This is a genomic window from Providencia sp. JUb39 (assembly GCF_012272845.1).
GTDB lineage: Bacteria > Pseudomonadota > Gammaproteobacteria > Enterobacterales > Enterobacteriaceae > Providencia > Providencia lanzhouensis.
Map to the genome: position 1 here is coordinate 1,153,433 of NZ_JAAWXD020000001.1, position 115,343 is coordinate 1,268,775.

Annotated in this window: 99 protein-coding genes and 9 tRNA genes (1 of these 108 cut by a window edge); 56 read left to right on the forward strand and 52 right to left on the reverse strand. The window is 43.5% G+C overall.

The features are described from left to right. Positions 1-18: 18 nt before the first annotated feature. The 15 genes from ybeD to HFU86_RS05200 form a co-directional block, all read right to left on the reverse strand. A complete protein-coding gene (gene ybeD, locus HFU86_RS05130) occupies positions 19-282 on the reverse strand; it encodes a DUF493 family protein YbeD (RefSeq protein WP_006662335.1) in 264 nt (87 codons plus the stop codon). Positions 283-435: 153 nt separating this feature from the next. Further along, complete coding sequence (dacA, locus tag HFU86_RS05135) at positions 436-1,665, reverse strand: D-alanyl-D-alanine carboxypeptidase DacA (protein ID WP_036947697.1); 1,230 nt, start codon at positions 1,663-1,665, stop codon at positions 436-438. A gap of 191 nt (positions 1,666-1,856) precedes the next feature. Next, complete coding sequence (rlpA, locus tag HFU86_RS05140) at positions 1,857-2,834, reverse strand: endolytic peptidoglycan transglycosylase RlpA (RefSeq protein ID WP_187128836.1); 978 nt, start codon at positions 2,832-2,834, stop codon at positions 1,857-1,859. Positions 2,835-2,847: 13 nt separating this feature from the next. Further along, positions 2,848-3,960 (reverse strand): peptidoglycan glycosyltransferase MrdB, encoded by a 1,113-nt coding sequence (mrdB, locus tag HFU86_RS05145; protein ID WP_187128837.1) that lies wholly within the window; start codon positions 3,958-3,960, stop codon positions 2,848-2,850. Positions 3,961-3,962: 2 nt separating this feature from the next. Beyond that, the gene (mrdA, locus tag HFU86_RS05150) at positions 3,963-5,852 is read right to left on the reverse strand and encodes a peptidoglycan DD-transpeptidase MrdA (protein ID WP_036947689.1); all 1,890 of its coding nucleotides are present in this window, start codon (positions 5,850-5,852) and stop codon (positions 3,963-3,965) included. 32 nt (positions 5,853-5,884) lie between these two features. Continuing rightward, positions 5,885-6,355 carry a 23S rRNA (pseudouridine(1915)-N(3))-methyltransferase RlmH gene (rlmH, locus tag HFU86_RS05155; RefSeq protein WP_006660942.1) on the reverse strand — a complete coding sequence of 157 codons (471 nt, stop codon included), beginning with the start codon at positions 6,353-6,355 and terminating at the stop codon, positions 5,885-5,887. Between the two features lie 2 nt (positions 6,356-6,357). Continuing rightward, entirely contained in the window at positions 6,358-6,684 is a 327-nt protein-coding gene (rsfS, locus tag HFU86_RS05160) for a ribosome silencing factor (protein ID WP_080675589.1), read from the reverse strand. Between the two features lie 351 nt (positions 6,685-7,035). Beyond that, complete coding sequence (nadD, locus tag HFU86_RS05165) at positions 7,036-7,692, reverse strand: nicotinate-nucleotide adenylyltransferase (protein WP_187129818.1); 657 nt, start codon at positions 7,690-7,692, stop codon at positions 7,036-7,038. A gap of 40 nt (positions 7,693-7,732) precedes the next feature. Beyond that, positions 7,733-8,767, reverse strand: coding sequence for a DNA polymerase III subunit delta (gene holA / locus HFU86_RS05170; RefSeq protein ID WP_036947680.1), 1,035 nt, complete (start codon positions 8,765-8,767; stop codon positions 7,733-7,735). Then, positions 8,767-9,306 carry an LPS assembly lipoprotein LptE gene (gene lptE / locus HFU86_RS05175; RefSeq protein ID WP_036947677.1) on the reverse strand — a complete coding sequence of 180 codons (540 nt, stop codon included), beginning with the start codon at positions 9,304-9,306 and terminating at the stop codon, positions 8,767-8,769. The genes holA and lptE overlap by 1 nt, the downstream gene beginning before the upstream one ends. A gap of 12 nt (positions 9,307-9,318) precedes the next feature. Beyond that, positions 9,319-11,901, reverse strand: coding sequence for a leucine--tRNA ligase (leuS, locus tag HFU86_RS05180; RefSeq protein WP_187128838.1), 2,583 nt, complete (start codon positions 11,899-11,901; stop codon positions 9,319-9,321). A gap of 513 nt (positions 11,902-12,414) precedes the next feature. Next, complete coding sequence (locus HFU86_RS05185; protein WP_036947670.1) at positions 12,415-13,140, reverse strand: amino acid ABC transporter ATP-binding protein; 726 nt, start codon at positions 13,138-13,140, stop codon at positions 12,415-12,417. Further along, positions 13,137-13,817, reverse strand: coding sequence for a glutamate/aspartate ABC transporter permease GltK (gene gltK, locus HFU86_RS05190; RefSeq protein ID WP_006660949.1), 681 nt, complete (start codon positions 13,815-13,817; stop codon positions 13,137-13,139). The genes HFU86_RS05185 and gltK overlap by 4 nt, the downstream gene beginning before the upstream one ends. A gap of 1 nt (position 13,818) precedes the next feature. Then, positions 13,819-14,559 carry an amino acid ABC transporter permease gene (locus tag HFU86_RS05195; RefSeq protein ID WP_006662330.1) on the reverse strand — a complete coding sequence of 247 codons (741 nt, stop codon included), beginning with the start codon at positions 14,557-14,559 and terminating at the stop codon, positions 13,819-13,821. 114 nt (positions 14,560-14,673) lie between these two features. Beyond that, entirely contained in the window at positions 14,674-15,567 is an 894-nt protein-coding gene (locus HFU86_RS05200) for an amino acid ABC transporter substrate-binding protein (protein WP_154604617.1), read from the reverse strand. 521 nt (positions 15,568-16,088) lie between these two features. On the opposite strand from HFU86_RS05200, the gene HFU86_RS20285 reads away from it, so the two are divergent. From HFU86_RS20285 to HFU86_RS05215, 4 genes are read left to right on the forward strand one after another with little or no spacing between them, the layout of a single operon-like run. Beyond that, positions 16,089-16,502, forward strand: coding sequence for a metal resistance protein (locus HFU86_RS20285; protein ID WP_442959159.1), 414 nt, complete (start codon positions 16,089-16,091; stop codon positions 16,500-16,502). Positions 16,503-16,549: 47 nt separating this feature from the next. Continuing rightward, positions 16,550-18,628: a protein-disulfide reductase DsbD family protein gene (locus tag HFU86_RS05205; RefSeq protein ID WP_187128839.1), complete on the forward strand. Its 2,079-nt coding sequence runs from the start codon at positions 16,550-16,552 to the stop codon at positions 18,626-18,628. After that, positions 18,625-19,353, forward strand: coding sequence for a DsbA family protein (locus HFU86_RS05210; RefSeq protein ID WP_187128840.1), 729 nt, complete (start codon positions 18,625-18,627; stop codon positions 19,351-19,353). The genes HFU86_RS05205 and HFU86_RS05210 overlap by 4 nt, the downstream gene beginning before the upstream one ends. Before the next feature lie 7 nt (positions 19,354-19,360). Beyond that, on the forward strand, positions 19,361-19,861 hold the full coding sequence (locus HFU86_RS05215) for a protein disulfide oxidoreductase (RefSeq protein ID WP_132494222.1): 501 nt from the start codon (positions 19,361-19,363) through the stop codon (positions 19,859-19,861). Positions 19,862-19,927: 66 nt separating this feature from the next. On the opposite strand, the gene HFU86_RS05220 is transcribed toward HFU86_RS05215, so the two are convergent. After that, complete coding sequence (locus HFU86_RS05220) at positions 19,928-20,641, reverse strand: NUDIX hydrolase (RefSeq protein ID WP_187128841.1); 714 nt, start codon at positions 20,639-20,641, stop codon at positions 19,928-19,930. A gap of 170 nt (positions 20,642-20,811) precedes the next feature. On the opposite strand from HFU86_RS05220, the gene HFU86_RS05225 reads away from it, so the two are divergent. Both HFU86_RS05225 and HFU86_RS05230 read left to right on the forward strand, forming a co-directional pair. Continuing rightward, the gene (locus HFU86_RS05225) at positions 20,812-21,834 is read left to right on the forward strand and encodes an SPFH domain-containing protein (protein WP_187128842.1); all 1,023 of its coding nucleotides are present in this window, start codon (positions 20,812-20,814) and stop codon (positions 21,832-21,834) included. Beyond that, positions 21,831-22,754, forward strand: a complete 924-nt coding sequence (locus tag HFU86_RS05230; RefSeq protein WP_187128843.1) for a sugar kinase — start codon at positions 21,831-21,833, stop codon at positions 22,752-22,754. Before HFU86_RS05225 ends, HFU86_RS05230 begins: the two co-directional genes overlap by 4 nt. A 64-nt stretch (positions 22,755-22,818) precedes the next feature. Here the strand turns inward: HFU86_RS05230 and lnt are convergent, their stop codons facing one another. The 5 genes from lnt to miaB all read right to left on the reverse strand — a co-directional run bounded on the left by lnt (position 22,819) and on the right by miaB (position 28,412). Next, complete coding sequence (gene lnt / locus HFU86_RS05235) at positions 22,819-24,354, reverse strand: apolipoprotein N-acyltransferase (protein WP_187128844.1); 1,536 nt, start codon at positions 24,352-24,354, stop codon at positions 22,819-22,821. Further along, the gene (gene corC, locus HFU86_RS05240) at positions 24,354-25,238 is read right to left on the reverse strand and encodes a CNNM family magnesium/cobalt transport protein CorC (protein WP_187128845.1); all 885 of its coding nucleotides are present in this window, start codon (positions 25,236-25,238) and stop codon (positions 24,354-24,356) included. Before corC ends, lnt begins: the two co-directional genes overlap by 1 nt. A 190-nt stretch (positions 25,239-25,428) precedes the next feature. Then, positions 25,429-25,896, reverse strand: coding sequence for an rRNA maturation RNase YbeY (gene ybeY, locus HFU86_RS05245; RefSeq protein ID WP_187128846.1), 468 nt, complete (start codon positions 25,894-25,896; stop codon positions 25,429-25,431). Further along, the gene (locus HFU86_RS05250; RefSeq protein WP_225577265.1) at positions 25,897-26,895 is read right to left on the reverse strand and encodes a PhoH family protein; all 999 of its coding nucleotides are present in this window, start codon (positions 26,893-26,895) and stop codon (positions 25,897-25,899) included. An 86-nt stretch (positions 26,896-26,981) separates the two neighbouring features. Then, positions 26,982-28,412, reverse strand: coding sequence for a tRNA (N6-isopentenyl adenosine(37)-C2)-methylthiotransferase MiaB (gene miaB, locus HFU86_RS05255; protein WP_036947639.1), 1,431 nt, complete (start codon positions 28,410-28,412; stop codon positions 26,982-26,984). A 337-nt stretch (positions 28,413-28,749) separates the two neighbouring features. On the opposite strand from miaB, the gene ubiF reads away from it, so the two are divergent. Next, entirely contained in the window at positions 28,750-29,937 is a 1,188-nt protein-coding gene (gene ubiF, locus HFU86_RS05260; protein ID WP_132495116.1) for a 3-demethoxyubiquinol 3-hydroxylase, read from the forward strand. A 56-nt stretch (positions 29,938-29,993) separates the two neighbouring features. On the opposite strand, the gene HFU86_RS05265 is transcribed toward ubiF, so the two are convergent. Continuing rightward, positions 29,994-30,380 carry a winged helix-turn-helix transcriptional regulator gene (locus HFU86_RS05265; RefSeq protein WP_187128847.1) on the reverse strand — a complete coding sequence of 129 codons (387 nt, stop codon included), beginning with the start codon at positions 30,378-30,380 and terminating at the stop codon, positions 29,994-29,996. Positions 30,381-30,479: 99 nt separating this feature from the next. Here HFU86_RS05265 and nfsB point away from each other — a divergent pair, with 99 nt between their 5' ends. After that, complete coding sequence (gene nfsB, locus HFU86_RS05270; RefSeq protein ID WP_132494236.1) at positions 30,480-31,133, forward strand: oxygen-insensitive NAD(P)H nitroreductase; 654 nt, start codon at positions 30,480-30,482, stop codon at positions 31,131-31,133. Between the two features lie 58 nt (positions 31,134-31,191). Here nfsB and HFU86_RS05275 read toward each other — a convergent pair whose 3' ends face one another. The 10 genes from HFU86_RS05275 to nagB all read right to left on the reverse strand — a co-directional run bounded on the left by HFU86_RS05275 (position 31,192) and on the right by nagB (position 37,112). After that, complete coding sequence (locus tag HFU86_RS05275; protein ID WP_132494238.1) at positions 31,192-32,535, reverse strand: dicarboxylate/amino acid:cation symporter; 1,344 nt, start codon at positions 32,533-32,535, stop codon at positions 31,192-31,194. A 378-nt stretch (positions 32,536-32,913) separates the two neighbouring features. Then, positions 32,914-32,988 (reverse strand) — tRNA-Gln (locus HFU86_RS05280). 15 nt (positions 32,989-33,003) lie between these two features. Continuing rightward, a tRNA-Met gene (locus HFU86_RS05285) sits at positions 33,004-33,080 on the reverse strand. 48 nt (positions 33,081-33,128) lie between these two features. Then, a tRNA-Gln gene (locus tag HFU86_RS05290) sits at positions 33,129-33,203 on the reverse strand. Between the two features lie 52 nt (positions 33,204-33,255). Beyond that, positions 33,256-33,330 (reverse strand) — tRNA-Gln (locus HFU86_RS05295). 32 nt (positions 33,331-33,362) lie between these two features. After that, a tRNA-Leu gene (locus HFU86_RS05300) sits at positions 33,363-33,447 on the reverse strand. A 7-nt stretch (positions 33,448-33,454) separates the two neighbouring features. Further along, positions 33,455-33,531 (reverse strand) — tRNA-Met (locus HFU86_RS05305). A gap of 255 nt (positions 33,532-33,786) precedes the next feature. Beyond that, complete coding sequence (gene nagC, locus HFU86_RS05310) at positions 33,787-35,010, reverse strand: DNA-binding transcriptional regulator NagC (protein ID WP_187128848.1); 1,224 nt, start codon at positions 35,008-35,010, stop codon at positions 33,787-33,789. Between the two features lie 7 nt (positions 35,011-35,017). After that, positions 35,018-36,184 (reverse strand): N-acetylglucosamine-6-phosphate deacetylase, encoded by a 1,167-nt coding sequence (gene nagA / locus HFU86_RS05315; RefSeq protein WP_187128849.1) that lies wholly within the window; start codon positions 36,182-36,184, stop codon positions 35,018-35,020. Between the two features lie 124 nt (positions 36,185-36,308). Beyond that, positions 36,309-37,112 carry a glucosamine-6-phosphate deaminase gene (gene nagB, locus HFU86_RS05320; RefSeq protein ID WP_108479370.1) on the reverse strand — a complete coding sequence of 268 codons (804 nt, stop codon included), beginning with the start codon at positions 37,110-37,112 and terminating at the stop codon, positions 36,309-36,311. A 354-nt stretch (positions 37,113-37,466) separates the two neighbouring features. Here nagB and nagE point away from each other — a divergent pair, with 354 nt between their 5' ends. The 4 genes from nagE to glnS all read left to right on the forward strand — a co-directional run bounded on the left by nagE (position 37,467) and on the right by glnS (position 43,338). Further along, entirely contained in the window at positions 37,467-39,494 is a 2,028-nt protein-coding gene (nagE, locus tag HFU86_RS05325; protein WP_187128850.1) for an N-acetylglucosamine-specific PTS transporter subunit IIBC, read from the forward strand. Between the two features lie 314 nt (positions 39,495-39,808). Then, positions 39,809-40,564, forward strand: a complete 756-nt coding sequence (locus HFU86_RS05330; protein WP_187128851.1) for a hypothetical protein — start codon at positions 39,809-39,811, stop codon at positions 40,562-40,564. 143 nt (positions 40,565-40,707) lie between these two features. Continuing rightward, positions 40,708-41,523, forward strand: a complete 816-nt coding sequence (locus HFU86_RS05335) for a sulfite exporter TauE/SafE family protein (RefSeq protein ID WP_132494250.1) — start codon at positions 40,708-40,710, stop codon at positions 41,521-41,523. A 147-nt stretch (positions 41,524-41,670) separates the two neighbouring features. Then, positions 41,671-43,338, forward strand: a complete 1,668-nt coding sequence (gene glnS / locus HFU86_RS05340; RefSeq protein WP_154634480.1) for a glutamine--tRNA ligase — start codon at positions 41,671-41,673, stop codon at positions 43,336-43,338. A gap of 318 nt (positions 43,339-43,656) precedes the next feature. Here glnS and HFU86_RS05345 read toward each other — a convergent pair whose 3' ends face one another. The 9 genes from HFU86_RS05345 to kdpF form a co-directional block, all read right to left on the reverse strand. After that, positions 43,657-45,219 carry an esterase family protein gene (locus HFU86_RS05345; RefSeq protein ID WP_187128852.1) on the reverse strand — a complete coding sequence of 521 codons (1,563 nt, stop codon included), beginning with the start codon at positions 45,217-45,219 and terminating at the stop codon, positions 43,657-43,659. Positions 45,220-45,309: 90 nt separating this feature from the next. Next, positions 45,310-47,430 (reverse strand): TonB-dependent siderophore receptor, encoded by a 2,121-nt coding sequence (locus tag HFU86_RS05350; protein ID WP_187128853.1) that lies wholly within the window; start codon positions 47,428-47,430, stop codon positions 45,310-45,312. A gap of 591 nt (positions 47,431-48,021) precedes the next feature. Next, a complete protein-coding gene (locus tag HFU86_RS05355) occupies positions 48,022-48,417 on the reverse strand; it encodes a DUF5329 family protein (protein WP_187128854.1) in 396 nt (131 codons plus the stop codon). Between the two features lie 115 nt (positions 48,418-48,532). After that, positions 48,533-49,216 carry a two-component system response regulator KdpE gene (gene kdpE, locus HFU86_RS05360; RefSeq protein WP_132494258.1) on the reverse strand — a complete coding sequence of 228 codons (684 nt, stop codon included), beginning with the start codon at positions 49,214-49,216 and terminating at the stop codon, positions 48,533-48,535. Between the two features lie 16 nt (positions 49,217-49,232). After that, positions 49,233-51,932: a two-component system sensor histidine kinase KdpD gene (kdpD, locus tag HFU86_RS05365; protein WP_132494260.1), complete on the reverse strand. Its 2,700-nt coding sequence runs from the start codon at positions 51,930-51,932 to the stop codon at positions 49,233-49,235. 8 nt (positions 51,933-51,940) lie between these two features. Beyond that, positions 51,941-52,534, reverse strand: a complete 594-nt coding sequence (gene kdpC / locus HFU86_RS05370; protein ID WP_036947836.1) for a potassium-transporting ATPase subunit KdpC — start codon at positions 52,532-52,534, stop codon at positions 51,941-51,943. Between the two features lie 10 nt (positions 52,535-52,544). Then, a complete protein-coding gene (gene kdpB, locus HFU86_RS05375; protein WP_187128855.1) occupies positions 52,545-54,608 on the reverse strand; it encodes a potassium-transporting ATPase subunit KdpB in 2,064 nt (687 codons plus the stop codon). Positions 54,609-54,621: 13 nt separating this feature from the next. Then, the gene (kdpA, locus tag HFU86_RS05380; RefSeq protein WP_187128856.1) at positions 54,622-56,325 is read right to left on the reverse strand and encodes a potassium-transporting ATPase subunit KdpA; all 1,704 of its coding nucleotides are present in this window, start codon (positions 56,323-56,325) and stop codon (positions 54,622-54,624) included. Position 56,326: 1 nt separating this feature from the next. Then, positions 56,327-56,416, reverse strand: coding sequence for a K(+)-transporting ATPase subunit F (gene kdpF / locus HFU86_RS20055; RefSeq protein ID WP_071524944.1), 90 nt, complete (start codon positions 56,414-56,416; stop codon positions 56,327-56,329). Positions 56,417-56,867: 451 nt separating this feature from the next. On the opposite strand from kdpF, the gene HFU86_RS05390 reads away from it, so the two are divergent. From HFU86_RS05390 to HFU86_RS05400, 3 genes are all read left to right on the forward strand, one after another. Then, positions 56,868-57,074, forward strand: a complete 207-nt coding sequence (locus HFU86_RS05390) for a YbfA family protein (RefSeq protein WP_036947824.1) — start codon at positions 56,868-56,870, stop codon at positions 57,072-57,074. A 280-nt stretch (positions 57,075-57,354) separates the two neighbouring features. Next, positions 57,355-58,851 (forward strand): C69 family dipeptidase, encoded by a 1,497-nt coding sequence (locus HFU86_RS05395; RefSeq protein ID WP_187128857.1) that lies wholly within the window; start codon positions 57,355-57,357, stop codon positions 58,849-58,851. A 196-nt stretch (positions 58,852-59,047) separates the two neighbouring features. After that, positions 59,048-59,791, forward strand: a complete 744-nt coding sequence (locus HFU86_RS05400) for a type 2 GTP cyclohydrolase I (protein ID WP_132494266.1) — start codon at positions 59,048-59,050, stop codon at positions 59,789-59,791. A gap of 185 nt (positions 59,792-59,976) precedes the next feature. On the opposite strand, the gene HFU86_RS05405 is transcribed toward HFU86_RS05400, so the two are convergent. Beyond that, entirely contained in the window at positions 59,977-61,101 is a 1,125-nt protein-coding gene (locus tag HFU86_RS05405) for an MFS transporter (protein ID WP_187128858.1), read from the reverse strand. Positions 61,102-61,211: 110 nt separating this feature from the next. On the opposite strand from HFU86_RS05405, the gene HFU86_RS05410 reads away from it, so the two are divergent. After that, positions 61,212-62,006 carry an AraC family transcriptional regulator gene (locus HFU86_RS05410; protein WP_187128859.1) on the forward strand — a complete coding sequence of 265 codons (795 nt, stop codon included), beginning with the start codon at positions 61,212-61,214 and terminating at the stop codon, positions 62,004-62,006. Positions 62,007-62,055: 49 nt separating this feature from the next. Here HFU86_RS05410 and HFU86_RS05415 read toward each other — a convergent pair whose 3' ends face one another. Further along, positions 62,056-63,342, reverse strand: a complete 1,287-nt coding sequence (locus tag HFU86_RS05415; protein ID WP_036947815.1) for a citrate synthase — start codon at positions 63,340-63,342, stop codon at positions 62,056-62,058. Positions 63,343-63,994: 652 nt separating this feature from the next. Here HFU86_RS05415 and sdhC point away from each other — a divergent pair. The 22 genes from sdhC (at position 63,995) to HFU86_RS05525 (ending at position 83,950) form a co-directional block, all read left to right on the forward strand. Continuing rightward, complete coding sequence (gene sdhC, locus HFU86_RS05420; protein ID WP_004909059.1) at positions 63,995-64,384, forward strand: succinate dehydrogenase cytochrome b556 subunit; 390 nt, start codon at positions 63,995-63,997, stop codon at positions 64,382-64,384. Beyond that, positions 64,378-64,722 (forward strand): succinate dehydrogenase membrane anchor subunit, encoded by a 345-nt coding sequence (gene sdhD / locus HFU86_RS05425; RefSeq protein ID WP_036947812.1) that lies wholly within the window; start codon positions 64,378-64,380, stop codon positions 64,720-64,722. Before sdhC ends, sdhD begins: the two co-directional genes overlap by 7 nt. A gap of 1 nt (position 64,723) precedes the next feature. After that, on the forward strand, positions 64,724-66,490 hold the full coding sequence (gene sdhA / locus HFU86_RS05430; RefSeq protein ID WP_132494272.1) for a succinate dehydrogenase flavoprotein subunit: 1,767 nt from the start codon (positions 64,724-64,726) through the stop codon (positions 66,488-66,490). A 35-nt stretch (positions 66,491-66,525) separates the two neighbouring features. Further along, the gene (locus HFU86_RS05435) at positions 66,526-67,242 is read left to right on the forward strand and encodes a succinate dehydrogenase iron-sulfur subunit (RefSeq protein ID WP_036947808.1); all 717 of its coding nucleotides are present in this window, start codon (positions 66,526-66,528) and stop codon (positions 67,240-67,242) included. Between the two features lie 378 nt (positions 67,243-67,620). Further along, on the forward strand, positions 67,621-70,428 hold the full coding sequence (gene sucA, locus HFU86_RS05440) for a 2-oxoglutarate dehydrogenase E1 component (protein WP_108479382.1): 2,808 nt from the start codon (positions 67,621-67,623) through the stop codon (positions 70,426-70,428). A gap of 14 nt (positions 70,429-70,442) precedes the next feature. Continuing rightward, on the forward strand, positions 70,443-71,651 hold the full coding sequence (gene odhB, locus HFU86_RS05445; RefSeq protein WP_132494274.1) for a 2-oxoglutarate dehydrogenase complex dihydrolipoyllysine-residue succinyltransferase: 1,209 nt from the start codon (positions 70,443-70,445) through the stop codon (positions 71,649-71,651). Positions 71,652-71,783: 132 nt separating this feature from the next. Continuing rightward, on the forward strand, positions 71,784-72,950 hold the full coding sequence (gene sucC, locus HFU86_RS05450; RefSeq protein WP_006660449.1) for an ADP-forming succinate--CoA ligase subunit beta: 1,167 nt from the start codon (positions 71,784-71,786) through the stop codon (positions 72,948-72,950). Then, positions 72,950-73,822 (forward strand): succinate--CoA ligase subunit alpha, encoded by an 873-nt coding sequence (sucD, locus tag HFU86_RS05455; RefSeq protein ID WP_036947794.1) that lies wholly within the window; start codon positions 72,950-72,952, stop codon positions 73,820-73,822. Before sucC ends, sucD begins: the two co-directional genes overlap by 1 nt. 828 nt (positions 73,823-74,650) lie before the next feature. Continuing rightward, entirely contained in the window at positions 74,651-76,219 is a 1,569-nt protein-coding gene (cydA, locus tag HFU86_RS05460) for a cytochrome ubiquinol oxidase subunit I (protein ID WP_036947791.1), read from the forward strand. A gap of 14 nt (positions 76,220-76,233) precedes the next feature. Next, complete coding sequence (gene cydB / locus HFU86_RS05465) at positions 76,234-77,373, forward strand: cytochrome d ubiquinol oxidase subunit II (RefSeq protein ID WP_132494277.1); 1,140 nt, start codon at positions 76,234-76,236, stop codon at positions 77,371-77,373. Between the two features lie 12 nt (positions 77,374-77,385). After that, positions 77,386-77,508: a cytochrome bd-I oxidase subunit CydX gene (gene cydX, locus HFU86_RS05470; RefSeq protein ID WP_006660445.1), complete on the forward strand. Its 123-nt coding sequence runs from the start codon at positions 77,386-77,388 to the stop codon at positions 77,506-77,508. 5 nt (positions 77,509-77,513) lie between these two features. Next, the gene (ybgE, locus tag HFU86_RS05475; protein ID WP_132494279.1) at positions 77,514-77,801 is read left to right on the forward strand and encodes a cyd operon protein YbgE; all 288 of its coding nucleotides are present in this window, start codon (positions 77,514-77,516) and stop codon (positions 77,799-77,801) included. A 135-nt stretch (positions 77,802-77,936) separates the two neighbouring features. After that, positions 77,937-78,332, forward strand: a complete 396-nt coding sequence (gene ybgC, locus HFU86_RS05480; protein ID WP_036947785.1) for a tol-pal system-associated acyl-CoA thioesterase — start codon at positions 77,937-77,939, stop codon at positions 78,330-78,332. Further along, positions 78,329-79,012, forward strand: a complete 684-nt coding sequence (gene tolQ, locus HFU86_RS05485; RefSeq protein WP_036947783.1) for a Tol-Pal system protein TolQ — start codon at positions 78,329-78,331, stop codon at positions 79,010-79,012. Before ybgC ends, tolQ begins: the two co-directional genes overlap by 4 nt. A gap of 18 nt (positions 79,013-79,030) precedes the next feature. Further along, entirely contained in the window at positions 79,031-79,453 is a 423-nt protein-coding gene (gene tolR, locus HFU86_RS05490) for a colicin uptake protein TolR (protein WP_036947778.1), read from the forward strand. 70 nt (positions 79,454-79,523) lie between these two features. Beyond that, positions 79,524-80,666, forward strand: coding sequence for a cell envelope integrity protein TolA (gene tolA / locus HFU86_RS05495; protein WP_187128860.1), 1,143 nt, complete (start codon positions 79,524-79,526; stop codon positions 80,664-80,666). Positions 80,667-80,810: 144 nt separating this feature from the next. After that, complete coding sequence (gene tolB / locus HFU86_RS05500) at positions 80,811-82,103, forward strand: Tol-Pal system beta propeller repeat protein TolB (protein WP_036947763.1); 1,293 nt, start codon at positions 80,811-80,813, stop codon at positions 82,101-82,103. Between the two features lie 43 nt (positions 82,104-82,146). Beyond that, on the forward strand, positions 82,147-82,644 hold the full coding sequence (gene pal / locus HFU86_RS05505; RefSeq protein WP_006660438.1) for a peptidoglycan-associated lipoprotein Pal: 498 nt from the start codon (positions 82,147-82,149) through the stop codon (positions 82,642-82,644). 22 nt (positions 82,645-82,666) lie between these two features. Further along, positions 82,667-83,449 (forward strand): cell division protein CpoB, encoded by a 783-nt coding sequence (gene cpoB, locus HFU86_RS05510; RefSeq protein ID WP_036947759.1) that lies wholly within the window; start codon positions 82,667-82,669, stop codon positions 83,447-83,449. Between the two features lie 205 nt (positions 83,450-83,654). Next, positions 83,655-83,730: transfer RNA gene (locus HFU86_RS05515), tRNA-Lys, on the forward strand. A gap of 34 nt (positions 83,731-83,764) precedes the next feature. After that, positions 83,765-83,840: transfer RNA gene (locus HFU86_RS05520), tRNA-Lys, on the forward strand. 34 nt (positions 83,841-83,874) lie between these two features. Continuing rightward, positions 83,875-83,950: transfer RNA gene (locus HFU86_RS05525), tRNA-Lys, on the forward strand. 143 nt (positions 83,951-84,093) lie between these two features. Here the strand turns inward: HFU86_RS05525 and HFU86_RS05530 are convergent. After that, positions 84,094-84,966, reverse strand: coding sequence for an aminoglycoside 6-adenylyltransferase (locus HFU86_RS05530; protein ID WP_187128861.1), 873 nt, complete (start codon positions 84,964-84,966; stop codon positions 84,094-84,096). Between the two features lie 239 nt (positions 84,967-85,205). On the opposite strand from HFU86_RS05530, the gene nadA reads away from it, so the two are divergent. The 4 genes from nadA (at position 85,206) to HFU86_RS05550 (ending at position 89,735) form a co-directional block, all read left to right on the forward strand. After that, the gene (gene nadA / locus HFU86_RS05535; protein WP_132494289.1) at positions 85,206-86,246 is read left to right on the forward strand and encodes a quinolinate synthase NadA; all 1,041 of its coding nucleotides are present in this window, start codon (positions 85,206-85,208) and stop codon (positions 86,244-86,246) included. Positions 86,247-86,341: 95 nt separating this feature from the next. Next, positions 86,342-87,064, forward strand: coding sequence for a nicotinamide riboside transporter PnuC (pnuC, locus tag HFU86_RS05540; protein ID WP_132494291.1), 723 nt, complete (start codon positions 86,342-86,344; stop codon positions 87,062-87,064). Positions 87,065-87,396: 332 nt separating this feature from the next. Then, positions 87,397-88,452, forward strand: coding sequence for a 3-deoxy-7-phosphoheptulonate synthase AroG (gene aroG, locus HFU86_RS05545; protein ID WP_132494293.1), 1,056 nt, complete (start codon positions 87,397-87,399; stop codon positions 88,450-88,452). Positions 88,453-88,781: 329 nt separating this feature from the next. Beyond that, positions 88,782-89,735 carry a hypothetical protein gene (locus tag HFU86_RS05550; RefSeq protein WP_187128862.1) on the forward strand — a complete coding sequence of 318 codons (954 nt, stop codon included), beginning with the start codon at positions 88,782-88,784 and terminating at the stop codon, positions 89,733-89,735. Between the two features lie 48 nt (positions 89,736-89,783). On the opposite strand, the gene HFU86_RS05555 is transcribed toward HFU86_RS05550, so the two are convergent. From HFU86_RS05555 to modE, 4 genes are all read right to left on the reverse strand, one after another. Continuing rightward, positions 89,784-90,518 carry a hypothetical protein gene (locus tag HFU86_RS05555; RefSeq protein WP_187128863.1) on the reverse strand — a complete coding sequence of 245 codons (735 nt, stop codon included), beginning with the start codon at positions 90,516-90,518 and terminating at the stop codon, positions 89,784-89,786. Between the two features lie 175 nt (positions 90,519-90,693). Then, complete coding sequence (gpmA, locus tag HFU86_RS05560; protein WP_036950561.1) at positions 90,694-91,446, reverse strand: 2,3-diphosphoglycerate-dependent phosphoglycerate mutase; 753 nt, start codon at positions 91,444-91,446, stop codon at positions 90,694-90,696. A gap of 373 nt (positions 91,447-91,819) precedes the next feature. Beyond that, positions 91,820-93,298 carry a molybdate ABC transporter ATP-binding protein ModF gene (gene modF, locus HFU86_RS05565; RefSeq protein WP_187128864.1) on the reverse strand — a complete coding sequence of 493 codons (1,479 nt, stop codon included), beginning with the start codon at positions 93,296-93,298 and terminating at the stop codon, positions 91,820-91,822. A gap of 134 nt (positions 93,299-93,432) precedes the next feature. Continuing rightward, positions 93,433-94,221 carry a molybdenum-dependent transcriptional regulator gene (gene modE / locus HFU86_RS05570; protein ID WP_036950555.1) on the reverse strand — a complete coding sequence of 263 codons (789 nt, stop codon included), beginning with the start codon at positions 94,219-94,221 and terminating at the stop codon, positions 93,433-93,435. A gap of 191 nt (positions 94,222-94,412) precedes the next feature. Here modE and HFU86_RS05575 point away from each other — a divergent pair, with 191 nt between their 5' ends. Then, positions 94,413-94,565 (forward strand): AcrZ family multidrug efflux pump-associated protein, encoded by a 153-nt coding sequence (locus HFU86_RS05575; RefSeq protein ID WP_036950553.1) that lies wholly within the window; start codon positions 94,413-94,415, stop codon positions 94,563-94,565. Between the two features lie 82 nt (positions 94,566-94,647). On the opposite strand, the gene HFU86_RS05580 is transcribed toward HFU86_RS05575, so the two are convergent. Beyond that, the gene (locus HFU86_RS05580) at positions 94,648-95,703 is read right to left on the reverse strand and encodes an ElaD/SseL family deubiquitinase (RefSeq protein WP_187128865.1); all 1,056 of its coding nucleotides are present in this window, start codon (positions 95,701-95,703) and stop codon (positions 94,648-94,650) included. A 263-nt stretch (positions 95,704-95,966) separates the two neighbouring features. Here HFU86_RS05580 and modA point away from each other — a divergent pair, with 263 nt between their 5' ends. Genes modA through modC form a run of 3 tightly spaced genes read left to right on the forward strand, consistent with a single transcriptional unit; the run spans position 95,967 to position 98,524 of the window. Beyond that, complete coding sequence (gene modA / locus HFU86_RS05585) at positions 95,967-96,743, forward strand: molybdate ABC transporter substrate-binding protein (RefSeq protein WP_036950547.1); 777 nt, start codon at positions 95,967-95,969, stop codon at positions 96,741-96,743. A 22-nt stretch (positions 96,744-96,765) separates the two neighbouring features. Continuing rightward, a complete protein-coding gene (modB, locus tag HFU86_RS05590) occupies positions 96,766-97,455 on the forward strand; it encodes a molybdate ABC transporter permease subunit (RefSeq protein WP_036950542.1) in 690 nt (229 codons plus the stop codon). 1 nt (position 97,456) lies between these two features. Then, the gene (gene modC / locus HFU86_RS05595; protein WP_187128866.1) at positions 97,457-98,524 is read left to right on the forward strand and encodes a molybdenum ABC transporter ATP-binding protein ModC; all 1,068 of its coding nucleotides are present in this window, start codon (positions 97,457-97,459) and stop codon (positions 98,522-98,524) included. A gap of 394 nt (positions 98,525-98,918) precedes the next feature. Here modC and HFU86_RS05600 read toward each other — a convergent pair whose 3' ends face one another. After that, positions 98,919-99,737, reverse strand: a complete 819-nt coding sequence (locus tag HFU86_RS05600) for a pyridoxal phosphatase (RefSeq protein ID WP_132494306.1) — start codon at positions 99,735-99,737, stop codon at positions 98,919-98,921. A gap of 213 nt (positions 99,738-99,950) precedes the next feature. Between HFU86_RS05600 and pgl the strand changes: the two genes are divergently transcribed. Further along, entirely contained in the window at positions 99,951-100,931 is a 981-nt protein-coding gene (gene pgl, locus HFU86_RS05605) for a 6-phosphogluconolactonase (RefSeq protein WP_187128867.1), read from the forward strand. A 47-nt stretch (positions 100,932-100,978) separates the two neighbouring features. Here pgl and bioA read toward each other — a convergent pair whose 3' ends face one another. Further along, positions 100,979-102,250 (reverse strand): adenosylmethionine--8-amino-7-oxononanoate transaminase, encoded by a 1,272-nt coding sequence (bioA, locus tag HFU86_RS05610; RefSeq protein WP_187128868.1) that lies wholly within the window; start codon positions 102,248-102,250, stop codon positions 100,979-100,981. A gap of 159 nt (positions 102,251-102,409) precedes the next feature. On the opposite strand from bioA, the gene bioB reads away from it, so the two are divergent. From bioB to HFU86_RS05640, 6 genes are all read left to right on the forward strand, one after another. After that, complete coding sequence (gene bioB / locus HFU86_RS05615) at positions 102,410-103,396, forward strand: biotin synthase BioB (RefSeq protein WP_243698960.1); 987 nt, start codon at positions 102,410-102,412, stop codon at positions 103,394-103,396. After that, positions 103,396-104,553 carry an 8-amino-7-oxononanoate synthase gene (gene bioF, locus HFU86_RS05620; protein WP_187128869.1) on the forward strand — a complete coding sequence of 386 codons (1,158 nt, stop codon included), beginning with the start codon at positions 103,396-103,398 and terminating at the stop codon, positions 104,551-104,553. The genes bioB and bioF overlap by 1 nt, the downstream gene beginning before the upstream one ends. Beyond that, entirely contained in the window at positions 104,531-105,346 is an 816-nt protein-coding gene (gene bioC, locus HFU86_RS05625; RefSeq protein ID WP_187128870.1) for a malonyl-ACP O-methyltransferase BioC, read from the forward strand. The genes bioF and bioC overlap by 23 nt, the downstream gene beginning before the upstream one ends. Beyond that, entirely contained in the window at positions 105,339-106,013 is a 675-nt protein-coding gene (gene bioD / locus HFU86_RS05630) for a dethiobiotin synthase (protein ID WP_187128871.1), read from the forward strand. The genes bioC and bioD overlap by 8 nt, the downstream gene beginning before the upstream one ends. A gap of 624 nt (positions 106,014-106,637) precedes the next feature. Next, positions 106,638-108,656: an excinuclease ABC subunit UvrB gene (uvrB, locus tag HFU86_RS05635; protein ID WP_187128872.1), complete on the forward strand. Its 2,019-nt coding sequence runs from the start codon at positions 106,638-106,640 to the stop codon at positions 108,654-108,656. 222 nt (positions 108,657-108,878) lie between these two features. Next, the gene (locus tag HFU86_RS05640; protein WP_132494320.1) at positions 108,879-109,790 is read left to right on the forward strand and encodes an Rpn family recombination-promoting nuclease/putative transposase; all 912 of its coding nucleotides are present in this window, start codon (positions 108,879-108,881) and stop codon (positions 109,788-109,790) included. Between the two features lie 86 nt (positions 109,791-109,876). On the opposite strand, the gene pgtP is transcribed toward HFU86_RS05640, so the two are convergent. After that, the gene (pgtP, locus tag HFU86_RS05645; protein WP_187128873.1) at positions 109,877-111,256 is read right to left on the reverse strand and encodes a phosphoglycerate transporter PgtP; all 1,380 of its coding nucleotides are present in this window, start codon (positions 111,254-111,256) and stop codon (positions 109,877-109,879) included. Positions 111,257-111,656: 400 nt separating this feature from the next. On the opposite strand from pgtP, the gene HFU86_RS05650 reads away from it, so the two are divergent. The 3 genes in view from HFU86_RS05650 to pgtA are tightly spaced (each overlapping or abutting the next) and all read left to right on the forward strand, a layout consistent with a single transcriptional unit that may run on beyond the window. Then, the gene (locus HFU86_RS05650) at positions 111,657-112,886 is read left to right on the forward strand and encodes an ABC transporter substrate-binding protein (RefSeq protein ID WP_187129819.1); all 1,230 of its coding nucleotides are present in this window, start codon (positions 111,657-111,659) and stop codon (positions 112,884-112,886) included. Then, on the forward strand, positions 112,883-114,889 hold the full coding sequence (pgtB, locus tag HFU86_RS05655) for a two-component system sensor histidine kinase PgtB (protein WP_187128874.1): 2,007 nt from the start codon (positions 112,883-112,885) through the stop codon (positions 114,887-114,889). The genes HFU86_RS05650 and pgtB overlap by 4 nt, the downstream gene beginning before the upstream one ends. Then, positions 114,882-115,343, forward strand: partial view of a two-component system response regulator PgtA gene (gene pgtA / locus HFU86_RS05660; protein WP_132494326.1) — the 5' portion only. The gene runs 786 nt beyond the window's last position; 462 of the gene's 1,248 nt are visible here — the first part of the coding sequence; the start codon lies at positions 114,882-114,884; its stop codon lies beyond the right edge, outside the window. Before pgtB ends, pgtA begins: the two co-directional genes overlap by 8 nt.

Genomic DNA, 115,343 nt, shown 5'->3' on the forward strand with positions numbered 1-115,343 from the left:
CGGTTTTCTTGTTGCTAATTACAGCACAACTTTGACTAATTCTAATGCACCTAACTCAGTATAGAGCGTTTCAACTTGCTCAATGTGAGTGGCGTTAATCGTAATAGATACAGAATGGTAGTTGCCTTTGCTGCTCGGTTTAACGTCTGGTGCATAATCACCTGGAGCATGGCGTTGAACCACTTCAATGACTTGGTCAACTAATTCTGGCTGCGCTAGGCCCATCACTTTGTAGGTCAATGGACATGGGAACTCAAGCAGTTCACCTAATTTCGTTTTCATGGGCACTCCTAAAATATTGATTAGCGCCTGCATAAAAATTGGCTGGAAGAAAATAGATTTCGCCAGCCAATTCACTATCCCATCAGGGTTTGTATTTAACTACAGGCTTTCAGATACAAACTATATGGGGCTAACTGATTTCAATTTCAAGTATTAACCAAACCAACGATGGAATAATAATTTGATGTAGTCGATTAAACGGCTGAAGAATCCGCCTTCTTCAACATCTTTTAATACCGCTAAAGGACGCTGTTCGATGGTTTTACCGTCTAATTGGAAGCTAATCGTACCCACTTGTTGGCCTTTTTTCAGCGGCGCTTCGATTTCAGTGGTGGTTAATTCGTAGCTTGCTTTTAAGTCTTTTAAACGACCACGAGGGATTGTGAGGTACAGGTCCTCAACCACGCCTAACTTAATTTCGCTGTCATCGCCAAACCAAACTGGGGCAGTGGCAAACTCGACGCCAGCTTGCAGAGGTTTCACTGTTTCATAGAAACGGAAGCCGTATGTCAGCAATTTTTTGCTTTCTGCATCACGCCCTTTACTGCTTTTTCCACCCATAACGACGGAAATAAGACGCATATCGCCATCTTTTGCGGAGGCAACTAAGTTATAACCTGCTGCATCAGTGTGACCAGTTTTGATCCCATCAACTGCAAGGCTCTTATCCCATAACAGACCATTACGGTTAGTTTGGCGGATATTGTTAAACGTGAATTCTTTTTCTTTATAAATTTCGTATTCTTCCGGTACATCACGGATCAGCGCTTGACCAATCAATGCCATATCACGAGCAGAGCTGTACTGACCCGCAGCATCGAGACCATGTACTGTTTGGAAGTGCGTATTTTGCAGACCCAGTTTATTCACGTAGGTGTTCATCAAGTTAACAAAGTTAGCTTGATCACCTGCGACATAGTCTGCCATAGCAACACAGGCATCATTACCTGATTGTAAGTTAATACCACGGGTTAGCTGAGAAACACTCACGCGATCTCCGGGTTTTAAGAACATTAATGAAGAGCCTTTGAAAATTGGGTTACCTGTCGCCCATGCATCTTCACCCACGGTGACCATGTCATTCGCGCCAATTTTACCTGATTTGATGGCTTGACCGATGACATAGCTCGTCATCATTTTGGTTAAGCTAGCAGGGTCGCGGCGCTGATCTGCATTACTTTCGGCAAGCACTTTACCTGAATTGTAATCAATCAAGATATACGCTTCAGCATCGATAGCTGGAGCAGCAGGAACTGAAGTATTTGGAAACGCTTCATTCGCATTTGCAAACGTGACAGTAGAAACGATCAGTGCAGAAGCCAGCGCAGTCTGACGCACGATTTGTGGCAGAAAGACATTGCGTGATGAGGAGACATTTTTCATGGTTGTATCATTACATCCAACATTCGGTTAACACAAGAAAGCGCAGTTTAGCAAAAGTTCGAAGGCAGATAAAAGAAGCTCTTGCGCTGTGCAGGTAAATTTACGTTAGTTTATACCCGTTGTACTTTAAGTTGCAGAGGGAGCTATCAATAATTTCCCCCAGCAACGTAAATTATTCGGTTATTGAGTGATTAAGGGGCAACAACCATGGATTGTTGATTGCGCTCAGACTGTAAACGAGATTGTATCTCTACTGCTTGTTGTCTCGTTGTAAAAGGCCCTAATTGAACGCGGTAGATGCCATTGTAAGGCTGTAGACGACCCGGTACGTTAAACTGACTTTTTAAGTTATCCAACATACTTTGTGCATTCGCTTTGCTACTGATAGCGCCAGCTTGAACTAAGAAACCACGTTCAGGCACGGATTCTGTCTCAGTGGTTTTCGGTGCAACTTGAGGTTCTGGCTGCTTGATATTCATGTCTGGCATCGTTGGTTGCATAGGCTCCACAGGCTGTTTTACTGGTAATACGTTGCTTGGCGCTGGGGATTCTTGCATCACCGGTGTACCTAATGGACCTGAACCTAATTGTGGACGATCCGGCAGGGCATAACTTTGTTTAACAAAGTTTGAACCTACAGTTCCAGGCCCTGATAAGCTCCCATCAGGTGCAACTTGGATGGCATCAATCTTAATTTTTGTGGTGGTCATCAGATTTAAGCGATCGGCAACTGCACGGGATACGGCAATACTTTTACCTGGAGTATAAGGACCTCGGTCATTGATACGAACCACCATCATGCGTCCGTTCATCATGTTGGTGATACGAGCATAACTTGGAATAGGGAGTGTTGGGTGAGCCGCAGTTAACTCTACTGGGTTAGCGCGTTCACCAATGGCAGTCAATTGACCAGAAGCTTCTTGACCATAAATTGACGCATAGCCAACTTGGGAGAACTGTGCGGGTTCACGGACAATTTGGTATTGCTTGCCATTACGCTGGTAATCATTATTTGCCGTTGGATGATAAGGCTCATAATGTGGCTCAGCACCCAACACATCTTGTGTAGGGACATTAGTTGGAACTGTTGGCTGCTGCTTAACGTCTTCGTTAATACACCCACTGAGTAATGTGGTTGCCATGGCGAGCATAATCCATTGTAAACGCATACTAAGCCTCATTTTATAAACTCTTAGATAAAAATTTTCTGTGGGTATGGATAGACATGATAATACCGAATCCAGCCATTAAAACAATTAAGGCGGAGCCCCCATAACTCACTAAGGGGAGGGGAACCCCCACAACAGGTAGAATACCACTCACCATACCAATATTAACAAACACATACACAAATAGGATTAGGATTAATCCGCCGACCATCACTCTTCCGAAGGTGTTTTGTGCATTTGCTGCAATATATAGCCCACGAATAATCAATAGGATATAAAGGCCTAATAAGACCAAGACACCAATCAATCCAAGCTCTTCAGCTAATACAGCGAAAATAAAGTCGGTGTGACGTTCAGGTAAGAATTCTAGCTGAGACTGAGTGCCTTCCAACCAGCCTTTACCCATTAAACCGCCAGAACCAATCGCAATTTTAGATTGGATGATGTGATAGCCTTTACCTAGAGGGTCACTTTCTGGGTCAAGTAGCATCATGACTCGGGCTCTCTGGTAGTCATGCATTAAGAAGAACCAGAGCATCGGAATAAAGGCGGCAAGCGCAACGGCGGCAACGGCAATTAAACGCCAGCTCATTCCCGCTAAAAATAGGACAAATAGCCCTGATGCGGCGACGAGGATCGAGGTCCCCAAATCTGGCTGAGCTGCGACCAGCAATGTTGGGACAAAAATAAATACAAGGGCAATACAGGTATTTTTAAATGACGGCGGGCATGAGTCACGGTTCATGAAACGAGCCACCATGAGCGGTACCGCGATTTTCGCAATTTCGGATGGCTGGAACCGTACAAAGCCCAAATCTAGCCAGCGCTGAGCCCCTTTACTGATTTGCCCAAAAACATCAACGAAGACTAAGAGAATAACGCAGAAAATAAACAGGTGTGGCGCGAGGCTTTCATACATGCGAGGTGGAATTTGCGCCATCACGATCATCACGATAAAACCAGAAAAAATTTGTCCTAGTTTTCGTTCCATCATCTCGGGGTCTAACCCGCTAGCGCTCCACATAATAAAGGCGCTATAAGCGAGTAAGGCGATGATGATTAATAACATAGGCACATCAATGTGCAGACGTGTTGATAGTGATAATTTTCTCTTATCGTCAGTCATGATTAACGATCTTCCTCTGCACTGGCACCCGTACTTTCGACTTGGGTTTTGTTATCACCTAACAGGACATGGTCAAAGATTTGGCGAACAATATCACCAACTGCTGGGCCTGCTCCCCCGTTTTCTAAAATAATAGCAACGGAAATAGTGGGGTTATCATAAGGTGCATAAGCAATCATTAGTTTATGGTCACGTAAATGCTCGGCTAATTTGCTGGCGTTATAGGTTTCATAACTAAATACCTGCGCCGTTCCTGATTTTGCAGCCACTTTATAAGGTGTTCCTACGAAACTACGCTTACCGGTACCATTTGGCGCATTGGCTACGCCGTACATACCGGTTTTGGCCAGTTCCCAATATCCAGAATGGATATCGCCAATTTGTCGGGTTTCTTTATCTTCATAAGGTACCATGGCATCGCCAAGTTTGGTTCCATACAGTAAATGAGGCGTTTTGACTTTTCCGTCATTAATCAACGTCATCAAAGCCTTAGACATTTGGATTGGCGTTGATGTCCAATAACCTTGACCAATTCCGACCGGAATTGTATCCCCTTGGTACCAAGGTTTTTTATAGCGTTTTTGTTTCCATTCGCGGGTTGGCATGATCCCTTGACGCTCTTCGGAAAGGTCAATACCTGTATATTCCCCGTAACCAAATCGGGTCATCCATTCGGAAAGACGGTCAATCCCCATGTCATAAGCGACTTGGTAGAAGAAGGTATCCGCAGATTCAATGATAGACTTGACCACATTCAGCTTACCGTGCCCCCAACGTTTCCAGTCACGATAGCGTTTTTCTGAGCCAGGGAGTTGCCACCAACCTGGATCGTAGATTGTGGTGTTTGGCGTAATGACTTTTTCGCTTAATGCCGCGACAGAGATAAAAGGTTTCACCGTCGATGCGGGTGGATATAAGCCCTGAGTCGCGCGGTTGATTAGCGGTCTGTTAGGGTTATTTAACAGCTCTTGGTAATCTTTGTTGGAAATTCCGTTCACGAACAAGTTTGAATCGTAACTTGGTGTGGAAACCAAGGCTAGGATCTCACCATTACGCGGGTCTGTAACGACGACCGCAGCACGACTGGTCGTGAGAATTTTTTCAATATAAGTTTGTAATTCAAGGTCGATAGTTAAATAGACATCGCGACCTGCTTGCGGTGGCTGCTCATGTAATTGGCGGATCACTCGACCACGGCTATTCACTTCAACTTCTTCGTAGCCCGTTTTACCATGTAATACATCTTCATAGTAACGTTCAATACCTAATTTACCGATATCATGGCTGGCGGCGTAGTTCGGTAGTAACCCTTCTTTATCAAGGCGTTCGACGTCTTTATCATTAATTTTTGCGACGTAGCCGATGACATGGGTTAATGCGGAGCCATATGGGTATGAGCGACGCTGATAACTTTTCACTTCTAAGCCAGGAAAGCGATATTGATTAACGGCAAAGCGGGCAACTTGAACTTCATTTAGCTGGGTTTTCAGCGCGATAGACGTAAAGCGGCGAGAGCGTTTACGCTCTTTTTCAAAGTTGGTGATATCTTCGTCAGTAAGGTCAACAACATCCCGTAGCTTATCGAGCGTTTCCTGTAAGTTATCTACTTTTTCAGGGACAATTTCTAGCTGATAAAACGTGCTATTGAGGGCTAACTGGGTGCCTTTTCGGTCATAAATAATGCCGCGGCTAGGCGCAATAGGCACCAATTTAATGCGGTTATCATTTGAGCGTGTTTGGTAATCGTCATGACGGACTACTTGTAGATGATACAAATTGGTCACGAGGATAGAAGTAAGTATGACAATGACGCCGAAAGCAATTAATGCTCGGCGAATAAACAAAACTGATTCTGCGGTATGGTCGCGAAAAGGGGTGCGTTGTTGTTTCATCCCATTGCCATTGTGTACAAATTAATTCCTAACTATTCCCGATGATATGGGTGATTAGTCGTAATACTCCATGCCCGATAAAGACTTTCGGCAACAAGGACTCGAACTAGCGGATGGGGTAGTGTTAGTGGCGATAGAGACCAACTTTGTTCTGCGGCATCTTTACACGCCGGAGCAAGTCCTTCTGGCCCACCAATTAACAGACTGACATTACGACCATCTTGTTTCCACTTGTCTAACTGCACGGCTAATTTGGGTGTATCCCAACGGTCTCCTGGAATATCCAGTGTGACGATACGATTGCCTTTGCCGACAGCGGCAAGCATCAATTCACCTTCTTTTTCGAGAATGCGTTTGATGTCTGCATTTTTTCCACGTTTTCCTGCGGGGATTTCGGTTAATTCGAAAGGCATATCTTTGGGAAAACGGTGAAGGTAATCCATAAAGCCGGTCTGTACCCAGTCCGGCATTTTAGTTCCGACAGCGATGAGTTGTAATTTCAAACTCAGCTCCAGAGCTTTTCTAGTTCGTACATGCGGCGGCTTTCATCTTGCATGATATGGACGATGGCATCACCAAGGTCGACAACAATCCAGTCTGAAATGCCTTGACCTTCAACACCGAGAGGCATTAAACCGTTTTTACGGCAGGCATCAATTAAACGATCAGCCACAGACATCAGGTGACGAGTTGACGTCCCTGTGCAGATGATCATTTGGTCAGTAACACTTGATTTCCCATGGACATCGATCGAAATGATATCTTCCGCTTTCGCATCTTCAAGTTGATCGATAATAAATTGTTGGAGTTCAGTTCCTTGCAAAAGGTTCACCTTTCATTCAAATTGAGAGAATCTCTTGTTAAACACTATTCTTGTTAAAGACTGTTCATCATTGTGCTTTCTAGGGGGATCCCCCTAGCAAAGTGCCGCCATTTTACCCCAGATTTTCACAAAAATCGGCTAAATTATTTTTTATTGGCGTAAGTGGGCAATTTATAGGGATATCTTATCCATTGGGCAAGATAATTATCGTAACTTTACAAACAAAATATCCCTATCTCTTACGTATCAATATTCTAGAATAAGCGCTGAGTTGTGCAATTAATTAAATCGAAATTAAGTGAATAAAAGAGAATAAATTATTTGCTGACATTCCTATTTGGTTAATAGAAATAAAATTGCTTATTTTTGATACAAATGTTGCTGTTGAATATAGTGATAAACTGCGCGAGGGAGTAAATCTTCACAAGCCTGACCTTCGCTGAGTTGTTCACGTATTTCAGTCGCTGAAATATTAACCAGTGGTGTATCGCCAATAAAAATCGAACCACAGGGCGTTTGGCTCAATACTTGAGGGTCTTGCACTTGATGCTGTTGCAGCCACTGTTGCATATCTGGATCGGTAAAATGCGTGGCGTAACCGGGTCTCGCACAGACCAGTAAATGGCATTTATCTAATAGCTGAGTCCAGCCATGCCATGTATTAATGGATAACAGGGAATCTTGACCAATAATGAACGCAAGAGGTTGTTCATGACCAAGTTCTTGGCGCAATTCACTGAGCGTTTCGATTGTAAAAGAGGGCGTATTTCGCTGGAGTTCTCGGGTATCAACAGTAAACAGTGGGTTATTTTGAATGGCCAGTTTTACCATTTCTAATCGCTGGGTAGGGCTAGCTTCCGGCTGAGGTCGATGAGGTGGAACGTGGTTCGGCAGCAAAATGACTTTTTGCAGCCCCACCTGATTAGCTAATGCTTCAACAGGGCGTAGATGCCCATAATGAATAGGGTCAAAAGTCCCCCCAAATAGCGCTTGTAGACCTTGTGGTTTAGCGTTCATCATTCATTACCATTGATATTAGGTGATTAGCTATCAGTTATTATCGCGGCAGAATAAAATGTTCTGCATCGGTTTTACCACATAACACCATGGAAAGAGACTGCAAATCCGGCCATGAAGAGTGGGAAAAATCCTGCTTAGTGTGAATTTCAGCTTGGGTGAGTAGCATCAACGCCGATTGTAATTGATGTAAGCTCAAACGTTGTAGTGCCTCGCCTAACAATCCTCGACGGTTTTGCCAAACTTTATGTTGGTCAAATAGCGTTTTTAATGAGGTGGTCGCAGATTGGCGTTTTAACGTGATCAGCAACATTAATTCCCGTTGGATAGCTCGCAGTAAAATGACAGGTTCAACATCTTCTTGCTTGAGCTGCTCAAGGATATGCCATGAACGGCGAGGCTTACCCGCTAGGATCGCATCAACCCAATGGTAGGGCGTAAAATGGGCGGAATCATTCACCGCACTTTCGACACGAGGGTAAGTGAGCTTTCCATCCGGATAGAGCAAGGAAAGCCTTTCCAGCGCTTGCGCTAATCCCAATAAATTACCTTCATAGCAATAGCAAAGTAATTGGTTTGCTTCAGTTTCTAATGAAAGCCGCATTTGGCTAGCACGTTTAGAGACCCACTGCGGCAAACGCTGATATTCAGGCGTTAGGCAACTGACATAGATACCATCTTGGCTGATGGCTTTAAACCAAGCACTGTTTTCTTGCGCTTTAGTGAGTTTATGCCCGCGTAGAACTAATAGCAGGTCGGGGTGAAGTAAACCGGCGAGCTGAGTGAGTTTGTCTGCCATCGCGGCATTAGGACCATTTTCAGGCAAAAACAGGGTGAGCATTTGGCGACTGGCAAATAGACTCAGCGCTTGGCAGAGACTAAAAATTTCATCCCAATCCGTATTTTGCTCTAAAGCGAAAGTAAAATGCTCTTCAAAACCTTGCTGACGTGCAACTTGGCGAATAGCATCTTGGCTTTCTTGAATAAGAAGGGGCTCGGAGCCCCAAATGAGATAGCGGCCTCTTAGAGACTCTTGTAACGAAGAGGCCAGCTGTTCAGGATAAATGCGTATCATTATTCGGCAACAGGTTTCTCAGCCGCTTGAGCTTTCGCCTTTTCTAACTCAGCACTGTGAACCAGAAGCAGTTTGCGCACGATGTTACGTGCCGCTTGTTGTTGCATCTCTTGCTTCACAATCTCGTTCTCAGCATCTTTTGCGAGCGCTTCTAACGGGTTATCAAAGAAAGTCCGCACAACTTTTGTTTCCAGCGGATAAATAGCGCCATCCGGCATTAACACTTGCGCCTTCATGACCAGTGTCAGTTGTTTCTCTGCTGCTTTACCATCTTGATAAATCGAAACGGTATCGGTGCTTTCTGTTGAACCTACGATTTTCAAAATAGGCACATCAGCGCGACCAGAATCTAGCAGAGTCACGTTATTGAGTCGTAGCTGTTCCCTAACCGCACGAGTTTGGTAACTGTACGGGTCGCCAGAACTTAACTGTAATGTTTTCAATTCTTCAGGAAGTTGCGTGGTTCCTTGAAGACGAAAACCGCAACCTGCGGTGACTAGCACCGACAGGCTGAGAAATAGAGTTATCAGATAGCGCACTTGGGCTCCTTATCAGCCAACAACTAAGTTCAGTAATTTACCTGGTACGTAAATGACTTTACGGATGCTAACGCCTTCGAGGTATTTCGCGACGCTGCCTTCTTGTGATGCCATTTCCAGAACGAATTCTTGGTTAGCATCAGCAGGTACCGTGATACGACCGCGGACTTTACCGTTAACTTGAACAACAACCAGTTTAGTATCATCGATCATGGCTTGTTCGTCAGCCACCGGCCAGCTTGCAAAATCGATATCGTCATTGTGACCTAATGCTTTCCACATTTCGAAACAAGCGTGTGGAATGATTGGCGATAACATCAGCGTGATAGCATCTAAAGATTCTTGAACTAAAGCGCGGTCTTGCTCAGTCTCTTGCGGAGCGCGAACTAACTTGTTCATAAATTCCATGACCGCTGCGATAGCGGTGTTGAATGCGTAACGACGACCCACATCGTCAGTCACTTTCGCGATGGTTTTATGTAAGTCGCGACGTAAATCTTTTTGTTCTGCGGTTAATGCGCTGATATCTAATGGCTGAGTTGCGCCTTTTTGTGCGTGTTCGTGAACTAAACGCCATACACGACGAACGAAACGGTTAGCCCCTTCAACGCTAGACTCTTGCCACTCCAGAGTTAATTCTGGTGGCGCAGCGAACATCATGAACAGACGGACGGTATCAGCACCGTATTTTTCGACCATTAATTGTGGGTCAATACCGTTGTTCTTAGATTTAGACATCTTGCTCATACCAGTATAAACCAGTTCATGACCTTCGCTGTCTACCGCTTTAGTAATACGGTTTTTGTCATCACGTTCAACAATTGCATCCGCAGGAGAAACCCATACACGCTGACCATCGCTACCGGTGTAGTAGAAGGCATCGGCCAGAACCATACCTTGGCACAGTAAACGTTTTGCTGGCTCATCAGAGTTCACCAGACCGGCATCACGCATTAATTTGTGGAAGAAACGGAAATACATTAAGTGCATGATGGCGTGCTCAATACCACCGATGTATTGATCCACAGGCAGCCAGTAGTTTGCGGCTTCTGGGTTCAACATGCCATCGTCGTATTGTGGGCAAGTGTAACGTGCGTAGTACCAAGATGATTCCATAAAGGTATCGAACGTATCGGTTTCACGCAGCGCTGGTTGACCATTAATGGTGGTTTTTGCCCACTCAGGATCCGCTTTAATTGGGCTTGTGATGCCATTCATGGTGACATCTTCCGGTAAAATAACCGGTAACTGGTCTTCAGGAACAGGAACCACGGTGCCATCTTCTAAGGTTGCCATTGGAATTGGCGCACCCCAGTAACGTTGACGGGAAACACCCCAGTCACGTAAGCGATAATTGACTTTGCGTTGACCTGCGCCAAGGGAAACCAGTTTGTCAGCGATAGCGTTGAATCCAGCCTCGTTGCTTAAACCAGTAAATTCACCTGAGTTGATCAGGGCGTTTTTCTCAGTCATCGCTTCTTGAGATAAGTCAGGCGTGTTGCCTTCAGCATCTGCAATCACGGCTTTGATTGGCAGATTGTATTTATGAGCAAATTCCCAGTCACGTTGGTCGTGAGCTGGAACTGCCATCACTGCACCTGTACCGTATTCCATCAGAACAAAGTTCGCGACCCAAATTGGTAATTTTTCTTGGGTTAATGGATGGACGACATACAGACCTGTCGCCAGACCTTTTTTCTCCATGGTTGCCATATCCGCTTCCGCAGTTTTGGTATTACGGCACTCATCGATAAAGTCGGCTAATTCGCTATTCGCTTTGGCAGCTTCTTGCGCTAATGGGTGACCTGCAGCAACCGCCACATATGTCGCACCCATAAAGGTATCTGGGCGGGTGGTGTAGACAGTTAATTTGTCTGCGCGATCAGCAACATCAAAGGTGATTTCCACACCTTCAGAGCGACCAATCCAGTTACGCTGCATGGTTTTAACTTGTTCTGGCCAATCTTCCAGTTTGTCCAAGTCATTGAGCAGCTCTTCAGCGTAGTCGGTAATTTTGATAAACCACTGAGGGATCTCTTTACGCTCAACTTGGCTATCGCAGCGCCAGCAGCAGCCGTCGATGACTTGTTCGTTTGCTAGAACGGTTAAGTCGTGTGGACACCAGTTAACGGCGGAGGTTTTTTTGTAGACTAAGCCTTTTTCATACAGTTTAGTGAAGAACCACTGTTCCCAACGGTAATATTCTGGCGTACAGGTGGTCACTTCGCGGTTCCAATCGTAACCGAAGCCCAGCATTTTCAGCTGACCTTTCATGTAATCAATATTGGCGTAAGTCCATGGTGCCGGCGCGGTGTTATTTTTAACCGCGGCGCCTTCAGCTGGCAGACCAAACGCATCCCAACCAATTGGTTGCAGAACGTTTTTGCCCAGCATACGCTGGTAGCGGGAGATCACGTCACCAATGGTGTAGTTACGAACGTGGCCCATGTGTAGTCGACCAGAAGGGTAAGGTAGCATGGACAGGCAGTAGTATTTCTCTTTGCTGTTGTCTTCTGTCACTTTGAACGTTTGGTGTTCATCCCAGTGACGCTGTACTTTAGGCTCTATATCTTCTGGACGATATTGTTCTTGCATGGCACCGATAATCCTATGGTGAATAATCGCTACAGTTTAGTCTGTAGCAGGTGAATGTCTTGTCTATAAAATGGATCCGCATAGCATAGCGGATCACACATGAAAACAACAATGCTGAAAGCCATTGTGTCTGTAAAAAACGATGAATCGTCGATTAGATGAATTTACAGGGACTTGGTCTTGCTGTTTCAGCTGTTTGTTATATTTTGTGCTACATAGTGGTTGGCGATACGTTGATATCGCCATACGTTGGTGAAACTAAGAGCGCGCACAAAATAATAAGCGTATCGCCTATCATAATTCAATTTACTACCTAAAACTTGAACTATTTCAGGGGGAATTTGCTTTGTTCGCAATTTTATTTGAACTTAGAACACGTTAGAGAATTTTTTAAGAGATTTCAAGCGCAGAAAAGTGACAATCAAAAAAACGAGGTGAATTTTGTGCGGGTAAGAAATGTTGAGGGAAAAGTTGCAAAAAGCCCTGTCGGACTTTCTGCAACCTAAAGCGAGATTAATGTAAGATTTTTGCCAGAAAATCTTTCGCGCGGTCTGACTTCGGATTAGCGAAGAAATCCTCTTTTTTGCTGTCTTCGATAATTTTACCTTCATCCATGAAAATCACGCGGTTAGCCACTTTTTTCGCAAAGCCCATTTCGTGCGTTACCACCATCATGGTCATGCCTTCATTCGCTAACTCCACCATAACATCCAGCACTTCGTTGATCATTTCTGGGTCTAGGGCGGAAGTTGGCTCATCAAACAGCATGGCAATCGGATCCATACATAGCGCGCGGGCGATAGCGACACGTTGCTGTTGACCACCAGAGAGCTGCGCAGGGAATTTATTAGCATGGCTCGCCAATCCCACACGCTCCAGTAATTTTAAGCCTTTAGCTTCAGCGGCTTTCTTGTCACGGTTTAACACTTTAACTTGCGCTAATGTTAGGTTCTCAATAATGGAAAGGTGAGGGAACAGTTCAAAGTGTTGGAACACCATACCGACTTTTGAGCGCAGCTTCGCAAGGTCAGTTTTTTTGCTATTAACTTGGATATCGTTAACGAAAATTTCACCCTGTTGAATTGGCTCCAACCCATTTACTGTTTTTATTAATGTGGATTTACCAGAACCAGATGGCCCGCATACAACCACAACTTCGCCTTTTTTGACTTCAGTTGTGCAATCTGTGAGCACCTGAAATTGGCCATACCATTTCGATACATTTTTCAGGGTAATCATGAAACAGTCCTTTTCTTAAGATAATTCACCAGCATTGAAGCGCCGAAACTGAAAATAAAGTAGATGAGTCCCGCAAAGAGTATCATTTCGACTTGCGTACCGTCACGCTCACCAATATTGGTAGCGGTTCTGAAGAAGTCGGTTAACCCAAGAACATACACTAATGAAGTATCTTGGAATAATACAATACCTTGGGTCAGCAATAATGGTACCATCGCTCTAAACGCTTGCGGTAATACGACTAAACGCATGGTTTGCATTTGGGTCATACCTAAAGCGAGGGAGGCGCTTGCCTGACCTTTCGAGATGCTTTGAATACCTGCACGGATAATTTCAGAGTAGTAAGCCGCTTCAAAAAGACAGAAGGCTACCACTGCGGATATTAAACGAATATCATTTTTTGGTGATAAGCCTAGAACATTTTGTAATATGTTAGGCACAACTAAATAGAACCAAAACAGTACCATAACTAGCGGAACTGAGCGGAAGGTGTTGACGTAAAAGGCCGCCAGCCAGCGCAGTGGCTTAATGCTGGATAAACGCATAACGGCGAGTACGGTTCCCCATAAAATCCCAACCACAATGGCTGCTGCTGTAATTTTGGCGGTGATAATAAAACCATCCACTAAGAATGGGATGCTTGGCTCAATGGAGCTCCAATCAAATTGATAAGCCATCTTAGCGTCCTCCTAGTGTGCCGGGTAAGCGCACTTTGCGCTCAAGCAAGCTCATTAGTAGCATAATAATCAAGTTGATACCGACATATGCCAGAGTGATTGCTGTGAAAGATTCCCAAGCATGGGCGGAGTAATCGAGTAATTTTCCTGCTTGTGCCGCCATATCCACTAACCCGATAGTGGATGCGATAGCGGAGTTTTTCACCAAGTTCAGCATTTCCGAGGTCATCGGCGGTAAAATGACGCGATAAGCATTCGGTAGCAGTACATAGCGATAGGTTTGTGGCAGTGTTAACCCCATTGCGAGCGCTGCATTACGCTGCCCTCTAGGCAGGGATTGAATAGCCGCACGAACTTGCTCAGTCATTCGCGCAGCCGTAAACAAGCCAAGGCATAGCATGGAAGAGAGGAAGAACTGGTAGTTAGGATCTAACTCCATTTTAAACCAGTCGCCGATGGATTGTGGCAGCAGTTCAGGGATCACTAAATACCAAGTGAAGAACTGAACAATCAGCGGAACGTTACGGAATAATTCAACGTAAGCAGTGCCTAAAAAGGCTAAAAAGCGGTTAGGTACTGTGCGTAAAATACCGAAAAATGAGCCAACCAGAAAAGCGATGATCCAAGCGCAGATGGATAGCGTGACAGTGACTTCTAAGCCAGATATTAACCACCCTAAATAGGTGGTATTCCCAAATGGGGCATTCTCAAGGAATATCCCCCAGTTCCAATTAATTGACATAATATGACTTCCTGTGGGCAATTTGATTGTCCCGAATACCGTAATAAGAGAAAGCAAGGCGGGAACGACCGCCTTGCGACTCCTACTTCAGTAACACCCTGTTTGTCTTTTTTATTAGTTTAATGCTTTATCGTTTGGTGATTTGAACAGCGCCTTCATTTCATCAGATAACGTAAACTTCAGATTCAGGTTTTTCGGTGGGATAGGTTGATTAAACCAGCGGTCGAATGATTTTTCCGCGGCGCCAGATTTTTGTGCAGTTGAGATAGTTTCATCGACCAGTGCTTTGAATTGTGGATCATCTTTACGCAGCATACAGCCGTAAGCTTCTTCAGTTTGTGGTTTTGCTACGATTTCCCAGATATCCGGTTGTTTCGCTTTTGCGCGCTCACCAGCTAATAGGGCATCGTCCATCATAAAGGCAACAGCACGACCAGATTCTAAAGTACGGAACGAGTCCCCGTGGTCTTTAGCACTGATAATGCGCATCTTCATGTTTTTCTCATCATTTAACTTATTCAGGATCACTTCTGACGTTGTCCCTGAAGTGACAACCACATTTTTGCCAGCTAAATCAGCAAAGTCTTTGATACCGGAGTCTTTTTTCGCCAGTAGTCGAGTACCAACCACGAAAATGGTATTAGAGAAGGCTGCTTGTTTTTGTCTCTCTAGGTTATTCGTTGTGGAGCCACATTCGAAATCAAATGTGCCGTTTTGCAGTAATGGAATACGGTTTTGCGAGGTGATAGGGATCAATTTCACCTGTAAATCAGGCATATTGAGTTTCTTTTTCACTGCATCAACAATGAGGTTGGAATAGTCTTGTGAGTAGCCAACAACTTTCTGATTATTATCATAGTAAGAGAATGGCACTGATGATTCGCGGTGACCCACGACTATCACACCATTATCTTTGATTTTTTTCAGAGTACCGTTTAATTCTTCTGCTTGAACTGCGCAGGTTGCACCCAAAAGCATCATTGTTAAAACAAGCTTGCTAATACGCATAATTACAGCTCCTTTAGAACATCGGTGTCAATCCGCCATATTTCGAGGTTTGTGTTTTAACGATACATTACTCGATTTATTTTGGTTTTGTGGTGTTGTGTTTGCAGATGTTTCGTGAGGTTTTCATCATGACACGATCATCGGCTGTATGTTTTATTATTGTTAAAAAGTAATTAAAAAATATGAGTTTTGAAAACGAATTGTTTTAAATTCGGGAGCTGTCTCGCATATTATTTAGGCAGTTGTGAACTGCGACACCAATAAAGAGACAAACTGCCGAAACTCGACTATCGTGCACCGAAATCGTGCAAAATAGTTTCGTTTTGCCATTTATTAAGTAAGTAGCAAGTTCCGTGCCGCTTTTCGGATAAAGTGCAAAAAATAGTTAATTTTATAAATGAGAGTTGTTTGTAAAGTTAGATGATGGTGCTTGTGTTGCTTATTTGCCTGTGTAAGATGTAACCTGTTATTAACTTAATTAGCTAATTATTGTGAATTCAGGAAGATAATCTGAGACAGACATGACGAGGTCGATAAAGCTAGGTAAAGGATTAGTGCTGTTTGCCTGTCTGATGGTGTTGATTTGTATGAATCAAAGAGCCGTCGGGGAGCGCCTATTCGCCTCAATGTTTACATCAGCTTCAATACAGACTTCTGCGGTAGCGAATCAAATCCAGCTTTCTTCAGAGCATTATCTTTCTGATATAAATGAACAAAATAACAAGCCCGTGAAGCTTTCAACGTGTGAATTAAGTTCCAAATCACTCCTTACTCTTGTTCCTGCTGTGATAGAACCTCTCTTTTTTATATTTCTTTCTTTAGCGGCATTCGCTATCTTTTGCACTAGGCTATTTATATATAGAGCAAACCGTGAAGAGAGCCATTCCCCACCTGGCGTTCGGCGTCATCTACAATTCTGTAATCTTCGGGATTAGAAAGCCGCGGCTTATTGTTCGTCGCTGTTATTTATTCTGGAGGGATCATGCGTTTTTTTATTAATGCGTTAATTGTTTTATTTACTGTATTTTCTAGCAGCTTACAGGCTGCGGATACAGGCTGGTTGCAACCTGCAAACACGGGGTTTATGACCGCAAACACACCGAGCCATGTACAGGTTCGCTTGCTGAGCTCTGCACAAAATGAGGGCAAGGTCGATATTTTACTGGATGTAAAACTTGATGATGGCTGGAAGACCTATTGGCGCTCACCGGGAGAAGGGGGCGTAGCACCGGAAATAAGCTGGTCTTCACCTGTCAAAACCGTGGAGTGGCTATGGCCAACGCCGGGGCGCTTTGATGTCGCTGGCGTGTCTACACAAGGTTATATGGGAGATGTGGTTTTCCCTATTACAGTCACCAGTAGTGAGCATCTCGATAAATTGTCAGGCACACTGACATTATCTACGTGCAGTAATGTTTGTATTTTAACTGACTACCCTTTTGAATTGGATCTCACTGAACCGGCTCCTGCGGATTTTAGCTGGGCATTTAATCAAGCAAAAGGTAGCGTGCCTGCGGCTAGTGGGCTTGTTGAACAGGCGCAATTTGGCTTTGCTGGCAATAAATTGACGGTAGAGTTACAAAAAGCAGCCGATAATACCTGGATTGACCCACATCTGTTTACCGATGTTGTAGATGGCGCGAGCCTTGGGGTTCCATCCCTAAAATATTCTGGCAACAAGTTAACTGCCACCATTGATGTTAGCGATGACTGGGGCGGTGAAGCGCCTAATCTTGTGGGTAAAACGGTTTCATTTGTCGTGGCGGACGGTGAGTTATCTCAACAAATTCATGGCAATGTCGTGCCTTATACGGGGTCTGCAGCTGGGGATGACAGTGGACACGCGTTGGGTTTATGGCAGATAGTTCTATTTGCGCTACTTGGCGGTCTGATCCTGAATTTAATGCCGTGTGTGTTGCCAGTACTGGCGATGAAACTCGGCTCTGTCTTATTGGTTCCTCAAGGTGAACAAAATACCATTCGTCGGCAATTCTTGCTCTCTTCATCGGGGATTCTGGTCTCATTCTGGTTATTAGCCTTATTGATGACATTCTTGCGATGGGGACAGCAGGTTGTTGGTTGGGGAATTCAGTTCCAAAGCCCGTGGTTTATCGGCTTTATGGTGCTGATTACTGCGCTGTTTACTGCGAATTTATTTGGGTTGTTTGAAATTAACCTAGGCAGTAAAGCAAATACGCGTTTAGCCACCGCAGGTGGGCAGGGTAATAGCGGGCATTTCTGGCAAGGGGTTTTCGCGACACTCTTAGCGACACCTTGTTCTGCACCCTTTTTGGGCACGGCTGTCGCCTTCGCCTTGGCGGCTCCAATGTCAGAGTTGTGGCTGATTTTCACGGCATTAGGTATCGGAATGAGCCTTCCGTGGTTACTGATTGCGGCATTCCCTGTGATTGCGAAAGCGTTACCAAAGCCGGGAACATGGATGCTGAAGTTGCGCGCTGTACTGGGCTTAATGATGTTGGTTTCCTGCTTATGGTTAATCAGCTTATTAATTCCCCATTTTGGTGCAATGACCGCGACCGCTATCGCCGTACTGTTTTTATTAATCTTAGTGTTCTTTATTCTTAAGAACCGAGGGGTACGCGCGGCAATTTTCCCATTTCTATTATTCTCGGCACTGGGTGCTGGGTTTGCTTGGATGGCGATAGACCAACAGCAAGGTCACCAAACGCTAGCTGCCGATAAAGTTCAATGGCAAACATTGTCTGAAGATGCGATTACACAAGCGCTGGCGGATAATAAACGTGTGTTTATTGATGTGACCGCAGACTGGTGTGTGACGTGTAAGGCGAATAAATATAATGTCCTACTTAATGACGAAATTCAGCACTTACTGAGTGAACCGGATGTCGTCGCGCTACGGGGTGACTGGACAAAACCTTCACCTGAAATCTCGGCGTTTTTGCAACGTCGAGGGCAAGTGGCTGTACCGTTTAACCAGATTTATGGCCCTAATCTGACAGAGGGGAAAATACTGTCAACAATACTTGATCGTGAATCTGTATTATCAATTATGACTGAGGCCAAAGGAGCCGAAAAATGAAAAAGACGATATTAGCTGTTTTATTTTCCTCACTAGTATTAGGGGCCACAGCACATGCAGCGCCACTGACTGCCGACCAAGAAGCACAAGTTCGTAAGCTGGTACGCGATACATTAGTTGAGAATCCAGAGATCCTTGAAGAAGCGATTGTGGCTTTACAAGCGAAACAAGGTGAAAAACAACAAGCGCAAATGAAACAGGTATTAAAAGATCAGCATGATGCCCTGTTTAATGATCCTACTAGCCCACGTATTGGCTCGAAAGACGCGAAATTAGTCTTGGTGAACTTTACTGACTTTAACTGCCCATACTGCAAACGTTTTGATCCACTGTTAGAAGATATTGTGAAGAAAAACCCAGATGTTGCAGTTGTCATCAAGTACCTGCCATTTAAAGGGGAAACCTCACTGGAATCTTCGCAATTAGCGATGACCTTATGGCAAGAAAATCCAAAAGCGTTCTTAGCTCTGCACCAAAAACTGATGGCGAAACAGGGTATGTTATCTGATTCAAACATCAAAGAAGCGCTGAAAGCAACTGGCAATGATAAGTTAAAAGCGAATGATAAGAGCCGTGCAGCTATTCGTAAAAACCTTGAGCTGGCTAATATGCTGGGTGTGAATGGTACGCCTGCAACGTTAGTGGGTGATGAAATGATCCCAGGCGCTGTTGATGCACAAGAATTTGAACGCATCGTGAAAGAACAGCTCAGCAAAGCGAAATAATGCCGTGATGGGGAGACTGAAAAAGTGGTCAAAAGAGCTTCTCGTATTGGCGATTATTTTGGTGATCGCTTTTACGGTGATGGACTTTTGGCGTAAACCGCAAAGCCTTGCCCCCGTGTTATTAGAGCCACTCACCCTTGTAACGGGTGAGGTGGTTTCTATTGCTGAACTCAGCCAAAAACAGCCAGTATTAGTCTATTTCTGGGCAACATGGTGTGGTGTTTGCCGCTTCACATCGCCAACCGTTTCTGATTTAGCAAAATCAGGAGTTCCGGTGGTGACGGTAGCACTGCGTTCGGGGGAGTCTTCTCGATTGTTAGCCGGAATGGAAAAAAAGGAATTAGATTTTCCTGTCGTGAATGATAGCAACGGTCAGCTGGCTGCGCAGGTTGGCGTGACAGCAACACCGACCTTTATGATTATTGATAAAGGCGAAATGGTGAGTTTTACTTCTGGCTGGACGAGTTATCTGGGGCTGAAAAGCCGTTTATGGCTCGCTTCGTTTTAATTAAATGCCCTTGGTATCAGAACCAAGGGCATTTTTCTTATCAAACTCTAATCTCAAACTCTTTCATCAAAATTCGAGATTGCGAATAAATCGATAGTCAGCCGATTGGGATTTCAAGCGGTATAAATTCGCTGGGCGCCCGCGTTCTTGACGTTTTTCCCCTGTATCAATCAGTAAATCAGCTTGGTCTAAACGGCGGCGGAAAGATTTATTCTGGATAGCTTTGCCGATTAAAACCTCATGAACATGTTGCAGCTCGGCTAAGGTGAATACTTCCGGTAGTGCAAATCCCGGGACAATGGAATAAAGGGATTTCTGGCGTAAACGTTCACGGGCATGTAAATAAAGCTGATAGTGATCGAAAGCCAGTGCCATGTCTTCAATCTCTTCGATGGAGACCCATTTAACGGAATGTACACTTTCAATGTGCGCTTCGCAGGCTTGGTGAGCAATAAGTGCGGTATAGCAGACTGTCACTGACCAGCCTCGAGGATCTCGCTCTGAATTTCCTACGGTACATAACTGCTCGATATAAGGAGGAACAACCCCCGTTTTCTCTTTTAACTTGCGATATACCGTATCGTCTAACGTGGCATCACAATTTTCATCAACGAACCCACCCGGTAACCCCCATTGACCTTTCTGCGGGTAATTAGCGCGTTCCACGAGCAGCACTTTTAAGGTGTTTTCATGATAAGTGAATAATACGGTATCCACCGTGAGCAAAGGAGTTAAATAATCTCGTCGATCATAATTAGATAAAAACTCTTTTTCTGTCATGTGGTTAAGATCCTTTCCCCGTTTTTAGTCTTGCGCTAAATCATACGCGAAAATTTATTTAGTGTCATTAAGACATTTAAGTGTTGACTTGTTTGTGTCTGTAGGACAATAATTAATTAAGGTCATAAAGACACTAATTGATTTCACAAAGACACTAAGTGGGGTAGACCATGTTAAATTTTAAATATTTCAAATCAGATTCATCGACATTCATTATTCAATCCATTAATGGTGCAGTACGTAAGCAAGGTAAAGGATTAAGTTTTTGGTATAACGCAGATAAAACATCCATTGCAGCATTACCTTTGAACGCCCAAGAAGCGCCATTTATTTTTAATCTACAGACGGCGGATTTCCAAAGCTTACGTATTCAAGGGCAAATTTCATTTCAAGTGAAATACCCAGAAAAAACAGCGGATGTCTTGAATTTTAACCTTGCCCAGGATGGTAAATCTTATGCGTCAGAAGACCCGTTAAAGCTGAGTGATAGGGTGGTTCGTAGCGCCCAAACCGTCATCCAAGCAAAAACGCAAAGCACCGATTTGCGAGATGCATTACTCATGGGGCAGCCATTGGTGATGTTGGTTTCTCAGCAACTGTCTGCGCATCCTGCTCTTGAATCGTTAGGCATAGAAATTTTGGATGTGGCAATTTCTGCTATTACACCGTCCCCTGAAACGCTCAAAGCATTAGAGGCTCAAGCTCGAGAGTCGATTTTGAAAGAGGCTGACGATGCGATTTATGCGAGACGCAAATTCTCCGTTGAGCAGGAAAGAACCATCAAAGAGGCGGAATTAGAAACGGATTTATCAGTACAAGCCAAGCAGCAGCAAATTGAAGAAGCTCGGTTGGATAATGAACGCACATTGCTGCGTGAGCGTGCTGAAATTGAACAAGAAGAGTTAATAGCTCAGGTTAATTTGGAAGCTAAGCGTAATGAGCTGGTGGCGCTGAGTGTTGAAAACCAACGTACTCAATCAGAAGCGGATGCTTATGCCATCGAAGCTAAAATGAAAGCGTATAGCCAATTGCCAGTGGAGAATTTGAAGGCGATGGCATTGGCGAAAATGAACCCAGAGCAATTGATGGCGATGGCATTTGAATCCTTGGCTCAAAACGCAGGCAAAATTGGTGAAATTAATATCTCACCAGATTTATTTGGTCAGCTAATGAAAAAAGGAGCTAAACAATGAGTCAGTATGATGATGTTCGCTTTGTGTTAGTGATGCGTAAAACCCGTATGCAGGAATTAATTGAGCGTTTCAATACCTGGTCGCAAGCAAAATTTTACCTTGAACATAATGATGTTGAAGTGAGTGATTACCTACTTGAACATGATGTGTATCAGCGGCAGTTAATCCAAGCTGAGTCGATTCTTAAAACGATGGGACGCTTTCAATTACTGGAAAGAAAACTGTTACCTAGTTATCAGTTTTCGGCGCGAGATATCGTGGTGGTCATAGGGCAAGATGGTTTAGTGGCAAATACCCTTAAATACCTTAATGGGCAGCCTGTGATCGCCATAAACCCAGAACCGACACGCTGGGATGGTAAATTACTGCCTTTTGAAATTGGGCAATTATCCGACGTGGTGGAGCGTACACTAACTGGAAGGGTGAACCACAAATCCGTTACCTTTGCACAAGCAACAACTAATGATGGGCAAACGCTATTAGCCGTTAACGACCTATTTATAGGACCTAAAAGCCATACATCCGCACGCTATCGGGTGAAATGGCAAGGGCAGCAAGAATTTCAATCATCATCAGGAATTATTGTCTCGACAGGGTTAGGGTCAACGGGATGGTTTCAATCTATTATTGCGGGGGCTCAGGCGATAGCGGGGACTCACTCCCATCCATTATCACAGGGGTTTGGCTGGGATGAAAAACGGTTACAATTCAGCGTAAGGGAACCTTTTCGCAGCCGAACGACGGGAACGGAATTAGTGTTTGGCACCATTGAGCAAACCACGCCATTACAATTAGAGTCTTTAATGCCTGAAAATGGTGTAATTTTTTCCGATGGTATTGAAGATGATTATTTGAATTTTAATGCAGGCTGTATTGCCTCAATTGGGATAGCAGAAACGCAGGGATTATTAATTGGTTAGGTTAAAAAAATCCCCGAATCATCAATCGAGATGTCGGGGATTTTTAATCGGTTTAAAGCGTCAATTAGTGACGTTTTTGACGACGATTAAGGGTAAATCCAACAATACCGAATATGGCGACTACACCCCACATCGGCCAGTTACTCCAACGAGCATAAGGGGTTAATCCCGTTGTTGGTGTGACTTTTTCAGCCAGTACCGCATCTTGGAACTGTGGCAGAATACCTTGAATGGAACCATCCGCACTGATGACTGCCGTTACGCCATTGTTGGTGGCGCGTAATAGCGGGCGACCAAGTTCTAATGAGCGCATTCTTGCCATCTGGAAATGTTGCCAAGGACCAATCGATTCACCAAACCAAGCATCATTTGAAATTGTCAGTAAGTAGTCACTGTCAGGTTTGAAGTTATCTCTAACTTGAGTACCCAGAATAATTTCATAGCAAATGGTTGCTGTTAGATGAATATTACCAATTGCTAATTGAGCCTGTTGATAATCTCCACGGCTAAAGCCCGACATTGGTAAATTAAAGAATGGCGCAAGCGGGCGAAGTAAATCTTCCAACGGGACGAACTCACCAAATGGGACTAAGTGATGCTTGTTATAACGATTCTTAGTCGGGTAGAGATAGGGTTTTCTATCGCCTAGCACAATGATGGAGTTATAGAATACCGAATCACCATTGACGGGTTTGGCATCGACAGTTCCGGTAATTAACCGCGTTTTGGTTTCATTCAGCAACGTGTCCAGCGCTTTAAGCCACGGCTGATTTTCCAGTTCCACCACAGGAATGGCTGACTCAGGCCAAATAATCATATCGGCTTTGCCAATATAAGGGCTGGAAAGCTTGATATAGCGATCTTTGGTTTGTTGCAAAAAGCCTGCTTCCCATTTCATTGATTGAGGGATATTGCCCTGCACCAATGCCACTTCCATGGTTTTATCATTCAGAGGTGTGAACCACTGGACGTTTTTGGCTAACAGTGGAACTAGCATCAATACAGCCGCACAAGCCAGAGGGATAAAACGGCGACGAATGACTGTCAGGACGAGTAAGCCGCTGATGCTAAATAGCAGCAGGGTAATCATCTCAACGCCAAAAATCGGCGCTAATGACTTCATCGGTCCATCAATCTGGGTATAACCAAATTGCAGCCATGGGAAGCCAGTCAGAACCCAGCCACGCAGAAACTCTGTCACTTGCCATAGCGCGGGTGCCATCAACACTAGGCGCCAAACATTAGCGTTAGGGGTGAGTTTATTGAGCAGCAGACCAAATAGACCAGGATACAGCGACAGATAGGCAGCCAGCAATATAACGATGAATACGTTAACGGCATCCGGCATCCCGCCAAAATCAGCAATACTGACATACACCCAGTTGACGCCGCTGCCAAATAAGCCAAATCCCCATGCGAATGCGATAGCAAAAGCTTGCTTGGCGGTTCTGTGTAGGGTTAATAGCTGGAGAAAGAAAATAGAAAGGAGAGCGGCGGGCCAGAAGTCAAAAGGCGAAAAAGCCAGTGTACCACTGGCTCCGAATAGTAAAGCCAGCAGCAGGCGTAGCCACTGGCTTTGATAAGTAGAGGATAAGTTCATTAACTCTGTTCTTCATCCAAAGTAGGCACTGGGGCATCGTCAGGAATTTTTACTTGAAGCAGTAAAATTCGACGACTATCTGCCATGGAAACTTTAAATTGGTAGTTATCGATGGTAATGGTTTCACCACGGGATGGTAAGTGACCAAAGGCTTGCATCACTAAGCCCCCAACGGTATCTACCTCATCATCACTAAAATGCGTGCCAAAGGCGTCATTAAAGTCTTCGATTTGAGTCAAGGCGCGAACAGAGTACGAATGACGGCTCAGCTGGCGGACATCCACATCATCTTGGTCGTCATACTCGTCTTCAATCTCACCGACGATCAGCTCTAAAATATCTTCAATAGTCACTAAACCAGAGACACCGCCGAACTCATCAATAACGATGGCCATGTGGTAACGCTGGGAACGGAATTCTTTGAGTAAGCGGTCTACTCGTTTACTTTCAGGAACAACAACGGCCTGACGTAACACTTTATCAATACTGAATGGTTCTGCGTCGGTACGCATAAATGGCAGTAAATCTTTTGCCATTAATAGCCCTTCAATATGATCTTTATCTTCGCTGATAACAGGGAAGCGAGAGTGGGCAGAATCGATGATGACATCGAGGCACTCATCAAGGCTTTGGTTACGTTTTAAGGTAACAATTTGAGAGCGAGGGATCATGATGTCACGTACCCGCTGATCGGCAATATCCATGACGCCTTCCAGCATTTCACGGGTATCCGGGTCAATTAAATCGTTTTGTTCAGAATCACGAATTAATTCGACCAAATCATCACGGTTTTTAGGTTCACCATGGAAAAGTTGATTTAACAATGCAAAAAAACCTTTCTTAGGCCCAGGGGTGTCACTACTCGAAGAGTTATCGTCGCTCATGGCGTTTAATTTATTATTCCTCAGTTAATTAGAAAAATCGCTAACCCATAGAGTTAGGTATGAATTGTTTAGCTTAAAACATTTTGTTTAGCGAAACAATTTATGGGTTAGCGTCGAAGCATATTCTTTACGTTAACAGACATCGTTTTACGTCTAAAAATGCTTGTTAACGTTAAAAATTATAGTGAGCTCACTCTTTTTCCGCAAGATACGGATCGGCATAACCCATTTCTGCGAGGATCTCGGTTTCTAATCCTTCCATTTCTTCAGCTTCATCATCTTCAATATGATCATAACCGAGTAAATGCAGGCAACCGTGAACCACCATGTGCGCCCAATGTTCTTCTTCACTTTTTTGCTGCTCGGCGGCTTCTTGCTCCACTACTTGGCGGCAAATAATTAAATCCCCTAACAGCGGAAGTTCCACTTCTGGTGGCGCTTCGAATGGAAATGACAGCACGTTGGTTGGCTTATCTTTTCCACGATAAGTTAGATTTAATTCATGGCTTTCGGCTTCATCAACAATACGAATAGTGACTTCACTTTCAGCTTGAAACTTAGGTAATACAGCATTGACCCAGCGCTGGAATATCGCTTCAGAGGGTAAACCGTCGGTATTTTCGCTCGCTATTTGTAAATCGAGAATAACATCGCTCATTTAGTGATTTTCCTGCTTTTCAAGCTCACGTTGTTGCTCTTTTTCTTCTTTCAGTTGCTGGCGACGTTTGCTGTCTTGCTCTTCCCATGCTTCATAAGCCATGACAACTTTCGCTACGACAGGGTGACGCACCACGTCTTCGCTATGGAAGAAATTAAAGCTTAAATCATCCACGTTCGACAACACTTCGATGGCGTGTCTTAAACCGGATTTGCTGCCTCTTGGCAAGTCGACTTGAGTGATATCCCCAGTGACGACAGCTTTAGAGTTAAAACCAATACGGGTTAAAAACATTTTCATCTGTTCGATGGTGGTGTTTTGGCTCTCATCTAAAATAATAAACGCATCGTTCAGAGTGCGACCGCGCATGTAAGCCAGTGGAGCCACTTCAATCACATTACGCTCAATCAGTTTTTCGACTTTTTCAAAACCAAGCATTTCAAACAGCGCGTCGTACAGAGGGCGTAAATAAGGATCCACTTTCTGGCTTAAATCACCCGGCAAGAAACCCAATTTTTCGCCTGCTTCAACCGCAGGGCGGGTGAGCAGAATTCGGCGTACTTCTTGACGTTCTAATGCATCGACGGCTGCTGCAACAGCAAGGTAAGTTTTACCGGTTCCCGCAGGACCAATTCCAAATGTAATATCGTGATCTAAGATATTGGCAATGTATTGCGCCTGATTTGGGGTTCGAGGTTTGATCACGCCGCGCTTGGTCTTGATATTCACGGCTTTACCATAGTCAGGCACGCTTTCTGCGGATTGTTCAAGCACTCGGCTATCGACAATCGCAAGGTGAATATTTTCAGGATCAATGTCAGGGATCACACCGCGGATTGGCGCGGTATCAACGTACAGCTGGCGTAAAATCTTACTGGCAGCTTGGATATTAAGCGCTTTACCTGAAAGCTTAAAACGGTTGTCTCGGCGATTGATTTCAATGCCAAGACGACGCTCTAATTGCTTAATATTGTCGTCAAATGGCCCGCAAAGGCTCATTAAACGCTGATTATCTGCGGGCTCTAAAAAAATCTCTTGTGTTGCGATTTGCAAAGGTTTGTTATCGGTCACTGAGTATCCTATCTTTAGGGTTGGAAGTTACCAACGCCAAGTTCATCTTCTTTACGGGTTCGTGCAATTACGGATTCTGGGGATTCATGAACACGTAGATCCATTTGATCTTCGGTACGAATCACTTTACCGCGTAAAGAGTTGGTATAAACATCGACGATTTCGACATCAACAAATTTACCGATCATGTCCGGAGTGCCTTCAAAGTTCACTACGCGGTTATTTTCGGTACGACCTGAAAGCTCCATCACATTTTTACGTGAGGTGCCTTCCACTAAAATACGTTGTACTGTTCCCAGCATGGCACGGCTGAAGCTCATTGCTTGCTGATTAATGCGCTGTTGCAGCAGATACAGACGTTGTTTTTTCTCGTCTTCGCTAACATCATCCGGTAAATCAGCGGCTGGCGTACCCGGACGTGCGGAGTAGACGAAGCTATAGCTCATATCAAAATTCACATCAGCAATCAGCTTCATGGTTTTTTCGAAATCATCGGTGGTTTCCCCTGGGAAGCCAACAATAAAGTCGGAGCTGATCAGAATGCCTGGGCGCGCTTCGCGTAATTTACGAATAATCGCTTTATATTCCAAGGCGGTATGCGCACGTTTCATCATGGTGAGTACGCGGTCAGAGCCACTTTGTACTGGTAAGTGTAGGAAACTCACTAGCTCAGGTGTATCGCGATACACTTCGATGATGTCATCGGTAAATTCGATTGGGTGGCTGGTGGTGAAGCGTACGCGGTCAATACCATCGATAGAGGCCACTAAACGTAATAATTCTGCGAATGAACAGATTTCACCGTCGAACGTCTCGCCACGGTAGGCGTTAACGTTTTGACCCAGCAAGTTAACTTCACGCACGCCCTGAGCGGCTAATTGTGCAATTTCAAACAGAATGTCATCACAAGGGCGGCTAACTTCTTCGCCGCGAGTGTACGGCACAACGCAGAACGTACAGTATTTGTTGCAGCCTTCCATGATAGAAACGAATGCCGTTGGACCTTCAGCACGAGGCTCAGGTAAGCGGTCGAATTTTTCAATTTCAGGGAAGCTGATATCAATAATTGGGCTACGATTACCTTGAATTTGGTTAATCATTTCTGGTAAACGGTGCAGAGTTTGCGGGCCGAAAACGATATCAACGCAAGGTGCGCGCTGGCGAATAAAATCACCTTCTTGTGATGCGACACAGCCACCAACACCAATGATGATGTCAGGATTTTTGTCTTTGAAGAATTTCCAACGACCAAGCTGGTGGAACACCTTTTCTTGGGCTTTTTCGCGGATCGAACAAGTGTTTAATAACAACAGATCTGCTTCTTCAGCAATTTCAGTCAGTTGATAGCCGTGGGTGCTTTCCAATAAAGAGACCATTTTAGATGAATCGTATTCGTTCATCTGGCAGCCCCAAGTTTTCATATATAACTTTTTATTTGTCGACATGTCGTGTATCCGGTGTTTTCGAGGTCTAAAATAGGGACTTCGAAACGCGTTGTAAATCCAAAGTCCTACCCTATGATGATGGGGAAATTCACCGCATTTTGATTAAGAACAGCGTTCTGTATTGGATTAAATGCAAAAATCACCCAGTAATAACATGCTAAAATAATATCATCACCAAATACTTAAGGGCAGGCTATTTGCCTATTGTTTTAAAGATTGACGAGTATTGTATTCATTTGAGGCATCAGTGACCAGAGCCCGAGCGTAGATATTGCCTGCGGGGGTAAGAATTTTTCGGTATACTAAATAAATCAAACAGTTAATAGTAGCTATCATGATGAATAAACTAACTGAATTTTATGATGTTGTTGTGGTTGGTGCGGGAATGACCGGCGCCGCAGCGGCATTAGGCTTCGCCCAAGAAGGGATGAAAGTGGCTTTACTTGAGAAAGCCCAGCCGACCGAGTTTGACGCGAGCAGTATGCCAGACGTGCGTATTTCTGCCATCAGTAGTGCCTCTATTGAATTGCTAAAGCAATTAGGGGCATGGAAGCATGTAGAAGCAATGCGTAGTGCGCCATATCGCGAATTAGAAACCTGGGAAGAGCCGGGCAGCAATGTGATTTTTGATGCCAAAAGTTTAGGCTTACCAGAGCTTGGCTTTATGGTGGAAAACCGCGTTTTACAGCTGGCATTGTGGCGTGAGTGTGAACAGTACAGCAACCTTGAGTTAGTCTGCCCAGCCACGTTGGTGAATTTATATCAACCTCATGGGCAAAAACACTGGATGGTTGAGCTGGAAGATGGGCGCGTTCTGGAAACTAAACTGGTGGTTGGCGCAGATGGCGCTAATTCTCAAGTGCGTAAAATGGCCGGTATTGGAAGCCGAGGCTGGCAATACCGTCAATCTTGTATGCTGATCACTATCCAAACGGATGCGCCGCAGCAAGACCGTACATGGCAACAGTTTTTCCCATCAGGCCCAAGGGCATTTTTACCGCTGTATGATAACTGGGCGTCCCTCGTGTGGTATGACAGCCCCGCCAAAATTCGCCGTTTGCAAAGTATGTCTATGGAGCAGCTCACAGGTGCTATCTCGGAAGCGTTCCCTGAGCGACTTGGTGCAGTAAAAGCCATCGCATCGGGCGCCTTTCCGTTAACACGTCACCATGCAAGCCGTTATGTGATGGATGGCTTGGTGCTGATTGGTGATGCGGCGCATACTATCAATCCGTTAGCGGGTCAGGGAGTGAACCTCGGTTATCGCGATGTCGATGTGTTATTGAAGGTCATTTACCAAGCGCGTGAGTGTGTTGAGACATGGGAGTCTTTGGATGTGCTTAAGCGCTATCAGCGCCGTCGTTTACCCGACAATCTAGTGATGCAGGCGGGGATGGATATTTTCTATATGGCCTTTAGCGAGAATTTACCGGGCTTGAAAATGCTAAGAAACTTTGGCTTGATGACTGCGCAACGTGCGGGCGAGGCGAAAAAATTAGCGCTAAAATATGCGCTGGGGCTGTAATCTACTGAACCTATTTATTGTTATTTGTTACCCAGATAAGTTTCTGGGTAACTTCCTCATGATGACTCTTCTGTATTTACATCTTGCTCTTGCATATTTAATAGCGGGATCCCGTATTTTTCTCCCCACTCTTGCAGAGCATTAATCACTGTACTTAAAGATTCACCCGCGGGGGTCATTGAGTACTCGACTTTAGGCGGTACTTCAGGATAGACATGTCGAGTAATTAGCCCATCGCTTTCGAGTTCTCGTAATTGCTTGGTCAGCATACGCGGCGTAATGAAAACTAGTTTCCTTTTTATTTCATTAAATCGCAGTGTTTTTCCCTGTAAATGATACAGGATCACGCCTTTCCCTTTTCCGCCCATTAGCTCTAATGAGGCTTCAACAGGGCATCCATCGTAGGTGTAGTTTGTATAACGTCTTTTTTTGATAGTATCCATTTGTATAGTATATGCCATTAATGTGCGTACTTGTCTGTTTGTACTTTTAACATTAGGATGTTCAAAATTCAATACAGTTTATTTAACTTAGAGGATCCAATGAACTTAATTAATGTTTTAAATACCCGTTATGCAACGAAAAGCTTTGACCCGAGTAAAACGATTTCTGATGAAACTCTGACTGAGATAAAAGCGTTACTCCAATTAAGCCCTTCGAGCGTTAATGTGCAACCTTGGCATTTCTTGATGGTAAGTAGCCCTGAAGCAAAACAAAAAGTTATCAATGCGACGGCAGGCGGATACTCATTCAATGAAGAGAAAATTCGCAATGCATCCCATGTGGTAGTGATGTGCGCAAAAACAGAGTTGCCTGAGGATTATTTACTGCATCTTTTAGATCTCGAAGATGAAGAAGGGCGATATCTAAAAAGCGAGTTTAAAGAGCAGAATCATATGGCTCGCTCATTTTTTGTGAATTTACATAAGAATGAATTGAAGGATTTACCGCATTGGATAGAAAAACAAGTTTACTTGAATATGGGGGCATTATTATTGGGCGCAGCGGTTTTAGGGGTTGATGCCTTACCAATGGAAGGTCTCGATTTTTCAATTCTTAATGACGAATTCGATTTAAATGAGAAAGGGCTAAGTGCGGTGACGGTAGTTGCGCTGGGTTATAAAACCGAAGACGATTTTAATTCTGCCTTACCGAAAGTGCGTCTTCCATTGAATGAAGTCGTGACTGAACTTTAATTTGTTAGATAAAAAATAAGCCGCGGTTGCGGCTTATTTTCGTTATGGAAGTAATAAATTATTTATTATTTGCGATATCGACAGAAGTCGTTGGTTGTACTACATCTTCTTCGGTGATGATTGAATCTAAAGATTCACCTTTGGATGAGAATGCATGAGCCAGTTTTTCGGTATCTAACTCTTTTTCCCAACGCGCAACCACGATACATGCACAAGCGTTACCGACTAAGTTGGTCAGCGCACGGCACTCAGACATAAAGCGGTCGATACCCAGAATCAGTGCCATACCTGCAACTGGAATGCTTGGTACGACCATCAGCGTTGCCGCTAAGGTAATGAAACCTGCACCCGTTACACCCGCCGCACCTTTAGAGCTGATCATCGCAACTAACAGCAGGGAAATTTGCTGCCAGAGCGTCAGTTCAATATTGGTCGCTTGAGCAATAAACAGCGCCGCCATCGTCATGTAGATGTTGGTGCCATCGAGGTTAAATGAATAACCGGTAGGGATCACTAAGCCCACGACGGATTTTTCGCAACCAGCGTGCTCCATTTTTCTCATTAGGCTTGGTAATGCCGCTTCAGAGGAAGAGGTACCCAGCACTAACCATAATTCATCTTTGATGTATTTGATCAGCTCAATAATCGAGAAGCCGTTATATTTAGCCACTGCACCCAGTACGACCAGAACAAACAGCAGGGAGGTGATGTAGAACGTCATGATCAGCATCATTAAGTTGCCGATAGACGAAATACCGTATTTACCAATGGTAAATGCCATCGCACCAAATGCGCCGATAGGTGCCAGTTTCATCAACATCGCAACCATCTTGAACACAGGCTCAGAGAAGTTTTGCAGCAGTTTAACGATAGGCTCACCGTGTTTACCGGTTGCTGCCAGTGCTAAACCAAAAATTACCGAAATAAACAGGACTTGCAGAATGTTTCCGTTCACCAATGGGCTAATAACGGTGTCTGGAATAATATTCATGAAGAAGCCAACGATGGTAGATTCGTGTGCTTTTTCAACATAGCCCGCGACTTTGGCATTATCTAAGGTTGCAGGGTCAATATTCAGTCCAGAGCCTGGCTGAATGACGTTAGCGACGATTAAACCAATAATCAGTGCGATAGTTGAGAATGTGATGAAATACAGCATTGCTTTACCTGCAACGCTACCAACCGCTCTCATGTTGGTCATGCCTGAAATACCGGTCACAACCGTTAAGAAAATGACTGGGGCAATAATCATTTTCACGATTTTAATAAACGCATCACCCAACGGTTTTAATGACTCTCCGATGTCTGGGAAAAAATGCCCAAGGGCAATACCGAGAGTGATGGCGACGATGACCTGCACATATAAAATTTTATATAGTGGTTGTTTTATTATGTTTCGCATAAGTTTTCTCTGTAAAAATATTGTGTTATAGCAATTATAATTATTGGTTTTTTTACAACTGAGTTGAGATGGATTGGAAAGTTGGACTGATAATTTAAGACGAAAGGGGGCTTACGTATTACTAATCTAATCTAACTACAATTCGCCGCAAGATTACCACTTTATTTGGTTATGTGAAAATGACTGACATCACACTTCCGACACAAAGGTTGCGTAAAGGTAAATGGGATGTGTTAAATGTTTTTTAAAAGGTTAAAAGAAAATTTAAAGGCAGAATGATGGTTTTAAAAAGCATTAAATAAATAACGCATTAAGTTTATTTACTTAATTTTTTAAATTGTTTTGAGAGTATTTTTTGCTGATGAATACAGAAGAGGATGGCTGGGGTACCAGGATTCGAACCTGGGGATGCCAGGATCAAAACCTGGTGCCTTACCGCTTGGCGATACCCCAACAACAAAAAAGAAATGGTAGCTACGACGGGATTCGAACCTGTGACCCCAACATTATGAGTGTTGTGCTCTAACCAACTGAGCTACATAGCCATTGTATTTTCTTTACTGTGTGATTTTACTACTTGGTAGGATAATAGATGGCTGGGGTACCAGGATTCGAACCTGGGGATGCCAGGATCAAAACCTGGTGCCTTACCGCTTGGCGATACCCCATCCGAGAATATCTATTATTTATTTTCACTAAGAAAATTAATTGCCTTTAAGATGGCTGGGGTACCAGGATTCGAACCTGGGAATGCCAGGATCAAAACCTGGTGCCTTACCGCTTGGCGATACCCCAATCTTAAATTCAATTTTTACCGAGAAGGAAAATGGTGCGGGAGACAAGACTTGAACTTGCACACCTTGCGGCGCCAGAACCTAAATCTGGTGCGTCTACCAATTTCGCCACTCCCGCAAAGAAATGGTGGCTATGACGGGATTCGAACCTGTGACCCCAACATTATGAGTGTTGTGCTCTAACCAGCTGAGCTACATAGCCATCTTTTTTTTGCTTAACCTTCATCGGCGTTGCGGGGCGCATTATGCTAATTACAGGCAAGACAGTCAACAGCTTTTTGCACTATTTTTTAGAAAATGCGTCTGTTTGTTTGATGAATAATCATTTTGTCGATAAAGCCAGCAAAAAACAACCCCGAATTTGAAAAAATGTGATTTGTTATTATTAAGATGGTTAAAAATTACACTGGAATTTATTGCGCTATTTTGCTGTTTACCGATAAGAAAGAGCACAAAGTTAGCTTTCTAATAATCTTTGGAGCAATTCCCCATTTAACATGGCGCGTTTTGTCAGCGCAAATGCACCAATTGCTGAATTATGAACCAGTTGCGAGGTAACAATCGGTAAGTTTTCACGGAAACCTTTTAATGCTTGGGTATCAATGCAGCTTTGAATTGCGGGTAATAGAACCTGCTCAGCTTCAGTAATGTCTCCGGCGATCACCACTTTTTCAGGGTTAAACAAGTTAATAGTGATAGCGATGGCTTTACCAATTTGGCGACCGACGTGTTGGATAACCTCGGTTGCCAGTGGGTCACCTTTATTGGCGGCTTGGCAAATATGGGAAATAGAACTGGTTTCCGGGGTTAATTGGCTCGCATAGCCCTGTTCTAAGCGCTGTTTCACGCGCGCTTCGATGGCTTGGTTGGAGGCGATGGTTTCTAAACAACCAAAATTACCGCAATGGCAAAGGTCGCCTAGTGGGTCTACTTGGATATGCCCAATCTCTCCAAGATTACCTCGATGGTTAAGAAGGATCTCTTTATTAACGACTAAACCGGCTCCAGCGCCTCTGTGAATGCGTACAAGAAGCGAGTCCTCACAATCTTGGGTGGCACCGAAATAACTCTCAGCGAGAGCTAGGCTGCGAATATCGTGCCCAACATAACAGGTGAGATTGAAATGCTGCTGTAGGTTATCAATCAGCTTCCAGTTATCCACTTTAATGTGTGGCATATAGTGGACAATCCCAGAGTGCGGATTAACTAGCCCTGGTAATATCACCGAAATAGCAATCAGCTCACGGATACGTCGCTGCTGCAGCGAGATAAAATCTTCAAGTGCCGCAATCAGTTTCTCTTCGACGATTTGCTGGGTAGGTTCTGTAATAGGGTAGTGACCATCAGCCAGCATTTTGCCGCTAAGGTCATACAGGGCGATTGTGGCATCGTAACGCCCCAAGCGCACTCCGATGGTGTGGAAATGTTTGTATTCGGAGACAATGGAAATAGCGCGACGGCCTCCGGTGGAGGCCTGCTGGTCTACTTCTTTGATTAAACCACGTTCGAGTAATTGGCGGGTGATCTTAGTGACACTCGCTGGCGCAAGCTGGCTTTGTTCCGCTATCTGAATTCTAGATATCGGTCCTTGTTGATCAATCAGGCTGTAAACGACAGCACTGTTGAGTTGTTTTACGAGATCAATATTACCAATTTGCTTTAGCGAGTGGCTTTGATTCATCAGCTAGTTACTCATTTTTATAGACTTCCTCTCCATTTACATAAGTTGAAAGGACTTGGAAGTCTTGGTTAAAGGCAGTCAAGTTAGCCGTTTTACCGGCTTCGATGGAACCTAATGTTGCCTCTACCCCAATGGCTCTTGCTGGGTAAAGGGTTGCCATTCTTAATGTTTCATCAAGAGGAATGCCAACATGTTCAACACTGTTTTTCACCGCATTAATCATGGTCAGGGAAGAGCCGCTCAGTGTGCCATTTTCATCGACACATAATCCATTGCGGTAGTATATGGTTTTACCTGCGAAGATAAAATGATCCATTTCACCTGTTTGGGGATCAATTCCCGCTGGTGCTGTCGCATCGGTGACTAAAACCAGCTTATCCCCTTTGAGTTGTTTACTATTGCGAATATTGGCCCATTGAACATGTAAACCATCCGCGATAATGCCTGCATAGACTTCAGGGGTATCGTAAATTGCGCCAACCAGACCAGGACCACGACCCGAAATATATGGCATGGCGTTGAATAGGTGGGTTGATGCGCGAATACCTGAGCGGAAGCCTTGACGCGCTTCTTCATAGGTAGCGTTGGAGTGACCCGCTGAAACCACAATGCCAGCTTCGGTGAGCTGGTGGATAAAGCGTTGCTCAACAATTTCAGGTGCGAGCGTGATCATGCTAATCGCGTCAGCGTGTGCTGCTAAGTAATCCATCATCTCAACCGATGGCTTACGGATAAATTCTGGGTTATGAGTCCCTTTTTTAATCAAATTAATGTAAGGACCTTCAATATGTAAACCAAGCGCTTGGTTTTTATTCTGTTTCAGATATTCAGTCATGACATCAACGCCATGCTTCATCAGTTCATCTGAACAGGTAATAAGTGTTGGCAAAAAGCTAGTACACCCCGCACGCTCATTGGCTTTTTGCATGATTTCGAGGTTTTTCAATGTGACGTTTTCTTCGTTGTCATTGAATTGCACGCCGCCACAGCCATTCACTTGGAGATCGATAAAGCCAGCCGATAGAATGGCACCTTTCAAATCTCTACGTTCGATATCGTGAGCGAGTTCGGATTCTGGGCACACCGCTTTGATGATTTCGCCATCAATAATGACTGCGTGGTTATCCAGTCTTTCGTGACCTGTAAAAATAATGCAATTAGTTAATGCGTACATAGCGTAAAACTCCTGACCGCGAGTAAAATGGGTCACCGACCCGCATCAGTATGGCGGGTCGGGTGTTCGATACTCTATCTATTTTAGGCGCTTTTAGAGACGCTAAAACAGAGATGAGTATAAATTAATCAAATTGCTCGATATTCGAACATTCTAATTGTTTGAAATATTTGAGCGTTTTGACTTTCAATTCTAATGTTGCTGGCTCATCACAGACAATCAATGCTTTTGGATGTAGCTGCACACAGCTGATTGTCCATAAGTGGTTAACAGAACCTTCTACCGCAGCGTGAACGGCATCCGCTTTGTTTGCACCCGTCGCTAATACCATCAGTTCTTTAGCATCTAATAAAGTCGCAACACCCACAGTTAATGCATATTTAGGAACTTGATTGATATCGTTATCAAAGAAACGGGAGTTAGCTTGGCGAGTTTCTGGCGTCAGCGTTTTGATACGCGTTCTCGAACTTAAAGAAGAACCTGGCTCATTAAACGCGATATGACCATCATTACCTACGCCACCCATAAACAGGTTGATTTGACCGTAGGATTTGATTTTGTCTTCATAGCGTTGACATTCAGCGTCGACATCAGGTGCATTACCATTGAGTAAATTGATGTTTTCAGCTTGGATATCAATGTGATTGAAAAAGTTTTGGTGCATAAACGTGTGGTAGCTTTGTGGATGATCTTTTGGAATACCAATGTATTCATCCATATTAAATGTCACGACATGCTTAAAGCTGACTTTACCTGCTTTATATAAGGCAATTAATTCTTTGTAGGTGGCAAGCGGAGTTCCGCCAGTCGGTAAGCCTAGAACGAAAGGGCGTTCAGCTGTCGGATTAAATGCGTTGATTTTATCAGCGATGTACTGTGCGGACCATACGCCAACATCATGAGCATTATTTAATGGGATAAGCCTCATGTACTTTTACCTCTAGTGTTTCTTTAAATTTATACTTGTAGGACCCCGAATCTCAATTGTGTTGATCATTTTCAACATTTTCTTATGACTGAGGTACTTGGAGTATATACAGCAAATCATATAAAAAACTTATTTTTAATCATAAAATAAGTTTTCGAGAATAGCTACTAATTTAGTCAATATTAGGTTTCTTTCGTTGACATTTATCACAGTTTCTAGCTATTTATTTTGTATCGCGAAAAAATTCATCTATTCTATGAATTGCTATAATTAAGCGACTTCGGATATATTTCCGATGCGTGAAAATAAGATCCTGAAATGGGACAAAAATAGAGCGATACAAAGGGGGAGTTTGTGAATATTCTTAGCTACTTACAGCGGATTGGTAGGGCGCTTATGGTGCCTGTCGCCGTATTACCAGCCGCCGCAATCCTAATGGGGATTGGTTATTGGATTGACCCAGATGGTTGGGGTGCCAATAGCGCAATCGCTGCGTTACTGATCAAATCCGGTGCTGCCATCATCGACAACATGTCCGTGTTGTTTGCGATTGGTGTTGCGTACGGAATGTCTAAAGATAAAGATGGTGCAGCTGCATTAACCGGTTTTGTCGGCTTCTTAGTGGTGACAACACTGTGTTCGCCTGCGTCCTACTCAATGATTATGAGTGTGCCAGTGGAATCCGTCCCTGCTGCATTCAATAAAATCAATAACCAGTTCGTGGGTATCCTTGTTGGGGTTCTCTCTGCTGAACTTTACAACCGCTACAGTGGCGTTGAGCTGCCAAAAGCGTTGTCATTCTTCAGTGGTCGTCGCCTCGTCCCGATTTTAACCTCATTCCTGATGATCATCCTGGCATTCATTCTGATGTATGTTTGGCCGGTGGTGTATAACGGATTAGTGGCGTTCGGTGAAAGCATCAAAGACTTAGGTTCTGTTGGCGCGGGTATCTACGCCTTCTTTAACCGTCTATTAATTCCTGTTGGCTTACACCACGCACTGAACTCTGTATTCTGGTTCGATGTGGCGGGTATCAACGATATTCCTAACTTCTTAGGTGGCGCGAAGTCCATCGAAGCAGGTCTGGCAACAGTTGGGATTACGGGTCGCTACCAAGCGGGCTTCTTCCCTATCATGATGTTCGGTCTGCCAGGTGCGGCTCTGGCTATCTATCACTGTGCACGTCCAGAAAATAAAGCCAAAGTGGCTGGTATCATGATTGCAGGTGCGTTTGCTGCATTCTTTACTGGTATTACTGAACCACTTGAATTCTCATTTATGTTCGTTGCGCCAGTACTGTATGTGATCCACGCATTATTGACCGGTATTTCTGTCTATATCGCGGCAACAATGGAATGGATTTCAGGCTTCGGCTTCAGTGCGGGGCTGGTGGATATGTTCTTACAGACACGTAACCCACTCGCAACTCATTGGTATATGCTGATTGTTCAAGGCTTAGTCTTCTTCTGCATCTACTACGTGATTTTCCGATTCATGATCCGCAAATTCAACCTGTTAACGCCAGGCCGTGAAGTCAGCGCGGGTGACGAAACGGTTGATGGCTATGACGAAAACGTCAGCGATGCACACAGCGATGAAAGCGAAATTCAAAAAGAAGCTCGTCAGTATATTGCAGCAGTAGGTGGTAGTGACAACATCGTTAACATCGACGCTTGTATCACGCGTTTACGTTTAGGCGTAAAAGATTCAGCGGTAGTCAACGACCCACTTGCTAAACGTATTGGTGCATCTGGCGTGATCCGCCTGAACAAGCAAAACGTGCAAGTCATTGTGGGAACTCGTGCTGAATTAATCGCTAAAGCGATGACAGAAGTGATGGCAAAAGGCCCTATTGCGGCATCTGCGCCAGTTGCTGCTCCAGAAAAAAGCCAGCAAGCGGCACCAGAAAAAGCAAAAGGTAACGCGGTACTGTCGTTAATCGCACCAGTTAGTGGTGAAGTTTACTCACTGGATCAGGTTCCGGATGAAGCGTTCTCTAGCCGCATCGTCGGTGATGGTATTGCTATCAAACCAACCAGCAGCGAAGTCGTGGCGCCAGCCGCAGGGACAATTGTGAAAATTTTCCCTACTAACCATGCATTCTGCCTTGAAACCGCGAATGGCGTTGAACTGATTGTGCATATGGGGATTGATACCGTTGCATTAAATGGTGAAGGCTGTGAGCGTTTAGTCGAAGAGGGGGCTAAAGTTGAAGCGGGTACACCGATTCTGAAACTCGACCTACCATTCCTTGAAGCGAATGCAAAATCAATGATCAGCCCTGTTATCATCAGTAATATTGATGACTTCGCTGGCGTTGAAATTTTAGCGAAAGGTCAGGTTACTGCCGGTGAAACCGTTATTTATCACGTATTAAAATAATCTACGTATAGATAAAAAATACCGAGCAGTACCTAGGAAATGCCAGCTTAATCAGCTGGCATTTTTTTATCTAAATTATTCCGTAATTAATATCCAAAGCATTAATTCCACAAGCATTAACTCCCAAGGTATTAATTTCTATATTAATCAAGCATGTATTCGGTATAACCGAATTTAACTTTTTGGCACTTATTACTATTTTATTTCTCTTATGGCTTATTTTCTTTGAAGTAAATTACCCTTGTTAGCGAGGCGAAAAATCATTTAAGGAAATCGGTTGGTTAAAGGAAGCTGTTTTTAAAGGAATAAATAAGATGATGTCAAAAATAACGCTCGTGAGTGAAGCTAGTGAATATGTGTTTCAAAAAATGAACCATTTTTTTCAATGTTCAGGGAATCCGATTCGCATTCGTAGAATGAACAAAGAGAATTTAAAGTATTGCAATATCAGCTCGTTAGCAACTGAAGAGCCTTTGGATTGGCTTGAGTATCAAGAAATTGTTATGACCAAAGAGAGCTTTAGTTTCTGTTTTAAACTTATTAGCCGTAACCGAATTTTAGTCCGAATACCGGATAAAGCAGCGGGAGGTTGTGTCTGTAGCTATGACCCTCATAGCCGTCGAGCGACAATCGAAATACTGCAAAATTTTGAGAAAAACAATAAAGCATTAGATGGAAAAATGATGGTTTACTCATTGCTGAGTATTTTATTTTTTCTCATCAAGGTAGGGGGAGAGGGGGTCTATATTAACAACCCGGCTAACGAAGATCTTCTTGACTATTATATTGATGAATTGGGTTTTCAGGACGTCTTTAAAGATGGCAGCCTACTGTATAGCTCCAAGCAGCAACTGTTTAATCTCTTTGATGCGTTAAGGGAGCAGTGGAAACCCAAAGCAGGCCGAAACATAACAGGCATACCTAATGAGAGCGAAGAGCGACTTGCTGATGAATTTATGCGTTTGATTATCAGTGTCGCTCAAGCTATTAAGCAGATGCCCAAGGCGCCTAAAGGGGAATCTGTTGGGAAATTTGCCGATGAGTTTGATGTATGGCGAAAAATTAATTGATTGAATTCATAGAGATTTGTAACTCAAAGGTTATGTTTGTTAATTAATTTGGCGAAATCTCAAAGTGAGTTGTCAAATCTGCATAAGCACAGGATGGTTCTCAAGGATAAGATAAAAACTCAACCATCTTTGAGGATCATCCTGTGGATTTACTACTTTGTTTATTTGGTTTCATTTCGGGGATCACAACAGCGCTGTTCGGTTTCGGGGGCGGCTTTATTACAGTACCCCTGTTATATGCATTAATTACCCTTGTTTGGGGACCCCGCCATGATGCCAGCGAAGTTGCGATGCAAATCGCCGTCGCCACATCTACATTTGTGATGATTTTCTCATCAAGCTTGTCGAGTCGAGCACACTACCTGAAAGGGAATTTCAACTGGCAAATTATCAAACCTTTTATGCTACCTATTTCAATTGGCGGCATTTTAGGTGCGCTCATCGCGCTATCGGTAGACAGTGAATGGATCCGCTGGATATTTATTGGTTATCTCATTATCACTATTCTCGATTGCTTTATTCGTCCCGGATTTATGCAAACCCAATCAGAAGGTAATGCGTTAAGAAGAGGTAAATGCATTGAGGACACGCTCATCGGTACAGTGATCGGTACCGTCGCGGCATTTTTAGGTGTAGGGGGCAGTGTGATGACGGTACCTTTGATGCGTCGCCGTGGAGCGAGTATGTTGCAAGCGGCGGCATTTGCTAACCCACTGACGTTACCGATGGCAATCACGGGCTCTTTGATTTACTTCTATTTTGCTATGGAAAAGCACCTTGAATTAGGCTCTGGTTTCTTAGGGATGATTTATATTAAAGGCGCCTTAATTTTGATTGCTACCTCGTGGCTAGGTATTCGTTTTGCTTCGTTTTTGATGCCCTACTTGAGTGATAAACGCCATGCTCAAAGCTATCCCATTTTACTGATGGTAGTTCTTGGGGTCATGCTATTCGTATAAATAGCCTATTTTTTGATAAAAATCCCCCTTTGCCATTGCTTTTGCCGACTAACCTTAATCAAACGGTTGTTTCTGGACGTATTATGGTAGAATATATTCGGTTACTATACGAATTTAGCGCGCTTTTGGCACTGAGGAACGATGACAATGAATGAGGCAGATGCTCGCCCAACTAACTTTATCCGTCAGATCATAGATGAAGATCTGGCGACTGGGAAACACACATCAGTACATACCCGTTTTCCACCTGAACCGAATGGCTACTTACACATTGGCCATGCGAAATCAATTTGCTTGAACTTTGGTATCGCGAAGGATTATCAAGGCCAGTGTAACTTACGCTTTGATGATACTAACCCGGTCAAAGAAGATGTTGAGTATGTAAACTCCATTCAAAACGACGTCCAATGGTTAGGTTTCCAGTGGAGCGGCAACATTCGCTACTCATCGGATTATTTTGATATTTTATATCAATACGCGATTGAGCTTATCAAAAAAGGCCTTGCCTACGTTGATGAATTAAGTGCGGATGAAATTCGTGAATACCGTGGCACATTAAAAGAGCCGGGTAAAAACAGCCCTTATCGTGAGCGCCTGATTGAAGACAACTTAGCGTTATTTGAAAAAATGCGCGAGGGTGGCTTCGAAGAAGGTAAAGCGTGCCTGCGTGCGAAAATCGACATGGCATCGCCATTTATGGTTATGCGTGACCCAGTGTTATACCGCATTAAGTTTGCGGAACATCACCAATCCGGTAACAAGTGGTGCATCTACCCGATGTACGACTTCACTCACTGTATTTCTGATGCGCTGGAAGGCATTACTCACTCACTGTGTACATTAGAATTCCAAGACAACCGCCGCCTGTATGACTGGGTATTGGACAACATCACGATTGACTGCCACCCGCGTCAGTACGAGTTCTCTCGTCTGAACCTCGAATACACGGTGATGTCAAAACGTAAACTGAACCAATTAGTGACTGAAAAACACGTTGCTGGTTGGGATGACCCACGCATGCTGACCATCTCTGGTTTACGTCGTCGTGGTTATACTGCGGCATCCATTCGTGAGTTCTGCCGTCGTATCGGTGTCACAAAACAAGATAACAACGTCGAAATGGCGGCATTAGAATCTTGCATTCGTGATGACTTGAATGACTCAGCACCACGCGCAATGGCGGTTATCGATCCAGTTCGCTTAGTGATTGAAAATATGCCAGCAGGCGAAGAAATTCTGAAGGCACCAAATCATCCGAACAACCCAGAAATGGGAATGCGTGAAGTGCCATTTAGTAATGAGCTGTATATTGACCGTGCAGACTTCCGCGAAGAAGCTAACCGCCAATATAAGCGTTTGGTATTAGGTAAAGAAGTGCGTCTACGTAATGCTTACATCATCAAAGCAGAGCGCGTAGAAAAAGATGCAGAAGGCAATATTACCACTATCTTCTGTACTTACGATGCAGGCACATTAAACAAAGATCCAGCTGACGGTCGTAAAGTCAAAGGCGTTATCCACTGGGTAAGTGCAGCACATGCATTGCCAGCGGAGATCCGTCTGTATGACCGCTTGTTTACTGTACCAAACCCAGCAGCCGAAGATGATTTCTTATCAGTACTGAACCCAGAATCTCTGGTCATTCGCCAAGGTTTTGTTGAACCAAGCCTGCGCGATGCGCCAGCAGAAAAAGCGTACCAGTTTGAGCGTGAAGGTTACTTCTGCGCAGATAACAAACTGAGCAGTGCGGATAAGCTGGTGTTTAACCGTACGGTTGGGTTGCGTGATACGTGGGCTAAGATTGAGTCTAACTAAATCCTCGTCATACTTCGCGCTGTAGCGGCGTTGGCTGCATTCGCTAACCCTAGTCACATACTTTTGTATGCTCCTAGGGATTAGCTGAATCCTCGTCATACTTCGCGCTGTAGCAGCGTTGGCTGCATTCGCTAACCCTAATCACATACTTGTGTATGCTCCTAGGGATTAGCTCACTTGCCGCCTTGCTACAACGCGAATTATTTAGAGGATTGTAGGGATGGATTGTTGAGAACAGCCTAAAAAAGACCTCCAATTACTGGGGGTCTTTTTATATCAAAATACCGTTGTGGGCGTAGCAGAACACCCACAGAAGATTCAACGTTGGTTTGTGAAGTCTTTCAATCCATAGACCAATGATTCTACCCAAGCAGCATAATCATGACCACTTGACCATGAATGGAAGCTGGTTTTGTAGTGTTTATCTCGCAAAACATGTTCAAGCTCTTGGCTATTAAGCCAAATGCCGCCATCAGCACCTTGGTTTTCAAATAATCCTGCTTGTATCCAGAAACTGATCGGATAATGCGGCGATTGCTGATATTGACGAGTTAACCATCCTGGCTTTTCACCTTCAGGTGCCCACCAGTACGAGCCAGATAGGCTCAGCACATGACTAAATTGGTTTGGATATCGCAATGCGACCCAGGACGATGCTAATCCTCCATAACTTGCGCCAGCCACAATCGTCTTTTCATTATTTATTTCAATACCATTTTTGCTCACCCAAGGTAGCAGTTCCAGTGCCATAAAATCAGCAAAAGCTTGATTTGGAGGGAGTTCCTTGGAGCGACGTTTACTATCCAAACTATCTATAAAGACAATATTAATCGGGGGTAATTGATGATTAGCAATCAAACCATCAATTACATTGGCGGTGTGATATTTATCCTGCCAAATTTGACCATCAAACAAAAATAATGTCCAACTAACAGGCGTTGTCGCTTTTGGGCGATAAAGAATGATTTCCCGACTATTTCCAAGGAAATTACTTTTTAATGTATGTCGAGTCAAAGAGCCATGGCGTATAGGCTGTTTCATTGTATCGCGGGTAAAATACCGTGAGGGTTTTAAATCAAGTAAAGATGAAGTGTTCCACTTATCATCATTTTCTATACTCATAGTCGTGGGATTTAAAGGATCGGCTTGTGCAGTGACCAAAATCGCACGGCGTTGTTCACGCGCATTGCCATCTACTTTAGGAACGTCAGGTGCCAATTGATATTGCATACGCGTATCTGCGGGTACCACGTAGCTGCGAAACCAAACATCGGAGTCACCCAGTTTAAACATGGGATCATGATCGCCTGCCGGAGACCCTAAAATAAACACATTACCGCGCGCTGCACGCCACAAAAAAGTGACTCGTTTATGGGATGAATCTACGGGTTCAATTAAAGGCGTACCGATGAGTTGCTGTTTTTTCCAAAATGCATCTGTCGTTCCTCCTGCTGCCAGCTCCTTTGCGAGTTGCTGTAAAGTAGGACTGACTGGATCAAGTTTTCGCACGCGATTGAGTGGCTGAGTTTCTGTCACTTGCCAGTTAAACTGCCATTCGCTACCGCTATTTCCATATAACATTAATGATGAAACTTGCCCTGCCGGGGATGAAAAAAGTAGCGATTTTTCTCCATCAGCAGGTCCTGCTTCCAATAATGTGCGTAAATGATGGTTTTGCTGGTCGAGTAATTGTGCTCCTGTTGCCCCTTTTAGTGTGGCAGCAATATAGTTTTCATTAAGCGCTGGAAGCACAAAGCAAACCTTACCCTCGGTATCAAATATGCCTTCCTGAACCCCTTGGAGAGGCAGTTCGTTGCAAGGAGCGGCTATTGCGGGTGCTGCACTCAAAGCGACCATTACGTAAAGCAAAACAGACTTCATGAGCCCTCACTTTCAAGTTAATCGTTATTATTAATGAGATAGCAAAGGCTATATCTCAATTTGACATAGCCTTTGTTCTTACTCGTTGTTTTACCAAGCGTAATCGAACGTGACAGTACCCGTTCGGCCTATGCCATAAAAGCAGGCGTCACTCATACCGCAGGATGAAACATAATGTTTATCCATTAAGTTATTAACGTTTAACTGTATCGTTGCGCCTTTCAAAGAGGGCGAAATATTGGCAAGTTCATAGCCAACCATCGCATCGTAAAGTGTTACCCCAGGCACAGAAAAGCTATTATCCGCCCCTGCTTTGCTGGAACCGATATAGCGCACTCCCGCTCCTGCTTTCAGTCCATTCAGCATCCCGGAGTTTTCTTCATATTGTCCCCAAACAGAGGCCATATTTTTAGGAATTCGAGGAAATTCTTTTCCTTTTTCGGCACTGTTTGACGTTTCAAGCACTTTGGTTTTGGTATATGAATATGCTGCTGTAACGGCAAATTTGTCGGTAAGCTTACTGTTTATCTGGGCTTCCACACCTTTACTTTCACCCTTGCCGATTAGCGTCATATAACCTAACTCAGAGTCGTATTTAGGAATGTTTTTTTGCTCGATATGATAGAGAGATAAGGTCGCCAGCGTTTTTTGGTCAGGAGTGAGGTACTTGATACCGATTTCTGTTTGTTTTGCTGTTTTAGGATCAAACGGCTTACTTTCTGGCTTTCTGTTGGTTGCAAGATTTGGCTCAAAAGAGGTGCTGTAGCTAATATAAGGGGAAATACCGTTATCAAATGAGTATAACAATCCAACTAAACCTGTTAATTTGCCATCATTTTGTTGTGACCTGTCACTGATCGTTCTGTCTATCGTTTTGACTTCAATCCAGTCATACCGGGTGCTAGCTAATAAGTTCCAGTTATTCCATTCGATTTGGTCTTGAATATAAATACCGATTTGATCGCTTTTTTGTAGCTGGTCGGTGAATAATGTCTGTTTGGATTCATCAATTTTCTGGTATTGGGGGTTACGCCAATCAATATCATAATTGCCGCTTCTGTCACGCCAAAACTGTTTGTCCTCTTTAGTCCATTTGTAATCGACGCCGACTAATAGTGTTTGATAAAGCCCCCCATTATTAATGTCGAAATTTAAATGGGTATCAACGCCAAATGTATTGAGTTTCGTTTTTTCGCGCTGAGCCATTCGTTTTAGTACATAAGGATAGTTTTTAGCTTCATTTGCTAAGGTGTTAAATACTAAGTAATTATATTTTTCATCAATCTCTGCGTAGCGTGCCTTTTGAACCAGTGAAATTTTATCACTAAAATTGTGTTCAAATTCATACCCGATACTATGTTGTTTCTGTTTGGAAATATTATAGTCAGGATTGCTTATGTTGAAGTCTTGTGGAATTTTTCCTTCAGGGGTTGATTCAAGTGTGCCAACTTTAGGAAGAAAGTTTCGGTAACCATTTTTCGGTGAGTTTTGTAAGTAAGCCAGAAGAGTGAAAGTTGTGTCTTCATTTAGGAATGATATGGCGGGAGCGATGGCATATTTTTCTTCTTCATAGTCTCGTACCTGAGTATCTTTCTTTTTTGCTAAGCCATTTAGACGATAGAGGATATTTCCATCATCCGTTAGCTTGCCACCCAGATCAAAAAATCCTTCTGTTTTATTTCGATTACCGACCCGTAACTGAATTTTATTGATGCTCTGTGCGGTTGGTTTTTTGCTTGTCATAGCAATAACCCCACCAGGGCTTATTTGCCCATACTGCACAGATGCCGGTCCTTTAATCATCTCAATTCTGTCCAGAAACCAAGGTTCGGTTGTGCCCATGGACGAGGACGCATTTCCGCCAAAAGGAATGCCATCTAGAATTTTGTTCGCATAATCAAAACCGCGACTGAATACCTCATCATTACGATTTGAATCACCACGGTATTCGGTAACCACACCTGGTGTATACCTCAGTGCATCCACAACGGTTTCTGCCGCTCTGTTTTCTATTTGGGTTTTGGTCACCACATTCACCGTCTGTGGGATTTTCATTATCTGAGTCTCATTCTTCGTTGCAGAAGACGTCGTTGTTGCAGTATATGAATCACTTGAGCTTGGTGTAGTCACAACCAGAACATCAGTTGCTGAGGCAGCGAATGGCGAAACTATTAACAGTGATAGCGCTGATAGCTTATTTTTATTTAACATAGCAATACCTGTTCATCCCTATTTTCAACGTAAAATTTAAGACGGTATGGAAACCTAGCAGTGCAAGTTTTCACACGATGGATATTTTTTTGATTTGGTCAGGAGGGGATAAAAGTGAATTTTCCTTTTACCGTTCATACTTACACCGATGTATTCTTCGATATCTCTGGCGTAAATATATCTGAATTAAACCAATGTACTCTCAATGTAAAAATGTAAAATTTTCATATGCAAAACATATAGATACAAAACTTAATGCATTGGTCCTCTATTGTTTCTCAAACTTAAGCTTTATATTCTATATGATAATAATAATCATTTAAATAATGCATGATAATAATAATCATTAAGAATAACATATGGCAATTAATCAGTTTTTTATGTTTTAGAAAGTCTGCATTTCAATCAAATTGCTTTTTGAACAATGAGGCAACTATCAACTCATTTCATCAGCACATCTAATGCTTTGGTCTACATAGGGTTATAAGATTCGGATTCTGATTGGCGGATATATTGGGTCAGGTAAAAACTGACAAATAAAGCGCCTGCTAGCTATTGGGGGCGCTTTATTAATCGGGGGGATAGAGCGGGTTATTTAGCTTGTTTATCGACGTTATTTTTCAGTAAATCATGCAGATACTGATTGGCGCTGGTGACTTTACCTTGGGCATCGGTGACTTGGTACTCTTCTCCGGTGATAGAAGATTTTGATGCCACATTGTCAATAAACTGCTCTGTTGTCTGCAAACGTTTTTCAGTTTTACCCAGCTTTAATCGTAAATGGGATTCAGCTTCTGGTGCTGAATGACCAGAACCATTACGCGTGAAGGTTAAATTCTGCTGCTTACCCAACTCTGTTAACAACGCTTCAGTACGAATTTTCTCTTCAGGGCTTAGCGCAAGGGCTTTGGTGGTGACGAAAAGAGTTAAAAAAATCACTAAGATGGAAGCAAAACGGCGAGAGGCTTGAGTCAGTAACGATTGCACAGGAAACGCTCCGATAAGTTAAGATTGGAGAGATTATAGGCAGCCGTGATGAATAAACTATCAGTAATAGTCTGAGAATCACGCTTTAAGACAAACTTAGGTTTTAAGGTATAAGTTAAGGCATAAAACGGTAGCCAATTCCCGTTTCAGTTAAAAGATGTGCGGGGCGAGCTGGGTCATTTTCCAACTTCTGGCGTAAATGCCCCATATAAATGCGTAGATAATGATTATGTTCGACGTAACTCGGTCCCCAGACTTGCAGTAACAAATGACGCTGAGTGAGCACTTTTCCGCTATTGGCAACGAGTTCACTGAGTAGGCGAAATTCAATCGGGGTGAGGTGCAACTCTTCACTGCCTTTAGTCACGATGCGGTTGATAAAATCCACCGTGACATCGCCAAATTGAAAAGTAGGGCTTTCTTGGCCCGCTTTACCAAAGCGACGTAAAGCGACTCGGACACGGGCGAGCAACTCGCTAATACCAAAAGGTTTTGTCAAATAATCATCGGCACCCGCATCGAGAGCGGCCACTTTCTGGGACTCTTCTTCACGAGCAGAAAGTACGATCAACGGAATACTGCTCCATTGGCGTAAATCACGGATCAAATCCAACCCATCACCATCAGGTAATCCGAGATCTAAAATCACTAAGTCAGGCTGACGAGTGCCTGCTTCTATGAGTCCTCGCTGGTAATTTTCAGCTTCAAAAATTTTCCAGCCTTCACCCTCCAGCGCTAATCGAACAAAGCGGCGGATCTCTTTTTCATCTTCAATGATCAGGATTTGATGGGAACTCACAGTTTGCTAAGTGCTCCTAAATTTTGTTTTCGCTTTCGTTTTCAATCTCGGGTAACGGCTTTAATGGCAAAATAAAATGGAAGCTGGCGCCACCTTTTTCATTATTTTCAGCCCAAATTTCCCCTTCATGGAGATGGATAATAGCACGACAGATAGCTAAACCTAAGCCAACTCCCGGAATTGCCGATTCTTTTTGTGCGCGGGAAAATTTATCGAAAATGGTTTTTTCTTGCCCATCGGGAATTGCATTACTGGCATCCCACACTTCGATATGAGCTTTTTGTGATTCGATAGACGCTCGAATACCAATCGGAGTATCGCTATCACTGTATTTTATGGCATTTTCGAGCAAGTTAATGATGACGCGCTCAATCAAGTTACCGTCACAATACAAGAGTAAATCGGCTGGAATATCAATATCAAGTGGGTGACTATCTAAAGTGTAGTCCAAGATGCGAACTGCGCTGCTCGTAATTTCTTGCAGAGATTCCCATTCCAAATTGGGGTGGATCCCCCCAGATTGTAAGCGAGCCATATCCAATAAATTATTCACTAAGCGCGAAGTGCTTAACACCTGTTGGCGCATCTGACTGACTTGTGCGGTGAGCGGCGAATTTTCGGCTGATAACTCCAACATCAAAATTTCGCTTTGACCAAATAAAACAGTCAGTGGCGTTTTGAGATCATGGGATAGGGCTGCCAGCAGTGAATTTCGTAATTGCTCCCGTTCAACATCCAATTTGGCTCTCTCTGCTTGTTTGGTCAGTTGCAGGCGGGAAAGGCTACTGGCGATTAATCCGGTAAAGGTTTGCAGCATACGTTGCTGCTCGGGGATCAATAATTGGCGAATATTACGCGGCTCAATGGCGAGCACGGCAAGGGTTTCATCCGCCGTTGTGATGGGCTGTAATTGGTACGGCACGCTGGGAAGTGTATCCGTCCCTGCACCGGCGGGCTGGCGCTTATCGAAGCTCCATTTTGCGATAGCTTTGTCGATTTGCAACTGGCTATAACCTTCGCACTGTAATGGCGTCAGTTGGTTATTTTCATCAGGGAGTAACAAACAGGTTTTTGCCTGAAAGGCATTGTTTAAAAAGTGGTAGCCTGTTTTGCCGATATCTTCCGTGCTGAGGGCTTGACCTAACTCTTTGGTCATTTCATATAAATGGCGCGTGCGTTGTTCTCGATAACGCGCAATTCTTGCCTGGTAGCGCATACCCGCGGTGAGATTCCCGACAACCACCCCCACAATCAGCATCACAGTGAACGTAACCAGATACTGCATATCCATAATCGCTAATGAAAAATGGGGCTGAACGAAAAATAAATCGAAACTGATCACGTTGATTAACGCGGCGAAAACAGAAGGGCGACGACCGTAAAATAGCGCGACTAATACCACGCCCAATAAATAGAGGGTGACTAAGTTGGCTTTATCCAGTGCCAATAAGAAGGTTCGAGAGAATAGGGTGATGGCTGCACACATGGCGATCGCCATTAAATAGCCATTGACATCAGAGCGCCATTTTTCGGTAAACGGCTTTCTTTCTGGCTCTTTATCCCAATCGCTTTTTTCTTCAAGGGCGACAATGATCAAATCTAAATCAGGTCCGAGTTTACCGAGTCTATCGGCAAAACCTTGGTGTAAATTGAATTTATACCATTTGCGGTGTTTATCGCGTCGGCCGATCAAAATTTTACCGAGGTTATGTTCCCGTGCGTAGCGCAAAATGGCTTTTTCTTCATTAGGATCAGAAAGCGTGGTGGTTTCCGCACCTAAATCTTGAGCTAACCTCAAGGCTTTTAAAATGGCACGGCGCTGATTTTCAGGAAGTTGGTGTAATGTTGGCGTCTCTACATACACCGCATGCCAAACACTGCCGAACTTAGCGGCAAGGCGAGCAGCAGCGCGAACCAGTTTTTCATTGCCCGTATTATGCCCGATACACAGGAGTAACCCATCGCGGGTATGCCAAACGGGGGCTTCACCTTTACCATCGCGAAATTCACGCATTTGGTCATCAACGCGATCAGCCGTGCGGCGCAGGGCTAATTCCCGTAAAGCAATTAAGTTACCTTTACGGAAGAAATGCTCGATAGCACGTTCAGCTTGCCCCGGAATATACACTTTGCCTTCTTTTAAACGTTGGCGAAGGTCATCTGGAGGCAAATCCACTAAAACCACTTCATTGGCGGCATCAAAAATATGGTCAGGCACCGTTTCACGCACGCGGATACCGGTGATGCTGCCGACAATGTCATTTAAGCTTTCAATATGTTGAACGTTAACGGTGGTGAGAACGTCAATACCTGCATCCAGTAATTCTTCGACATCTTGCCAGCGTTTAGGGTGGCGGCTGCCATTTGGATTACTGAAGGCAAGTTCATCCATCAAGATAATGGCAGGATGCCTTGCCAATGCAGCATCAATATCGAAGGCGTGCAGACGACGCCCTCGATGGCTGATTTTTAATGGAGGAAGTTGAGGGAGCCCATCCAGCAGCGCGGCGGTTTCTTCTCGTTCATGAGTTTCGACCACGCCAATCAGCACATCTAACCCTTGTGCTCGAAGGCGTTGTGCTTCTTGCAACATGGCGTAAGTTTTCCCGACACCAGCACAAGCACCGAAGAAAATCTTAAGTTTGCCACGTCCACTTTCGTTTGCCTTTACCAACAGGTCATCTGGGTTTGGGCGGATAGGCTCCTGATTATTCATAACTGACCTCAGAGATTTTGGCTGTTAGCTTCCCGTTGATAGGTATCAAGGGCAAGGTTTAACTCTAATACGTTGACGACCGGCTCTCCTAAAAATCGAAACAGAGGAGATTGCGTATTGTCAGAGATAAGCGATTTTACCTTGTCTATCGATAACTGTCTGTTTTTAGCAATACGCGGTGCTTGATATAACGCAGCGGCAACCGAAATATGGGGATCTAACCCGCTGGAAGAGGCGGTCAGTAAATCCACAGGCAGAATATCACCACCATCGGGTTCATGCTGTTTCAATGCGACCGAACGCTCAGTCAATTCTTTGGTTAACAGTGGATTACTGATAGCAAGGTTACTGCCACCGGAAGCCAGTGCGTTATAGGGCATTTCTGCGGTCACGGACGGGCGACCATAAAAGTAATTGTCATTTTGGTAAGACTGCCCAATCAACGATGAACCGATAATGCGATTATCTTGTAGGATCAGTGAACCCATCGATTGAGTTGGAAAAATGACATTAGCAAGCCCCGTCACGAGTAGCGGATAAGCAATCCCAGTTACCAGCGTTAACAGAACTAAAATCATCAATGAAGAACGAAACATGCTCATAATAGGCTCCTTAAATACCAAACAAGCTGATGAACATATCGATAAGTTTGATCCCCACAAATGGGACAATCAATCCGCCTAACCCATACAGGCTCAAGTTACGCTGTAAAAGTGATTGAGAACTCATTGGGCGATAATTTACCCCTTTTAATGCCAGTGGAATTAAGAACACGATAATCAAGGCATTAAAAATAACCGCCGACAGCAATGCCGAAGCAGGTGAGTGTAAATGCATAATATTCAAGGCATTGAGCTGCGGCCATGTGACCGCAAAACAGGCCGGAATAATCGCGAAGTATTTGGCAATATCGTTGGCAATACTGAATGTAGTTAATGAGCCGCGAGTCATCAGCATTTGTTTACCAATATGCACCACTTCAATCAGCTTGGTTGGGTTGGAATCTAAATCCACCATGTTACCGGCTTCTTTCGCCGCTTGCGTACCCGAGTTCATGGCAACCGCTACATCTGCTTGTGCTAATGCAGGGGCATCGTTGGTGCCGTCTCCTGTCATGGCGACTAAGCGACCTTCCGATTGATATTGGCGGATTAACGCAAGTTTTGCTTCGGGGGTGGCTTCAGCTAAGAAATCATCCACGCCTGCTTCTGCCGCGATTGCCGCTGCGGTTAGGTGGTTATCCCCCGTGATCATCACAGTTTTGATCCCCATCGCACGCATTTGTGCAAAACGCTCTTTCATGCCGCCTTTGACGATGTCTTTGAGCGCCACCACGCCGAGAACCGTTTGGCTATCAACCACCACTAACGGTGTTCCCCCTGTCTGCGCCACTTGTTCAACAAGTTTGTCGGCTTCGACTGGGAATTTGCCGTGGTTAGCTTCTACATAGCGGCGAATAGCGTCAGCAGAACCTTTGCGGATCATGCGTTCGCCGACGTTTACACCGCTCATGCGCGTCATCGCAGAGAAGGGCACAAAGGTGGCGTTCATGGCGTGAATATCACGCTCGCGTAAATTGAATTTCTGTTTTGCAAGCACCACAATACTGCGCCCTTCAGGGGTTTCATCTGCCAGAGACGAGAGTTGAGCAGCATCCGCTAATTGTTGCTCCGAAACTCCACTTAACGGTAAAAACTCAGAGGCTTGACGGTTTCCGAGGGTGATAGTACCCGTTTTGTCCAGTAACAGGACATCAACGTCTCCCGCTGCTTCCACAGCACGCCCGCTGGTGGCAATCACGTTAGCGCCCAGCATGCGGCTCATGCCAGCAACCCCAATGGAAGACAGTAGCCCGCCAATGGTGGTAGGGATCAAACAGATCAGCAGGGCAATCAGTACAATGATAGACACTGCGCCACCTGCACCTGCGTATTCTGTAGCAAACAAGGTGAATGGATACAATGTTGCACAGACTAAAACAAAGATAATGGTCAGTGCGGTTAATAAGATAGTGAGCGCGATTTCATTGGGAGTTTTACGGCGTTGCGCGCCTTCCACCATGGAGATCATGCGGTCTAAGAATGTTTCCCCCGGGTTAACCGTACATTCGACGATCAGCCAGTCAGAAAGTACGCGGGTTCCTCCTGTGACTGATGAAAAATCACCACCGGATTCACGGATCACCGGCGCGGATTCACCTGTAATGGCACTTTCATCCACTGATGCGCCGCCTTCAATCACTTCACCATCACAAGGGATGGTTTCCCCTGCGCGGATCAGGACGATATCGCCTTTGCGCAGTTGGTCTGAACTGACCATTTCTTGTGGCGCATCGAGAGAGGCGGTCGCCAGTTTAGTTGCACGGCTTTGCTGTTTGACGCCTTTTAAACTCTGAGCTTGAGCCTTACTACGACCTTCCGCTAGAGCTTCTGCAAAGTTGGCAAATAGCACCGTAAACCATAGCCATAAAGTGACCATGCCACTAAACCAAGCGTTACCTTCACTATAGCCAGCGACCATCGCTACCCATAATAAAGTCGTAATAATACTGCCGATGTAAACCACGAACATGACTGGGTTACGCCATTGTGCTTGTGGTGTCAGTTTTTTAATGGCATCAATTGTCGATTGGCGAACCAGTTTGCTATCAAATAATTGTGTTTTTTGATTTTTCATTTTTTCACCCTCATTATGCCGCTAACCAAATTTGCAGATGTTCCGCGATTGGCCCTAACGCAAGCGCAGGGACAAAAGTCAGCGCACCAATGAGAAGAACTGTCATGATTAATAAACCGATAAACAGTGGACCGTGTGTCGGCAATGTCGCAAGGCTAGCCGCTTGTGGTTTTTTCACTGCCATAGAGCCTGCGATAGCTAATACAGGAAAAATCACACCGAAACGTCCAAGGAACATGGCTAATGCCAGCATCACGTTGTAATACGGCGTGTTCGCGCTTAATCCTGCAAATGCACTGCCGTTGTTGTTGGCTGCGGATGAGAAAGCGTACAACACTTCGCTAAATCCGTGAGCGCCAGGGTTAAGAATGCCGGCACGTCCTGCTTCGGTCATCAGTGAAATAGTGGTACCGAGTAGCACTAAAGTTGGCGTAACAAGAATTGCCAGTGCCACCATTTTCATTTCACGCACTTCGATTTTTTTACCGAGGTACTCAGGAGTACGACCAATCATCAATCCAGCTAAGAACACGGCAAGTAAAACAAACAGCAACATACCGTATAAACCTGAACCGACGCCGCCAAAAACAACCTCACCAATTTGCATTAGCCACATAGGAACCATGCCACCTAATGCAGTATAAGAATCGTGCATTGAGTTCACTGCACCACAAGATGCTGCGGTGGTGACGACGGCGTATAACGCAGATCCTAATGTGCCAAAGCGGCTTTCTTTTCCTTCAAGGTTGGCTGTGCTGCTAGCGTGTAGCTCCCCTAAGAATGGGTTGCCGACATATTCTTCATGGATCACAACGGCGGCGGCAATCACGAAAATAATCGCCATTGCCCATAACAGGGCGTGACCTTGCTTGTTATCACAAACGGTACGACCAAAAGCAAAGCAAAGTGCCGTTGGAATAAGGAAGATAGCCAGCATTTGAACAAAGTTGCTTAATGCCGTTGGGTTTTCAAATGGGTGAGATGAGTTAGCCCCAAAGAATCCGCCACCATTGGTCCCTAATAATTTGATGGCTTCTTGGGAGGCAACAGGCCCCATTGGTAACAGTTGCGGCGCACTATCAAGGTTGTTACTCAAAACATAAGGGGAGAAGTTTTGAATAACCCCTTGGCTGACAAAGAATAAAGCAAAAATAATGGCTAATGGCAGCAGGAGATACAGCGTGATACGCGCTAAATCAACCCAAGCATTACCAATCGTTTTGCTACCGTGGCGTGAAAATGCACGGATAAGTGCAAACACGACGGCTATCCCTGTCGCTGCCGAAAGGAAGTTCTGTACGGTTAACCCGACCATTTGGCTCAGATAGCTTAGGGTATTTTCCCCGCTATAAGATTGCCAGTTGGTATTGGCCACAAAACTAATTGCTGTATTAAAAGCTAAGTCCCAGCTCATTCCCGGATAATGCTGAGGGTTGAGTGGTAACGAGCCTTGGCACATTAAAATGATGAATAGTAAGCCAAAACCTAGCAGGTTAAATAGCAAAATGGCGATGGCATATTGCCAGTAATTCATCTCAGGGAGATCGCGCCCCACTTGTTTGATGCCGCTTAATCGCCAAAATACGGATTCGCTTTTGGCAATAGCACGTGGCATATCGCCATCGATAAGATACGCAATGAAGTTGCCGAGTGGTTTTGCTAACAGCATCAGAACCAGTAAAAAACTGGCGATCAATAAAAACGCATAGGTGGCCATATCAGAAATTCTCCGCGTTGAGCAGGGCATAAATCAGATAAACCAGCAGTACAACAACAAGAACTGCCCCAGAAATGGAAAGTAGTGACATTGTTATCTCCTTATTATTTCCATTGCGCTAGGTTAGGCATTTGCTTGTAAAGAAGCTGATAAAAAAACAAGGTGGGGTGTAAAAATAGTATAAAAATGCCCAATTAAAATCGCCTCGTGATGATAGAGGGATTCTCTAAGTATAGTGTGTTAATTAAATGTAATTTATTTGTTTGTTTTATACGGTATCTTGCTACATTTTGTAATAAAGCAACGAAACTGAGTCAAAAAGTTAATTTATTTTATATTTAAGTGGTCAGATGAGTAGTTTAATTACACAAATTGCGCTATTATAGATTCCGTTAATGAAGATTAACCTTGGTGTTCGATTTTAGTGCCTCTTTGATGATTTACGTTCAATGCGAATTGAGTTAAATGTGAATTAAGTAAAATAGAAGTAAAGAGCAAGACTGGAATCGGCAAAATTAAGTGGCTACTGAAGGAGGATATCGATGTCCACATATCAAGAATATTCCCGTAATCAGGTACTTTTACGCCGCACTGCTGCTGTAACAGCTGGCATTATTGCGTTTCCGGTTATGGTTTTTTACCCAAAAAGAGCAAGATTTTATAGCTACCTGCATAAAGTCTGGGCTAAAACGAGCGATAAACCTGTATGGTTGGCTAGCTCGGAAATGACGATGGAAAGCCATCGTTAATCAGTGATTCAATTCACTAAAAAGATATCCCTACAATAATTTAATTGTGGGGATTTTTTTATATAAAAATCATAATAATTAATTCCTATACTTCAATGTTATTTAAATTAAAGCCATGTTATTTAATTTGAAATTTAAATAAATTAACTTATTTGACACTGAGAAGTGAATCACGGTAATTGTCTTTGTCTCATTGCTAATATCCATTCCCAATAAAATTAGATTTTATTTTATTAAAATCCAAAAGATATTTAATTATAAATAGCAAATGAGGAATATCATGATTCTATTTAAAAAATGTGTTATCGCATTGTCAATTAATATCGCATTAATATCATCGGGGTTGGCTTGTACCACGCTACTTGCAGGCAGTGAAGCCACGAATGATGGCTCGCTAATTATCGCGAGAAGCGCTGATAGCAGTGCATTAAAGGCTCAGCATTTTGTAATACATCCAGCAAAGAAAAATCAATCCGGAATATACAGTACAAAAGAACATAATGGTGCTAATAATTTCACCTACCCATTACCAAAAAATTCATTACGATATACAACAGTGCCAAATTGGAAAACACAATTACATGGTGCAACTGGATTTAATGAATTAGGTGTAGGAGTCAGTGGTACTGAATCTATATTTGCTTCTCCTAAAGCATTAGCGTTTGATCCCTATGTTGAAGAAACGGGAATTACCGAAGATGATATTCCAGATGTACTTCTTTCTCGTGCAAAAACAGCCCGTGAAGCGGTGGAAATTTTAGGTAATATTATTGAAACCCAAGGTGCAGGTGAAGGTTTTGGTGTTGCTGTCGTCGATAAAAATGAACTGTGGTATTTAGAAACAGGGACGGGGCATCAATGGATGGCTCAAAAAATTGCAAAAGATAAATATTTTGCAACGGGTAATCAGGGGCGTTTACAAGCATTTGAGGTGAATAATCCCGATATGCTTGGTTCTAAAAACCTCATTGAATTTGCAGTAGAAAAGGGTTTATACAACCCAGATAAAGATGGGGCATTCAATTTCTCTAAAGCCTATACGCGAGATGACGAGCGTGACCGTGATTATAACGATCCACGAGTTTGGATCATTCAGCAGCAGTTTAATCCGTCGTTAAAACAAGATATTGCCGATGGTAGAAATTTTGCACCTTTCTTAACGCCGGAGAAAAAAGTTTCTGTTGAAGAAGCGAAAGCCATGCTACGTAATCACTTTGAAGGCACGGAACATGATCCGTATACCAACGGCTTAAACGGAAAAGAGCCATGGCGACCAATCAGCGTGTTTAGAACTTATGAAGCTCATGTGATGCAAGTACGTCCGGAGCTACCGCAAGAAATTGGTGAAGTGACATATGTTGGTCTAGGAATGGCTGATTTGACCGCGTTTGTTCCTTTCTATAGTGGGTTAGAAGCTTATCCAAAACATTACGGTGTTGGGACAGACAAGGCAGACAGCGATTCTATTTATTGGAAATACCGTAAGTTACAAACATTAGTAATGACGGACTACCCTAAACTGGCGCCTATTGTTAAAAAAGCCTATCAAGAGTGGGAAGCGAAAACGGCGTTAGAGCAAAAAGCTATGGAAGTGAATTATTTAAAAATGGCTAAAACAGATAAAGCCGCCGCCAATAAAATGCTCAACAAGTTTAATTTGGATGTGATGGCAAGCGCCGAGAAGTTAACTGAGGATTTAACTAACCAACTTTTCACTATTCGAACTGAAGATATTCAATCTGATATTTTCTTTGCGAATAAATCTAAGAAAGACTAAAAATAGTCGCAATTCTGTAAACTAAAAAAGGCTCTCAGTGGGGGGGCCTTTTTGTTTAATTCCCTCTCTCTTTCAAATTTAACTGAATTCTTAGCTTGTGTGAGCTTGCCAATAAATACAGCAGAAAAAAATGTCATTTACGTTTATGCTAATTGAATACGAATATGTAGGAATTCAGTAGCTAAAGGATACGATTATGCATAATTTTAAGTTAGAAGAGCTGATTAACGACGAGCTGAAAGTCAGTGAAATCCAAGACTATGCCCCAAATGGGCTACAAGTAGAAGGTCGCCCTCACGTTAAAAAAATCGTGACAGGCGTGACAGCGTGCCAAGCATTATTGGATGAAGCGGTAAGACTCAATGCCGATGCGGTGATTGTGCATCATGGCTACTTTTGGAAAAACGAACCTGCCATTATCAAAGGCATGAAAAGAAATCGCCTAAAAACGTTACTGGCGAATGACATTAACCTATACGGTTATCACCTACCATTAGATGCCCACCCAGTATTAGGCAACAATGCGCAACTGGCCCACATTATGGGCGTGCAAGTCAATGGCAACATTGAGCCACTGATGCCATTTGGCTTTTTCGACCAACCCATTACCCCAGCGGAATTAACCCAACGTTTAGAAACTCGATTAGGGCGTAAAGTATTGCATTGTGGCGACAACGCCAAAGAAGAAATTCGTCAAATTGCATGGTGTACTGGCGGTGGTCAGGGCTTTATTATGCAAGCGGCAGAGTTTGGTGTAGATGCCTTTGTGACAGGGGAAGTGTCAGAACAAACTATTCATATCGCAAGAGAAATGGGGATCCATTTCTACAGCGCAGGGCACCACGCAACAGAGCGTTATGGGATTAAGGCGTTGACGGAGTGGTTGAATGATAATCATGAGGTGGATGCCACATTCATCGATATCGATAACCCCGCCTAATTTTTTTCGTCATATTTCGCGCTGTAGCGTTGTTGGCTTCACTCACTAACCCTAGTCACATACTTTTGTATGCTCCTAGGGATTAGCTCATTTGCCGCCTAGCTACAACGCGAACTATTTAGAAAATAGCTATGTAATAAAGATAATTTGATTTTTTTCCGTTAAATATCAAATTTAAGTTTGATTTAAGTCCGGTATTTTAAAGCCACTAAAACCAGAATTAAGCTTGATGTAGTCAGCACGAATCCTAGGTTTTGAACCTCGCCGGCGGCCATTAATCCGAGAGCTAATCCTAAATAGTAAAACAAACCTAAAATTGCGCCGGCGGTGCCTTTTCTGTCTTGATAATGATCCAGAGCGTGCGCCAAAATATTCGGGATTGCGAGCCCATATCCCACCACAATGCCCATTATTGGTAGCACAAACCCAATATGACCTTGTAATAGATAAACTAAGCCGCCGCTGATTAAAGAAACGCCACTTGCCAGTTTAACGAGTTTTTCGGGTGACCACTTTTTCGCCAATAATGTGTGATTAACGAGTGAACCGATACCGACACCAAACGCTAACAGAATTCCAGTTAGACCAAATTGTTGTTGGTTGAACGCTAATTGCTCAAAAATGAAAGGTCCAAGCTGGTAGTAACTGAATAAATTAATGTTGAAAAATGCAATCAACATCACATTTTGGAAAATTCGTTTATCCCCTAACATGTGTAAAAACGTGGTTAAAAATGGGGTTTTGATCACGTTCTGTGGTTTGGTCTCAGGAAGCTTATAACATGACCATAACAAAAGTATGGCGGCTAAGAGAGCTAAACCCATAAAAACGGCTCGGTAACTACCTAACCAAACTAAACTGGCGCCGAAAATCATACCAAGCGCGGGGCTTATTGCTAAGGCGATGCCCATCACCGAGAAAACTTTGGCTAATGTATGACCTTGAAAACTGTCTCGCATCATGGTTTGTGTGCCAATAGAGCCTACTGCAGCACCAAACGCAGATAACATACGCAGTAACAGTAACCCATAGAAATGTGAGATAAAAAGTGCGCTTACAGAGGCAATTCCATACAGAAATAACCCAAGCAAAATAGTGGGACGACGCCCAATCACATCACACATCCTGCCCCAAAATACGACACCAAAAGCGAAAGCAAAGAAATACAGCGAAAGTGTTTGAGAGGCTTGCTCGGCATTCACCTGAAATGCAGCCGCAATATCTGTTAACGCTGGGCTATATAGGGTTTCGACAATTTGTGGAAACATCATCAGCGCTATTGCTAAAGATAATGAAAGTACGCGCTCCATATTGATTTACCTATTTATTTTCAATGTGTGTGGAATGGCGCAAAGTTTAGTGGCTTTTTCTTTGTCTTATTACAATAATAAAGGCAATAAATATCAAAAAAGAGACATTTATGGCGTGGTTATTACAGACGGATGAGTTTCAAACTCACTGGTATGATGCCCCCATACTGGGGATTGCAGCTCAAATGGGGCAACATGATTCTGGGGCACATACCCATGAAATGGGGCAGTTGTTATTTACACAACAAGGCTGCATTCGCATTAGCTTACAGAATGAAATTTCGTTACTACCACCAGGAAGAGTCGCGTGGATCCCGCCATTTACACAGCATCGAGCACAAATGCGCGCTTCGGTAGGGTATCGGTCTGTTTACCTAAGCCAAGAATATGCAGAGCAAATCTCTGATCAGGTGTCTATTTTAAGTATCTCTCCTTTGCTTCGAGAACTGTTGGAACGCATCGCGGTGGCGCCTTTTGAGAGTGACTGGCGAGAAGGAAGACTAGCAAGATTACTTCCTGTTTTTATTGATGAATTACAATGTACAACAAAGGAACCCACGCTACTTTCTTTACCTCAAGACCGGCGTTTTAAGTCCCTTGACCTAGAGCAACTTCCTCCGCCTCTAAATCAATTAGCTCAAACGGTTGGTGCCAGTGAGAAAACGATTACTCGAGTTTTTCTAAAAGAGACAGGAATGAGTTATCAGGCGTGGCGACAACAATGGCGGTTTATCAAAGGGATAGAGTTATTAGCACAGGAGAAAACCTACGGGTTTATTACTCAAGAGTTAGGTTTAGCCAGTGACAGCGCATTTATTAGTTTTTTCCGCAAAATGAGCGGGATGACACCGCGGGAATACAGCGGTGAATCAAGACTAAAAAATAGAATAAAAATAGAACGTTAGACATTAAAAAGCCCCGAATCTTCGAGGCTTTAGTGATGAGTGAGTTAAATTATTTTTTGTCTAACTCAGAGCTGAATTCACGTCTGTCGTAGCCAGTATAGAGTTGGCGAGGACGTGCAATTTTCAGACCTTCATCGTGCATTTCGTTCCAATGTGCAATCCAACCAATGGTACGTGCAATCGCGAAGATAACGGTAAACATTGAAGATGGAATACCCATTGCTTTCAGGATGATACCTGAGTAGAAGTCAACGTTAGGGTACAGTTTCTTCTCAATGAAGTACGGGTCGTTCAGTGCGATGCGTTCTAATTCCATGGCCACTTCAAGCAGGCTATCATTTAGACCTAGCTCGTTCAGGACTTCATGGCAAGTTTCACGCATAACGGTAGCGCGTGGGTCATGGTTTTTATAAACACGGTGACCGAAGCCCATTAAGCGGAAAGAGTCATTTTTATCTTTTGCACGTTCGATAAATGCTGGGATGTGCTCAACAGTTTGAATCTCTTCAAGCATACGTAAGCAGGCTTCGTTAGCGCCGCCATGAGCAGGCCCCCACAGAGACGCGATACCTGCTGCAATACATGCAAATGGGTTAGCGCCAGAAGAACCTGCGGTACGGACTGTTGAGGTTGATGCGTTTTGTTCGTGGTCAGCGTGCAGGATTAAGATACGGTCCATTGCGCGCTCAAGTACTGGGTTAACCACATATTCTTCACATGGCGTAGAGAACATCATGTGCAAGAAGTTACCCGCGTAAGATAAATCATTACGAGGATAAACAAAAGGTTGACCGATAGAGTATTTATAACACATCGCTGCAACAGTCGGCATTTTGGACAGCAGACGGTAAGCTGTAATTTCACGGTGGCGAGGGTTATTAACGTCTAATGCATCGTGGTAGAACGCGGCTAGAGCACCTGTTACCCCACACAGAACGGCCATTGGGTGAGAGTCACGACGGAAACCATTAAGCATCCGAGTGATTTGCTCATGGATCATGGTGTGGCGAGTCACTGTATTTTTAAATGTATTGTATTGTTCTTGGGTTGGAGCTTCGCCGTATAACAGGATATAACAGACTTCAAGGTATGAGGCTTGAGTGGCGAGTTGATCAATTGGGAAACCACGGTGGAGTAGAACGCCTTTATCACCATCGATATAGGTAATTTTTGACTCACAGGATGCGGTAGAAGTAAAACCGGGGTCGTATGTGAAGAACCCTTTAGAACCTAAAGCTCGTACATCGATAACATCTTGGCCAATGGTCGGGCTTAGGATGTCTAGTTCGAAATCACCTTTACTTCCAGTCATTATCTTAGCTTTGTTATCAGCCATTTACGGTCTCCTTAGCGCTTGATAATCCACACTCAACAACCCAGAACTCAGCGTTATACTGCGTCTTTGAGCATTGTTCTATCGGTGTGTTGAGAAAATCAGCGGGATATCACATAAAACCTTGAAATCCGGCAACCAATATCAATACCGATAACAATGTGGTTAGGTTGTTTGCGAGTGTATAGGGCGTTATGTTCTTTTTTTGTTGTTTTCTCTACAATATCATTATTTGTGGTAAGGGAAACAACTTTCATAACTTTTGTTTATACTTGCATACTCATTCACATTACTACACGACTTTGGGTCATCCGTAACGTATTCAGATAAATCTGTCAGGCATATATGTAAGATAAATGTTGAATCATTGTCAAATAAGATAAGCACATTTATATAAAATGTTTAAATCGTGATCCTTCTCACTGTTCGGGCTAAATGTCTCCAAACCTTTTGTGTGGGAATTGTAATAGCAATGTGAAGACTTTATACTGGCGCCAGGTCTCCGGATTACCCTGAGTAGGAGTTCCCAGCGTGATCAGTATGCAACTTTATTCAAACATGATGGATTAAAGTTTGTGTTAAGTTGCATTTTGTACCCCTGTCGCTGTCTGATTTCCACCCCAGGTCCGGAGGATGGAAAATAATAAAGAGCTGTGTGGGCAAAATTGTGAAAAAACAAAGACCTGTCAACCTTGATTTGCAGACGATTCACTTTCCGATTACTGCAATATCGTCGATCTTGCACCGTGTCTCTGGCGTCATTACTCTCATCGCAGTTGGTATTCTGCTTTGGTTGCTAGGGACTTCTCTCTCCTCTCCAGAAGGTTTTCAATACGCGTCTGAAATAATGACTGGCTTTTTTGCCAAGTTCATTCTTTGGGGGATCTTAACAGCGCTGGCGTACCACATTTGTGGTGGTATTCGTCATATGCTGATGGATTTCGGTTGTGTTGATGAAACCCTTGCTGCGGGCAACTCATCCGCAAAAATTACATTTGTAATTACTGTAATTCTGGCAATTCTGGCGGGGATCTTAGTATGGTAAGTAATGCATCAGCTTTAGGCCGTACTGGTATCCAGGACTGGCTGCTAATCCGTGGTTCGGCGATCGTTATCGTCCTCTACGTACTCTACATTGTTGGCTTCGTAGCAATTAATGATATTACCTATGAAGTATGGCGTGGCTTCTTTGCCTCCTCTGTGACCAAAGTATTCACCATCCTCACATTGTTCTCGATTCTTGTGCATGCCTGGATTGGTATGTGGCAAGTACTGACTGACTATGTTAAGCCGCTGGCGATTCGCTTAGTACTACAACTGGCCATCGTGGTTGGTTTACTGGCTTACTTAATTTACGGAACAATTGTTGTGTGGGGTGCATAAAATGAATCTGCCAATCAGAGAGTTTGACGCTATCGTTATCGGTGCGGGCGGTGCAGGTATGCGCGCAGCACTACAAATTTCTCAACAAGGCCTATCTTGTGCTTTGTTATCTAAAGTATTTCCAACTCGTTCTCATACTGTGTCAGCGCAAGGTGGTATCACTGTTGCACTTGGTAACACACACCCTGACAACTGGGAATGGCATATGTACGATACTGTTAAAGGTTCCGACTATATCGGTGACCAAGACGCTATCGAATACATGTGTAAAACAGGACCGGAAGCTATCCTTGAATTAGAACATATGGGATTGCCTTTCTCTCGCCTTGATGATGGACGTATTTATCAACGTCCATTCGGTGGTCAGTCTAAGAATTTCGGTGGCGAGCAAGCGGCACGTACAGCTGCGGCAGCTGACCGTACTGGTCACGCACTGTTACATACTCTGTATCAGCAAAACTTAAAAAATCACACTACGATTTTCTCTGAATGGTATGCACTGGATTTAGTGAAAAACCAAGATGGCGATATCGTAGGTTGTACTGCAATCTGTATGGAAACGGGCGAGCTGGTTTACTTCAAAGCGAAAGCAACCATCTTAGCAACTGGCGGTGCAGGTCGTATTTACCAATCCACAACTAACGCGCACATCAATACGGGTGACGGTGTGGGTATGGCTGTACGTGCTGGCGTTCCATTACAAGATATGGAAATGTGGCAGTTCCACCCAACGGGTATCGCTGGTGCAGGTGTTCTGGTCACAGAAGGCTGTCGTGGTGAAGGTGGTTACCTGCTGAACAAAGATGGCGAGCGTTTCATGGAACGTTATGCGCCAAACGCGAAAGACCTTGCTGGTCGCGACGTTGTTGCACGTTCAATCATGATTGAAATTCGTGAGGGGCGTGGTTGTGATGGTCCATGGGGTCCACACGCGAAACTGAAACTGGATCACTTAGGAAAAGACGTTCTGGAATCTCGCTTACCGGGTATCCTTGAATTATCTCGTACTTTTGCTCACGTTGACCCAGTTAAAGAGCCAATCCCAGTTATTCCAACTTGTCACTATATGATGGGTGGTATTCCAACTAAAGTGACGGGTCAAGCGATTCGCTATAACGAAAAAGGCGAAGACGAAGTGATTCCGGGTCTGTTTGCTGTGGGTGAGATTGCTTGTGTATCTGTACACGGCGCTAACCGTTTAGGCGGTAACTCCCTACTTGACCTCGTAGTATTTGGTCGTTCTGCTGGCTTACACTTAAATGAATCCATCATGGAACAAGGTCCAATGCGTGATGCGTCTGAATCAGACATCGATGTAGCAATGGCTCGTTTCAATCGTTGGGAAAATGCGCGTACGGGCGAAGATCCAACTGATATCCGTAAAGCACTGCAATCTTGTATGCAGAACAACTTCTCCGTATTCCGTGAAGGGGATGCAATGGCGAAGGGCTTAGAAGAACTGAAAGAAATCCGTGAACGTCTGAAAAATGCGCGTCTGGATGACACTTCAACTGAGTTCAATACCCAACGTATCGAATGTTTAGAGCTGGATAACCTGATGGAAACTGCTTATGCAACTGCACAAGCTGCAAACTTCCGTACAGAGAGCCGTGGTGCTCACAGCCGCTTTGACTTCCCAGATCGTGATGATGCAAATTGGTTATGTCACTCATTATATCTACCGCAATCTGAAACGATGACTCGTCGTGAAGTGAACATGCAACCTAAATTGCGTGAAGCCTTCCCACCGAAGATTCGTACTTATTAATGCGTGGTGTTAATCCAGTTGCGGAGAAATAAACTATGAAACTAGAATTTTCGATTTATCGCTACAATCCTGATGTAGACAATGCGCCACGTATGCAAGATTACACCCTTGAAGTGAAAGAAGGGCGTGACATGATGCTGCTGGATGCGTTAATTCAGTTAAAAGAACAAGATCCAACACTCTCATTCCGTCGTTCTTGCCGTGAAGGTGTGTGTGGTTCTGATGGTCTGAACATGAACGGTAAAAACGGACTGGCTTGTATTACGCCATTGTCTGCTTTAACCCGTAGTGGCAAAAAAATTGTGATCCGTCCATTACCTGGTCTGCCAGTTATTCGTGACCTGATCATCGACATGACGCAATTTTATACTCAATACGAAAAAATTCGTCCGTATCTTCTTAATGATAATAAGAATCCGCCGGCGCGTGAAAACTTACAGCTACCAGAACAACGTGAAAAACTTGATGGTCTTTACGAATGCATTCTGTGTGCATGCTGTTCAACTTCATGCCCATCTTTCTGGTGGAATCCGGACAAATTTATCGGTCCTGCGGGTCTGCTAGCTGCGTATAGATTCTTAATTGATAGTCGCGATACTGAAACAGATTCACGATTAGATGATCTGAACGACGCTTTTAGTGTTTTCCGCTGTCATAGCATCATGAATTGTGTCAATGTATGCCCTAAAGGACTAAATCCAACGAAAGCTATCGGTCACATTAAGTCTATGTTATTGAAACATAGCGCCTAAATCGATACAGCCTGCGGCGCTTAGGTGCCGTAGGCTAAATTTGGATAGCACAAAATACGTACTTAAAGTAAAAAATAAGCGTAAAGTAAGTATAAGTCTTAAATTGAATCACTGAAACATAAAGTAAAAAGTCAAAAAGTGAAAGTAAAAAGCCAACTGCAAAACAAGATGAAGACACTTGCGAAAGCAAGGAACCTTTAAAAACCGTAGACAGTTTTTAAAGGTTCCTTAAAAGGGAAACCCTTAATTGATAAGAGGGACTCCCAAAGTGAGAACATGCAAAAAGCACGTCCAAGAGAACCTTTATCGAGGTCGCTTAAATGCGGCGATTAGTTAACCACGGCGAAAACTAAAGCTTATAAAGCTTAAGGGATCACAATGCAGAACGGCGTAATGAAGGACTGGCTGGATTCAAGCTTTCTGGCAGGCGCGAACCAGTCTTATATAGAACAGCTCTATGAAGATTATCTGACTGACCCTAATTCCGTAGATGTCGAATGGAGAGAAATCTTCCAGCAACTACCTGGAGCGGGTAATAGCGGTGAGCAATTACATTCGCAAGCACGAGACTACTTCCGTCGCTTAGCAAAAGATTCTACCCGTTACCACACCTCTGTTAGCGATCCAACGATCGACGCAAAACAAGTTAAAGTTTTGCAGCTCATCAATGCCTTCCGCTTCCGCGGACATCAAAATGCAAATCTCGACCCGTTAGGACTTTGGAAACGCGAAGCCGTTCCAGATCTGGACCCTACATTCCATAACCTAACCAAAGAAGATTTCGACGAAACTTTCAACGTGGGTTCATTTGCAATTGGCAAAGAAACCATGAAACTCAGCGAACTATATGACCACCTGAAACGCATCTATTGCGGTTCCATTGGTGCGGAATATATGCACATTACTAACACAGAAGAAAAACGTTGGATCCAACAACGTTTAGAGTCTGTGAATGTTGCGCAGCAATTTTCTAAAGAAGAAAAACGTCGCTTCTTAGCTGAATTAACAGCAGCAGAAGGTCTTGAGCGTTACCTTGGTGCAAAATTCCCAGGTGCAAAACGTTTCTCTTTAGAAGGTGGCGATGCACTGATCCCAATGCTGAAGGATCTTATCCATCATGCAGGCAAACAAGACACTCGTGAAGTGGTGCTTGGTATGGCGCACCGTGGCCGCCTAAACGTCCTGATCAACATTTTGGGTAAAAAACCCGCTGAATTATTTGATGAATTTGCTGGTAAGCATAAAGACCATTCAAGCGCAGGCGACGTTAAATATCACCAAGGTTTTTCTTCTGATTTCGAAACAGCGGGTTCCCGTGTTCACTTAGCACTGGCATTTAACCCATCACACTTAGAAATCGTAAGCCCAGTAGTTATCGGTTCTGTACGTGCTCGCCGTGACCGTCTGGACGAAGGTCGTAGTAATATGGTTCTGCCAATCACCATTCACGGTGACTCAGCAGTAACTGGTCAAGGTGTTGTACAAGAAACCTTGAACATGTCTCAGGCTCGTGGTTATGAAGTTGGCGGTACCATGCGTATCGTTATCAACAACCAAGTTGGTTTCACAACCTCCAACCCGAAAGACACGCGTTCAACAGAATACTGTACTGATATCGTGAAAATGGTGCAGGCGCCTATTTTCCACGTTAACGCTGATGACCCTGAAGCAGTCGCATTCGTGACTCGCTTAGCCTTAGATTTCCGTAACACCTTTAAGCGCGATGTAATGATCGACTTAGTGTGTTACCGCCGTCATGGTCATAACGAAGCTGATGAGCCAAGTGCAACTCAGCCAATCATGTATCAAAAAATTAAACAGCATCCAACTCCACGTAAAATCTATGCAGATCGTTTAATCGAAGCTGGCGTAGTTTCTGCGAATGAAGTCACTGAAATGGTTAACCTGTATCGTGACGCGTTAGACCGTGGTGACTGTGTTGTTGAAGAATATCGTGAAATGGGTCTGCATTCTTACACATGGGAACCGTACTTGAACCATGAGTGGAATGAGCAATACAAATCTAACTACGATATTAAACGTTTAACTGAGTTAGCGACTAAGTTGAGCACGATCCCTGAAGGTATCGTTGCGCAATCTCGTGTTGAGAAAATTTATTCTGACCGCGCTGAAATGGCGAAAGGCGAAAAATTACTCGACTGGGGTGCAGCAGAAACTCTGGCTTACGGTACGTTAGTTGATGAAGGCATTCCAATCCGTTTATCTGGTGAGGATGCGGGTCGTGGTACGTTCTTCCACCGTCATGCGGTTGTTCACAACCAAACCAATGGTTCTGTGTACGTGCCTTTGCAAAATGTCCATAGCGGCCAAGGCGTATTCAACGTTTGGGACTCTGTTCTGACTGAAAACGCAGTATTGGCATTTGAATATGGCTATGCAACAACTGAACCGCGCGCGCTGACTATCTGGGAAGCTCAGTTCGGTGACTTTGCTAACTGTGCGCAAGTTGTTATCGACCAATTCATTAGCTCTGGTGAGCAAAAATGGGGTCGTATGTGTGGCCTGGTTATGCTACTGCCTCATGGTTATGAAGGCCAGGGTCCAGAGCACTCATCTGCTCGTTTAGAGCGTTACCTGCAACTGTGTGCAGATCAAAACATGCAAGTGTGTGTGCCATCAACACCAGCTCAGGTTTATCACATGTTACGCCGTCAAGCACTGCGCGATATGCGTCGTCCTCTGATTGTTATGTCACCTAAGTCACTGTTACGTCATCCATTAGCAGTTTCTAGCATGGATGAGCTGGCGAATGGTTCATTCCAACCAGTTATCGGTGAAATTGACGAAATTAATCCGAAAGATGTGAAACGTGTCGTTATGTGTTCCGGTAAAGTTTATTACGATTTATTAGAACAACGTCGTAAGAAAGAGCAAAAAGATGTGGCTATCGTGCGTATTGAACAGCTGTATCCGTTCCCACGCGAAGATATCCAAAAAGTATTCGCTCAGTATGCTCATGTGAAAGATTTCGTTTGGTGCCAAGAAGAGCCACTAAACCAAGGTGCTTGGTATTGCAGCCAGCACAATTTCCATGAAGCTATCCCAGCAGGCGCAACTTTACGCTATGCAGGTCGAGCTGCTTCTTCTTCTCCAGCAGTTGGTTATACCTCCGTTCACCAGGAACAACAAGCGGCCCTGGTTAATGACGCTTTGAACATTGCATAATTAAAGGATAGAAAATGAGTAGCGTAGAAATTCTTGTTCCCGATCTTCCTGAATCCGTCGCTGATGCAGCGGTTGCCACATGGCATAAAAAACCAGGTGACAGTGTTCAGCGTGACGAAGTTCTGGTTGAGATCGAAACAGACAAAGTTGTTCTTGAAGTTCCTGCAAGTGAAGCAGGTGTTCTGGAAGCCATTATTGAAGAAGAAGGCGCAACTGTTTTATCTAAACAGTTACTAGGTCGCATTCGTTTAGGTGATAGCACCGGTATTCCTGCTGAAGTTAAAGAAGCAGCACCTGCACCAGCAGCACGCCAAACTGCGAGTTTAGAAGAAGAAAGCAATGATGCACTAAGCCCTGCGATTCGTCGTCTGGTCGCTGAGCACAACCTGAACCCTGCGGATATCAAAGGGACTGGTGTTGGCGGTCGTCTGACTCGTGAAGATGTTGAAAAACATTTAGCAGCTAAACCAGCTGCGGCACCTGCGGCTCAAGTACCAGCTGCAGCTCAAGCACCATTAGCTCACCGTAGTGAAAAACGTGTTCCGATGACTCGCCTGCGTAAACGTATTGCAGAGCGTCTGTTGGAAGCGAAAAACAGCACGGCGATGTTAACAACCTTCAACGAAATCAACATGCAGCCTATTAAAGACCTGCGTGCACAGTACGGTGAAGCATTTGAAAAACGTCACGGTGTACGTTTAGGCTTTATGTCTTTCTACATTAAGGCGGCGGTTGAAGCACTGAAACGCTATCCAGAAGTGAACGCTTCTATCGATGGTTCTGACGTGGTTTACCATAACTATTTCGACATCAGTATTGCGGTATCAACCCCGCGTGGTCTGGTAACACCAGTTCTGCGTGATGTGGATGCAATGAGCATGGCTGATATCGAGAAAAATATTAAAGAGCTGGCTGTCAAAGGTCGCGACGGTAAATTAACTGTTGAAGATTTAAGTGGCGGTAACTTCACTATCACTAACGGTGGTGTGTTCGGTTCTCTGATGTCTACTCCAATCATTAACCCACCACAAAGCGCAATCTTAGGCATGCATGCCATCAAAGACCGCCCAATGGCAGTTAATGGCAAGGTAGAAATTCTTCCAATGATGTATTTAGCACTGTCTTATGACCACCGTTTAATTGATGGTCGTGAATCAGTTGGCTTCTTAGTGGCTATCAAAGATATGTTGGAAGATCCAACTCGTTTACTGCTAGACGTATAGAAACATAACAGGGCAGGGGGACAACCTGTCCGGTCTGAGGTAACCGATGCAGCCAGTTCGCTGGCTGCTAAATCTGTAACAATTGCAAGGGGCGATAATCGCTCCTCCAGACTCAATTATGGATAGAACATCATGAATTTACACGAGTATCAGGCAAAACAGCTTTTTACACGCTATGGTTTACCAGCACCAACTGGTTATGCCTGTTCATCAGTAGAAGAAGCAGTAGCTGCGGCGAAAAAAATCGGTAATGGTCCATGGGTTATCAAATGCCAAGTTCACGCAGGTGGACGTGGTAAAGCTGGCGGCGTAAAAGTTACAAAAGATATCAATGACATCCGTGAATTTGCTGAAAAATGGTTAGGTAAGAATCTGGTTACTTACCAAACTGATGCAAATGGTCAGCCAGTTAACCAAATTTTGGTTGAAAGCGCGACTGACATCGCTAAAGAACTGTATTTAGGTGCAGTCGTTGACCGTGGTACACGTCGTGTTGTATTCATGGCTTCAACTGAAGGCGGCGTTGAAATTGAAAAAGTTGCTGAAGAAACCCCAGAACTGATCCACAAAGCAGTTATCGATCCGCTGACTGGCCCAATGCCATATCAAGGTCGTGAACTGGCATTCAAATTAGGCTTAACTGGCAAACAAGTTAGCCAATTTGCTAAAATCTTCATGGGCTTAGCGACCATGTTCTTAGAGCGTGATTTAGCGCTGATCGAAGTTAACCCATTAGTTATCAATACTGAAGGCGATTTAGTTTGCTTAGACGGTAAATTAGGCGTGGATAGCAACGCTCTGTATCGTCAAGCTGAAATGCGTGAAATGCACGATCCATCTCAAGAAGATGCACGTGAAGCTCAAGCGGCTAAGTGGGAACTTAACTACGTTGCTCTGGATGGTAACATCGGCTGTATGGTTAACGGTGCGGGCCTTGCAATGGGTACCATGGATATCGTTAAACTGCACGGCGGTGCGCCAGCTAACTTCCTTGACGTTGGTGGCGGTGCAACCAAAGAACGCGTAACTGAAGCGTTTAAAATCATTCTTTCGGATAAGAGCGTTAAAGCTGTATTCGTAAACATTTTTGGTGGTATCGTTCGCTGTGACCTGATTGCAGACGGCATCATTGGTGCAGTAGAAGAAGTTGGCGTGAATGTACCAGTAGTTGTACGTTTAGAAGGTAACAATGCAGAGTTAGGTGCGAAAAAACTGGCAGACAGCGGCTTAAATATTATCGCTGCAAACAGCCTGACAGATGCAGCTAAGAAAGCAGTAGCAGCGGCGGAGGCTAAATAATGTCTATTTTAATCGATAAAAACACCAAAGTAATTTGCCAAGGATTCACTGGCGGTCAAGGTACTTTCCACTCCGAACAAGCGATTGCTTACGGTACAAAAATGGTTGGCGGTGTAACGCCAGGTAAAGGTGGTACAACTCACCTAGGCTTACCGGTATTTAACACTGTGCGTGAAGCAGTAGAAGCAACCGGTGCAACAGCATCTGTTATCTACGTTCCAGCACCATTTTGTAAGGATTCTATCCTTGAAGCGATTGATGCAGGCATCAAACTGATCATCACTATCACAGAAGGTATTCCAACACTGGATATGCTGACTGTTAAAGTGAAATTAGACGAAGCTGGCGTTCGTATGATTGGCCCTAACTGCCCAGGTGTTATCACTCCGGGCGAGTGCAAAATCGGTATCCAACCTGGCCACATTCATATGCCAGGTAAAGTTGGTATCGTTTCACGTTCAGGTACACTGACTTATGAAGCGGTAAAACAAACAACGGATGCGGGTTTAGGTCAATCAACTTGCGTTGGTATCGGTGGTGACCCAATTCCTGGTTCAAACTTTATCGATATCCTGAAATTATTCCAAGAAGACCCACAAACTGAAGCGATCGTGATGATCGGTGAAATCGGTGGTAACGCGGAAGAAGAAGCGGCTGCATACATCAAAGAGCACGTCACTAAGCCAGTTGTTGGCTATATCGCGGGTGTAACTGCACCTAAAGGTAAGCGTATGGGACATGCTGGTGCAATTATCGCTGGTGGTAAAGGTACTGCTGACGAGAAATTTGCTGCTTTAGAAGCCGCTGGCGTGAAAACTGTACGTAGCTTGGCTGATATCGGCGATGCTGTGAAGTCTATGCTAAACAAATAAGCGCAATATGAGCTTATAGCTCGTATCACGTAAGAGACGAAGCCCGTGCTTTCTAGGAAGCGCGGGTTTTTTTATGGCTAATAACTGTACTTATTTCATGTAATTTCTACTAAAAGCTTAAAATGTAGGGTTTTTAGTGAGGAATACCAAAATAAGTCAGCATAAATAGTACGTTTTGGGTAAGTTTATTATTGAATGTGAAATAGCACAAAATGGGAAATAGTCTAATTTGATATTAGATCAATTTTTTTATTTTTAGATTATTTTGATTAACTGAATATAGGGCTTTTTTTACGATAATTATCTTTATTAATAAATAAAGTAATAATATAGAAATGGGCTGCTATTATAAATAAACATTCTTTTTTAGATTGAGAAAAACAAAAGTTATCACTTTGTTTTAATCTTATTAAAAAAGTAAAAAAACCTATATCAATTAAAATAACAGATAGTTAACAACTGGCTAACTATTATTTGAATCGGGTCGAGAACAATTAACAAGTGAGAAAAAATTGACGTAAATCAATTTATTACCACTAGCTTTATTTGCCCAAATTGCTTAAATTGGTGCCCGATCAAATACTCATTTTTCTATTAAAGGGTATAATTATTGATATAACTTCAGAATTCAAATCTGAATCACGTAAAAGAAGTTTATTGTATGTGAAGATAGGCGTACTATTATTATGGTAGGTTTTTTCTTTTACTTTTGTTAATTATTTGTTGTTTTGAGGCATTTTTTGCTGGTAGTTAAGAGGCTTTCCCGTTTAACACTGGAAGCTGGGTTGCCGCAAGTCGGTGTCTTCCTGCTAGGAGCAAGGAGTCAAGATGTTTGATATTGTCGAACTGTCACGATTACAGTTTGCCTTAACTGCGATGTATCACTTCCTGTTCGTTCCATTAACGCTCGGTATGGCGTTTTTGCTTGCGATTATGGAGACGGTATATGTGCTGTCTGGTAAACAAATTTATAAAGATATGACTAAGTTCTGGGGCAAGTTATTTGGTATTAACTTCGCTCTGGGTGTTGCGACTGGTCTGACTATGGAGTTCCAATTCGGGACTAACTGGTCATACTACGCCCACTATGTTGGAGATATCTTCGGTGCGCCTCTGGCAATCGAAGGTCTGATGGCATTCTTCTTAGAATCTACCTTTGTTGGTTTATTCTTCTTCGGTTGGGATCGTTTAAGCAAAACTCAGCACCTTGCGGTGACTTGGTTAGTTGCTTTAGGTTCTAACTTCTCTGCGCTGTGGATTCTGGTTGCGAACGGTTGGATGCAAAACCCTATCGCTGCAGACTTCAACTACGAAACAATGCGTATGGAAATGGTTAGCTTCTCTGAACTAGTCCTGAACCCTGTTGCGCAAGTTAAATTCGTTCACACAGTTGCTGCTGGTTATTGTACTGGTGCCATGTTCATTCTGGGTATCAGCTCTTACTACATGCTTAAAGGTCGTGACTTGGCATTCGCTAAGCGCTCTTTTGCAATTGCTGCAAGCTTTGGTATGGCTGCTGTTCTCTCTGTTATCGTTCTTGGTGATGAATCAGGTTACGAAATGGGTGACGTGCAGAAAACGAAGCTGGCCGCTGTTGAAGCAGAGTGGGAAACCCATGCGCCTCCAGCTGCATTTAACCTAATCGCATTCCCAAGCAATGAGAAACAAGAGAATACATTCTCTATCTCAATTCCATGGGCGATGGGTATTATTGCAACGCGTTCTATCGACACGCCAGTATTAGGTCTGAAAGATCTGATGAAGCAACACGAAGTCCGTATCCGTAACGGTATGGTTTCTTATGGTCAATTACAACAGCTGTTAGCTGGTGATAAGAGCCCAGAACTGCGTGCTGCATTCGAAGCAAGTAAAAAAGACCTTGGCTATGGCCTTCTGTTAAAACAATACACACCAAACGTTGTTGATGCGACAGAAGAACAAATTCAGAAAGCGGTTAAAGACAGTATTCCTAATGTTGCACCACTGTTCTGGGCATTCCGTATCATGGTTGCAGTTGGCTTCGCGTTACTGTTAATCATCGGTTGGGCATTCCTGTCAGTTGTTCGTAACCGTATTGGTAAGAGCAAACTGCTGCTTCGTCTGGCTCTATTTGGTATTCCATTACCATGGATTGCTATTGAATCAGGCTGGTTCGTGGCTGAGTATGGTCGTCAACCGTGGGCAATTGGTGAAGTGTTACCGGTTTCGGTCGCACACTCTAACTTAACCCCACAAGACTTGATCTTCTCTATGGCTCTGATCTGTGGTCTGTATACACTGTTCTTGATTGCCGAAATGTTCTTAATGTTCAAATTCGCTCGTAAAGGGCCTAGCAGCCTGAAAACCGGTCGTTACCATTTTGAACAGAAAAATAGTTCAGCACACGACGTTCAGTAAACAGGAGTCCACTTATGTTTGATTATGAAGTTCTTCGATTTGTGTGGTGGATCCTTATCGGCGTACTGCTGATTGGATTTGCCGTCACGGATGGCTTTGACATGGGCGTAGGCTTCTTATTACCTATCTTAGGTAAAACAGATACTGAACGCCGCGTTATGATTAATGCTGTTGCACCGCACTGGGATGGTAACCAAGTTTGGTTAATCACAGCGGGTGGTGCAATGTTCGCTGCATGGCCTCAGGTTTATGCTGCTTCATTCTCTGGCTTCTATGTCGCTATGATTTTGGTATTAGCTGCATTGTTCTTCCGTCCGGTTGGTTTCGACTACCGTTCTAAACTGGAGAACCCAAAATGGCGTAGCATGTGGGACTGGGGTCTGTTCATCGGTGGTTTCGTGCCTCCGTTAGTTATCGGTGTTGCGTTTGGTAACCTGTTACTGGGTGTTCCACTGCAAATCGATAACCAGCAGTACCTAACTTATACTGGTAACCTGTTTGGTCTGCTGAACCCATACGGTCTGTTAGCTGGTGTTGTCGGTTTAATGATGATTGTTACCCAGGGTGCAACTTATCTGCAAATGCGTACAACTGGCGAACTGCACTTACGTACTCGTAAAGCAACTTACATCTGTGCGTTAGTGACTCTGTTAGCGTTCGCTGGTGCTGGCGTATGGTTAGTGATGGGTATCGATGGTTATGTTGTGACTTCAACGATTGATACATTAAGCCCGTCTAACCCACTGAACAAAACTGTAGAAGTTGTTTCTGGTGCATGGTTAACTAACTTTAATACGTATCCAATCCTGTGGGCTTTACCTGGTCTGGGTCTGGCATTGCCACTGTTAACGATGATTGCAACTAAAGCAGATAAAAATGGTTGGGCGTTCCTGTTCTCATCATTGACTATCGCTTGCATTATCTTGACATGTGGTGTTGCAATGTTCCCATTCGTCATGCCTTCAAGTATCATGCCAAATGCAAGCTTGACCATGTGGGATGCGACATCTAGCCTGTTCACTCTGCAAGTTATGACTGTGGTTGCTATCATTTTTGTTCCAATTATTCTGTGCTACACCGCTTGGTGTTACTACAAAATGTTTGGTCGTTTGGACAAAAACTTCATCGAAAGCAACAAGCATTCACTGTATTAAGGAGCATAACATATGTGGTATTTCGCCTGGATCCTCGGCACTCTGTTAGCTTGTAGTTTTGCAGTGATTGCAGCATTAGCCCTTGAGCACTCTGAAAGTGCAAAAGAAGCTAAAACAGCTAAAGATGGTGAGTAAATAGTATGCTGATGGATAAATCCTATCAGCTATTAGGAAAGGGCCCGATAAGGGCCCTTATCCTTATATTAGCTTTAGTAACTGCTGGTGCAGTAATGTGGGATCCTTCCCTGTTTGCAGCCAATACCAGTGCATTTCCAATCTGGCAAGGTCTTCTCATGATATGGGCAACTTGCAGCGCCATCATTTTTGGAGTGGGCTTCCTACCCAATAAATTGACGTGGCGAGTGCTGTTCCACCCATTACCTGCCGCCATCATTCTTATCTGGGGACTTGTAAAAGTCTTTAGTTAATCTAAATTCAGATTGTGGGTCATGCGACCCGCAATTATTTTTGATATCTTTACCTGCAAAGTGATTCCAAAGCGGCACTGTCTTGCGTATAGTGACACCGTTAATTAATTTAACCTAAGACGGAGTGGTTTTTTTATGTTATTTCGCTGGCCTGTCCGCGTGTATTATGAAGATACGGATGCGGGCGGAGTTGTATATCATGCACGTTATCTGGCTTTTTTTGAGCGGGCAAGAACGGAAATGTTGCGGAATAAAGGTATTAACCAACAAAGTTTACTCGCTGAGAACCTTGGTTTTGTCGTCCGTAGTATGACCATCGACTTTATTAAGGGTGCTCGGTTAGATGACCTGCTGGAAGTAGAAACAGAAGTCGTTGAAATAAAACGCGCTTCTTTACTCTTTCAGCAAAGGTTAGTTGATTTGCAAGGTAACTTGCTTTGTGGGGCGACAGCCCTAATTGCTTGTGTGGACACATCTAAAATGAAGCCGAAAGCGCTTCCTAAGTCTATTGTCGCGGAGTTTAAGCAGTGACTGACATGAATATCTTGGATTTATTCCTAAAAGCGAGCCTATTGGTTCAGCTGATTATGTTCGTTTTGATCGGTTTTTCTATTGCATCGTGGGCGATTATTATCCAGAGAACAAAAGTTTTAAATGCCGCCACGCGCGAAGCGGAAGCATTTGAAGATAAATTCTGGTCAGGTATCGAGCTGTCCCGCTTATATAAAGAAAGCCAAGCTCGCCGTGATGCATTAGGTGGTGCGGAACAAATTTTTTACTCTGGCTTCAAAGAGTTTGTTCGCTTACATCAAGCTAATATTCATGCGCCTGATGCGGTAGTTACTGGTGCATCTCGTGCTATGCGCATTTCGATGAATCGTGAGTTGGAATCCGTTGAATCGCATATCCCATTTTTAGGTACCGTAGGGTCAATTAGCCCTTATATTGGTCTGTTTGGTACCGTTTGGGGGATCATGCATGCTTTTATCGCACTGGGGGCGGTAAAACAAGCAACATTACAAATGGTTGCTCCGGGTATTGCGGAAGCTCTGATCGCAACAGCAATCGGTCTATTTGCTGCAATTCCAGCTGTTATGGCGTACAACCGCTTAAACTTACGTGTGAATAAACTTGAGCAAAGCTACGATAACTTTATGGAAGAATTCCTAGCTATCCTGCATCGTCAAGCATTCTCTGCTGATAAGAAATAAGACGGGGAGAAAAAGCGAATGGCGCGCAATAGTCGCAGACGTGAGCTAAAATCCGAAATCAACATTGTTCCATTACTGGACGTATTGTTGGTGCTTTTGCTGATTTTCATGGCAACTGCCCCCATTATCTCTCAGAGCGTGGAAGTTGATTTGCCGGATGCAACAGATACCCAAACCGTCTCATCCAGTGATAATCCGCCCGTCATTTTAGAAGTGGCGGGTGTTGATCAATATAATTTATTGGTCGATGGTGAGCGCATGGAGTTACTGCCACCTGAACAAATTTCAGCAGTCGCAAAAGAGCAGTTAGAAAAAAATCCGAAAACGATTTTCCTAATTGGTGGTGCGAAAGAAGTTCCTTATGACGAAGTCATTAAGGCGCTGAACATGTTACATGGTGCTGGGATCAAATCTGTTGGTTTGATGACTCAACCTATTTAATTTGCTGACGCCACTTTGAGAGTGGCGCGGATATAGTTGAAAAGAATCGATTCTTTTTTTGGAAACCAGAGTGGGAAAGACAAAAGAGAAACAGGATGATTTGAAGCGCTCATTATTGATGTCAGCTGGTCTGCACATCTTATTGATTGCTTTGATCGTTATAGGCTCTTTAGTGACAGTCGTCCAACTTGGCGGCGGTGGGGAAGAGGGAACGGTCATTGATGCTGTGATGGTCGATCCAGGTGCAGTTGTTGAGCAATATAATCAATCTCAGCAGCAGCAAAAAAGCTCCCAGCAAGTAGCTAAAGAACGTAAAGAACAGCAGCAAAAACAAGATGCTGAGCTAAGAGAAAAGCAAGAGCAGGAACAAAAACGTCTGCAAAAACTTGAAGAAGAACGGATCCAAACCCAGCGAGAAACTGAACAACAGCAAAAACAAGCTGAAGAGCAGAAAAAACAAGCCTTAGACGCGGCTAAAAAAGCGAAGGAAGAGCAAAAAATAGCGGAAGAAGCCGCTGCTCAAGCCAAAGCTGAAAAAGAAAAACTCGTGAAAGAACAAGCGGCAGCGAAAGAGAAAGCTGACGCACAAGCTAAGAAAGAAGCTGAAGCTGCTAAGGCTAAGGCAGAAAAAGAAGCTAAAGAAAAAGCGGAAGCTGACGCTAAAGCTAAAGCAGATAAAGAAGCCAAAGCTAAAGCCGATGCTGATGCTAAAGCAAAAGCTGACAAAGAAGCTAAAGCTAAGGCAGATAAAGAAGCTAAAGAAAAAGCGGACAAAGAAGCTAAAGCAAAAGCAGCGAAAGCCAAAGCTGAAGCTGCGAAAAGTGCATCATCTGTTGATGATTTGCTGGGTGATTTAACTGCATCAGGGCCAAGCAAGCAAGGTGGACAAACAGCTGCGGGTAGCGGTGGTGGTAAAAAATCAGGCGCATCGAATGCTGATGTTGATAGCTATGCCGGTAAAATTAAGGCTGCTGTTCAAAGTAAATTCTATGACTCAGAAAGTTATCGTGGACGTACTTGTGAACTGCAATTGAAGTTAGCACCAGATGGATTGTTGGTGAATATTTCACCGAAAAATAATCCAGCAAATGATCCCGCGTTATGTGAGGCGGCAATGAGAGCAGCAAAACTTGCGACTATGCCAAAACCACCTAGCAGAGAGGTCTATGATACGTTTAATAAATCGGGTAGCACATTGGTATTTAAGCCTTGATTTTCAACAACTCAGAGCAGTCTGTATTGTAAATTTTGAGGCAATGTAATAAATAGTTTGTGTGCTATCTAGTTTTGTTAGTATACCTTTGTTAAAATTCAGCGAATTATTGCGGTGGTGAATATCGCAGTAAGGGAGATTAGGATGAAGCATGCGTTTAAAATAGTTCTCGGGTTCTTAATGCTATGGGCTACTGTTGCTCAGGCAGAGATCCGTATTGAGATTACTGAAGGTGTTAACTCAGCTCAGCCAATCGGCGTTGTCCCATTTAAATGGGCTGGCGCGGGTGCGCCGCCACAAGAAGTGGGCGGAATTGTCGGTGCTGATTTACGCAATAGCGGTAAATTTAACCCTATTGAACCAAGCCGCATGCCTCAGCAACCTGGCACGGCTTCAGAAGTGACGCCAGAAGCTTGGACTGCGTTAGGCATTAACGCGGTTGTCGTTGGTCAAGTTCAACCAGCAGCTGATGGTAGCTTTGTTGTTAGCTATCAGTTAGTGGATGTTGCCGCTAACCCAGGTGCAGTTTTAGCGCAAAACCAATTTAAAGTGACCAAAGATTGGTTACGCTATGCAGCGCATACTGCAAGTGATGAAGTATTTGAGAAATTGACTGGTATCCGTGGTGCTTTCCGTACACGTATTGCTTACGTGGTGAAGACTAACGGCGGTCAATATCCGTTTGAATTACGAGTTTCTGACTATGACGGTTTTAACCAATTCACGGTTCACCGTTCGCCAGAACCTTTAATGTCGCCAGCTTGGTCACCAGATGGCCAAAAGATTGCGTACGTAACGTTTGAAAGTGGTAGTTCTGCGCTAGTTATCCAGACTCTATCAAGTGGTGCGGTTCGTCAGGTTGCATCATTCCCACGTCATAATGGGGCACCTGCATTCTCACCAGATGGGACTAAACTAGCTTTTGCTCTGTCTAAGACAGGCAGCCTGAATTTATATGTGATGGACTTAGGTAGTGGTCAAATTCGTCAAGTAACAGATGGTCGCAGTAACAATACTGAACCAAGCTGGATGCCGGATAGCCAAACTTTAGTTTATACCTCTGATCAGGCAGGACGTCCGCAGATTTATAAAATGAATATTAATGGTGGTAGTCCTGTTCGTGTCTCCTATGAAGGATCACAAAATCAGGACGCTGATGTAAGCCCGGATGGAACTTTCTTAGTGATGGTCAGCTCCGGGGGCGGTCAGCAACATATCGCCAAACAGGATCTGGCAACGGGTAACGTTGAATATTTAACGTCAACGTTTCTAGATGAAACGCCGAGTATCGCACCTAACGGCACTATGGTAATTTATAGCTCCTCTCAAGGCTTGGGGACTATATTGCAGCTAGTTTCGACCGACGGGCGTTTCAAAGCGCGTCTTCCGGCAACCGATGGACAGGTTAAATTCCCTGCCTGGTCGCCGTATCTGTGATGCATAATAATAATGTGTGGCAAAAATATTAAGGATCAAAACGATGCAACTGAATAAAGTGCTTAAAGGGCTGATGATCGCATTACCAATCATGGCAGTCGCAGCTTGTAGCTCTAACAAAAACAACGACCAAACTGGTGACGATTCTTCTATGAATCAAACTAACACTGGTCTGTCTGCGGAAGAGCTGGCACGTCAGCAAATGGAACAACTGCAACAGAACAACACTGTTTACTTTGGTTTCGATAAATACAACGTATCTCCAGAGTACGCTGAAATGTTAGATGCACACGCAGCATTCCTGCGTAGCAACCCATCTGTACGTGTTGTTGTTGAAGGCCATGCGGATGAGCGCGGTACTCCAGAATACAACATCGCACTGGGCGAGCGTCGTGCTAACGCAGTTAAAATGTATCTGCAAAGCAAAGGCGTTTCAGGTGACCAAGTTTCACTGGTTTCTTACGGTAAAGAAAAACCAGCTGTGTTAGGTCACACTGAAGCAGACTACGCGAAAAACCGTCGTGCAGTCATTGCATACTAATAGATAAGCGAAATTATCTATTATGAACAGTAACTTCAGACAATTACTAGTTGGTCTGTCGTTATTGGTTGGCGTAGCGGCCCCTTGGGCCGCTATTGCCCAAGCGCCAATCAACAATGTCGGATCGGGTTCTTCCGCAGACCGCCTCACTCAACTTGAGACTGCTGTTAGCTCTCAAGGTCAAATGATTTATCAAATCCAGCAGCAATTAGCCGATAACCAACGTGATATTGATATGTTACGTGGACAGATTCAAGAAAGTGAATACAAATTGAATCAAGTTGTTGAGCGCCAAAAAGATTTGTATATGCAATTAGACAAAGCGAGTGGTGGTGATTCTTCAAGCTCTTCAGATGCAACTGATACTAGTGCATCAAATGCGCAATCATCTTCTTCAGATACACCAGCTGCAAGCTCCGGTGGTAATGAAAAAGATGATTACAACGCAGCTGTTAAACTGGCGATGGAAAGTAAGTCCAAAGCACAGATTGATGAAGCGATTGGTGCATTACAAGGGTTTATCAAAACATATCCAAAATCTGGATATCAATCGAATGCCAACTATTGGCTAGGACAGTTAAACTACAACAAAGGTAGCAAGGATGACGCCGCATTCTACTTTGCGACTGTAGTTAAGCAGTATCCTAAGTCTCAAAAAAGCAGTGAAGCCTTATTTAAAGTGGGTTTGATCATGCAAGATAAGGGACAGAAAGATAAAGCGAAGGCTGTTTACCAGCAGGTATTACAACAATACCCAAATAGTTCTGGTGCAAAACTTGCAGAGAAGAAGCTCAGTACACTGTAATTGATAACCCCGAAGCGATGTAGCCGAATATTTCGGGGTTATCCGTATGTTTAGTGTGCACTTAATCTTTTTTTTAAAAAAAACCATTGCACCCTCGTCAGAAATCAGTAATATAAGCCGCCGTTGATACGAGAAAGCGCGGGTTGATAAATCCGAGTCATATCAGCAAGAATCGATTAAACATTGATTCTAAAAACATTTAGATGGGTCGTTAGCTCAGTTGGTAGAGCAGTTGACTTTTAATCAATTGGTCGCAGGTTCGAATCCTGCACGACCCACCATCTAAAAGCAGTAAACAGTTCAAGCAGTTCAGATGGGTCGTTAGCTCAGTTGGTAGAGCAGTTGACTTTTAATCAATTGGTCGCAGGTTCGAATCCTGCACGACCCACCATCTAAAAGTAGTAAACAATTCAAGCATTTCAGATGGGTCGTTAGCTCAGTTGGTAGAGCAGTTGACTTTTAATCAATTGGTCGCAGGTTCGAATCCTGCACGACCCACCATATCAAAAAATTCTTTCAATAAAATCCCATTAGCATTCACTCTTAACACCAATTATTCCTAATTTAGTCAAAGAATAATTTACACAAACAATCAACTCTCATCCCAAAAAACCAGCATTCCCTCGCCAGTTCCGCATCACCAATTACAACCCTTCGGCGATTAACCCATTATCCTTTAAAATCCCGATAACAATTTCTTGCACTTTTAAACCTACCGCTCGATTATCTTGATAACCAAACAGTTCAATGGCCTCAGTCATCGCTTCTATAAAATGTCCCATCAAGCAATGTAGAGATAATGCAGCTTTTTGCGCAGTACCACAGTCAAAAATCGTTTCAGTTGCTTGAATAACACGCACAGGCATCCATTGCTGGTAATGTTTACCGTTATACCAAACATCATGCTGTGTATTTCCATGTGCAACAGTTTGCTCAAGTAAACTGAGAAAGAAGCGTTTCATGTCAGTACTTCTTGACCAAGCACTCCATAGCTCATTACGCGTTAATGCAATTGCTACTTGGTGTGCTTCAAACCAAAAATCCGTAACCAGTTCATTAAACTGATGTTCACTTAACGGTGCAGGTTTTAATACGCGAGGATTAGGCGACGGTAGTGCATCCGTGATCCCGGTTTTATCTAACAGCACCATGAAACCACGTGAGTAAGTACTATCTAACCCTTGTTGCTGCATTTTGAGTAATCGAGAAGGTTCTGCAAATGTAAAATCTACTTTGCGCCCCTCTTCATAAATTACTAAGCAGGTGGGATCTTCTGGCTCATTTTCACCACCATTTTCTAAATGTAATGCGATTAATGGATTGGCAATAAGGCTAACCCATTGTTTATCATTGAAAAGTGCAGTCACACCATGACCAATGAGTTCAATATCGATGTCTGAATAGCCATCGATGTCTAATTCTCTCCCTCTAGATCCAGTCAGTATGACGGCTTCGATTCTAGGTTCGAGTAGTGAAATAGAAATTATTTTATTTAATAGCGTTGCAGGTGATTCCATAACTAACCTATTGGAGTTAACAGAAGCCGCTAAGATACCGACAAATGAGGATAAAAGCGAAAAACAAATCGTGAAAAAGGGCACTATGATAAAATCATTCGCTTATAGGTGAAAAGGTTGGAGACATCTTAGCCAAATAAGCGTATCTTGTTTAGTATATAAAACGAAAATATGCAGAATTAGGGGTTTTATGAATATTTACAAGCATAAAATAACTTTCTGCTAAACAGAGGCAAGAAATGAGCGAGTTTATCGATTTTGACCATGCTGTTTATCCTTTTCCTCCTAAGCCAGCACTGTTAAATACCGATCAGAAAGCATTTTATCGTGAGCGCATTAAGCAATTATTGGTCGAAAAAAATGCGGTGATCGTAGCCCATTACTATACCGATCCTGAAATACAAGCATTAGCTGAAGAAACTGGCGGCTGTGTTGCCGACTCCCTTGAAATGGCGCGTTTTGGCGCTCGACATGATGCATCAACCCTGGTTGTTGCTGGCGTACGATTTATGGGGGAAACAGCCAAAATCCTAAGCCCAGAAAAAAATGTCTTGATGCCAACACTCGACGCACAATGCTCGCTGGATATTGGCTGCCCAGACGAAGAATTTGCCCGCTTCTGTGATGCTCATCCAGACAGAACTGTGGTGGTGTATGCGAACACGTCAGCCGCGGTAAAAGCCCGTGCTGATTGGGTTGTGACCTCCAGTATTGCGGTGGAGTTGATTGAACACTTAGATAGCCTCGGAGAAAAGATCATTTGGGCGCCGGATAAGCACTTAGGACGCTATGTTCAACAACAAACCGGCGCGGATATTCTGTGCTGGCAAGGGGCTTGTATCGTTCACGATGAATTTAAGACTCAATCATTAGAGAAAATGAAAGCCATGTATCCTGAAGCGGCGGTACTGGTTCATCCTGAGTCCCCCCAAGCCATTGTCGATTTAGCGGATGCTGTCGGTTCAACTAGCCAACTGATTAAAGCTGCGCAAACTTTGCCTAATCCATCCATGATAGTGGCGACCGACAAGGGTATCTTTTATAAAATGCAGCAAGCATGTCCAGATAAGTCACTGTATATCGCTCCAACGGCAGGTGAAGGGGCAACATGCCGTACTTGTGCTCATTGTCCGTGGATGGCGATGAATGGCTTACAGGCGATTACAGCAGCGTTAGAAGGCAATGGAATCGAGCACCAAATTCATGTAGACGCACAGCTGCGTGAAAAAGCCCTATTACCATTGGATAAAATGTTAAAGTTTGCAGAAAGTCTAAAATAACAACCAAAAATGCTCGGTTTAATTTCAAATAAGTTAACCGTGTGATATTGATGAGCAATGCTATTTTAACTATGAATGATAAATAGGATTTGAAAATGGAGTTTTTTAGCACCGCAAATACGTTAGTGCAGATCCCTGTATGGGGAACTATTTATGATCTTTCGTATATTGAAGCTGTTGGCACAATAGCGGGTTTATTGTGCATTCTATTGGCAAGCTTTGAAAAAACCATCAACTACTTATTTGGCCTCATTAACGTGACCTTATTCGCAGTGATTTTCTTTCAAATTCAGCTATATGCTAACTTGCTTTTACAGGTATTTTTCTTCGGCGCCAATATTTATGGTTGGTATGCGTGGAGCCGCGTATCAAACTCTCAAGAAGCTGAGTTGAAAATCCGTTGGCTAAGTCTTCCTAAGGCATTAATAACGCTGGTTATTTCGGTTTTAGCTATTATTTTCCTTACCTTTAATATTGATGCGGTATTTGGGCGCCTTGCAACTTGGGCGGTTGAATTATTAAACCTATTTGGTGCTAACTTAACCTTACCAACGCTAGATCCAGATGCTTTCCCATTCTGGGATTCCACAATGACTGTGTTATCTGTGGTAGCGATGATTTTAATGACCCGTAAGTATGTAGAAAACTGGCTACTCTGGGTGGTGATTAATGTTATTAGTATTGTGATTTTCTTTATCCAGGGCGTTTATGCTATGTCACTGGAATATTTAATTCTGCTTGGCATTGCATTGAATGGTTCTCGGTTATGGATCAAATCCGCGAAAGAAAATGGCTCAACGGCGCTATCTCGTAGCTAAGCTTCTTGTTGAGTCAGTTACTCAATAGGAAAAAATGCAAAAAACGGCTAAAGTAACATCATCGTTATTTAGCCGTTTCTTTATATTTTTACTCTGTATTATCCCTCAACTGTTTAGCTATTGTGCTAGATATCACTGTTTCACCTCATTTTATAATCAGAAGCGGAATAAGGAGCGATTATCTCGCCATTTTGGCTGTTTACAGATGGCTAGGGAACAGTTAGATTGAAAATTCGATACCTGTCGCATTTTAAGTTAATTGTTAGCTATTGAGACTCAAAAAGGTATGTAACTCAACTTTAGGAAAAATAATAAACATTGGATATGCCAGTATGAACTATCAGAACGATGACGTCAGAGTAAAACAAATAAAAGAATTATTACCCCCTATTGCACTGCTTGAAAAATTTCCAGCAACTGATAAAGCGGCGTTTACCGTTCATGAAGCTCGTCATGCTATTCACAATATCCTAGTAGGGAAAGATGACCGTCTAGTCGTTGTCATTGGTCCATGTTCTATTCACGATACAAAAGCGGCTTTGGAATATGCTGAGCGCTTGAAAAAACTTCGTGAAGAGTTAAAAGGTTCTTTAGAAATTGTGATGCGTGTTTATTTTGAAAAACCGCGTACTACAGTTGGTTGGAAAGGATTAATTAACGATCCTCATATGGATCATAGTTTTGATATTAACGAAGGGTTACGTATCGCGCGCGAGCTGCTGTTAACGATCAATGACCAAGGCTTACCAACGGCGGGTGAATTCCTCGATGTGATCAGCCCACAATATGTGGCGGATTTAATGAGCTGGGGCGCCATTGGTGCGCGTACCACTGAATCACAAATCCACCGTGAATTAGCTTCCGGCTTATCTTGTCCTGTAGGGTTTAAAAACGGAACTGATGGCACAATTAAAATTGCGATTGATGCTATTAATTCAGCGCGCTCGGCGCACAGTTTCTTATCGGTCACTAAATGGGGTCATTCAGCGATTGTGAATACAAGCGGAAACCCTGACTGCCATATTATTTTACGTGGCGGTAAAACGCCAAATTACAGCGCTGAACATGTTAAAGATGTGCGTGAAGGGCTGACGAATGCAGGGCTTATCCCAAGCATTATGATCGACTTTAGTCATGCGAACAGCAGCAAGAAATTTGAAAAACAGATGGAAGTTGCAACGGATGTTAGCGCACAGCTGAGCAATGGCGATCGCTCAATTACTGGGGTGATGATCGAAAGCCACTTAGTTGAAGGCAACCAGAATTTAGAATCTGGCGAGCCTTTGGTTTACGGTAAAAGTGTCACGGATGCGTGTATTGGTTGGGATGATACCGAAAGAGTATTGCGTCAATTATCCGATGCAGTGATTGCTCGTCGTAATAAATAAGCATATATATTTAAAATAAAAGCTTAGTTTTTAATTAAACTAAGCTTTTTTTATTAATTTTTATTAAGATATAATTCAATTTAAAATATATAAAAATAAAATTTGTATTTTTCTTTTAATTTGGATATTTTTATTTTGTAGCAAAAGAGTTTACAGAAATATAGTTCAATAAGGAGTATTGACATGGGGGATATGCCATCTGTTAAATGAAATAAATTAATATTCAACTGTAAATTAAAAAACAAATTATTAATTAAGGTTTATTTTAATCTTTATTTTGCTATGTGATTAATAATTTCAATAAAAAATATTTTATGGAGAATGCAAGTATGGATACTAAAAATTTAAATAAAATTAACCATAAGTTGGAAATGGATAGGTTTTATACTGAATCTAGTGGGTATGTGAAAGATTTTAATAAATCGAGTGAAAACTTAAAGAAAGTGATCACGGATAATAATCTAGGCTATTTTAATGCATTCGAGCGTGATGCATTAAATGTAGGAATCATTAACGAAAATGAGTTAAATACAATTATTATGTATCTTGATGATACTTGGTGGTATCATATTGATTTAGAAAATGAATGTCGAGAGTATGACAGGCATTTAGGTAACATTCGTGATTATATTTATAATGGTCAAAGTACAGAAAAAGATCTGGATGAAATATTAGAAAAAATCAACAGACTGGAGGAATTTGAATTAACACCTCCTGAGTTTACTCAAGAGCTAAAAGTAATATCATCTAAATTACCTGAAGAAGGACGCTATTTACTCACTAAGTCTCAAAATCAAATTCTAGCAACACAACATAGTATTGCTAATTTAAGAAAAACAATAGACGAACTTAATGATAGCATTAAAGAATTCAATGAAACGGGTAAATATACAGGCTTTAACCATATAAGTGATTTAGAACAACATGGTGAAGTAATTATTGAACGAAGAGCCTATGTTCATGAACAGAGTAAAAAATTAGCATCTGGTAATTTGAACCATGATGATATAGTAGATGTTAATGCTAATATTGATAAAGCTAATAATGACATTTTAAATAATATTTATATGGTGAGCCAAAAATTAGATATATTAGATAGTAATGGCGTAAGAGTTTTACATAATAGTGTTGGAATACCTGAGTATATTGATGTTACTCATGATATTATGTCTGATAACTTATCTATTACAATGGCTGGATTTAAAGTTTACGATTCGACAACCATTCTAAATATGGCTAATTACTATACTCTAGAGCCTATTTTGCCTATAACAGTATATTAAAATAAATCTCTGCCAGTACATTTATTGGCAGAGATTTTTATTTGTAATTTAAAATCTATCAATGAGATTTTTAATCTTGGTATTATCCTCAGGTGTTACATTCATAGGATTTGCAGAAAGCTTTATTTCATCGCCATCAACTTTCGCGATAAAAAACAGTTTTCCTTTCTCTGTCTTTATATATTTCACATCTTTGAGTGGGATACGGTAACAATAAGCAAAAATATTCGGGCGAATATAAAAATGTGAATCTTTGATAGCCAAGTAGGTAGTGCTACTCGCTTTTTTACCAAAGAAACCTAAGAAAACGGCCAGTACGAATAAAAACATACCTAGGCTTTGGCTTAATACAATCAGTACGATACCTAAAATCGCAATTGGGAATACCATCATTGTATTGCTGCGTTTATTCATCGGGATGCTGACATCGAAAGGCACATTAATAGTGGTATCAAATGGCGTGAGTTGGTGGTAACGCCAGCGAATGGCAGAAAAAACCATCCCCATCGCAAACACAATAGTAATTGGCATGAGCGCTACGCTGCTGACCACGGCCAGAACAATAGCGAATGTAGGTTTATAATTGAGAACCATCATGCTGACGATTTGCAGAGGGAAGCTGACACACGCAATGATCATCAATGTTTTCATCAGCTCAGGGTTTGCGCTGCCAGCAGGGCCTTCAAGAGTCATTTCCCCTGTTTGTAACATATACAGTAGCGCACCTAAAATACTGGCGCTGAGGATCAACCCCACCCAGACATAAAGATTAAACTTATTCATTATCTTGTTTTATAAACCTTTCAGTGAATTTTCCCTATGATAGTCGGTTCTCGGTGTTTTCGACACTCTGAGGTGATGGATTTTATAATCAAACTCGAAAAATAAAGAAAAATGCCAATAAAAAAGGGCTAAGCCATTGGCTTAACCCTCAATAGGCATAAAGAAAAGTTAGTAATTACTTCGCTTTACCTTGGTTTGCAACCGCCGCTTGTTTTGCTGCGATTTCATCTTGGTTACCCAGATAGTAGCGCTTGATTGGTTTCATGTTCTCATCGAACTCATAAACCAGTGGTACTGCTGTTGGGATGTTTAGGTTCAGAATTTCTTCTTCACCCATGTTGTCCAAATATTTAACCAGTGCACGCAGTGAGTTACCGTGAGCGGCAATGATCACTTTCTCACCTTTTTCAACGCGTGGTTTAATCACTTCTTCCCAGTAAGGAACAACACGGTCGATAGTGGTTGCTAAACTTTCAGTCACTGGCAATTCAGATGGTTTTAAGTTTGCGTAACGTGGGTCGTGACCAGGGAAACGCTCATCATCTTTAGTCAGGTCTGGTGGAGTAATTGCAAAACCGCGACGCCACAGTTTCACTTGCTCATCACCGTATTTAGCAGCGGTTTCTGATTTGTCTAAGCCTTGCAGTGCACCGTAATGACGCTCGTTTAATTTCCAGCTTTTTTCAACTGGCAGCCATTGCTGTTCAACTTGATCCAGAATGTTCCATAAGGTGTGGATGGCACGTTTTAGAACGGAGGTATAAGCGAAATCAAAAACAAAACCTTCTTTTTTCAGCAGTTGACCTGCATTTTTGGCTTCTTCACGACCTTTCTCTGACAGTTCTACATCAGTCCAACCGGTGAAGCGGTTTTCTTTGTTCCACTCACTCTCACCGTGTCTTACTAAAACCAGTTTAGTTACAGCCATAGCTAAAACTCCTATCAGTACATTCAAATTAGAAATGAATTATTGCTGACCTACATTATAGGGATAGTCGTCCCGAACGCTAGTGACAACATGACGTTTTCTCAGTTTCAAGTCAAAAAAAGCAATAATATCTTGGGATTAGTGGTTTTAATTTAACTTAAGGTTAGACGAAACGATTTAGTCTATTAGGTGTTTTAGCACCGTGTCACTGGTTCAGTAAATCAGAAGGTATGCCATAGATTTAACCCTAAGTGAATCGATACAGCAAGTGAAAAATTCAATAATAATATGTGCTGGATTAATTTATTGGGAAATTTGATAAGGGGTAATAAATGATGCTGGTAAGTAAATACTTACCAGCAAGATAACAAGGTTATAATTCTGAGACAATTTCAATATCGTAGCGATATTTATCCCCATCAGGGACAAACTTCAGTCGATGGGTAATGCACGATGGCGCATCTTCTTGGTGATGTGACACAAATAGCAATTGAGTATTTCCTCGGCTAAGCATGATATCGATAAAACGCAGTACCAGTAAACGATTTAAGCCATCAAGCCCTTGAAGAGGTTCATCCAAAATAAGCATGGTAGGGTGTTTAACCAAAGCGCGAGCAATCAGAATTAATCGCTGTTGACCCCACGATAAGCTATGAAATGGTTGTTGAGCCGTTTGTGGCGCAAATCCAAGCAGTGCTAGCCATTCATAAGCTAACTGAACTTGGCGGTCTGAAGGTGTTTGATACAGACCAATGGAGTCATGGAAACCGGAAATAATTACGTTGAGTACACTGGTTGCCACACGATACTCTTGATGAATACTGTTACTGACATAGCCAATGTGACGTTTAATATCCCAAATCGTTTCTCCGCTACCTCGACGGCGCCCAAACAGCGTTAAATCATTGCTATAACCTTGGGGGTGATCTCCGGTGATCAAGCTTAATAATGTGGATTTACCCGCACCATTTTCACCGATAATTTGCCAATGCTCATCAGGGTTAACCTGCCAATTTAGCCCATGTAAAATAGGCTTATCGTTGTAGCTCACGACACCATTATTTAAAACGATACGTGGTGTCTCTGTATCTAGAGCCTCTTCAATCGTGGGATCTTCTTGTTCAGGGATCGTAAGTTGCTTGATTTTTTCACTGTGTTGTAGCTGGTGGATTAGGGTGTTAGCAAGCACTGACTCTTTATCTCCACTTAGAGTGAGTTTACAGTCAGCGACAACGCCAAGGTGTTCAACAAAATCAGGAATCTCATCAAATCGATTGAGAACTAATACCAAAGTGAGGCCTTTATTATGCAGACTAAATAGCAGTTCGCTAAGATTGCTTCGTGAATAGATATCTAAGCCATCAAAAGGTTCATCGAGGATCAGTAAGTCTGGAGAGTTCATTAAAGTTTGGCACAGTAAGACTTTGCGAGTTTCCCCGGTAGACAGATATTTAAAGCGGCGTGATAGCAAATCGCTGATACCAAATTTAGCCGCAAGTTCTAAGCACAATTCATTATCTTTATGATGAAGTTGAATAATTTCCGCGGCAGTAAAGCCCGTATCGTCTTCATTTTCACTGAGTAAGTCGGTGTTATTACGTTGCCACTCTTCTGCAATGATTTTTTGTAGTTGCTCAAAAGAGAGGCGGATGGGCGACTTGAAGCCGCTTTGGGTGATTCCAGAAAGAGATTGCAATTCCCCAGAGAGTACGCGTGCTAGCGATGATTTTCCGCTACCATTGGCACCAATAAAAGCCCAGCTTTCACCCGAATGAATTTCGAGATGAGGAATATCGAGCGTTTGGGTCTCGCTCAGCTTAAAGCACCCATTTTGTATTGTTATCGAGCTCATTTAGCTTCCTTATCATTGACCTGCCTGCTACCACAAATAATCAGGTTTATAGGTAAAGTCAATAAGTCGACATGAGGGGGAAGCTAAAAAATAGCGAATCAGGAGCAATGTTAGGGGCGTTAACCCCTAAAAATCTAACAAAGTGTAGCGATAATCACTTGGTCGGCATTAAATAGCGCTGTAATTGGGTCGTTAATTGCCAGTTTTAACGCATCAACTTCTTGATTTGATAAGGTAGAGCAGAGTGTTTCTCCACCTGTTAAAGCGACAAGGATCTCGCTGTTTTCAGGGCCTCTTTCGAGGGTTGAAACGGTGCCTGCCAGTTGATTATCAAAATGGGTTTCGCTTGGTTGTTTGGTCAATTTGACCCACGGCGCTTTAATCAGAGCGAGGACTTCTTTCCCTTCAACTAAGCCAAGGCGGTTAGCGCTGGATTCGGTGAGTGCAGCATTAATGACGGTTTTCTTGTCGGCCAGTTTCACTTGAACATGCTGTAAAACATGGTTGTGATCTCGAGCAATCAGGGTACCGAAAAATTGGTTTCGGGCACTGGTTTGCAATGAAAAGCGAGAGATTGCAGCGAGTAAACTATCAAGGGGAAGGCTATCATCTTTGAGCACATCAAAGGCTTTTTGTTGAATTTGCCCGAGTAAATCATAGAGCTGGATTAATCTTTCTCCATACTGGGTGAGAGTCGTTCCGCCGCCACCTTTGCCTCCAGTTGATCTATCCAGCAGAATATCATCGGTCAGTTGGTTCATTTCATTGATGGCATCCCACGCACTTTTATAGCTGATCCCTGCAAGTTTAGCGCCTTGACTAATCGATCCTGTTGCTTTTATCTGCTTTAATAGCGCAATTCGGCGAGGGTCGGCAAATAAACTTCCCTGTAGCTTCAATGTAAGTAAGATTTCGGCCTGCATTGTTTAAGATCTCCCTGCTAGGATTGTGGCGGCAAAGGCAAAAAGCACATTTAGTATGTTGCTAGTATAATAATTTGTCTAAAATAGTATGCAATATAATGCTATTGTGCGTTATTATTTTTGTTATATTGATTTTTCCCTCGTCAGCGTATCAGAATGCTGGTGAGCACAGTATCACTGAAGAGGCTTAGATGTTAGAACTTATCAAAAGTTTGGGCTTTGCCCTATTAATGGTTCCGGTTGTAATGGTATTGATCATGGGTCTGATCTATGGCTTAGGTTCATTCTTTAACCTATTGTCTAAAGCGCATGTTCCGCATCACCATAATACTGAAAATAAGTAATACATAGCGAGCTTAGCTCGAATTAATCCTAGCCCCTTGATTGTGCATGCAGTCAAGGGGCTTTTCGTTTTAGAAAAGCACTTTAAAATAAATGATGTTGATCATCGTAGTAGTTTGAAAACAGTTCCCTGCGGTTCTGAATATTAAATTGCTGCTGTTCTTCAATGGATTTTTCTGGGAAATCTTTGTGGAATGCTTTGAGGATCTCTATTGGATCTTGTTGTGTGTTCTCAGTTAATTTTTTGATTGCTTCAAGAACAAATAGCCCACAACCATTTGGCACGTATTGTTGAATATTCCCTTCAATAAAGATCATATTATCGCCAGCCCCAACAACTTGAGCGGCATCCATGAGTTGTTCACGAATTTCGGGCGCGAGTCCAGTGAATGAATTGAATACCACACTATCGGTTTTCTGTGTCAATTGATCTCTATAAAGTGCAAGCAAAATCCAATGTTCGTGGACATTGATGGGGAATAATTCAAGTTGATTCAATCCCTGCGAATTTTTCTCTTTTTGTTCAATATTTTCCTTCAAAAAATCTAATCCACATAGAGTAAGAGGCATTGCGCTATTGATGGTTATATTAGATGGTAAGGCGTTGAGGGCTTTATTTGCGGAATCAATTTCATCGCTGGTGACCATTCTATTTGTATCCCAAAGTGTTGATTCTGTTCTATCATCTTTGAATAACAGGGTGCTTAATCCAATCTTATCCATGAGGTTTTTTATGGATGAACCAATAATATAGAGGAGCTTAGACGGTTTTTTTAACTTTGAATCGTCAAAGTGGTTTGCGAGTTTTTTGTCGGTATATAGTTGGTATAACGCTTCACTGGTTTTCTGTATTTCCTTATCAACTCCTTTCTTTGCTGGCTGTTTACCACTGAATAAATCGAATAGGATATTTTCAGCTTTTTTTCCTGAAGAGCCTTGGCGTAGGGCGATATTGTGCAGTAACTCAATGCTGTTTAAATCTCCATTTCCTGCCTGTTTTCCCAAAACATCCAACGTTTCTGGATTGATCTCTTCATCAAATAATCGATTAAATTGTTCGGTCGTTAATCCGCTTATGTAATTATTTTGGGTTGGAGCGCGTACTACCTGTGTGGGAATCATACCTTTTCCTTTTTTCATGACACATGGCAAAAAAATTGAATTAAACATTCAAATGTAAATGATTTGTGCCGATAAAATTACAAAGGAAATATATTTAAGGCTATATAAAAGCGATGATGCTAAGACCCAAAAATCCTGCGGTGTAATGAGCATGATAAGTATCCCATTGAGAAAAAGTGGATGAGTTCTTGAGCTAGCACACTTTTATGTATTGTTTGACTTTAAGTTATCGCTATATCTTGATATATATAGCGAGTTAAATAATACAATGGTGGATTAACATGAAAAAAGGTTTGATATCTCTGGTTGCGGGTGCCACGTTAACACTGACTATGGCAGGTAATAGCTTCGCGGCTGAAAAAATTACCGTATTTGCGGCGGCATCACTGACTAATGCACTGAATGAAATTTCAGAGCAATATAAGAAAGAAACGAATGTTGAGGTAGTCGCTTCATATGCTTCTTCTTCAACGCTGGCTCGCCAGATTGAGCAAGGTGCACCGGCAAACATGTTTATCTCTGCTGACCAGCAGTGGATGGATTTTGCGATTGATAAAAATCTGATGGTTAAAGACACCCGCTATACTTTATTAGGTAACGAGCTAGTGTTGATTGCACCAAAAGATTCAAAAATCGATAAAGTGGAAATTAACAAACAGACAGATTGGAAAAAGCTGTTAGATGGTGGCCGCTTAGCAGTCGGCGACCCTGATCACGTTCCTGTTGGGATCTATGCAAAAGAAGCATTGACCTATTTAGGGGCTTGGGAAACAGTTGACCCATTATTGGCGCGTACTAACAACGTACGTAGCGGAATGGCGCTAGTTGAGCGCCAAGAAGCACCATTAGGGATTGTGTACGGCTCTGATGCTGTTGCAAGCCAAAAAGTAAAAGTAGTGGGTATTTTCCCTGCTGACACTCATAAACCTGTTGAATATCCAATGGGAATTGTGAAAGATCAGGATAATAAAGCGACCCGTGATTACTATGAATACCTGAAAACCCCAGCGGCTTCAGAAATATTCAAGCGTTACGGCTTCACTCCAAATCAAAAATAATTAAGAGATCATATCGTTGCAGATGTTAAGTCCATATGAATGGGAAGCGATTTACCTCAGTTTAAAAGTTTCCAGCGTGGCGGTGCTATTTAGCTTACCGTTTGGTATTTTGATGGCTTGGGTATTAGTCCGCTGCCATTTTCCTGGCAAAACATTGCTCGACAGTATTATCCACTTACCACTGGTGCTACCGCCAGTGGTAGTGGGGTATTTGCTACTCGTCAGTATGGGTAAGCGAGGATTTATTGGCGAATGGCTGTATGACTGGTTTGGTTTCAGCTTTACATTCAGTTGGCGAGGTGCTGCATTAGCATCGGCGGTGGTCGCATTTCCATTAATGGTGAGAGCGATACGCTTAGCGCTAGAAGCCGTAGATAAAAAGCTGGAACAAGCCGCACGAACCCTTGGTGCAAGCCCATTAAGAGTTTTTTTCACGATCACCATTCCATTATCGTTGCCGGGAATTATCGTCGGTACGGTTTTAGCTTTTGCACGTTCTCTTGGCGAATTTGGGGCAACCATTACGTTTGTGTCTAATATTCCAGGGGAAACTCAGACAATCCCACTCGCTATGTATACATTGATAGAAACGCCGGGAGCAGAAACCGATGCGGCGCGTCTGTGTATTATTGCGATTGTCTTAGCATTAATTTCGTTATTAATTTCAGAATGGCTGACCCGTTGGGGCAAGAAGCGTCTGGGGGTAGCCTAATATGTTAGAACTAAATTTCGCTCAAAAATTGGGTGATTTACAAATGGAAGTGAACACCCAGCTCCCCACGGAAAGCATCACGGCAGTTTTTGGATTATCAGGTGCGGGGAAAACATCACTAATCAACGTGATAGGTGGGTTAACTAAGCCAAATAAGGGGCGCATCGTCCTAAATGGGCGCACGCTGGTGGATATCGAAAAAGGGATCTGCTTGCCTCCTGAGAAACGTCATATTGGCTATGTTTTCCAAGACGCTCGGTTATTTCCCCACTACCGCGTAAAAAGTAATTTACGCTACGGTATGGCGCCGCAAATGAAAGAGCGATTCGACGATATCGTTGAATTGTTGGGAATTGAAAAATTACTAAATCGCTTCCCAATGACCCTATCTGGTGGGGAAAAACAGCGGGTGGCGATTGGGCGTGCATTATTAACAGCCCCTGAAATCCTGTTGATGGACGAGCCATTAGCTTCTCTTGATCTTCCACGCAAGCGTGAATTATTGCCTTACTTAGAAAAGCTTTCCCAAGACGTTAAAATCCCAATTTTGTATGTCAGTCATAGCCTCGATGAAATCCTGCGTCTGGCAGATAAAGTTATTGTCATGGCGCAAGGAAAGGTGAAGGCGTTTGGTCCCCTAGAAGAGGTGTGGGCAAGTAGTGCATTGCGTCCTTGGTTGCAGCAAGAAACCTTGAGTAGCGTGTTGAGTGTGGAGGTGCATAGCCAGCATCCCGACTATCAAATGACGGCGGTGATGGTGGGCAATCAAAAATTGTGGATCCCCCGCATAGATGTAGATAAAAACAGCGCGTTGCGATTACGTATTGATGCATCCGATGTCTCTTTAGTGCTCGAAAAACCTTCAGTGAGCAGTATCCGTAATATTCTTTCTGCGGAAGTAGTGGAATGGATAGAGGATGGCGAACAAGTGGATGTGAAGCTAGATTTGGGGGATGAGCACTATTTATGGGCAAGGATCACGCGCTGGGCGAGGGATGAACTTTCAATTCGTAAGGGGCGGAAGGTGTTTGCGCAGGTTAAGTCGGCATCTCTTTCTAAAACGTTCTAAAGGCTCGTCGTTCTTCACACCACAGCGTTGTTGACTTCATTAACTCACCCTAGTCACATACTTGTGTATGTTCCTAGGGATGAGTGAATTTGTCGCCTAGCTGCAATGCGAATAACTTAGAGCCTTGCTCCGAGTTGTTCTTCACACCGCAGCGTTGTTGATTTCATTAGCTAGTAAATGTATCTATGATTTAGACTTGCAGCTTGTTGGTAAGCTCTATAGATAAAAAATAAAAAACCTCGCTTGGCGTTGCGAGGTTTTTATGCAGAATCACTTGCCAGCGATTCTGTGTGATGCTTCAAATTTAAACAAATTGAGTATAGCTAAGCTGATTAACAGTTGTAAAGCCTTCGCTGCTGGATATGATCCGCACACTCAAAGCCAGCTTAATGATCTACAAAACGTATTTACGGATCACTTCGGCGATACCCGGTTCGGTATTAACGCGAGTGACTAGCTTCGCTTGCTGCTTGATTTCATCAACCGCATTGCCCATAGCAACCCCGAGGCCTGCGGTGGTTAGCATACTTAAATCATTGAAATTATCGCCGAAAGCAACCACATCATTCATGCTCATGCCTTGGGATTCGACCCATTCTTTTAGGCGCTGGCCTTTGCTATTCCCTTTGCGACCCACATCCACCTGATCTTCCCACGACCATTCGCAATCTAAGTCCAATTCTGACTCAATTTCACGAACAACATCGTGCAGGCGTTGGTGATCTGGCGAGGTGACTGCAAATTTCCAAATATATTCATACTGATTGAGCGCATGAGCGAAGTCTTCGATAAATTCGAAAGTTGGACGCTGGTGTTGAGGTAAAGATTGCGCCCAATTTAAGGTACGCGTCACACCTTCAGTTTTCGTGTGATACAGCATCGCGTTATCGACATACATTAAGTGTTGAATATCGGAGCCACGCAGTTTATCAATCAGTAAGGCGGCAGAATCGACCGTCATTGGGTTCGACTCTAAGACTTTTTTACCTAAATAGTCATACAGATAGGTACCGTTACAGCAAATTGCGGGGGTATCTAAGTCAAGTGTCTGATAAAACGGATGAATGGCAACATGGTGACGACCTGTCACAATGATGACTTTGACCCCTTGTCGACGGGCTTCATTCAGGGCTTCTAAAGATTCGGGCAGAATTTTTTTCTGGTGATCAAGTAGCGTTCCATCGAGATCAAGGGCAATAACACGGTATGACATAAACGACTCCATATGATTTTTTTCGGATTCATTTTAGGGCTTTATGATAACTGAAGTTGATTAGTCTTTATACACTAAACTGTGCGGCGCAGGTTTTTAGTGGTTATTGGGTTTTTAACCGTAATTTGGTTTTTTAGCGGCAATTTGATTTTTTTTCGGTATAGTCAGTCAATCATTTCATTCGATGATTTTACTATCAATCAAGGAGTCAGGATGGATCAGGTTGTTTATGTTGCCAGCCCAGAAACCCAACAAATTCACGTTTGGGCGATGAACCAAGTGGGAGAACTTTCACTGCTGCAAACCGTGAGCACACCGGGGCAAGTGCAGCCAATGGTGGTGAGCCACGATAAAAAGCATCTGTATATCGGGGTTGGTCCTCACTTGAGCGTTGTGACCTATGATATTGAACCTCAAGGTACATTACGTTTTAAAGCACAAACCTGCGTACCGGGAAAACCTGTGCATTTATCGCTGGATAATAGCGATAAATTCCTGTTTGTTCCTTCTTACCATCAGCACAATTTAGCGGTATTACCGATTGGCAGTGACGGTGTTGCAGGGGCTCCAATTCAAGTTATCGAAGGATTGCGCCATCCGCATTCATCCCATATGGACGCTGATAATCAGCAGCTGTGGGTGCCATGTTTAGGGGAAGATCATATTCGTTTATTTGATTTGGCAAACAATGGTTATCTTACCGAAGCCACCGCCGATCAAATCACGACAGCACCGAAAGCGGGACCTCGTCATTTAGCGCTACACCCTCAAGAAAAAGTGATTTACTGCTTGAATGAACTGGATTCGACCATCAACGTTTATCATAAATTTACGCGTTACCGTGAAATGCAGAATGTCGCGTTGTACCCTGTGGGTAATCAGAGCCAGCGCTGGGCGGCGGATATTCATATCACGCCAAATGGTCGTCATTTATATGCGAGTGAACGTTCAGAAAGCTACTTAGCTCACTATCAAGTTTCTGATAATGGGCGCGAGTTAAGTTTAGTTGGACGCTACCCAACGCAAGCGCAGCCCCGTGGTTTTAATATTGACCCATCAGGGCGTTTCTTGGTGTCGAGTGGACAAAAATCCGATCATATTTCCGTGTCAGAGATTGACTCTATCACTGGAAAATTGACTGAATTAGCGTGTTATAAAGCCTCTGCGGGCTGTATGTGGGTGACATTCCGTTAATTGTTGATAAGCCTGCCGCTGTGTGAATAACCCAGCGACAGGTTTCATTACGCGGTAAGTACTTTTTCCATTGCTTGAGTTATTTTACTTAGCTGTTCTGGGGTAATAATATACGGCGGCATCACATAAATAAGCTTACCAAATGGGCGTACCCATACCCCTTCAGCCACAAAAAGTTTCTGCAATTCGGCCGTATTGACCGGCTGCTTCATCTCAATCACACCAATAGTGCCTAGCACCCGAACATTTTGAACACTGGAATAACGGGCAAGGGGAAGTAACTCTGTTTTCAGTTGCTGCTCAATGTTGGCAACAGTCTCTTGCCATGGGCTTTCTAGCAATAATTTCAAACTGGCATTGGCAACGGCACAGGCTAATGGGTTACCCATAAAGGTCGGCCCGTGCATAAAGCAGCCTGCTTCTCCATTACTGATGATTTCCGCGACATGGCGAGTGGTTATGGTGGCAGAGAGCGTCATATATCCTCCCGTTAAACCTTTACCTAAGCACATGATATCAGGTGAAATTTCCGCATGCTGGCAAGCGAATAACTTTCCGGTACGACCGAACCCTGTGGCAATTTCATCTGCAATGAGCAGTAATCCGTAACGGTCACAAAGCTCACGAACGCCTTTGAGGTAATTAGGATGATAAAAACGCATTCCTCCCGCACCTTGAACGATAGGTTCGAGGATGATCGCGGCAATGTCTTGATGATTTTCGGCAAGTTGATGCTTGAGTGGCTGAAGATCATTTTCATTCCACTCATCATGGAAACCACACTGAGGCGCGTCGACAAAAATATGAGGCGGCAAATAACCTTTGTATAAACCGTGCATGGAGTTGTCAGGATCGCACACCGCCATCGCACCAAAAGTATCGCCGTGATAACCATGACGTAAAGTGAGAATTCGCTGGCGCTTTTCACCGCGAGCTTGCCAGTATTGCAGCGCCATTTTTAAGGAAACTTCTACGGCGACCGAGCCAGAATCCGCAAGAAAAACGCACTCGAGTGGCTCTGGGGTGATGGCAACCAGTTGTTTGCATAATGCAATGGCGGGTGGATGGGTAATGCCTCCGAACATCACGTGAGACATTTTCGCCAGTTGGTCGGTGACCGCTTGATTGAGTACTGGGTGATTATAACCATGAATGGTTGCCCACCACGATGACATCCCGTCAATCAGTCTTCTACCATCTTCCATAATCAGCTCCGCACCTTCTGCGGCAACGATTGGGTAGGCAGGAATAGGGTGGCTCATTGAGGTGTAAGGATGCCAAATGTGCTTGGCATCAAAAGCAATATCACAACTGTTCATTATTATCTTTCGTCAACTTTTTTTAGATCATTTAGTTGACATGATAATCGCAATATTTAAACTGGCAACAACTTTTTCAACTGGAGAGATCCCGTGAGCCAACTAAAACAATGTTCAGTAAAAAACTGGACAATAAAACAAGCTAACGAACTGTTTTCAATGCCGTTTTTCGAATTGCTATTTCAAGCGCAGCAAGTACATCGCCAACATTTTGACCCGCAACAAGTGCAAGTGAGCACATTGCTGTCTATCAAAACCGGGGCATGTCCTGAAGATTGTAAGTATTGCGCTCAGAGTGCGCGGTATAAAACGGGCTTAGAAACTGAGCGTTTAATGGAAGTCCAGCAAGTGGTTGAATCGGCGAAAAAAGCTAAAAATGCCGGTTCTACGCGTTTCTGTATGGGGGCAGCATGGCGTAACCCGAAAGAGCGCGATATGCCTTACCTTGAAATGATGGTCAAGGAAGTGAAAGCGTTAGGTATGGAAACGTGTATGACGCTGGGGATGATTGATGATTCACAAGCGGGCCGCTTAGCGGACGCGGGTTTGGATTACTATAACCATAACCTTGATACCTCACCGGAATATTACGGCAATATTATCACCACGCGAACTTACCAAGACCGTTTAGATACACTGGATAATGTGCGTAATGCGGGAATTAAAGTTTGCTCGGGTGGGATTTTGGGCTTAGGTGAAAAAGTCAGTGACCGTGCGGCATTACTCGTGCAGCTGGCTAACTTACCAAAACCACCAGAGAGCGTGCCTATCAATATGTTGATGAAGGTTGAAGGCACTCCAATGGCTGATAATGAAGATGTCGATCCATTTGATTTTATTCGTACCATTGCAGTGGCGCGGATCATGATGCCAAGCTCCTATGTGCGTTTATCCGCAGGTCGCGAACATATGAACGAGCAAACGCAGGCGCTGTGTTTTATGGCAGGTGCGAACTCTGTTTTCTATGGCTGCAAACTGTTAACTACGCCAAACCCTGATGAAAACAAAGATATTGCGCTGTTTAAGAAGCTGAATATCAACCCTGAGCGCATCGAAATGGAAGACGGGGAAGATCTACAAGCAGCGAAACTGGCAGAAACGCTGTTAACCGCTGACAATGCGCAATTTTATAACGCGGCAGTCTGATGGGCTGGACATCGTTTATCGATAGCCAATTGCAGAAGCGTAAAGACGCTTCTGCATGGCGTGAGCGCAGATGTATTGAAAAAAGCTCTGGTCGGGAACTCCATTTTCAAGGCAAAAGCTACCTGAATTTTTCGTCGAATGATTATTTAGGGCTGAGCCAACATCCTGAAATTATCCGTGCTTGGCAGCAAGGTGCGCAAGAGTATGGGGTAGGAAGTGGTGGCTCTGGGCATATCACGGGGTTCACTCACGCTCACTACCAAGCGGAGCAGAAGTTGGCGGATTGGCTAGGTTATCAGCGTGCCATTTTGTTTATTTCTGGCTTTGCCGCTAACCATGCGTTGATCACCGCGTTAATGACGGCGGAAGACCGTATTCTGGCTGATAAACTCAGCCATGCTTCTTTGTTAGAAGGGGCGATGCATTCCCAAGCTCAGTTACGGCGCTTTAGTCACAATAGCGTTGATTCCTTAGAAAAATTAATCAGCAAACCCCATACATCGAAAACGTTAGTGGTGACGGAAGGGGTGTTCAGCATGGATGGGGACAGTGCGCCACTAGATGAACTGCAAACACTGGCTCACGCTCACAATGCATGGTTGATGGTGGATGATGCTCATGGACTTGGGATCTGGGGCAAGCAAGGGCGTGGTAGCTGTGATGAATATGGTATTAAGCCCGATATTCTCGTGGCCACTTTTGGTAAAGCCGTTGGCGTTAGCGGGGCAGCGGTGTTGTGTGATGAACGCACTGCGGACTTTTTAATTCAAGCGGCTCGTCATCTTATTTACAGCACCTCAATGCCTCCAGCTCAAGCCGTTGCTATCTCGGCGGCGGTAGGAGAAATTCAACAAGCGGATGAACAGCGGGCTCAATTACAGCGCAATATTCACTATTTTAAGCGCCAGCTTAATTTACCGGATATGCATCTGGTGGATTCAAATACAGCTATCCAACCGTTAATTGTCGGGGATAACGAAAAGAGTTTGCAGTTATCCCAATTTCTACGCGAGAAGGGCATTTGGGTTCAAGCAATTAGACCGCCGACGGTTCCTCCGGGTAGTGCCAGATTACGCATGACATTAAGCGCCGCTCATCAGCAGGACGATATTGACAAATTATTGGAGGCACTCAATGAGTTTGTCTTTGTATCATGATGAGGCAAGTTTATCGCGAAATACCCGAGAAAAAGCCAAGATAGCGTCGGCATTTGGGCGTGCAGCATCCCGTTATGATTCTCTGGCTAGCTATCAACAAAATAGCGGTAAGCAGCTGCTTAGCCTGTTAGAAAGCTACGGGGCAATAGAGAGACCTATGTTTTCTCAACAGGTATTAGATGCAGGTTGTGGAACAGGATTTTTTAGCCAAATTATCAAACAGATGGGAGCGAATGTGACGGCGCTTGACCTCTCTGCAGGGATGCTGGATGTCGCGCAAAACAAGCAATCGGCGCACCGTTATGTGTGTGGGGATATGGACAGGCTTCCCTTTGAGGATGCCAGTTTTGATTGGGTATTTTCGAATTTGGCCATTCAGTGGTGCGATGATTTATCTCATGCTCTGGGCGAGTTATACCGTGTGACTAAGCCAGGAGGGATTATCGGGTTTACCACCTTAGCGGAGCACTCCCTTGACGAGCTCTCGGCGGCTTGGAAAGCGTTGGATGATTCCCCTCATGTGAACCGTTTTTTACCTTACTCAAACATTGTTAAGAGCTGTCAGGGGTGGCGTAGCCAACTTTATCAACAAGCGGACACTCTCTATTTTTCGAACCTCATTGAATTACTTAATTCAGTAAAGGGAATAGGCGCAACTCACTTAACTGCGGGCCGCCAAGCGGGGCTGATGACACGTCAGCGTTTGCAGCAACTAATCGAGGTATACCCAAATACCGAGAAAGGGTTGCCATTAACCTATCAAACTGTATTTGGAATTATTTATCGTGACTAAAACGTATTTTGTAACCGGAACGGATACTGAAATCGGCAAAACCATGTCGAGCTGTGCATTGTTACAAGCGGCTAATTTGCAAGGATTGAAAACCGTAGGGTATAAGCCAGTTGCTTCAGGTAGCGAAATGACCGCACAAGGTTTGCGTAATAGCGATGCACTACAACTGCAAGCGAATAGCCGCGTCGTAGTACCTTATGAGCAAATTAATCCCATCATTTTTGAAGCGCCGACGTCACCGCACATTGTCAGTGAAAAAACTGGGCAGGCCATTGAGTTTTCGGTGATGACTCAAGGATTAAGGCAGCTACAGAAGCAAGCTGAATGGGTATTAGTGGAAGGCGCTGGCGGTTGGTATACTCCATTGTCTGCTGAACAAACCTACGCAGACTGGGTGGTTGAACAGCAATTACCTGTAATTTTGGTGGTCGGTGTGAAGCTTGGGTGTATTAACCATGCGGTATTAACTGCGCAAGCCGTGAAAGCGTCAGGGTTATCTTTAGTTGGCTGGATTGCGAATGAAGTGGAACCTGCGGGCATTTATCAACAAGAATATCTCACTGCACTGAAGCGAATGATCGATGCGCCATGCTTAGGGATTATTCCGCATATCGAAAGCCAATCTACCGATTTTTTAGGGCAATATTTAGACCTTTCTTCCCTTTAAGATCCCTTAAAAATCTTAGTAAACCCGCTAGACAATTAGGTGTGGCAGGAGTACGCCTTTTATTTGTTTTTGCCGATCTTTTTTAACGTTAAAGATCCTTTTTTTGTCAAGTTTCATAGGAAAAATACTAAGTAGTTTCCGTAAAAAAACAGAATATTTTTCTTTTGTCACGAATGGAGAGTAAAAACACTTTCATCATTTCGCCATATTTCTGTCATTTTATCGCCAAACCGTAAAATGAGCATGCTACGGGAGTGCATGAGGCGGAAGGGCTTCCAGAGTTATCCACTATTTCTGTGGATAACCTTGTGAATTAACATTCAAAAACCATTCTAATGCTAGGTGACAAGCGGCTTTGCCTTTATTTGATGTGATTCTGGGCTTTTATGTAATTTTGTTTAAATACAATTAGTTAAATAAAAGCAAGCGTTCTATTTAGATTTGCGTTAAAGCCTAAAAGTCGAAAAGCATAAAATATCTCCTTTCAAAAAGGTCAAGTTTTATTTTGGGGATAACATTTTCGTAAACAGATTTCAACCTCATAAAAAGGAAATTTATCACCAGCACTTGAAGCTGGTTTTTTATCCAGTATCATAGGCGAGAGATTATTAAAGAGGCATAACTATGAGCAAGGATTTTAAACTGTATTCTGATTTTCAGCCGGGAGGCGATCAGCCTGAGGCGATTCGTAAATTAAGAGAAGGGTTAGAAGATGGTCTTGCTCATCAAACCTTGCTAGGGGTTACTGGGTCAGGGAAAACGTTTACAATTGCGAACGTTATCGCGCAAGAAAATCGCCCAACGATGTTGATGGCGCATAACAAAACCTTGGCGGCACAACTCTACAGCGAAATGAAAGCCTTCTTTCCTGAGAACGCAGTGGAGTATTTTGTTTCTTACTACGATTATTATCAGCCTGAAGCGTATGTCCCCAGCTCAGATACCTTTATTGAGAAAGATGCCTCGGTAAACGAACATATTGAGCAGATGCGTTTGTCTGCAACCAAAGCTTTACTTGAGCGTCGTGATGTCATTGTTGTGGCATCGGTCTCTGCAATTTATGGATTGGGCGATCCGGACAGCTACCTAAAAATGATGCTGCACTTGACTGATGGCATGATCATTGACCAGCGCTCTATTTTGCGCCGCCTTGCAGACTTGCAGTATACCCGTAATGACCAAGCATTCACGCGAGGAACATTCCGCGTTCGTGGCGAAGTAATTGATATTTTCCCAGCAGAATCCGATGAGTATGCATTAAGAGTTGAACTCTTTGATGATGAAGTGGAGCGATTATCGTTGTTCGACCCGTTAACCGGGGCTATTCAACATCGAGTACCTCGTTTTACCGTGTACCCTAAAACTCACTATGTGACGCCAAGAGAACGAATTCTTGAGGCGATGGAAAATATCAAAGTCGAATTAGCCGATAGGCGCAAAGTGCTGCTAGAGAATCATAAGCTACTGGAAGAGCAGCGGATCACTCAGCGTACCCAATTTGACTTGGAAATGATGAACGAGCTGGGATACTGCTCAGGCATTGAAAACTATTCACGTTATCTCTCCGGACGAGCGCCGGGCGAGCCACCGCCAACATTATTTGATTATTTACCCGCAGATGGCTTGCTGGTTGTGGATGAGTCTCACGTCACCATCCCACAAATTGGCGCGATGTATAAAGGTGATCGTTCTCGCAAAGAGACTCTCGTAGAGTATGGTTTCCGACTGCCTTCTGCCCTCGATAACCGCCCAATGCGTTTTGAAGAGTTTGAAGCTTTAGCACCTCAAACTATCTATGTGTCAGCGACACCGGGTAATTATGAGCTGGATAAGTCGGGGCAGGAAGTGATTGAGCAGGTAGTTAGGCCGACAGGATTGCTTGATCCGCTGATTGAAGTGCGTCCGGTGGCAACGCAGGTGGATGATTTACTTTCTGAAATTCGTATTCGTGTTCAGAAACAGGAGCGCGTGCTGGTCACCACACTAACCAAACGCATGGCGGAAGATCTCACCGAATATTTAGAAGAGCATGGGGAGAGAGTTCGCTATCTACACTCAGATATCGACACAGTGGAACGCGTTGAAATTATCCGTGATTTACGTCTTGGTGAGTTTGATGTACTGGTTGGTATCAACTTATTGCGAGAAGGTTTGGATATGCCAGAAGTTTCGCTGGTGGCTATCCTTGATGCTGATAAAGAAGGTTTCTTACGTTCAGAACGTTCACTGATCCAAACCATCGGTCGTGCAGCGCGTAACTTGAACGGTAAAGCCATTTTGTATGGGGATAGAATCACTAACTCCATGGAAAAAGCGATTGCTGAGACAGAGCGACGCCGTGCCAAACAGATGGCGTTTAACGAAGCCCATGGTATCACGCCTAAAGGCTTGAACAAGAAAGTGGGGGATATCCTCCAGATTGGTCACAAAGTGGGTGGTAAAGGGAAAGGGCGCGGTAAAGAGAGCATCAAAGATGAATCTCTGCTTAATGTTCAGTCCATGTCAACGAAAGAGCTGGAGCAGCGTATTTCTCAATTGGAAACGCAAATGTATAAACATGCTCAAGATCTGGAGTTTGAAGCCGCTGCGCGAGTTCGCGATGAGTTACAAACACTACGAAACCAATTTATCGCCAATTCGTAATTTTTAAAAATCGCTAAAAAATACGCTAATTTATTAAGTGCCTCTTAGCGCTGCAATATGCGGGTTAAGGGGCTTTTTTATGAATGGAATAAGTTAGTAAAGTTATTTATAACAACAAGTTAGCCTGTCAAGTAATTTGCGGTAATTAGGACTAACTTTTTCTCACACTTGCAAAAATATTGGTTAGTATCTCGTCATCTTATGGACCAAGACGAGGCCGAGATGGCGACCCAATCAATTGTAGCTCCTCATGATTCAACCTTTAAAGGCTTTATGAGTAAAGTGGATAATGCGCGGGATTTTTTTGAAGTCCATCTTCCTAATCGCATTAAGCACCTCTGCAATTTTGATACCTTGAAGTTGGCCAGTGCTTCATTTGTGGATAAAACATTGCGCTCTCGTTTCTCGGACATGCTCTATTCCGTTCAAACACTCAGGGGGAAGGGGTATTTTTATTTCTTGGTTGAGCACCAATCTTCCCCCGATAAGCTAATGGGCTGGCGGCTGATGCATTACGCATTTTGCGCGATGAATCAGCATTTGCAGCAAGGGCACCAAACTTTGCCGCTGGTGGTTCCCATCCTGTTTTATCATGGCAATCAATCTCCTTATCCTTATTCCCAGTCATGGACAGATTGCTTTGAGTGGTCTGATTTAGCGCATGATTTGTATTGTAATCCACTGCCGTTAGTGGATGTAACAGTGGCAAGTGATGATGAACTTGTGAATCACCGAAAAGTTGCGGCGTTGGAGTTAGTTCTCAAACACTCATCCCTGAAAGATGACCTTATGGTGCTGTCAAAACGCTTAGCGCAGGTGATCCATGAGAACGAAAACCATCGCGACGACGTTATTTTAATCATCAACTATCTGTTTAGTGTGATGGATACGCCGACATACAAGAAGATAATCAAAACATTAATAGAGAAAACAGAAGGATATCAGGAGACCGTTATGACAATTGCTGATCGATTAAGAAATGAAGGGCGAGAAGAAGCTCGACAAGAAGAGCAGGAGAAGGCCAAACAACGCACTTATACCCAAGTTTTGACCAGCTTAAGTTTAGGTTTAAACATTGATGTTATTAGTCAAATTACAGGCTTATCCCCGACAGAAATCGAAGCGATGCATTAATACATAATTTATTAATACATAAAGAAAACTGAGTTCAGTGAGAAACTGAACTCAGTCATATTTTTAGTCGAATTTTCTTAGCGAGATTAAGCGTTAGCTAACTGACCTTTTACTATTACCGATTGACGGTTACGCTCAAGTTCCAATGCGCCTAAGTGGGACAGCACACAGAAGATAATGCAGCAAACAATCCCCCCTAAGAGCAGATAGAAACCTGCATGCCAACCCATACGGTCAACCACGAAACCAAATAAGCTAGTACCTAACGTTGCGCCAAGGATATAGCTCATAAAACCACGTAGGCCGACGGCTGAACCAACTGCGAAGCTTGGCACGATTTCCATTGTTTGTACTGATGCTAAGAACTGAGGCACATAGATTAAGCAACCAACTACTGCTGCAAAGAAGGTGACGACAGCTAATGATTGGCTCTGCCAGTAACCGATGAGGCAGAAGAAAATCAGTGTCATACAAACAATAGCTAACGGCATTCTACGGCCTTTAAACAGTTTGTCCGTTAACCAACCTGCTAATAAAGTGGATGGAATAGCAGCCCATTCGAAGAATAAAAATGCCACGCTCATCTGATCTTTAGAGAAGTTTTTCTCTGTCAGCAGGTAGATTGGTAGCCAGCTGATCACGCCGAAACGTACCATATACACAAAGACGTCAACGAAAGAGATATACCACGCATTTTTGTTTTTCAGTACATAGGTACAGAAAATTTGGAAGGCGCTCATATTCTCCGGTGATTGTTCTTTTTGCGCTGAAGTCAGGATCACTTTTTCTTCTGGCATCATTTGGTCAAGCGCAGGTAAACCCTCTTGTTTTGGGGAACCTTTGCCTAATACCAACACAACCCCTGCAAATAAAATTGCAATACAAGCGGGAACCATGTAACTCGCACTTTGCCAGTGCTCAGTGCCTAATACGGCGAAAGCAGCACCGACGATTGGGGCAACAATACCCCCACCCACGTTATGAGAAATATTCCAGAATGCACCGATACGACCACGTTCACGACGCGGGAACCAGTTTGCAATGGTGATAAATGACGGACCCACACCCATGCCTTGGAACATACCATTAAGCACTACAAAACCAACGAATAACCAGAATGCGTTACTAAACCCCATTCCGAAGTTGACAATGGCGCACAGGATCAAACCAAATGCCATAAATGCTTTTGGGCTGGCTTTATCGGCAAGGCTACTCATCACGCCTTTGCTGATCCCGTAAGCAATGAGCATACAGCTAGTTAGTAGACCAATTTGGGTGGTACTTAAATCTAAGTTTTCTTTCAAATACGGGGTAGAGAGCGTGAAGTTGTTACGGACAATATAGTAAGCCAAATAACCTAAGAACACGCTGAGTAGTGCTTGAACGCGATAGCGTTTATAGGCGGCAGGAACTTTTTCTGGTGCAATTTGTTTTTTTGCCGTGGCTGGCGTTAAAAATGACAGCATAGGTTCACCTGTGAAATAGAGTAAAAAGAAATTCCCTGATGTTTTTTGTCGTTTTATTTCTGACAGACTCATCATGTTCTTGTTGAAAAAATATCGCAATATGAAGGGCTTGGGTCAAAATTGACCCAATTTTGTATAGGGACGAGTCAAATTGACCCATTCATAAATTAACGGGAATGGATTTCAAAAAACGCGCAACTAAGGGTTGATTTAATCGCGTAACAATGAGAATAAAGCGGGTAAGTTTTGTCGTGTGCGCATAAATCCGAAAAGGGTAAAATTTGTCTCAAATGCACTTTTTGACAAACTCACATTATTGTTACTTTCTTTGATATGAATCACATCTACCCAGGGGATGACTACGCTTATGAGACTAATAACACCAATTCGTCCACTGATAATGCGGCTCTGTTTTTTTATTATCTTGCTAAACAGCGTGGGAATTAGCCATGCGAAAAATGATGAGTTGGTGATAGCGACAACATTCTCACCCGAAGCGACACAAGCGATAGTCACGAATTGGAATGCGCGAGAGGATGCAATACCCATCCGCACGATTAATCGAACCAGTGCCTCATTAGAGCGCTTGTTAGATACCGATGCTTTGGAAAATGTCGATCTGATACTGACCTCCTCGCCGATGCTGATGCACCATTTGCAGCAGCATAATCGGTTGAGTGCATTGCCGGATATTCCTGAGTATTCCCAGCGCTTAATTCCTGAATCTTTAAAAGGTTCCGTTGCTGCGGTGGCATTTTCTGGATATGGCATTTTGACTAACCGAAAGTGGATGGAGCAAAACAAATTACCCATTCCTAAGACATGGGATGACCTGACAAATAGCCAATATCAAGGCTCGTTACTGATAAGCAGTCCATCTCGCTCTGATACCTATCATTTAATGATTGAGTCGTTATTACAGCAGCGGGGGTGGGAAGATGGATGGCGCATTTTACTGGGAATGTCAGGGAATTTAGCCACTGTTTCATCACGCAGTTTTGGGGTAGCCGATAAAATCAAAGTGGGGTTAGGTGGGGCTGCACCGATTATTGATAACTATGCAAATGTGTTATTAGCTGACCCTGAACTCGAGTTTCACTATCTGCCTGATTCAGCCACATCGCCGACGTTTATTGCGATCACTCGCCACAGTTTAGCGCCAGAAAAAGCGCGAAAACTGATTGATTTTTTACTCAGTGAACAAGGGCAAAAAGTGTTTGCAGACAGCAGCACAGGGAAATATCCAGTTACTCCTCTAGGGGATGATAACCCTCGAAAAGCGCAGCAAAGCCAGCTATTAGATTCACCTAAACCGCTGGATGTCCATTTGGTATTGCAGCGTCAGCGATTAGTACAGCAACTGTTTGATGCGGCAATCACGTTTCGTTTAACGGAATCGAAAGATGCTTGGCGTGCGGTGTATATGGCGGAAGCTAAGCTAAAGCACCCTTTACCAGACGTTCGAGCACTACTGACGGCGATGCCAGTCAGCGCGAAAGAAAGTGAAGATCCTGCTTACTATTCACGCTTTGAAGATAATCGCAAAGCGGAAGAGGAATATATGCGCTGGCAGCATTTCTTTCAGGAGCAGCAACGCCAAGCCATCAGTGTATTGGAAGCGATTAAATGAAAACATCGATAGTGAGATTGATGGGGCGCTTCAGCATTACGGCTATTTTACGTGGCGCCTTTATCGCGGGCGCCTTGATGACACTGATCGTCAGTTGCGTCAGCTTATATGCATGGCAAGAGCAAAATAAGCAGATCCGCTACGCACTTGGGGATTATTTTCCCAAAATGCAGGCTTCATTTTTGATTGAAGGGCAGCTAAATACCTTAGTCAATGAATTGAATGAATTTTTAAAAGCACCAAATACAGCGACAAGATTGCAATTACGCAACCAAATCACCGCACATTTAGCGCAAATAGCCGCATTTAATCAGCAATTGAATGGGCAGGATCAACAGCAAATTTCTGTCATTTTGACGCAAAGTCAGGATCTTTTGCAGAGATTGGATAAGGCACTATATGCCCTGTTTTTAGCACGGGAAAAAATTAATACATTATCTTCTCGGATCAACTGGTTACATGACGATTTTAGTACAGAGCTCAACTCGTTATCGCAAGATATTAGCCTACAACAAGGCTCTTTACTGGACAAAATTGAGCAAGATCCTCTTCAAGCCAAAGGGTTACAAAGTCGGTTACGTAACGTGCAAGGAGAGTTGCAGCTTATTTATACATTGGCGCGTTTGGAAGAGCAGATCACCAATATTTTGACGGGGCGCTTGAAGGATATTCAAGGGGATAATGCTTTTGATGACCCAATCGATGTTAACGGCTATGCCCGTTATTTAGGGTACTTAAAAACGAATTTAGCTGCCAATGAAGAGGCGTTGAATTTATATCCAAGTTCAGTGACGCTGCGTCAAACCATCGATGAGTTGTTAGATATCGGCCTTTCGGATAACCAAATGCTTGAAGTCCTGCAAAATTATCAAACAGCGAAAAGAGCCTTAAATGAAGCGACGATCGAAAAAGAGCGAATTTTGGCTGATTTTCGCTCTCAGCTTGATTTGCAACTTGGGAGCAGCCACTTTCAGCTACAAACGCTAAACCAGCGTTTAGCGAACATTATGTCGTGGAGTGGCACAATTATTATTATTACCGCAGGGTTGGCATTACTGTTGGTATTGCTGTTCAACATGCTGTTTATTCGTCCTCGTTTGGTCAAACGTTTTACCGCATTAAACCAAGCAGTGGCTCGGATCAGTATTGGGGATTTGACGACCCATATTCCTGTCGAAGGTCGTGATGAGTTAGGGCGAATTGGCACGCTGTTACAGCGCAGTATTGCTCAAATCAATCAACAGAAAACTCAGCTAGAACAAGAGATTGCAGAACGTAAGGCAATAGAGGAAAACTTACGAACTACGCAAAACGAGTTGATCCAAACGGCAAAACTCGCCGTCGTGGGGCAGACGATGACCACCTTAGCTCACGAAATTAACCAACCGCTAAATGCTCTTTCCATGCACCTGTTTATGGCGAAAAAAGGGTTGCCAGAGCAAGATAATGACACCTCGTTGATGGCGATAAATAAGTCAGAGCAACTTGTGGCTCGAATGGATGGCATTGTGCGCTCACTGCGTCAATTCGCTCGTAAGCGTGATGATAATGAGCAATTACAACCTGTGAATTTACGCCAATCAATTCAAAGCGCTTGGGATGTTCTGAAGCTTCAACATAAAACCCGCAAAGTGATATTAAGCTATCCGGATATATTGCCTAAGGTGCTGGGGGATGAAATTGGTATTCAGCAGGTGTTGGTTAACTTGCTCTCTAACGCGCTTGATGCCAGCCCCACAGAAGCAGAAATCACCGTTGATTACAGCGAAACCGCTGATAAGTTGCTGTTGACCTTGTGTGATAACGGGACGGGGTGGCCACTGCATTTAGCGGATACATTAATGAAACCCTTTACGACAAGCAAAGAGATTGGGCTGGGGGTTGGGTTATCCATTAGCCAATCGATTATGCAGCAAATTGGTGGTGAGTTGAGAATCGCTTCTACACTGCGTGGAAATGGGTGTGTAATTTTAGAATTTAAAAAGGTACTTGAAGATGCTTGATGACAACCATGACATATTGCTGATTGATGATGATAAAGATGTATTGGAAGCGTATTGTCTGCTACTCGAACAAGCAGGGTACCGAGTTTATGCGTGTGATAACCCATTGACAGCAAAAGAGTTAGTTCACCGTGATTGGTGCGGCATTATTCTTAGCGATGTGTGTATGCCGGAATGTTCGGGCATCGAGTTGATGACACTATTTCTCGCCAAAGACAAACATCTCCCTGTGGTATTGATCACCGGGCATGGGGATGTACCAATGGCGGTGGAAGCAGTCAAAATGGGGGCATGGGATTTTCTACAAAAACCCATTAACCCAGAATATCTTTTAGAGCAAGTTGCCAAAGCGCTGGCGGCACGGAAACAGCGTGTATTGCAGCGCCGGTGGGGCAAAAACCAATTGATGCTCAATTTTGTAGGGAGCAGTGAGTGGTCTTTACAAGTTCGCGGG

Bases quoted from the DNA above. Each gene is read 5' to 3' on its own strand.
- ybeD (WP_006662335.1), bottom strand. From the start codon at position 282: ATGAAAACGAAATTAGGTGAACTGCTTGAGTTCCCATGTCCATTGACC.
- dacA (WP_036947697.1), bottom strand. From the start codon at position 1,665: ATGAAAAATGTCTCCTCATCACGCAATGTCTTTCTGCCACAAATCGTG.
- rlpA (WP_187128836.1), bottom strand. From the start codon at position 2,834: ATGCGTTTACAATGGATTATGCTCGCCATGGCAACCACATTACTCAGT.
- mrdB (WP_187128837.1), bottom strand. From the start codon at position 3,960: ATGACTGACGATAAGAGAAAATTATCACTATCAACACGTCTGCACATT.
- mrdA (WP_036947689.1), bottom strand. From the start codon at position 5,852: ATGAAACAACAACGCACCCCTTTTCGCGACCATACCGCAGAATCAGTT.
- nadD (WP_187129818.1), bottom strand. From the start codon at position 7,692: ATGAACGCTAAACCACAAGGTCTACAAGCGCTATTTGGGGGGACTTTT.
- holA (WP_036947680.1), bottom strand. From the start codon at position 8,767: ATGATACGCATTTATCCTGAACAGCTGGCCTCTTCGTTACAAGAGTCT.
- leuS (WP_187128838.1), bottom strand. From the start codon at position 11,901: ATGCAAGAACAATATCGTCCAGAAGATATAGAGCCTAAAGTACAGCGT.
- HFU86_RS05185 (WP_036947670.1), bottom strand. From the start codon at position 13,140: ATGATTACCCTGAAAAATGTATCGAAATGGTATGGCCAATTTCAGGTG.
- gltK (WP_006660949.1), bottom strand. From the start codon at position 13,817: ATGGCTTATCAATTTGATTGGAGCTCCATTGAGCCAAGCATCCCATTC.
- HFU86_RS05195 (WP_006662330.1), bottom strand. From the start codon at position 14,559: ATGTCAATTAATTGGAACTGGGGGATATTCCTTGAGAATGCCCCATTT.
- HFU86_RS05200 (WP_154604617.1), bottom strand. From the start codon at position 15,567: ATGCGTATTAGCAAGCTTGTTTTAACAATGATGCTTTTGGGTGCAACC.
- HFU86_RS20285 (WP_442959159.1), top strand. From the start codon at position 16,089: ATGACGAGGTCGATAAAGCTAGGTAAAGGATTAGTGCTGTTTGCCTGT.
- HFU86_RS05205 (WP_187128839.1), top strand. From the start codon at position 16,550: ATGCGTTTTTTTATTAATGCGTTAATTGTTTTATTTACTGTATTTTCT.
- HFU86_RS05210 (WP_187128840.1), top strand. From the start codon at position 18,625: ATGAAAAAGACGATATTAGCTGTTTTATTTTCCTCACTAGTATTAGGG.
- HFU86_RS05215 (WP_132494222.1), top strand. From the start codon at position 19,361: ATGGGGAGACTGAAAAAGTGGTCAAAAGAGCTTCTCGTATTGGCGATT.
- HFU86_RS05220 (WP_187128841.1), bottom strand. From the start codon at position 20,641: ATGACAGAAAAAGAGTTTTTATCTAATTATGATCGACGAGATTATTTA.
- HFU86_RS05225 (WP_187128842.1), top strand. From the start codon at position 20,812: ATGTTAAATTTTAAATATTTCAAATCAGATTCATCGACATTCATTATT.
- HFU86_RS05230 (WP_187128843.1), top strand. From the start codon at position 21,831: ATGAGTCAGTATGATGATGTTCGCTTTGTGTTAGTGATGCGTAAAACC.
- lnt (WP_187128844.1), bottom strand. From the start codon at position 24,354: ATGAACTTATCCTCTACTTATCAAAGCCAGTGGCTACGCCTGCTGCTG.
- corC (WP_187128845.1), bottom strand. From the start codon at position 25,238: ATGAGCGACGATAACTCTTCGAGTAGTGACACCCCTGGGCCTAAGAAA.
- ybeY (WP_187128846.1), bottom strand. From the start codon at position 25,896: ATGAGCGATGTTATTCTCGATTTACAAATAGCGAGCGAAAATACCGAC.
- HFU86_RS05250 (WP_225577265.1), bottom strand. From the start codon at position 26,895: ATGAGCCTTTGCGGGCCATTTGACGACAATATTAAGCAATTAGAGCGT.
- miaB (WP_036947639.1), bottom strand. From the start codon at position 28,412: ATGTCGACAAATAAAAAGTTATATATGAAAACTTGGGGCTGCCAGATG.
- ubiF (WP_132495116.1), top strand. From the start codon at position 28,750: ATGAATAAACTAACTGAATTTTATGATGTTGTTGTGGTTGGTGCGGGA.
- HFU86_RS05265 (WP_187128847.1), bottom strand. From the start codon at position 30,380: ATGGATACTATCAAAAAAAGACGTTATACAAACTACACCTACGATGGA.
- nfsB (WP_132494236.1), top strand. From the start codon at position 30,480: ATGAACTTAATTAATGTTTTAAATACCCGTTATGCAACGAAAAGCTTT.
- HFU86_RS05275 (WP_132494238.1), bottom strand. From the start codon at position 32,535: ATGCGAAACATAATAAAACAACCACTATATAAAATTTTATATGTGCAG.
- nagC (WP_187128848.1), bottom strand. From the start codon at position 35,010: ATGAATCAAAGCCACTCGCTAAAGCAAATTGGTAATATTGATCTCGTA.
- nagA (WP_187128849.1), bottom strand. From the start codon at position 36,184: ATGTACGCATTAACTAATTGCATTATTTTTACAGGTCACGAAAGACTG.
- nagB (WP_108479370.1), bottom strand. From the start codon at position 37,112: ATGAGGCTTATCCCATTAAATAATGCTCATGATGTTGGCGTATGGTCC.
- HFU86_RS05330 (WP_187128851.1), top strand. From the start codon at position 39,809: ATGATGTCAAAAATAACGCTCGTGAGTGAAGCTAGTGAATATGTGTTT.
- glnS (WP_154634480.1), top strand. From the start codon at position 41,671: ATGAATGAGGCAGATGCTCGCCCAACTAACTTTATCCGTCAGATCATA.
- HFU86_RS05345 (WP_187128852.1), bottom strand. From the start codon at position 45,219: ATGAAGTCTGTTTTGCTTTACGTAATGGTCGCTTTGAGTGCAGCACCC.
- HFU86_RS05350 (WP_187128853.1), bottom strand. From the start codon at position 47,430: ATGTTAAATAAAAATAAGCTATCAGCGCTATCACTGTTAATAGTTTCG.
- kdpD (WP_132494260.1), bottom strand. From the start codon at position 51,932: ATGAATAATCAGGAGCCTATCCGCCCAAACCCAGATGACCTGTTGGTA.
- kdpC (WP_036947836.1), bottom strand. From the start codon at position 52,534: ATGAGCATGTTTCGTTCTTCATTGATGATTTTAGTTCTGTTAACGCTG.
- kdpB (WP_187128855.1), bottom strand. From the start codon at position 54,608: ATGAAAAATCAAAAAACACAATTATTTGATAGCAAACTGGTTCGCCAA.
- kdpA (WP_187128856.1), bottom strand. From the start codon at position 56,325: ATGGCCACCTATGCGTTTTTATTGATCGCCAGTTTTTTACTGGTTCTG.
- kdpF (WP_071524944.1), bottom strand. From the start codon at position 56,416: ATGTCACTACTTTCCATTTCTGGGGCAGTTCTTGTTGTTGTACTGCTG.
- HFU86_RS05390 (WP_036947824.1), top strand. From the start codon at position 56,868: ATGTCCACATATCAAGAATATTCCCGTAATCAGGTACTTTTACGCCGC.
- HFU86_RS05395 (WP_187128857.1), top strand. From the start codon at position 57,355: ATGATTCTATTTAAAAAATGTGTTATCGCATTGTCAATTAATATCGCA.
- HFU86_RS05400 (WP_132494266.1), top strand. From the start codon at position 59,048: ATGCATAATTTTAAGTTAGAAGAGCTGATTAACGACGAGCTGAAAGTC.
- HFU86_RS05405 (WP_187128858.1), bottom strand. From the start codon at position 61,101: ATGGAGCGCGTACTTTCATTATCTTTAGCAATAGCGCTGATGATGTTT.
- HFU86_RS05410 (WP_187128859.1), top strand. From the start codon at position 61,212: ATGGCGTGGTTATTACAGACGGATGAGTTTCAAACTCACTGGTATGAT.
- HFU86_RS05415 (WP_036947815.1), bottom strand. From the start codon at position 63,342: ATGGCTGATAACAAAGCTAAGATAATGACTGGAAGTAAAGGTGATTTC.
- sdhD (WP_036947812.1), top strand. From the start codon at position 64,378: ATGGTAAGTAATGCATCAGCTTTAGGCCGTACTGGTATCCAGGACTGG.
- sdhA (WP_132494272.1), top strand. From the start codon at position 64,724: ATGAATCTGCCAATCAGAGAGTTTGACGCTATCGTTATCGGTGCGGGC.
- HFU86_RS05435 (WP_036947808.1), top strand. From the start codon at position 66,526: ATGAAACTAGAATTTTCGATTTATCGCTACAATCCTGATGTAGACAAT.
- sucA (WP_108479382.1), top strand. From the start codon at position 67,621: ATGCAGAACGGCGTAATGAAGGACTGGCTGGATTCAAGCTTTCTGGCA.
- odhB (WP_132494274.1), top strand. From the start codon at position 70,443: ATGAGTAGCGTAGAAATTCTTGTTCCCGATCTTCCTGAATCCGTCGCT.
- sucC (WP_006660449.1), top strand. From the start codon at position 71,784: ATGAATTTACACGAGTATCAGGCAAAACAGCTTTTTACACGCTATGGT.
- sucD (WP_036947794.1), top strand. From the start codon at position 72,950: ATGTCTATTTTAATCGATAAAAACACCAAAGTAATTTGCCAAGGATTC.
- cydA (WP_036947791.1), top strand. From the start codon at position 74,651: ATGTTTGATATTGTCGAACTGTCACGATTACAGTTTGCCTTAACTGCG.
- cydB (WP_132494277.1), top strand. From the start codon at position 76,234: ATGTTTGATTATGAAGTTCTTCGATTTGTGTGGTGGATCCTTATCGGC.
- cydX (WP_006660445.1), top strand. From the start codon at position 77,386: ATGTGGTATTTCGCCTGGATCCTCGGCACTCTGTTAGCTTGTAGTTTT.
- ybgE (WP_132494279.1), top strand. From the start codon at position 77,514: ATGCTGATGGATAAATCCTATCAGCTATTAGGAAAGGGCCCGATAAGG.
- ybgC (WP_036947785.1), top strand. From the start codon at position 77,937: ATGTTATTTCGCTGGCCTGTCCGCGTGTATTATGAAGATACGGATGCG.
- tolR (WP_036947778.1), top strand. From the start codon at position 79,031: ATGGCGCGCAATAGTCGCAGACGTGAGCTAAAATCCGAAATCAACATT.
- tolB (WP_036947763.1), top strand. From the start codon at position 80,811: ATGAAGCATGCGTTTAAAATAGTTCTCGGGTTCTTAATGCTATGGGCT.
- pal (WP_006660438.1), top strand. From the start codon at position 82,147: ATGCAACTGAATAAAGTGCTTAAAGGGCTGATGATCGCATTACCAATC.
- cpoB (WP_036947759.1), top strand. From the start codon at position 82,667: ATGAACAGTAACTTCAGACAATTACTAGTTGGTCTGTCGTTATTGGTT.
- HFU86_RS05530 (WP_187128861.1), bottom strand. From the start codon at position 84,966: ATGGAATCACCTGCAACGCTATTAAATAAAATAATTTCTATTTCACTA.
- nadA (WP_132494289.1), top strand. From the start codon at position 85,206: ATGAGCGAGTTTATCGATTTTGACCATGCTGTTTATCCTTTTCCTCCT.
- pnuC (WP_132494291.1), top strand. From the start codon at position 86,342: ATGGAGTTTTTTAGCACCGCAAATACGTTAGTGCAGATCCCTGTATGG.
- aroG (WP_132494293.1), top strand. From the start codon at position 87,397: ATGAACTATCAGAACGATGACGTCAGAGTAAAACAAATAAAAGAATTA.
- HFU86_RS05550 (WP_187128862.1), top strand. From the start codon at position 88,782: ATGGATACTAAAAATTTAAATAAAATTAACCATAAGTTGGAAATGGAT.
- HFU86_RS05555 (WP_187128863.1), bottom strand. From the start codon at position 90,518: ATGAATAAGTTTAATCTTTATGTCTGGGTGGGGTTGATCCTCAGCGCC.
- gpmA (WP_036950561.1), bottom strand. From the start codon at position 91,446: ATGGCTGTAACTAAACTGGTTTTAGTAAGACACGGTGAGAGTGAGTGG.
- modF (WP_187128864.1), bottom strand. From the start codon at position 93,298: ATGAGCTCGATAACAATACAAAATGGGTGCTTTAAGCTGAGCGAGACC.
- modE (WP_036950555.1), bottom strand. From the start codon at position 94,221: ATGCAGGCCGAAATCTTACTTACATTGAAGCTACAGGGAAGTTTATTT.
- HFU86_RS05575 (WP_036950553.1), top strand. From the start codon at position 94,413: ATGTTAGAACTTATCAAAAGTTTGGGCTTTGCCCTATTAATGGTTCCG.
- HFU86_RS05580 (WP_187128865.1), bottom strand. From the start codon at position 95,703: ATGAAAAAAGGAAAAGGTATGATTCCCACACAGGTAGTACGCGCTCCA.
- modA (WP_036950547.1), top strand. From the start codon at position 95,967: ATGAAAAAAGGTTTGATATCTCTGGTTGCGGGTGCCACGTTAACACTG.
- modB (WP_036950542.1), top strand. From the start codon at position 96,766: ATGTTAAGTCCATATGAATGGGAAGCGATTTACCTCAGTTTAAAAGTT.
- modC (WP_187128866.1), top strand. From the start codon at position 97,457: ATGTTAGAACTAAATTTCGCTCAAAAATTGGGTGATTTACAAATGGAA.
- HFU86_RS05600 (WP_132494306.1), bottom strand. From the start codon at position 99,737: ATGTCATACCGTGTTATTGCCCTTGATCTCGATGGAACGCTACTTGAT.
- pgl (WP_187128867.1), top strand. From the start codon at position 99,951: ATGGATCAGGTTGTTTATGTTGCCAGCCCAGAAACCCAACAAATTCAC.
- bioA (WP_187128868.1), bottom strand. From the start codon at position 102,250: ATGAACAGTTGTGATATTGCTTTTGATGCCAAGCACATTTGGCATCCT.
- bioB (WP_243698960.1), top strand. From the start codon at position 102,410: ATGCCGTTTTTCGAATTGCTATTTCAAGCGCAGCAAGTACATCGCCAA.
- bioF (WP_187128869.1), top strand. From the start codon at position 103,396: ATGGGCTGGACATCGTTTATCGATAGCCAATTGCAGAAGCGTAAAGAC.
- bioC (WP_187128870.1), top strand. From the start codon at position 104,531: ATGAGTTTGTCTTTGTATCATGATGAGGCAAGTTTATCGCGAAATACC.
- uvrB (WP_187128872.1), top strand. From the start codon at position 106,638: ATGAGCAAGGATTTTAAACTGTATTCTGATTTTCAGCCGGGAGGCGAT.
- HFU86_RS05640 (WP_132494320.1), top strand. From the start codon at position 108,879: ATGGCGACCCAATCAATTGTAGCTCCTCATGATTCAACCTTTAAAGGC.
- pgtP (WP_187128873.1), bottom strand. From the start codon at position 111,256: ATGCTGTCATTTTTAACGCCAGCCACGGCAAAAAAACAAATTGCACCA.
- HFU86_RS05650 (WP_187129819.1), top strand. From the start codon at position 111,657: ATGCGGCTCTGTTTTTTTATTATCTTGCTAAACAGCGTGGGAATTAGC.
- pgtB (WP_187128874.1), top strand. From the start codon at position 112,883: ATGAAAACATCGATAGTGAGATTGATGGGGCGCTTCAGCATTACGGCT.